The sequence below is a fragment of the Stenotrophomonas maltophilia group sp. vghtpe118 genome, from assembly GCF_052605195.1.
In genome coordinates this window covers 4,072,898-4,186,561 of record NZ_CP199672.1, presented here as the reverse complement: position 1 = coordinate 4,186,561, position 113,664 = coordinate 4,072,898, and the positions used below count along the sequence as shown (strand labels likewise).

General features: G+C 67.4%; 96 protein-coding genes and 3 tRNA genes (2 of these 99 only partly in view). 53 read left to right on the top strand and 46 right to left on the bottom strand.

Annotated elements, in window-relative coordinates:
* Together ACUDTM_RS19120 and ACUDTM_RS19115 are read left to right on the top strand one after the other, a co-directional pair.
* On the top strand, nt 1-274 hold the 3' end of the coding sequence (locus ACUDTM_RS19120; RefSeq protein WP_227838069.1) for a MacB family efflux pump subunit. The gene continues 1,685 nt to the left of window position 1, outside the view; the window shows 274 of its 1,959 coding nt (coding positions 1,686-1,959); its start codon lies beyond the left edge, outside the window; it ends in the stop codon at nt 272-274.
* Nucleotides 271-1,710: an efflux transporter outer membrane subunit gene (locus ACUDTM_RS19115; RefSeq protein WP_111007607.1), complete on the top strand. Its 1,440-nt coding sequence runs from the start codon at nt 271-273 to the stop codon at nt 1,708-1,710. Before ACUDTM_RS19120 ends, ACUDTM_RS19115 begins: the two co-directional genes overlap by 4 nt.
* 81 nt (nt 1,711-1,791) lie before the next feature.
* Here the strand turns inward: ACUDTM_RS19115 and rlmB are convergent, their stop codons facing one another.
* The 3 genes from rlmB to rnr form a co-directional block, all read right to left on the bottom strand.
* On the bottom strand, nt 1,792-2,535 hold the full coding sequence (gene rlmB, locus ACUDTM_RS19110) for a 23S rRNA (guanosine(2251)-2'-O)-methyltransferase RlmB (RefSeq protein ID WP_088497684.1): 744 nt from the start codon (nt 2,533-2,535) through the stop codon (nt 1,792-1,794).
* Nucleotides 2,536-2,629: 94 nt separating this feature from the next.
* Nucleotides 2,630-3,112 (bottom strand): GFA family protein, encoded by a 483-nt coding sequence (locus tag ACUDTM_RS19105; protein ID WP_088497683.1) that lies wholly within the window; start codon nt 3,110-3,112, stop codon nt 2,630-2,632.
* Between the two features lie 94 nt (nt 3,113-3,206).
* Nucleotides 3,207-5,672, bottom strand: coding sequence for a ribonuclease R (gene rnr, locus ACUDTM_RS19100; RefSeq protein ID WP_353080186.1), 2,466 nt, complete (start codon nt 5,670-5,672; stop codon nt 3,207-3,209).
* Between the two features lie 128 nt (nt 5,673-5,800).
* Between rnr and ACUDTM_RS19095 the strand changes: the two genes are divergently transcribed.
* Together ACUDTM_RS19095 and ACUDTM_RS19090 are read left to right on the top strand one after the other, a co-directional pair.
* Nucleotides 5,801-5,885 (top strand) — tRNA-Leu (locus tag ACUDTM_RS19095).
* Between the two features lie 205 nt (nt 5,886-6,090).
* Nucleotides 6,091-6,175: transfer RNA gene (locus tag ACUDTM_RS19090), tRNA-Leu, on the top strand.
* Between the two features lie 84 nt (nt 6,176-6,259).
* Here ACUDTM_RS19090 and ACUDTM_RS19085 read toward each other — a convergent pair.
* Nucleotides 6,260-7,006, bottom strand: coding sequence for a sulfite exporter TauE/SafE family protein (locus ACUDTM_RS19085; RefSeq protein ID WP_088496950.1), 747 nt, complete (start codon nt 7,004-7,006; stop codon nt 6,260-6,262).
* 99 nt (nt 7,007-7,105) lie between these two features.
* Between ACUDTM_RS19085 and ACUDTM_RS19080 the strand changes: the two genes are divergently transcribed.
* Nucleotides 7,106-8,005, top strand: coding sequence for a LysR family transcriptional regulator (locus ACUDTM_RS19080; protein WP_088496949.1), 900 nt, complete (start codon nt 7,106-7,108; stop codon nt 8,003-8,005).
* A 50-nt stretch (nt 8,006-8,055) separates the two neighbouring features.
* Nucleotides 8,056-8,140, top strand: a tRNA-Leu gene (locus tag ACUDTM_RS19075).
* Between the two features lie 157 nt (nt 8,141-8,297).
* On the opposite strand, the gene emrB is transcribed toward ACUDTM_RS19075, so the two are convergent.
* The 4 genes from emrB to emrR are packed head-to-tail and all read right to left on the bottom strand — an operon-like array spanning nt 8,298 to nt 13,021.
* Nucleotides 8,298-9,887: a multidrug efflux MFS transporter permease subunit EmrB gene (gene emrB / locus ACUDTM_RS19070; RefSeq protein ID WP_072166793.1), complete on the bottom strand. Its 1,590-nt coding sequence runs from the start codon at nt 9,885-9,887 to the stop codon at nt 8,298-8,300.
* Between the two features lie 7 nt (nt 9,888-9,894).
* Nucleotides 9,895-11,076 carry a multidrug efflux MFS transporter periplasmic adaptor subunit EmrA gene (gene emrA, locus ACUDTM_RS19065; protein ID WP_061480663.1) on the bottom strand — a complete coding sequence of 394 codons (1,182 nt, stop codon included), beginning with the start codon at nt 11,074-11,076 and terminating at the stop codon, nt 9,895-9,897.
* Between the two features lie 11 nt (nt 11,077-11,087).
* On the bottom strand, nt 11,088-12,581 hold the full coding sequence (gene emrC, locus ACUDTM_RS19060; RefSeq protein WP_072166795.1) for a multidrug efflux transporter outer membrane subunit EmrC: 1,494 nt from the start codon (nt 12,579-12,581) through the stop codon (nt 11,088-11,090).
* Nucleotides 12,578-13,021, bottom strand: coding sequence for a multidrug efflux system transcriptional regulator EmrR (gene emrR, locus ACUDTM_RS19055; RefSeq protein WP_005415875.1), 444 nt, complete (start codon nt 13,019-13,021; stop codon nt 12,578-12,580). The genes emrC and emrR overlap by 4 nt, the downstream gene beginning before the upstream one ends.
* 172 nt (nt 13,022-13,193) lie before the next feature.
* Between emrR and ACUDTM_RS19050 the strand changes: the two genes are divergently transcribed.
* Nucleotides 13,194-14,075, top strand: a complete 882-nt coding sequence (locus ACUDTM_RS19050; protein WP_180884620.1) for a helix-turn-helix domain-containing protein — start codon at nt 13,194-13,196, stop codon at nt 14,073-14,075.
* Between the two features lie 59 nt (nt 14,076-14,134).
* The gene (gene parC / locus ACUDTM_RS19045; RefSeq protein WP_111007612.1) at nt 14,135-16,378 is read left to right on the top strand and encodes a DNA topoisomerase IV subunit A; all 2,244 of its coding nucleotides are present in this window, start codon (nt 14,135-14,137) and stop codon (nt 16,376-16,378) included.
* A gap of 285 nt (nt 16,379-16,663) precedes the next feature.
* Here the strand turns inward: parC and bfr are convergent, their stop codons facing one another.
* A complete protein-coding gene (gene bfr, locus ACUDTM_RS19040) occupies nt 16,664-17,152 on the bottom strand; it encodes a bacterioferritin (protein WP_111202195.1) in 489 nt (162 codons plus the stop codon).
* 123 nt (nt 17,153-17,275) lie between these two features.
* On the opposite strand from bfr, the gene ACUDTM_RS19035 reads away from it, so the two are divergent.
* Nucleotides 17,276-19,603 carry a penicillin acylase family protein gene (locus ACUDTM_RS19035; protein ID WP_445391456.1) on the top strand — a complete coding sequence of 776 codons (2,328 nt, stop codon included), beginning with the start codon at nt 17,276-17,278 and terminating at the stop codon, nt 19,601-19,603.
* A gap of 82 nt (nt 19,604-19,685) precedes the next feature.
* Here ACUDTM_RS19035 and ACUDTM_RS19030 read toward each other — a convergent pair whose 3' ends face one another.
* From ACUDTM_RS19030 to map, 8 genes are all read right to left on the bottom strand, one after another.
* The gene (locus ACUDTM_RS19030) at nt 19,686-21,092 is read right to left on the bottom strand and encodes a cation:proton antiporter domain-containing protein (protein WP_445391455.1); all 1,407 of its coding nucleotides are present in this window, start codon (nt 21,090-21,092) and stop codon (nt 19,686-19,688) included.
* Between the two features lie 101 nt (nt 21,093-21,193).
* Complete coding sequence (gene asnB / locus ACUDTM_RS19025) at nt 21,194-22,885, bottom strand: asparagine synthase B (protein ID WP_445391454.1); 1,692 nt, start codon at nt 22,883-22,885, stop codon at nt 21,194-21,196.
* 377 nt (nt 22,886-23,262) lie between these two features.
* Nucleotides 23,263-24,390, bottom strand: coding sequence for a succinyl-diaminopimelate desuccinylase (gene dapE, locus ACUDTM_RS19020; RefSeq protein WP_445391453.1), 1,128 nt, complete (start codon nt 24,388-24,390; stop codon nt 23,263-23,265).
* Nucleotides 24,387-24,758, bottom strand: coding sequence for an arsenate reductase (locus tag ACUDTM_RS19015; protein ID WP_172412123.1), 372 nt, complete (start codon nt 24,756-24,758; stop codon nt 24,387-24,389). Before ACUDTM_RS19015 ends, dapE begins: the two co-directional genes overlap by 4 nt.
* Nucleotides 24,759-24,789: 31 nt before the next feature.
* Complete coding sequence (locus ACUDTM_RS19010; RefSeq protein WP_088496942.1) at nt 24,790-25,656, bottom strand: hypothetical protein; 867 nt, start codon at nt 25,654-25,656, stop codon at nt 24,790-24,792.
* A 2-nt stretch (nt 25,657-25,658) separates the two neighbouring features.
* Nucleotides 25,659-26,738, bottom strand: coding sequence for a 2,3,4,5-tetrahydropyridine-2,6-dicarboxylate N-succinyltransferase (dapD, locus tag ACUDTM_RS19005; protein ID WP_445391452.1), 1,080 nt, complete (start codon nt 26,736-26,738; stop codon nt 25,659-25,661).
* Complete coding sequence (locus ACUDTM_RS19000; RefSeq protein ID WP_111007616.1) at nt 26,738-29,365, bottom strand: [protein-PII] uridylyltransferase; 2,628 nt, start codon at nt 29,363-29,365, stop codon at nt 26,738-26,740. The genes dapD and ACUDTM_RS19000 overlap by 1 nt, the downstream gene beginning before the upstream one ends.
* Nucleotides 29,366-29,367: 2 nt before the next feature.
* Complete coding sequence (map, locus tag ACUDTM_RS18995) at nt 29,368-30,153, bottom strand: type I methionyl aminopeptidase (protein WP_032955117.1); 786 nt, start codon at nt 30,151-30,153, stop codon at nt 29,368-29,370.
* Nucleotides 30,154-30,383: 230 nt separating this feature from the next.
* Between map and ACUDTM_RS18990 the strand changes: the two genes are divergently transcribed.
* The 24 genes from ACUDTM_RS18990 to ACUDTM_RS18875 all read left to right on the top strand — a co-directional run bounded on the left by ACUDTM_RS18990 (nt 30,384) and on the right by ACUDTM_RS18875 (nt 58,585).
* On the top strand, nt 30,384-30,914 hold the full coding sequence (locus tag ACUDTM_RS18990; RefSeq protein WP_072166807.1) for a Csu type fimbrial protein: 531 nt from the start codon (nt 30,384-30,386) through the stop codon (nt 30,912-30,914).
* Entirely contained in the window at nt 30,914-31,663 is a 750-nt protein-coding gene (locus ACUDTM_RS18985; RefSeq protein ID WP_334271700.1) for a fimbrial biogenesis chaperone, read from the top strand. Before ACUDTM_RS18990 ends, ACUDTM_RS18985 begins: the two co-directional genes overlap by 1 nt.
* A 7-nt stretch (nt 31,664-31,670) precedes the next feature.
* Nucleotides 31,671-34,043 carry a fimbria/pilus outer membrane usher protein gene (locus tag ACUDTM_RS18980; RefSeq protein ID WP_445391451.1) on the top strand — a complete coding sequence of 791 codons (2,373 nt, stop codon included), beginning with the start codon at nt 31,671-31,673 and terminating at the stop codon, nt 34,041-34,043.
* Nucleotides 34,040-35,077, top strand: a complete 1,038-nt coding sequence (locus ACUDTM_RS18975) for a Csu type fimbrial protein (protein WP_072166810.1) — start codon at nt 34,040-34,042, stop codon at nt 35,075-35,077. Before ACUDTM_RS18980 ends, ACUDTM_RS18975 begins: the two co-directional genes overlap by 4 nt.
* A gap of 42 nt (nt 35,078-35,119) precedes the next feature.
* A complete protein-coding gene (locus ACUDTM_RS18970; RefSeq protein WP_245884942.1) occupies nt 35,120-35,446 on the top strand; it encodes a hypothetical protein in 327 nt (108 codons plus the stop codon).
* Complete coding sequence (locus tag ACUDTM_RS18965; protein WP_334271697.1) at nt 35,446-36,144, top strand: fimbrial biogenesis chaperone; 699 nt, start codon at nt 35,446-35,448, stop codon at nt 36,142-36,144. The genes ACUDTM_RS18970 and ACUDTM_RS18965 overlap by 1 nt, the downstream gene beginning before the upstream one ends.
* A gap of 219 nt (nt 36,145-36,363) precedes the next feature.
* Nucleotides 36,364-37,170, top strand: coding sequence for a 30S ribosomal protein S2 (rpsB, locus tag ACUDTM_RS18960; protein ID WP_005408748.1), 807 nt, complete (start codon nt 36,364-36,366; stop codon nt 37,168-37,170).
* A 124-nt stretch (nt 37,171-37,294) separates the two neighbouring features.
* Nucleotides 37,295-38,170 (top strand): translation elongation factor Ts, encoded by an 876-nt coding sequence (tsf, locus tag ACUDTM_RS18955; RefSeq protein ID WP_053463562.1) that lies wholly within the window; start codon nt 37,295-37,297, stop codon nt 38,168-38,170.
* A 259-nt stretch (nt 38,171-38,429) separates the two neighbouring features.
* Nucleotides 38,430-39,965, top strand: a complete 1,536-nt coding sequence (locus ACUDTM_RS18950; RefSeq protein ID WP_005415855.1) for a GGDEF domain-containing protein — start codon at nt 38,430-38,432, stop codon at nt 39,963-39,965.
* Nucleotides 39,966-40,085: 120 nt separating this feature from the next.
* Entirely contained in the window at nt 40,086-40,814 is a 729-nt protein-coding gene (gene pyrH / locus ACUDTM_RS18945) for a UMP kinase (protein WP_005415854.1), read from the top strand.
* 96 nt (nt 40,815-40,910) lie between these two features.
* Nucleotides 40,911-41,465, top strand: coding sequence for a ribosome recycling factor (gene frr, locus ACUDTM_RS18940; protein ID WP_005415853.1), 555 nt, complete (start codon nt 40,911-40,913; stop codon nt 41,463-41,465).
* Between the two features lie 5 nt (nt 41,466-41,470).
* Complete coding sequence (uppS, locus tag ACUDTM_RS18935; protein WP_049412139.1) at nt 41,471-42,238, top strand: polyprenyl diphosphate synthase; 768 nt, start codon at nt 41,471-41,473, stop codon at nt 42,236-42,238.
* On the top strand, nt 42,235-43,071 hold the full coding sequence (locus ACUDTM_RS18930; RefSeq protein WP_061480179.1) for a phosphatidate cytidylyltransferase: 837 nt from the start codon (nt 42,235-42,237) through the stop codon (nt 43,069-43,071). Before uppS ends, ACUDTM_RS18930 begins: the two co-directional genes overlap by 4 nt.
* A gap of 2 nt (nt 43,072-43,073) precedes the next feature.
* Nucleotides 43,074-44,264, top strand: a complete 1,191-nt coding sequence (locus ACUDTM_RS18925) for a 1-deoxy-D-xylulose-5-phosphate reductoisomerase (protein WP_072166812.1) — start codon at nt 43,074-43,076, stop codon at nt 44,262-44,264.
* A gap of 55 nt (nt 44,265-44,319) precedes the next feature.
* The gene (gene rseP, locus ACUDTM_RS18920; RefSeq protein ID WP_061480177.1) at nt 44,320-45,678 is read left to right on the top strand and encodes an RIP metalloprotease RseP; all 1,359 of its coding nucleotides are present in this window, start codon (nt 44,320-44,322) and stop codon (nt 45,676-45,678) included.
* A gap of 74 nt (nt 45,679-45,752) precedes the next feature.
* Nucleotides 45,753-48,116 (top strand): outer membrane protein assembly factor BamA, encoded by a 2,364-nt coding sequence (bamA, locus tag ACUDTM_RS18915; protein WP_445391450.1) that lies wholly within the window; start codon nt 45,753-45,755, stop codon nt 48,114-48,116.
* 447 nt (nt 48,117-48,563) lie between these two features.
* Nucleotides 48,564-49,586, top strand: coding sequence for a UDP-3-O-(3-hydroxymyristoyl)glucosamine N-acyltransferase (gene lpxD / locus ACUDTM_RS18910; protein WP_065177436.1), 1,023 nt, complete (start codon nt 48,564-48,566; stop codon nt 49,584-49,586).
* Nucleotides 49,583-50,041, top strand: coding sequence for a 3-hydroxyacyl-ACP dehydratase FabZ (fabZ, locus tag ACUDTM_RS18905; RefSeq protein ID WP_005415845.1), 459 nt, complete (start codon nt 49,583-49,585; stop codon nt 50,039-50,041). The genes lpxD and fabZ overlap by 4 nt, the downstream gene beginning before the upstream one ends.
* A gap of 16 nt (nt 50,042-50,057) precedes the next feature.
* Nucleotides 50,058-50,849 (top strand): acyl-ACP--UDP-N-acetylglucosamine O-acyltransferase, encoded by a 792-nt coding sequence (lpxA, locus tag ACUDTM_RS18900; protein ID WP_445391449.1) that lies wholly within the window; start codon nt 50,058-50,060, stop codon nt 50,847-50,849.
* Between the two features lie 53 nt (nt 50,850-50,902).
* Complete coding sequence (gene lpxB / locus ACUDTM_RS18895) at nt 50,903-52,105, top strand: lipid-A-disaccharide synthase (protein ID WP_227836671.1); 1,203 nt, start codon at nt 50,903-50,905, stop codon at nt 52,103-52,105.
* Nucleotides 52,102-52,761 (top strand): ribonuclease HII, encoded by a 660-nt coding sequence (locus ACUDTM_RS18890; RefSeq protein WP_049416727.1) that lies wholly within the window; start codon nt 52,102-52,104, stop codon nt 52,759-52,761. The genes lpxB and ACUDTM_RS18890 overlap by 4 nt, the downstream gene beginning before the upstream one ends.
* A 237-nt stretch (nt 52,762-52,998) precedes the next feature.
* A complete protein-coding gene (dnaE, locus tag ACUDTM_RS18885; RefSeq protein WP_072166815.1) occupies nt 52,999-56,586 on the top strand; it encodes a DNA polymerase III subunit alpha in 3,588 nt (1,195 codons plus the stop codon).
* A gap of 56 nt (nt 56,587-56,642) precedes the next feature.
* A complete protein-coding gene (locus tag ACUDTM_RS18880) occupies nt 56,643-57,512 on the top strand; it encodes a hypothetical protein (protein ID WP_088496935.1) in 870 nt (289 codons plus the stop codon).
* A gap of 113 nt (nt 57,513-57,625) precedes the next feature.
* Entirely contained in the window at nt 57,626-58,585 is a 960-nt protein-coding gene (locus tag ACUDTM_RS18875; protein WP_072166817.1) for an acetyl-CoA carboxylase carboxyltransferase subunit alpha, read from the top strand.
* A gap of 275 nt (nt 58,586-58,860) precedes the next feature.
* Here the strand turns inward: ACUDTM_RS18875 and ACUDTM_RS18870 are convergent, their stop codons facing one another.
* Complete coding sequence (locus ACUDTM_RS18870; protein WP_053497082.1) at nt 58,861-59,316, bottom strand: CopD family protein; 456 nt, start codon at nt 59,314-59,316, stop codon at nt 58,861-58,863.
* A 187-nt stretch (nt 59,317-59,503) separates the two neighbouring features.
* Here ACUDTM_RS18870 and ACUDTM_RS18865 point away from each other — a divergent pair, with 187 nt between their 5' ends.
* Complete coding sequence (locus ACUDTM_RS18865; protein ID WP_072166818.1) at nt 59,504-60,094, top strand: class I SAM-dependent DNA methyltransferase; 591 nt, start codon at nt 59,504-59,506, stop codon at nt 60,092-60,094.
* Nucleotides 60,095-60,187: 93 nt separating this feature from the next.
* The gene (locus tag ACUDTM_RS18860) at nt 60,188-61,495 is read left to right on the top strand and encodes a polyhydroxyalkanoate depolymerase (protein WP_061480170.1); all 1,308 of its coding nucleotides are present in this window, start codon (nt 60,188-60,190) and stop codon (nt 61,493-61,495) included.
* A gap of 110 nt (nt 61,496-61,605) precedes the next feature.
* Here the strand turns inward: ACUDTM_RS18860 and ACUDTM_RS18855 are convergent, their stop codons facing one another.
* Both ACUDTM_RS18855 and ACUDTM_RS18850 read right to left on the bottom strand, forming a co-directional pair.
* Nucleotides 61,606-62,595, bottom strand: a complete 990-nt coding sequence (locus ACUDTM_RS18855) for a sensor domain-containing protein (protein WP_061480675.1) — start codon at nt 62,593-62,595, stop codon at nt 61,606-61,608.
* Nucleotides 62,592-62,957, bottom strand: a complete 366-nt coding sequence (locus ACUDTM_RS18850; RefSeq protein ID WP_004150914.1) for a PadR family transcriptional regulator — start codon at nt 62,955-62,957, stop codon at nt 62,592-62,594. Before ACUDTM_RS18850 ends, ACUDTM_RS18855 begins: the two co-directional genes overlap by 4 nt.
* Before the next feature lie 136 nt (nt 62,958-63,093).
* Between ACUDTM_RS18850 and ACUDTM_RS18845 the strand changes: the two genes are divergently transcribed.
* On the top strand, nt 63,094-63,996 hold the full coding sequence (locus ACUDTM_RS18845; protein ID WP_353080181.1) for a peptidylprolyl isomerase: 903 nt from the start codon (nt 63,094-63,096) through the stop codon (nt 63,994-63,996).
* A gap of 584 nt (nt 63,997-64,580) precedes the next feature.
* Here ACUDTM_RS18845 and ACUDTM_RS18840 read toward each other — a convergent pair.
* Nucleotides 64,581-65,453 carry a DMT family transporter gene (locus ACUDTM_RS18840; protein ID WP_353080180.1) on the bottom strand — a complete coding sequence of 291 codons (873 nt, stop codon included), beginning with the start codon at nt 65,451-65,453 and terminating at the stop codon, nt 64,581-64,583.
* 115 nt (nt 65,454-65,568) lie between these two features.
* Here ACUDTM_RS18840 and ACUDTM_RS18835 point away from each other — a divergent pair, with 115 nt between their 5' ends.
* A complete protein-coding gene (locus tag ACUDTM_RS18835) occupies nt 65,569-66,513 on the top strand; it encodes a LysR substrate-binding domain-containing protein (protein WP_353080179.1) in 945 nt (314 codons plus the stop codon).
* A 68-nt stretch (nt 66,514-66,581) separates the two neighbouring features.
* Complete coding sequence (locus tag ACUDTM_RS18830) at nt 66,582-66,875, top strand: hypothetical protein (protein WP_005415831.1); 294 nt, start codon at nt 66,582-66,584, stop codon at nt 66,873-66,875.
* 31 nt (nt 66,876-66,906) lie between these two features.
* On the opposite strand, the gene ACUDTM_RS18825 is transcribed toward ACUDTM_RS18830, so the two are convergent.
* Both ACUDTM_RS18825 and ACUDTM_RS18820 read right to left on the bottom strand, forming a co-directional pair.
* A complete protein-coding gene (locus ACUDTM_RS18825; protein WP_188241147.1) occupies nt 66,907-67,722 on the bottom strand; it encodes a DUF4349 domain-containing protein in 816 nt (271 codons plus the stop codon).
* Nucleotides 67,719-68,075 (bottom strand): GFA family protein, encoded by a 357-nt coding sequence (locus ACUDTM_RS18820; RefSeq protein ID WP_072166825.1) that lies wholly within the window; start codon nt 68,073-68,075, stop codon nt 67,719-67,721. The genes ACUDTM_RS18825 and ACUDTM_RS18820 overlap by 4 nt, the downstream gene beginning before the upstream one ends.
* A gap of 112 nt (nt 68,076-68,187) precedes the next feature.
* Between ACUDTM_RS18820 and ACUDTM_RS18815 the strand changes: the two genes are divergently transcribed.
* Nucleotides 68,188-69,996 carry a DUF885 domain-containing protein gene (locus tag ACUDTM_RS18815; protein ID WP_072166826.1) on the top strand — a complete coding sequence of 603 codons (1,809 nt, stop codon included), beginning with the start codon at nt 68,188-68,190 and terminating at the stop codon, nt 69,994-69,996.
* Between the two features lie 84 nt (nt 69,997-70,080).
* On the opposite strand, the gene ACUDTM_RS18810 is transcribed toward ACUDTM_RS18815, so the two are convergent.
* From ACUDTM_RS18810 to ACUDTM_RS18800, 3 genes are all read right to left on the bottom strand, one after another.
* The gene (locus tag ACUDTM_RS18810; RefSeq protein WP_088496928.1) at nt 70,081-70,317 is read right to left on the bottom strand and encodes a hypothetical protein; all 237 of its coding nucleotides are present in this window, start codon (nt 70,315-70,317) and stop codon (nt 70,081-70,083) included.
* Nucleotides 70,318-70,497: 180 nt separating this feature from the next.
* Nucleotides 70,498-72,330, bottom strand: coding sequence for a multidrug efflux ABC transporter SmrA (gene smrA / locus ACUDTM_RS18805; protein ID WP_088496927.1), 1,833 nt, complete (start codon nt 72,328-72,330; stop codon nt 70,498-70,500).
* A 155-nt stretch (nt 72,331-72,485) separates the two neighbouring features.
* Nucleotides 72,486-74,048 carry a serine hydrolase gene (locus tag ACUDTM_RS18800; protein WP_088496926.1) on the bottom strand — a complete coding sequence of 521 codons (1,563 nt, stop codon included), beginning with the start codon at nt 74,046-74,048 and terminating at the stop codon, nt 72,486-72,488.
* A 110-nt stretch (nt 74,049-74,158) separates the two neighbouring features.
* Here ACUDTM_RS18800 and ACUDTM_RS18795 point away from each other — a divergent pair, with 110 nt between their 5' ends.
* The gene (locus tag ACUDTM_RS18795; RefSeq protein ID WP_353080178.1) at nt 74,159-74,602 is read left to right on the top strand and encodes a VOC family protein; all 444 of its coding nucleotides are present in this window, start codon (nt 74,159-74,161) and stop codon (nt 74,600-74,602) included.
* Nucleotides 74,599-75,471 carry a DUF72 domain-containing protein gene (locus ACUDTM_RS18790; protein WP_111008399.1) on the top strand — a complete coding sequence of 291 codons (873 nt, stop codon included), beginning with the start codon at nt 74,599-74,601 and terminating at the stop codon, nt 75,469-75,471. Before ACUDTM_RS18795 ends, ACUDTM_RS18790 begins: the two co-directional genes overlap by 4 nt.
* Here ACUDTM_RS18790 and ACUDTM_RS18785 read toward each other — a convergent pair.
* Nucleotides 75,392-76,006, bottom strand: coding sequence for a Pr6Pr family membrane protein (locus ACUDTM_RS18785; protein ID WP_072166832.1), 615 nt, complete (start codon nt 76,004-76,006; stop codon nt 75,392-75,394). The genes ACUDTM_RS18790 and ACUDTM_RS18785 overlap by 80 nt on opposite strands.
* Nucleotides 76,007-76,085: 79 nt before the next feature.
* Here ACUDTM_RS18785 and ACUDTM_RS18780 point away from each other — a divergent pair, with 79 nt between their 5' ends.
* Nucleotides 76,086-77,033 carry a DMT family transporter gene (locus ACUDTM_RS18780; protein WP_005415820.1) on the top strand — a complete coding sequence of 316 codons (948 nt, stop codon included), beginning with the start codon at nt 76,086-76,088 and terminating at the stop codon, nt 77,031-77,033.
* Nucleotides 77,034-77,063: 30 nt separating this feature from the next.
* Here the strand turns inward: ACUDTM_RS18780 and ACUDTM_RS18775 are convergent, their stop codons facing one another.
* The 6 genes from ACUDTM_RS18775 to ACUDTM_RS18750 form a co-directional block, all read right to left on the bottom strand.
* A complete protein-coding gene (locus ACUDTM_RS18775) occupies nt 77,064-78,224 on the bottom strand; it encodes an AAA family ATPase (RefSeq protein WP_061479505.1) in 1,161 nt (386 codons plus the stop codon).
* Between the two features lie 117 nt (nt 78,225-78,341).
* Nucleotides 78,342-79,412, bottom strand: coding sequence for a sensor domain-containing diguanylate cyclase (locus ACUDTM_RS18770; protein WP_227836659.1), 1,071 nt, complete (start codon nt 79,410-79,412; stop codon nt 78,342-78,344).
* Nucleotides 79,413-79,546: 134 nt separating this feature from the next.
* Complete coding sequence (locus ACUDTM_RS18765; protein ID WP_019659152.1) at nt 79,547-80,269, bottom strand: pseudouridine synthase; 723 nt, start codon at nt 80,267-80,269, stop codon at nt 79,547-79,549.
* A gap of 34 nt (nt 80,270-80,303) precedes the next feature.
* Nucleotides 80,304-81,968, bottom strand: a complete 1,665-nt coding sequence (locus tag ACUDTM_RS18760; protein WP_353080177.1) for a sensor domain-containing diguanylate cyclase — start codon at nt 81,966-81,968, stop codon at nt 80,304-80,306.
* Nucleotides 81,969-82,076: 108 nt separating this feature from the next.
* Nucleotides 82,077-84,500 carry a putative bifunctional diguanylate cyclase/phosphodiesterase gene (locus tag ACUDTM_RS18755; RefSeq protein ID WP_111201440.1) on the bottom strand — a complete coding sequence of 808 codons (2,424 nt, stop codon included), beginning with the start codon at nt 84,498-84,500 and terminating at the stop codon, nt 82,077-82,079.
* A gap of 218 nt (nt 84,501-84,718) precedes the next feature.
* The gene (locus ACUDTM_RS18750) at nt 84,719-86,665 is read right to left on the bottom strand and encodes a DEAD/DEAH box helicase (RefSeq protein WP_053497041.1); all 1,947 of its coding nucleotides are present in this window, start codon (nt 86,663-86,665) and stop codon (nt 84,719-84,721) included.
* Nucleotides 86,666-86,933: 268 nt separating this feature from the next.
* On the opposite strand from ACUDTM_RS18750, the gene ACUDTM_RS18745 reads away from it, so the two are divergent.
* Entirely contained in the window at nt 86,934-87,155 is a 222-nt protein-coding gene (locus tag ACUDTM_RS18745; protein ID WP_014036469.1) for an RNA-binding S4 domain-containing protein, read from the top strand.
* An 11-nt stretch (nt 87,156-87,166) separates the two neighbouring features.
* Here the strand turns inward: ACUDTM_RS18745 and ubiM are convergent, their stop codons facing one another.
* From ubiM to ACUDTM_RS18725, 4 genes are all read right to left on the bottom strand, one after another.
* Nucleotides 87,167-88,345 carry a 5-demethoxyubiquinol-8 5-hydroxylase UbiM gene (ubiM, locus tag ACUDTM_RS18740; protein WP_088496920.1) on the bottom strand — a complete coding sequence of 393 codons (1,179 nt, stop codon included), beginning with the start codon at nt 88,343-88,345 and terminating at the stop codon, nt 87,167-87,169.
* A 79-nt stretch (nt 88,346-88,424) separates the two neighbouring features.
* Nucleotides 88,425-88,814, bottom strand: a complete 390-nt coding sequence (locus ACUDTM_RS18735; RefSeq protein ID WP_072166838.1) for an MAPEG family protein — start codon at nt 88,812-88,814, stop codon at nt 88,425-88,427.
* Between the two features lie 11 nt (nt 88,815-88,825).
* Nucleotides 88,826-89,371 carry a DUF4019 domain-containing protein gene (locus ACUDTM_RS18730; RefSeq protein ID WP_445391448.1) on the bottom strand — a complete coding sequence of 182 codons (546 nt, stop codon included), beginning with the start codon at nt 89,369-89,371 and terminating at the stop codon, nt 88,826-88,828.
* Nucleotides 89,372-89,430: 59 nt separating this feature from the next.
* Nucleotides 89,431-90,594 carry a COG3904 family protein gene (locus ACUDTM_RS18725; RefSeq protein WP_061479514.1) on the bottom strand — a complete coding sequence of 388 codons (1,164 nt, stop codon included), beginning with the start codon at nt 90,592-90,594 and terminating at the stop codon, nt 89,431-89,433.
* A 534-nt stretch (nt 90,595-91,128) separates the two neighbouring features.
* Between ACUDTM_RS18725 and ACUDTM_RS18720 the strand changes: the two genes are divergently transcribed.
* From ACUDTM_RS18720 to ACUDTM_RS18710, 3 genes are all read left to right on the top strand, one after another.
* The gene (locus tag ACUDTM_RS18720) at nt 91,129-92,607 is read left to right on the top strand and encodes an AlkA N-terminal domain-containing protein (RefSeq protein ID WP_445391447.1); all 1,479 of its coding nucleotides are present in this window, start codon (nt 91,129-91,131) and stop codon (nt 92,605-92,607) included.
* Complete coding sequence (locus ACUDTM_RS18715; RefSeq protein WP_072166841.1) at nt 92,604-93,095, top strand: methylated-DNA--[protein]-cysteine S-methyltransferase; 492 nt, start codon at nt 92,604-92,606, stop codon at nt 93,093-93,095. Before ACUDTM_RS18720 ends, ACUDTM_RS18715 begins: the two co-directional genes overlap by 4 nt.
* A 249-nt stretch (nt 93,096-93,344) precedes the next feature.
* Nucleotides 93,345-94,595 (top strand): alkaline phosphatase family protein, encoded by a 1,251-nt coding sequence (locus ACUDTM_RS18710; protein WP_445391446.1) that lies wholly within the window; start codon nt 93,345-93,347, stop codon nt 94,593-94,595.
* Nucleotides 94,596-94,694: 99 nt separating this feature from the next.
* Here the strand turns inward: ACUDTM_RS18710 and ACUDTM_RS18705 are convergent, their stop codons facing one another.
* A complete protein-coding gene (locus ACUDTM_RS18705) occupies nt 94,695-94,874 on the bottom strand; it encodes a 30S ribosomal protein THX (RefSeq protein ID WP_004150462.1) in 180 nt (59 codons plus the stop codon).
* A gap of 110 nt (nt 94,875-94,984) precedes the next feature.
* Nucleotides 94,985-95,398: a MerC domain-containing protein gene (locus ACUDTM_RS18700; protein ID WP_088496916.1), complete on the bottom strand. Its 414-nt coding sequence runs from the start codon at nt 95,396-95,398 to the stop codon at nt 94,985-94,987.
* 135 nt (nt 95,399-95,533) lie between these two features.
* On the opposite strand from ACUDTM_RS18700, the gene ACUDTM_RS18695 reads away from it, so the two are divergent.
* The 4 genes from ACUDTM_RS18695 (at nt 95,534) to ACUDTM_RS18680 (ending at nt 101,403) form a co-directional block, all read left to right on the top strand.
* A complete protein-coding gene (locus tag ACUDTM_RS18695) occupies nt 95,534-97,741 on the top strand; it encodes a TonB-dependent receptor (protein WP_445391445.1) in 2,208 nt (735 codons plus the stop codon).
* Nucleotides 97,742-97,998: 257 nt separating this feature from the next.
* A complete protein-coding gene (locus ACUDTM_RS18690) occupies nt 97,999-98,565 on the top strand; it encodes a TetR/AcrR family transcriptional regulator (RefSeq protein WP_005415802.1) in 567 nt (188 codons plus the stop codon).
* Nucleotides 98,565-100,238 carry an MFS transporter gene (locus ACUDTM_RS18685; protein WP_227836651.1) on the top strand — a complete coding sequence of 558 codons (1,674 nt, stop codon included), beginning with the start codon at nt 98,565-98,567 and terminating at the stop codon, nt 100,236-100,238. Before ACUDTM_RS18690 ends, ACUDTM_RS18685 begins: the two co-directional genes overlap by 1 nt.
* Before the next feature lie 10 nt (nt 100,239-100,248).
* Complete coding sequence (locus ACUDTM_RS18680) at nt 100,249-101,403, top strand: HlyD family secretion protein (protein WP_061479520.1); 1,155 nt, start codon at nt 100,249-100,251, stop codon at nt 101,401-101,403.
* Nucleotides 101,404-101,497: 94 nt separating this feature from the next.
* On the opposite strand, the gene ACUDTM_RS18675 is transcribed toward ACUDTM_RS18680, so the two are convergent.
* The 7 genes from ACUDTM_RS18675 to creB form a co-directional block, all read right to left on the bottom strand.
* Nucleotides 101,498-101,989 (bottom strand): Fur family transcriptional regulator, encoded by a 492-nt coding sequence (locus tag ACUDTM_RS18675; protein ID WP_005415799.1) that lies wholly within the window; start codon nt 101,987-101,989, stop codon nt 101,498-101,500.
* A 34-nt stretch (nt 101,990-102,023) separates the two neighbouring features.
* The gene (gene gltX, locus ACUDTM_RS18670) at nt 102,024-103,427 is read right to left on the bottom strand and encodes a glutamate--tRNA ligase (RefSeq protein ID WP_072166846.1); all 1,404 of its coding nucleotides are present in this window, start codon (nt 103,425-103,427) and stop codon (nt 102,024-102,026) included.
* Between the two features lie 200 nt (nt 103,428-103,627).
* Nucleotides 103,628-105,220: a M20/M25/M40 family metallo-hydrolase gene (locus tag ACUDTM_RS18665; RefSeq protein ID WP_151355047.1), complete on the bottom strand. Its 1,593-nt coding sequence runs from the start codon at nt 105,218-105,220 to the stop codon at nt 103,628-103,630.
* A 155-nt stretch (nt 105,221-105,375) separates the two neighbouring features.
* The gene (locus ACUDTM_RS18660; protein WP_012479575.1) at nt 105,376-105,786 is read right to left on the bottom strand and encodes a hypothetical protein; all 411 of its coding nucleotides are present in this window, start codon (nt 105,784-105,786) and stop codon (nt 105,376-105,378) included.
* A gap of 10 nt (nt 105,787-105,796) precedes the next feature.
* Nucleotides 105,797-107,116 (bottom strand): cell envelope integrity protein CreD, encoded by a 1,320-nt coding sequence (creD, locus tag ACUDTM_RS18655; RefSeq protein WP_252745364.1) that lies wholly within the window; start codon nt 107,114-107,116, stop codon nt 105,797-105,799.
* 81 nt (nt 107,117-107,197) lie between these two features.
* Nucleotides 107,198-108,658 (bottom strand): two-component system sensor histidine kinase CreC, encoded by a 1,461-nt coding sequence (creC, locus tag ACUDTM_RS18650; protein ID WP_334271681.1) that lies wholly within the window; start codon nt 108,656-108,658, stop codon nt 107,198-107,200.
* A gap of 3 nt (nt 108,659-108,661) precedes the next feature.
* Entirely contained in the window at nt 108,662-109,387 is a 726-nt protein-coding gene (creB, locus tag ACUDTM_RS18645; RefSeq protein ID WP_072166850.1) for a two-component system response regulator CreB, read from the bottom strand.
* A gap of 35 nt (nt 109,388-109,422) precedes the next feature.
* Between creB and ACUDTM_RS18640 the strand changes: the two genes are divergently transcribed.
* From ACUDTM_RS18640 to mfd, 3 genes are all read left to right on the top strand, one after another.
* Nucleotides 109,423-110,280, top strand: coding sequence for a 23S rRNA (adenine(2030)-N(6))-methyltransferase RlmJ (locus ACUDTM_RS18640; protein ID WP_111201451.1), 858 nt, complete (start codon nt 109,423-109,425; stop codon nt 110,278-110,280).
* Between the two features lie 95 nt (nt 110,281-110,375).
* Nucleotides 110,376-110,921, top strand: coding sequence for a GNAT family N-acetyltransferase (locus tag ACUDTM_RS18635; protein ID WP_004150340.1), 546 nt, complete (start codon nt 110,376-110,378; stop codon nt 110,919-110,921).
* Nucleotides 110,922-111,070: 149 nt separating this feature from the next.
* Nucleotides 111,071-113,664, top strand: the 5' portion of a protein-coding gene (mfd, locus tag ACUDTM_RS18630; protein WP_329844202.1) for a transcription-repair coupling factor. Its footprint extends 871 nt past the window's final position; only the first 2,594 of its 3,465 coding nucleotides appear in the window; it begins with the start codon at nt 111,071-111,073; the stop codon falls past the right edge of the window.

Below are 113,664 nucleotides of genomic sequence, written 5' to 3'. Positions count from 1 at the left end.
CATGGCCGTCGGTGCACGACAAGGTGATATCCGCCAGCAGTTCCTGATCGAAGCGGTGCTGGTGTGCCTGCTCGGTGGCGTGCTCGGCATCGGCCTGGCCCTGCTGCTGGGCTCGATGATCGGCCGCTTCGCCAGCGACTTCCAGGTGCTGTTCTCCACCGCCTCGATTGTTGCCGCCTTCGCCTGCTCGACCCTGATCGGCGTGGCATTCGGCTTCCTGCCCGCGCGCAACGCCGCGCAGCTCGACCCGGTAGAGGCCCTGGCACGCGAATGAAGATGATGACCCGACTGCCCTTCCCTGCCCCCTCGCGCCGGCTGCTGGCGGGTGCCGTTCTGCTCGCCCTGTCTGGCTGCGCCTCTGTCGGCCGCTATCCGGTGGCCGATCCCGACGTGGCGGCCCAGTATGGGCGTGGCGATGCCACCCTCAACGCACCGGCCGACGACCCGCGCAGCAGCCTGGACACACCGGGCCACGACATCCGCCAGGACACCTGGTGGACCGGCTTCGGCGACGAGCGCCTGGACCGCCTGGTGGCGCAGGCGCTGGCCGCCAACAGCGACCTGGCCGCCGCCGGCCTGGCCGTGCAGCGTTCGCGCCTGCAGGCCGGCCTGGCCAGCAACGCGCTGTGGCCGCAGCCTTCGTCATCGGGCGTCAGCGGCAATGCCAGCCGCGCCACCGACCAGGCCGACGAATGGCGCCGCAGCTACTCCACCGGCGTATCGCTGGGCTGGGAGGTGGATCTGTGGGGACGCCTGCGCACCCAGCGCGACATCGCCCGCTGGGAAGCCGAAGCCAGCGAGGAAGACCGGCAGAATACCGCCCTGCTGGTGATCAGCGACACCATCACCCAGTACTGGAACCTGGCCTACCTGAACCAGTCGATCGCCACCGGCCAGGCCAACCTGGAGCGGCTGGAGCGCACCCGCGAACTGGTGCAGGCCCGCTTCGACGCCGGTGCGGTATCGCGCCTGGAAGTGCGCCAGGCGCTGCAGAACCTGCAATCGCAGCGCGCCTCGCAGAGCGCGCTGGAACAGCAGCGGGTGGAGGTGCGCAACGCACTGACCGTGCTGCTGGACGGCACGCCCTGGCCCCAGCAGGACGAACCGCAGGACCTGCTGGGCGCACACAGCCCGCGCATTGTCGAGGGGCTGCCGGCCGACCTGCTCGGCCGCCGCCCCGACCTGCGTGCGGCAGAACTCCGCCTGCGCAACAGCCTGAAGACCATCAGGGTCACCGCCACCCAGTACTACCCGGCGCTGAGCCTGACCGGCAGCCTCGGTTCCAGTGCGGCCTCGCTGGGCGATGTACTGCGCAATCCGGTGGCCACGCTGGGTGCCGGCCTTTCGCTGCCATTCCTCAACCTGCAGCGCGCGCAGCTGGATACCGATATCGCCGGCACCAGCTATCAGATCGCCGCGACCAATTTCCGCAAGACGCTGTACACCGCGCTCTCGGAAGTGGACAACGCCCTGTCCGCGCGCGAGCAGCTGGCGCGCCAGGTCGCTGCCTCGCAGGCTTCGTACGAGGAAGCGGTGGAAGTGGAGCGCGCGCAGGAAGTGCGTTATCGCGTGGGTGCTACCGATCTGCGCACCTGGCTGGAAGCGCAGCAGACCCGGCGCGATGCCGAGCTGTCGCTGGCGCGCGTGCGCCAGGGCCAGCTGAACAACGACGTGACCCTGTTCAAGGCACTGGGTGGCAGCGCGGGGTAGCGGCTTCTTAGAGCCGAGCCCATGCTCGGCTGCTTTCCTGATCGGGTATGCGATAGCCGAGCGTGGGCTCGGCTCAACAGATCAACCGCGCTGGCGCACGGCCTCGAACAGGCTGACGCCGGCCGCGACGGAAACATTCAGACTCTCGATCTCGCCCGGCATCGGGATCTTGACCAGGCCATCGCAGTTCTCGCGGGTCAGGCGGCGCAGGCCATCGGCCTCGCCGCCCAGCACCAGCGCGATGTTGCCCTTCAGGTCCAGCTGGTACAGCGACGCGGTGGCCTCACCGGCCAGACCGTAGATCCACACGCCCTGCTTCTGCAGGTCCTTCAGGCAGCGCGACAGGTTGGTTACCGCCACCACCGGGATGAGGTCGGCGGCGCCGGCCGAGGTCTTGCGCACGGTGGCGTTGACCGTGGCCGACTTGTCCTTGGGGATGATCACTGCAGTCGCACCGGCCGCAGCGGCCGAGCGCAGGCAGGCACCCAGATTGTGCGGGTCCTGCACCTCGTCCAGCACCAGCAGCAGCGCCTTGCCCTCGGCCGCAGTGACAAGGCCTTCCAGCTCGTTCTCGCTGTAGGTGGGGGCGGCGGCATAGCGCGCGGCCACGCCCTGGTGGCGCACCGAGCCGCCCACACCGTCCAGCGCCTGGCTGTTCACCTTGCGCACGTCGATGCCCTTGCGGCGGGCGTTTTCCTCGATCTCGGTCAGGCGCGGGTTCTTCGCTCCGGCCTCGACCAGCACTTCGCGGACGTTCTCGGCGTCGTTCTCGATGGAGGAGGCGACGGCGTTGACGCCGACGATCCACTGGCTGTTCTTGCTCATGCGGGCGGGGACCGGAAAGGGGGTGGCTATGGTAGAGCATCGGCGGCGGCCGCGCTTCAAGGCCGCCGAGCATGGGCTCGGCTCTACACAAACCTCACCGGCTGCGCGGTGGCCAGTGCGGCGTGTCGTGGTCGGGGTGCTGGTGGGACACGATCGTGGCCAGGAAGTCCAGGGCCGCGATGTCCTGCTCGGTACGCCGTACCGGCAGGCTGGCCAGGCTGTCGACGAAGGGCAGCTTGCGTTCGACCCCGTACTGGATCGTCGGTGGCAGGCGTTCGGGTTTGTCGAACGCGCCGGCAGCCACCGCCACGCCATCGGGCGCTTCGTAGGTCAATGGCGTGCCGCAGTCTGCGCAGAAGCCACGCCGCACCACGTTGGACGACTGGAAATAGCGCGGCTGGCCGCGGGTCCAGCTGAACTGCACGCCGCGCACCGACACCAAGGGCGCGTAGAAGGCACCAAAGGCCTTCTGGCACATCCGGCAATGGCAGATCGAGCTGTCGGTCAGCGCGCCACGCACGTGGAAGCGGATCGCGCCGCACTGGCAACCGCCGCTGTATTCGGGTTGGCCTTGCATGCGATGTCTCCTGGTGGTGCCGGCCGCTGGCCGGCAACCCGTCGGTGCCGAGGGTGCCATGGATGCCGGCCAGCGGCCGGCACTACCACGGTCATCAATATTTCTCTTTCTTCCGCTTGGCCGGCTTGCCCCGCTCAGGCAGCGGCGGCAGCCCGTCACCCTCGTCCTCGCCCTTGTGTTCGACCAGCCGGAAGTCGATCTTGCGCTCTTCCATGCTGGCCTTCAGCACCAGGATGCGCACGCGGTCGCCCAGCCGGTAGCTGCCGCCGCGGCGCTCGCCGGTCAGCGTCTTGCGGGTCGCGTCGAACTTGTAATAGTCCTGCGGCAGCTGGGTCACGTGGACCAAGCCCTGCACCTTCGACTCGTCCAGTTCCACGAACAGGCCGAAGCTGGTCACGCCGCTGATCACGCCGTCGAACTGGCCGCCCACGTGCTTTTCCATCCACGCCGCGCGGTAACGCTCGTCGACCTCGCGCTCGGCCTCGTCGGCACGGCGCTCACGCTCGGAACACTGCAGCGCCAGCGCGGCCATCTCGCGGGCGTTGTAGGTGAACTTGTCCAGCGGATTGCCGGACAGCGCATGCTTGATCGCGCGGTGCACCAGCAGGTCGGGATAGCGACGGATCGGCGACGTGAAGTGCGCGTAGGCCTCCAGCGCCAGGCCGAAGTGGCCGTGGTTCTCCGGGCTGTAGATCGCCAGGCTCTGGCTGCGCAGCAACACCGACTCCAGCAGCGTCGCATCGGGGCGGTCGCGGATCTTCTTCAGCAGCTTGGTGTAGTCACCCGGGCGCACCTTCGACCACGGTGGCAGGCTCAGCTTGAACTCCTTGAGGAATTCCAGCAGGTCGGCGTACTTGGTTTCCGGCGGCTTCTCGTGGATGCGGTACGGGGCCGGCACATGGCGCGACAGCAGGTACTTCGCCGCCTCCACATTGGCCGCGATCATGCATTCCTCGATCAGCTTGTGCGCGTCGTTGCGCACCAGCATGCCGGCCTGGGTCACTTCACCACGGTTGTCCAGCACGAAGCGTACCTCGCTGCTTTCGAACTCGATGGCACCGCGCTTGGCACGTGCCTTGGACAGCACCTTGTACAGCTGGTGCAGGCGCTGCACCTGCGGCAACAGCTCACCCATCCAGGCCTTGGTATCGGCATCGTCCTCGCCCACCGCCTTCCACACCTGGGTGTAGGTCAGGCGCGCGTGCGAATTCATCACGGCCTCGTAGAAGCGCGAATGCGTGACCAGGCCATCGCGGTCGATCTGCATGTCGCAGACGAAGCACATGCGGTCGACCTTGGGCATCAGTGAGCAGATGCCGTTGGACAGGGTCTCCGGCAGCATCGGCACCACGAAGCCGGGGAAGTAGACCGAAGTCGCACGCTTCTGCGCTTCCTCGTCCAGCGGCGTGCCGGGGCGGACGTAGTTCGAAACATCGGCAATGGCCACCACCAGGCGGAAACCGTCGGCATTCGGCTCGCAGTACACCGCGTCGTCGAAGTCCTTGGCATCCTCGCCGTCAATGGTGACCAGCGGCGTGCTGCGCAGGTCGACACGGTCGCCGATCATTGCCGGCTCGACCACCATCGGCACCGAGGCGGCTTCGTCCAGCACCTCCTGCGGGAACTCGAACGGCAGCTCGTGGCCGTGGATGGCGGTCTCCACCACCAGCGATGCGGTCAGCTTGTCGCCCAGCACGGCGATGATGCGCCCGATCGGCGGGCGGCGGCTGTCCGGGGCCTGGGTCAGTTCGCAGACCACCAGCTGGCCATCACGCGCGCCCCCGGTCTGGTCCGGCGGTACCTGCACGTTGCGCTGCACGCGCTTGTCGTCAGGTACCACGTAATTGATCCCCATCTCGACGCTGAAGCGGCCGATCAGGCGGGTCATGCCGCGTTCGAGCACGCGCGCAATGCTGCCTTCGCGACGGCCACGGTGGTCGATGCCGGTCACGCGGGCCAGCACCTTGTCGCCGTGCATGACCTTGCGCATTTCATACGGCGGCAGGAACAGGTCGTCGCCGCCCTCGACCGGGCGCAGGAAGCCGAACCCCTCCGGGTTGGCGATCACCACGCCGGTGACCAGGTTCAGGGTCTGGATCGGGGCGAAGCCGCCGCGGCGGTTCTGCACCAGTTGGCCATCACGGACCATGGCACCAAGCCGGCGCGACAGCGCCTCGGCCCGATCCGGTGCGGTCAGGCCCAGGCGTGCCCCCAGTTCCTCGGCGGTCTGCGGCCCTTCGCAACGCTCCAGCAGGGCCAGGATGGCCTCGCGGCTGGCGATGGGCTGTTCGTATTTCTCTGCTTCGCGGGCGGCATAGGGATCGTCGATCACCTTGCCGGTCGGCGGCAGCTTGCGGCCCGGGGCCGGGCCGGGTGCTGCCGCATCAGCGGTGCGGACCTTGCGGCCGCGTGGCGGCGCACCGCCTTCATTCAATTCGGGGAACCAGCCCGGCAACGGCTTGCCCGGCTTGGTGGTGCGGGCTGCGCCCGCCTTCGGGCCCTTCTTCGGGCCTTGGCTGCGGGACTTGCTCCCGCCCTTGCTTGGTTTTTTGGTAGTCATCGCCCTACATGGTAGCCGTTGACGGCGTGCAGAACGGGTCAGCGCCCGCCTTGGAGGCGTTGGATGAAATAATTTCAGGAAGTCGTTGACAGCTCCCGGATTCATCTTCACAATTGCGCCTCTGGAACGCCCAGGTGGCGGAATTGGTAGACGCACTAGTTTCAGGTACTAGCGGGTAAAACCGTGGAGGTTCGAGTCCTCTCCTGGGCACCAACGAAAAAACTCCTCGCTTCGGCGGGGATTTTTTTTGCCTGCGATCCGGTAGCGGGGTCGGATCCCTTTCCGAAGGAAAGGGCTCTGACCCCAAGCGAGTGAGATGGGGTCGTAGCCCATCTCGCAGGCGAAACCGGATCCACCCCCAGGCCCACAAAAAGTGTTGACACCCCCGTAACAACACCCCATAATCTCGCTCCTCGACGCCCAGGTGGCGGAATTGGTAGACGCACTAGTTTCAGGTACTAGCGGGTAAAACCGTGGAGGTTCGAGTCCTCTCCTGGGCACCACGTCGAGAATGAGAAAGACCCGCGAAAGCGGGTTTTTTCATGCCTGTCATCCGGCATTGCCACGCCTCCCCGGGGCGGCCGGCGTCACAGCAGCGGCCGCAGCACCAGCTCCAGCCCGAGCAGCAGCAGGAAACCCAGAAAGCAGGCGCGGAACAGCCGCGCACTGATGCGCTGCCGGATCACCTGCCCCAGCCACATGCCCAGCAGTGCCGGCACCACCGCCAGTGCACTCAAGCCCAGCTGCTGGATGCCGAACGCACCGTGCAGCACCAGGCCCGTGGTCAGTGCAATCGTCGATACGGTGAACGCCAGCCCGAGCGCCTGCACCAGTTCTTCGCGCTGCAACCCCAGTGATTGCAGGTACGGCACCGCCGGCATCACGAACACGCCGGTGGCGCCGGTCACTACGCCGGACAGCGCGCCCACCAGCGGCCCCAGCCAGCGCTCGCGCCGCTGCGGCACGCGGAACACCGGCGCAAGCAACGCATAGGCGGCATAGACCATCAGGGCCACGCCCAGCGCAACGCGCGACCCGCTGCGATCGACCCGTACCAGCAACGCTGCCGAACCCAGCGTCACCACCACCACGGCCAGCATCATCGGCCACAGGCGCCGCACGATGTGGCCCAGTGACGGCCCGGACAGCAGCTGCCACGCATTGGTGACGAAGGTCGGGATGAACAGCATCGACGCCGCCGCCACCGGCGACAGCGCGCCACCGAGCAGGCCCATCGCCACCGTCGGCAGCCCCATGCCCGTCACGCCCTTGACCACGCCGGCCAGCACGAACACCACCACCAGCAGCCCATAGAAGTACATCGATTCATTCATGCCTTCATTGGATCGGGCCGTCGCCCGGCGCACAATGCGGTCTTCCCGGCCCTGCCTTCGGCTGATCCGAAGGCTCAGCCGTTGCGACGAGGGCATCACATGCGGATGGACATCGCCGACCTGCGCCTGTTCCTGGCAATCGCCGAGGCGGGGAGCATCACTGCCGGCGCAACGCAGGCGAACCTGGCCCTGGGTTCGGCCAGCGAGCGGCTGCGCACGATCGAAGCCGATGCCGGCATCCTGCTGTTGAACCGGCATCCACGTGGCGTCAGCCTGACTGAAGCCGGCGCCGCCCTCGCCCACCATGCACGCCTGATCCTGCAACAGCAGGCGCAGCTGCGCGGCGAACTGCAGGCATTCGCGCAGGGGGCGCGCGGCACCCTGCATCTGTATGCCAACACCGCAGCACTGACCAGCTACCTGCCCTCGCGGCTCGCACCGTGGTTGGCCGAACGCCCCCGCCTGCACGTCGAACTGCTGGAACGCACCAGCCCCGAAGTCGTGCGTGCAATCAGCGCTGGCCAGGCCGAGGCCGGCATCATCAGTGATGCGGTCGACGCCACCGGCCTGCAGCAGCATGTGGTGGCCGAAGATCCGCTGGTGATGCTGCTGCCTGCCGATCACCGGTTTGCATCACTGCGCAGCGTGACCTTCGCCGATGCCGCCGGCGAGACCTTCGTTGCCCTGGCCGATGGCAATGCACTGCAGACCTACATCGAAGACCAGGCGCGCGACATCGGTCGCCGACTGGACGTGCGCATCCGCATGAAGACCTTCGAGGGCGTCTGCATCATGGTCGGCCACGGCATCGGTGTCGGCATCGTGCCGCGGAGCATCGCGCGCCAGCATCGACGCAGTACGCATACCGTTGCGGTGCCGCTTGCCGATGCGTGGGCACAACGCCGCCTGTGCGCCTGTTTCGCCGGGTGGGCGCAGCTGTCACCGGCGATGCGCAGCCTGCTGCACCACCTGGGCGTGCAAGCGCAGAAAAAAGTGTGAAATGTTGTTGACACACTCTCTGCCGTGCCGCACAATTCTTCTCCTGAGTCGCCCAGGTGGCGGAATTGGTAGACGCACTAGTTTCAGGTACTAGCGGGTAAAACCGTGGAGGTTCGAGTCCTCTCCTGGGCACCACGACTCAAGATGATCAAACCCGCGAAAGCGGGTTTTTTCGTTTCCGGGATTCGGGAACCCACACGACCCCGGGATCCATCCACGCATGGCGTGGATCTACCAAAAGAAAAACCCCGCCTTGCGGCGGGGTTTTCTGCGTTTCAACGCCAATGGTCGATCAATGCCCACCGCCCGCGGACGCCGCACCCGCGCCTGCGCCGAACGGCGGCTTGGCCAGCCACAGGAAGGTGATGATCGCCAGGAAGATCCAACCCAGCAGGAAGAAGATGTCGTTGAAACCCATCTGCGATGCCTGGTGGTTGATCATGTTGTTCAGTACCGCTGCGCCGTGCTGCAGGTCGCCCTGCCCCATCGCCGCCACTTGGTCCTGCATGCCCGGCTGATAGGCCGAGATATGCTCGGTCAGGTCGGCATGGTGCACCTGGGTACGCCGCGCCCACAGCCACGTCGTCAGCGAGGCCGCGAAGCTGCCGCCCAGCGTGCGCAGGAACGTCGCCAGGCCAGAGCCCGCCGCGATCTCGCGCCCATCCAGGTCCGACAGCAGGATCTGCAGCACCGGCATGAAGAACAGCGCCACGCCAATGCCCATGATCAGCTGCACGCCGGCCACGTGCATGTAGTCCACCTGCAGGTTGAAGTTCGAGCGCAGGAAGCTGGTCATCGACAGCACGATGAAGGCCACGGTGGCCAGCATCCGCATGTCGAAGCGCGACGCATACTTGCCCACGAACGGCGTCATGATCACCGGCAGGATGCCGATCGGTGCGGTCGCCAGGCCTGCCCAGATCGCGGTGTAGCCCATGTCACGCTGCAGCCACTGCGGAATCAGCAGCGCCACGCTGAAGAACGCCGCGTAGGCCACCACCATTGCCAGCGTGCCGGCACGGAAGTTGCGGTGCCGGAACAGCTTCAGGTCGACGATCGGATCCTTGTCGGTCAGTTCCCAGATCAGGAACACCGTCAGCGTCACCACCGCCACGCAGGCCAGCACCACGATCTTCATCGACGAGAACCAGTCCTCGTCGTTGCCCAGGTCGAGCACCAGCTGCAGCGCGCCGACACCAATCACCAGCGTGATCAGGCCGACGTAGTCCATCTTCGGCTTCTCGATCTGCTCCGGGCGTCCCTTCAGCTGGCTGCCCACCACCAGCGCGGCGAAGATGCCCAGTGGCACGTTGATCAGGAAGATCCATTCCCAGCTGTAGTTGTCGGTGATCCAGCCACCGAGGATCGGGCCGCAGATCGGCGCCACCACCGTGATCATCGCCAGCAGTGCCAATGCCTGCCCGCGCTTCTCACGTGGATAGATCGAGACCAGCAGCGACTGCGTGATCGGGTACATCGGGCCGGCCACGAAGCCCTGCAGCGCACGCGACACCACCAGCATGCCCATGCTCTGCGCAAGGCCGCACAGCAGCGAGGTGATGACGAAGGCCAGGGTCGCCCAGACGAACAGTTTGCGTTCGCCGAAGCGGCGGCTGAGCCAGCCGGTCAGCGGCAGCGCGATGGCCGTGCTGACCGCGAACGAAGTGATGACCCAGGTCGCCTGCTGCGAACTGGCACCGAGGTTACCGGCGATGGTCGGCAGCGAGACGTTGGCGATGGTGGTGTCGAGCACCTGCATGAACGACGCCATCGCCAGGCCTACGGTGCACAGGGCGACGCTGGGCGGCAGGAACCCGGAGGCCGCAGCCGGCGCCGCCGGTGCGCCCGGAGCGCCGGGCGCGGCTGGAGCTTGTGCGGACATGGCGACCTCAGCCCACCTTCGCCTGCTGCTGCGGCAGGTTGCCCTGGATGATCGTGTGGATCACCTCGTCGGCATCATGCAGCTGCTTGGCATACACGTCGGTGTCGAACACCGTGCCCTTGGCCGGGGTGCTCGGCAGCACTTCGCCCTTCTGGTCGCGCAGGCTCACTTCGGCCTTCATCGACAGGCCGATGCGCAGCGGGTGCTCGGCCAGCTGCTTGGCATCGATGGCGATGCGCACCGGTACGCGCTGCACGATCTTGATCCAGTTGCCGCTGGCGTTCTGTGCCGGCAGCAGCGAGAACGCCGAGCCGGTGCCCAGGCCCAGGCTCTGGATGCGCCCCTTGTACTTCACGTCGCCGGCGTACAGGTCCGACTTCAGCTCCACTTCCTGGCCCAGGCGCATGTGGCGCAGCTGGGTTTCCTTGAAGTTGGCCTCGACCCACATCTGCTCGGTCGGCACCACGGCCATCAGGGCATTGCCCGGCTGCACGCGCTGGCCGACCTGCACCGAACGACGGGCGACGTAGCCGGAGACCGGTGCAACGATGCCGGCGCGGGCGTTGTTGAGGAAGGCCTGGCGCAGCTGCGCAGCGGCGGCCTGCACATCCGGCTGGGTGGCGATCACGGTGTCGTCGACCAGCGCGCGGTTGCGCTCGACGGTCTCGCGCGAACCGGCCACGGCCGCTTCGGCCGCGGCCAGCTCGTCGCGGGCGTGGGCCAGTTCTTCGTTGGAGATGGCGCCGGTGGCAGCCAGGTCCTTGCGGCGGGCGTAGTCTTCGCGCACGCGCTTCAGGGTCACCTGGCGGGCGTTCAGGTCCGCCTGCGCGCCTTCTACGCTGCGGTACAGGCCGCGAGTCTGGCGCACGGTCTTGGCCAGGTTGGCTTCGGCCTGCTGCAGCGCCACTGCGGTGTCGGACGGGTCCAGCTGCACCAGCAGCTGGCCGCGCTCCACGCGCATGCCGTCATCGGCATTGATGGCGACCACGGTGCCGGCCACCAGCGGGGTGATCTGCACCTGGTTGCCCTGCACGTAGGCATCGTCGGTCTCTTCGAACCAACGGCCGAACATGAAGTACCACAGCGCCAAAGCGGCAAGCAGCAGCACGACGATCACGAACAGGCCGCGCAGCAGGTGGCCGCGGCGGTTGGGGGCGGCCGGGGCCGCGGTGTCTTGGGTCTGGCTCATGTCGGAGATCTTCAGGAATGCGAGGAATCGGAATGGGAGGCGATCGGTGCGCGGTCGGCGTCAGTGGGCTGGAAACCACCGCCCAGCGCCTTGCTCAGGCGCACCGACGACTGCACCTGCTGCGACTGCAGGCCGGCCAGCTGCTGCTGCGACTGCAGCAGGGTGGACTGCGCGGTCAGCACGTCCAGGTAGCTGCCGATGCCGGCGCGGTAGCGCTGCTGGGCCAGGTCGAAGGCAGCGCGTGCGGTGTCCACCGCCTGCTGCTGCGACTGCGCCTGCTGTGCCAGCGAGCGCACCGCGTTGACCTGGTCGGCCACATCACGCAGCGCATCGAGCACGGTCTGGTTGTAGTTGGCCACCGCCAGGTCGTACTGCGCATCGGTATTGGCCAGGTTGGCGCGCAGCTTCCCGCCCTCGAAGATCGGCAGGCTCAGCGCCGGGCCGATATAGGCAAAGGTGGAGCTGCTCTTCAGCAGGTCGCCCACGTTCGGGGCGACCACGCCGGCCAGCGCGGTCAGGTTGAAGCTCGGGTAGAACTTGGTCTTGGCAACCTTGATCTGCTTGTCGGCCGCTTCAACGCGCCAGCGTGCGGCGACGATGTCGGGGCGGCGGCCAAGCAGCTCGCTGGGCAGCACGCCCGGCAGCTGCAGTGCCACCGGATTCAGCGGCCGCGGGCGCTGGATCGACAGGCCACGGTCCGGGCCCTTGCCGACCAGCGCGGCCAGCGCGGTGCGGGCGGCGTCGATACGCTGCTGGGCGGCCTGCACCTGCTGCTGCGCGGCCGGCACACGGGCCTCGGCCTGGCGCACCTGCAGATCACTGTCGATGCCGGCGCTGCGGCGCTGGCGGGTCAGTTCAAGTGACTTCTGCGAACGGGTCAGCTCTTCCTCGGCCACGTCGTTGAGCTGCCACGCGTAGGCCAGGTCGGCATAGGCCTGGGTGATGCCAGTGGACAGGTTCAGGCGTGCAGCCTGCGCTTCAACGGTGGCGGCGTGCGCACCGTCCACGGCGGCTTCCCAGGCGGCGCGCTTGCCGCCCCACAGGTCCACGCCGTAGCTGAAGTCGAAGGCGACCTGGCTGCTGCCGCCGTAACGGCCACCCATCTCGCTGCCGACCATCGATTCGGGCAGGCGCAGGCCGGTGTAGCCACCGGACACCGACAGGCTCGGCAGTTCGTCGGCACGTGCGGTGCCGACCTGGGCCTGGGCCTGGCGCAGGCGGGCATCGGCGGCGTCGAGGCTCGGGTGGCCGGCCAGGCCCTCTGCGACCAGCGCGTCCAGCTGCGCATCACCCAGTGCCTTCCACCAGTCCTGCGCCGGGAAGCCAGTGGCGCTCAGGTCGGTGTCGGCCAGGGTGCGTTCGCTGTGCAGGCTGTCCACGTCAAGCACGTGGCCCTGCGGGTTGAGGCCACGACTGCTGGCACAGGCGGCCAGGGCCAGGGCCAGCGCTGACACCAGCAGCGCGCGCCCGGACCGGCGGAAAGTGGAATGCGGGATCGGGTTCATGGGGTCGTCAGTGAATCGCGGATTCGGGTAAGGAGGGACAGCAGCAGCGTGCGCTCGTCGGCGGAAAGATCACGCAGGGCGTAATCCATCACCGCGTCGCCACGCAGCTTCAAGCGCGCCCACAGCGCGCGGCCTTCGTCGGTCAGCACGATCTGCAATGCCCGCCGGTCCTGCGCATGCGGTTCGCGGCGGACGCAGCCCAGCGCTTCGAGCTTGTCCAGCAGCCGGGTCACCGCGCTGGGCACCTGATCGATGGCCTGGGCCAGTTCGTTGGCGGTGCACGGCGCCATGTTCGAAAGCACCTTCAACCCGATGTAGTGGGTGAAGCCGATGCCCAGATCTTCTTCAGCCATGGACGCGTCGAGTTGGCGGACCAGGCCGTCGCGCACCTGGCGCAGCAGCAGGCCGAAGCTGGGGGGAGTGGTTGCAGGACAGATCATGGGGGAGCATTCTCTTCCAAAAAAAATATTTCTCAATGGAAATATTTGATCTGACATCGAATGCTGTGTTGCAGCAGTGGGCTGGATCGGTGAAGGCGCCTACCTTAATGACCTGGTCAGGTGGCCCGGTAGTACAATCCAGCCAATGGATGACACATTTCAGCCAGCAGACATGATGAACAAGGCAGAAATCCCTACTCCCAAACGCCTGCTCAGGGACGAAGCACTGGACTGGTTCGAGCGCAACGACGGTCCCCCGGTGGTCGGTTTCCGTTTCGACAGCCCGCAAGGGCTGGTCCGTGAAGTGGATTGGCATCATCACCAGCGCGCGCAGCTGATCTGCGTCGAGCGCGGCCTTCTGACCACCCGTACCTCGCACGGCACCTGGTCGCTGGCGCCGGGCTCGGCCGGCTGGATGCCACCGCTGGAGCCGCACACGGTCACCCTCGACGGCCCCCTGCGTGGCTGGGGCATGGCGCTGGCGGCTCCGGTCTGTGCCACCCTGCCCTCCGATCCCTGCGTGCTGGGCCTGTCCAAGCTGGCGCAGGCGCTCGCCGAGCGCATCTGTGACTGGCCACCGGGCTACGACACCACCTCCGAACGCCAGCACATCATCGAGGTGCTGGTGGACGAGATCCGCACAGCGCCACGCCAGCGCATGCACTTGCCGATGCCGCATGACCGGCGCCTGCTGAAGATCGCCTCGCAGCTGCTGGCCGACCCGTCCGACGAACGCAGCCTGGCGGAATGGGCGCACTGGGCCGGCCTGTCACCGCGCAGCCTGACCCGCCACTTCCGCGACGAGACCACGCTCAGCTTCGCTCAGTGGCGGCAGCAGGCCCGGCTCTCCGAAGCCCTGCGCCAGTTGACCGATGGCCGCAGCGTCGCCGACATCGCCCATGCACTGGGCTTCAGCAGCGCCAGCGCCTTCGTCACCGTGTTCCGCCGCCACTTCGGGCTGCCACCGGGGCGCTACCTGGCGCGGGCCGGCCACGGCCTGGAAACCGGGCTGGACCCTGCACGCGGCTTGGCATCCCCCGCCGCATCCGGATAATCACAGGATTGCGAGCGGCGACCGCCGTCGCCGCCTCCCGACATAGGTAACAACGCCGCATGACCGAACTTGCCCGCCCCGTGTTCCACGGATTCGAACAACTGCCGCTGCGCGAGTACGCCGAACGCGCCTACCTCGACTACTCGATGTACGTGGTCCTGGACCGTGCCCTGCCGTTCATCGGCGACGGCCTGAAGCCGGTGCAGCGCCGCATCATCTATTCGATGAGCGAGCTGGGCCTGAATGCCGCGTCCAAGCCGAAGAAGTCCGCGCGCACCGTCGGTGACGTCATCGGTAAGTACCACCCGCACGGCGACAGTGCATGCTACGAAGCACTCGTGCTGATGGCGCAGCCGTTCTCGTACCGCTACCCGCTGATCGAGGGCCAGGGCAACTTCGGCTCCAGTGACGACCCGAAGTCGTTCGCGGCGATGCGTTACACCGAATCCAAGCTGACCCCGATCGCCGAAGTGCTGCTGGGCGAACTGGGCCAGGGCACCACCGACTGGGCACCGAACTTCGACGGCACCCTGCAGGAGCCGACCTGGATGCCGGCGCGGCTGCCGCACCTGCTGCTCAACGGCACCACCGGCATCGCCGTGGGCATGGCCACCGACGTGCCGCCGCACAATCTCAACGAGATCGTCAGCGCGCTGCTGCACCTGCTGGACAATCCCGACGCCAGCGTGCGCGACCTGTGCGAACACGTGCAGGGCCCGGACTACCCGTCCAGCGCCGAGATCATCACTGCGGCCAATGACCTGCGCAACATCTACGAGACTGGCAACGGCAGCGTGCGTGCACGCGCGACCTTCACCAAGGAAGCCAGCAACATCGTGATCACGGCGCTGCCGTTCCAGGTGTCGCCTTCGAAGGTGATCGAGCAGATCGCCGCACAGATGCGCGCCAAGAAGCTGCCGTGGCTGGAAGACATCCGCGATGAATCCGACCACGCCAACCCGGTGCGCGTGGTGCTGGTGCCGCGTTCGAACCGCGTCGACGCCGACCAGCTGATGGGCCACCTGTTCGCCACCACGGACCTGGAGCGCAGCTACCGCGTCAACCTCAACGTGATCGGGCTGGACGGCCGTCCTCAGGTGAAGAACCTGAAGATGCTGCTCAGCGAATGGCTGACCTTCCGCAGCAACACCGTCACCCGCCGCCTGCAGCACCGCCTGCAGAAGGTCGAGCGCCGCCTGCACCTGCTGGAAGGCCTGCTGGTCGCCTTCCTCAACCTGGACGAGGTGATCCACATCATCCGTACCGAGGACGAACCGAAGGCGGCGCTGATCGCGCGCTTCGGCCTGTCCGAGGAACAGGCCGAGTACATCCTGGAAACCAAGCTGAAGCAGCTGGCCCGCCTGGAAGAGATGAAGATCCGCGGCGAGCAGGACGAGCTGGCCAAGGAACGCGAGAAGATCCTCGGCATCCTCGACAGCAAGGCCAAGCTGAAGAAGCTGATCCGCGACGAACTGACTGCCGACGCCAGGAAGTTCGGCGACGCACGCCGTTCGCCGCTGGTGCAGCGTCAGGCGGCGCAGGCCATCGACGAGACCGAGCTGGTGCCGAGCGAGCCGATGACCGTGGTGCTGTCGGAGAAGGGCTGGATCCGTGCCGCCAAGGGCCACGACGTCGATGCATCTGCCCTGTCCTACCGTGAAGGCGACGGACTGCAGGGCGCGGTGCGCGCACGCAGCACCCAGCAGGTCGCGTTCCTCGACAGCGAGGGCCGCGCCTACTCGACGCCGGTGCACACCCTGCCCTCCGCGCGTGGCAACGGCGAGCCGCTGACCGGCCGCTTCTCGCCGGCACCGGGCACCAGCTTCGTGACCCTGGCCAGCGCCGAGCCGGACACCCGCTTCGTGCTGGCCTCCAGCCACGGTTATGGCTTCGTCACCCGCTTCGAGAACCTGATCGGCCGCAACAAGGCCGGCAAGGCGATGCTGAACCTGTCGTCCGGCTCGTCGGTGCTCACCCCGTCGATGGTCGCCAACGTGGCCACCGACCGCATCGTGGCGGTGACCAGTTCCGGCAACCTGCTGGCGATCGCCGCCAACGACCTGCCGGAACTGGACAAGGGCAAGGGCAACAAGATCATCGAGATCCCGAAGGCCAAGCTCGCCACCGAACGCGTGGTCGCCATCGTGGCGATCAGCCCGGGGCAGACCCTGCAGGTGCGCAGTGGCCAGCGCACGATGGGGCTGAAGTTCAACGAGCTCGACGCCTACCTCGGCGCCCGCGCCACCCGCGGCCACCTGCTGCCGCGCGGCTGGCAGAAGGTGGAAGGGTTGTCGGTGGAGTGAGGAGCACGGGGGTCGGATCCCTTTCCACCGGAAAGGGCTCTGACCCCGGACACGAAAAAGCCGGGGCATTCCCCGGCTTTTTCGTTGTCGGCTGGCAGGCGGTGGAGCGGCTGGCGGGCGAAGGCTGGCTGGCGGTGCTCCGGTGCTGGCGGGCGACAGAACGCTGTACTTCTTCTGGTAGAGCCGACCGCTGGTCGGCTGCATTTCGCAGAGCAGCCGACCAGCGGTCGGCTCTACCGGAACGCAGCCGAGCATTGGCTCGGCTCTACAAAAAGCGGTGCCGGCTCAGTGCGCCGCGGCGCCGGTGCCGTCGATCTTGCTCAGCTGGTACAGCTCCAGGCCGATGCGCTTGATCAGGCCCAGCTGCTGTTCCAGCCACCAGGCATGGTCTTCTTCGGTGTCCTTCAGCTGCGCCAGCAGGATGTCGCGGCTCACGTAGTCGCCCTTCTCCTCGCACAGCTTCATGCCGGCGGCCAGATTGTTCCGAACCGCGTATTCAGTGTCGAGATCCTTCTGCAGCATCTCCTCCACGGTCTTGCCCGGCTCGGTGGCATGCGGGCGCATGTCCGGGTCGCCCCCCAGGAACAGGATCCGGCGCAGCAGCGCATCGGCATGCTGGGTTTCCTCTTCCATCTCGTGGTTCAGGCGTTCGTACAGCGCGAACAGGCCCTGGTCCTCGTAGCGGCGGGAGTGGATGAAGTACTGGTCGCGGGCAGCGAGCTCGCCGCGCAGCAGTTCCTTCAGGCAGGCGATGACGTCCGGGTTGCCTTTCATGGGGGGCTCCTGTGAATCGATGCGGCATAGGGTGCCGCATTTCAAAATACGGTGATCTAATCGGAATCAGTCGCAGTTGCGCCTGCGGCTACAATCGGCCCACGAGTTCGGAAAGGACGTGCGATGCGACGTACATGGCGTTGGGTGCTGGGCGTGTTGGTCGCCATCGTGCTGGTCACCGCACTGGTCCTGTGGCTGCTGCTGCGCGGCAGCCTGGCCGACCTGGACGGCGAGCATGCGCTGCCCGGTCTGGCCAGGCCGGTCACCATCGAGCGCGATGCGCTGGGCGTGGTCACCATCACCGCCACCAGCCAGGCCGACGCGATGCGCGCATTGGGCCGCGTGCATGCGCAGGAACGCTATTTCGAGATGGACCTGATGCGCCGTAGCGCCGCCGGCGAACTGTCCGCACTGTTTGGCCCGAAGGCGATCGATGCCGACAAGCGCATGCGCGTGCATCGGCTGCGCGCGCGCACCGAGGCGAACATGCAGGCTGCGCTGGGCGACAACGTCGACGCCGTGAGCGCCTATGTCGGTGGGGTCAATGAGGGCCTGGCCGGCCTCTCCGTGCGGCCATGGGCCTACCTGCTGCTGCGGCAGTCGCCGCAACCGTGGCAGGCCAGCGACAGCGTGCTGACCGGGCTGGCCATGTACGCCGACCTGCAGGACCCCGGCAACCAGACCGAGCTTGCACTGAGCCGCATCCGCGCAGTGGTGCCGCCGGCGCTGTACGCATTGATCGCCCACGACGGCACGGAATGGGATGCGCCGCTGTCCGGCGAACCCACCGGCAACGCCACGCTGCCCGATGCCAGCCAGCTGGACCTGCGCACGCTGAAGGGAAAGCCGGGCACCGGGCAGGAAGAGGCCGATGTCATCGGCAGCAACAACTTCGCCGTGGCCGGCGCGCTCACCGCCGACGGTCGCGCGATCGTCGCCGACGACATGCATCTCGGCCTGCGCGCGCCGGGTCTGTGGTTCCGCGTGCGCCTGCGCTACCCCGACCCGCAGGCCGCGGGCGGACAGGTCGACGTCACCGGCTTCTCGCTGCCTGGCCTGCCGGCGGTGATCGTCGGCAGCAACGGCCACGTCGCCTGGGGCTTCACCAACAGTTACATAGACACTGCCGATTACCGCACTGAACCAGCCAACGCCGCAGTGACCGTGCATGAAGAGCGGATTGCGGTGGCCGGCCGGGCGGATGTGCTGTTCCCGGTACGCGAAACCGCCTGGGGGCCGATCCTGCACACGCATGCCGATGGCAGCGGCGACGCGCTGCGCTGGGTCGCCCAGCTGCCCGGTGCGGTGCGCCTGGACTTCGGTGACCTGGCCCGCGCCGGTGACCTGGACGCGGCCCTGCAGTTCGCCGACCACGCCGGCATTCCCGCACAGAACCTGGTGGTCGGCGACCGCAGCGGACGCATCGCCTGGCGCCTGATCGGCGCCCGCCCCGACCGCGGTCCGGGCTGCGCGCCGGCCGGCTTCAACGCCGCCCACAACCAGGACTGCGCCCCCTGGCCGATCCGCAGCGACGCCTCGCCGGCATTGATCGACCCACCGAACCATCGCCTGTGGACCGCCAACGGCCGCGTCCTCGACGGCGAGGCACTGGCCAATGTCGGCAACGGTGGTTATGACCTTGGCGCCCGTGCGCGGCAGATCCGCGACCTGCTGGCGATCCAGGAGCGCTTCGACGAACACGACCTGCTGGCGATCCAGCTCGACGATCGCGCGGTGTTCCTGCAGCGCTGGTGGGCGCTGCTGCACGACGTCATCGAACGCAGTGACGACCCTGCACTGAAGCGCATGAAGGAGGCCAGCCATCAATGGGACGGCCGTGCCTCGGCCAGCTCGGTCAGCTACCGGGTGGTGCGTGAGTTCCGTACGCAGGTGATGAAGACACTGTCCGATGCACTGCTGGCACCGGCCAATGCGCAGCTGGGCGATGACTATCTGGAGCCGCGCCTGGCGCAGCTGGAAGGGGTGGCCTGGCCGATGCTGCAGCAGCGGCCGGCCAATCTTCTGCCACCGGCCTTCGACAGCTGGGATGCACTGCTGATCGACGCCGCACGCCGTACCGAGAGCGAGCTGACCAGGCAGGGACCGCTGGCCAAACGGAGCTGGGGCGAACGCAACACCGCGGCGATCTGTCATCCCATCGCACGGGCGCTGCCGGACATCGCCAAACGCTGGCTGTGCATGCCGGCCGACCACCTGCCCGGCGACCGCGACATGCCGCGCGTGCAGACGCCGAACTTCGGCGCTTCCGAGCGCATGGTGGTTTCGCCGGGCCACGAGGCCGACGGCATCGTGCACATGCCCGGCGGCCAGAGTGGGCATCCACTGTCGCCCTACTGGGGTGCCGGCCACGAAGACTGGGTGCATGGCCGGCCGACGCCGTTCCTGCCGGGCAAGGCGCAGCACACCATGACGCTGGTGCCAGCGCGGTAGTGCCGGCCGCTGGCCGGCATCCATGCAGGTGCATCCAGCATCATGAGGTTGCCGGCCAGCGGCCGGCACTACCGTTCAACGCTCAGCCCCTGCGCCGCTCGATCAGGTTCAACAGTGGCCCGGTCATCGCCGTTGTCACCAGCGCCATGATCACCAGCACCGCGAACAGCCGGTCACCGAGCAGGCCAAGTTCGTAACCCAGGTTGAGCACGATCAGCTCCATCAGGCCACGGGTGTTCATCAGTGCACCCAGCCGCCACGCCTCACGGGTGGGCATGCCGGCACTGCGTGCGGCACTGAAGGTGCCCAGCAGCTTGCCGGTCGTCGCTACCGCGATCACCACCACGCACAACAGGACATCGCTGGCCTGCAGCGTATCGGCGCGCATGCGCAGCCCGGTCATGGCGAAGAACAGCGGCAGCAGCAGCGTCACCGCGAACGGTTCGACGCGCGCCATCAGCAGCTCGCGCAACTGCACATTTGACGACACCGCCACGCCAGCCGCGAACGCACCGAACAGCGCATGGATGCCGAGCATCTCGGTGACCAGGGCACTGGCCAGCGACAGCAGCAGGATGCCGAGCAGCCAGCGTCCCTCACGACCCGGCGCGATCTGCTGGCGGGCGAACCACGGCTTCACCAGCCCCAGCATCAGCGCCACGAAGGCGACTACGCACAGCAGGTTGAGGCTGGCCGGCAGCCATCCGCTGGCCTGTGCAGCCGCCACGATCAGCGCCAGCAGGCACCACGCGGTGGCATCACCCAATGCAGCGCAGGCAATCGCGGTCTGCCCCAGTGGCGCCTGCGTGATACCGCGGTCGGCAAGGATGCGCAGCAACACAGGGAAGGCCGTGATGCTCATCGATATGCCAACGAAAAGTGCGAATGCGGTGAAGCCCACGCCCTGCGGACCGTGCTGCGGGTACAGCCAGATCGCCAGGGCGACGCCAAGCACGAACGGCACCGCAATGCCGGCATGGCTGACCGTAAAGGCAAAACGCCGGCGTCCACGCAGCGCCGCCAGGTCCAGCTCGGCACCGGCCACCAGCAGGAACATCAGCACACCCAACTGGCTGAGCATGCCCAGCGGGCCCAGCGAGCTGGGCGGGAACAGGGCTCCATGCAGCGGCGGCAACAGGCTGCCGAGCATCAATGGGCCCATCATCAGGCCGGCGGCCATCTCGCCGATCACCGCCGGTTGTCCAAAGTGCTTGAGCAGCGCGCCTGCGCCCTTGGCCACCAGCAACAGCACCAGCAGCTGCAGCAGGAACAGGCCCAGCGGCGACGCCAGATGCTGCACCCAGGTGGCTTCGGCCGTGGCCGTGGCCGTGGCCGTGGCCGTGGCGCGGGCAACAGCCTCGGGCGCCGCCGGCCCGGCATAACGGGCCAGCAGCACGCCAGCCAGCAGCGGGACCCCGGCCCAGGCCAGGTAGCGCCATCCCCACTTCGTCGGTGGCGCCGGGCCCCCGCTGTGTACGTCCATGAACATTCCCCAATGTGCAGGGGGGCGATCATACAAAAAGGGGACGGAGGGGATTAAGTCGTTAGTGGCACAAGCGCCCCGGTCCCGCTCCGTCCCTTTTTCGGGGCTTACGCCAGTGCCTGCTCGTGCACGCCAGCGATCACGCGCCCCGACGGATCTGCAGCTGCGGCGAAGCTGGCATCCCACGCGATCGCCGCCGGCGACGAGCAGGCAATGGACTTGCCACCCGGCACGGTCTCGGCGGCCGCACGGCTCGGGAAGAACTGCTCGAACAGATGACGATAGTAGTAGGCCTCCTTGGTCTGCGGCGGGTTGTGCGGGAAGCGCTTGTCGGCCGCTGCCAGCACACGGTCGCTCACCTGAGCTTCGGCATGCGCCTTCAGCCCGTCGATCCAGCCATAGCCAACGCCATCGCTGAACTGCTCCTTCTGCCGCCACAGGATGCTGTCCGGCAGGTAGCCTTCGAACGCCTCGCGCAACACCGCCTTCTCGATGCGGCGGCCACCAAAGCCCGCACCGACCATCTTGTGCGCGGCGTCGAAGCGCATCGCCACATCGAGAAATTCGCGATCCAGGAACGGCACACGCGGCTCCACGCCCCAGGCCATCATCGACTTGTTGGCGCGCAGGCAGTCGTAGTTGTGCAGCGCGTCGAGCTTGCGTACCAGTTCGTCGTGGAATTCACGCGCATCCGGCGCCTTGTGGAAATACAGGTAGCCACCAAAGATCTCGTCGCTGCCCTCGCCGGAAAGCACCATCTTCACCCCCATGGCCTTGATCCGCCGTGCCAGCAGGAACATCGGCGTCGATGCGCGGATGGTGGTGACGTCGTAGGTTTCGATATGGCGGATCACTTCCGGCAGTGCATCAAGGCCCTCCTCGAACGTGTACTCGAAGCCGTGATGCACGGTGCCCAGCGCTTCGGCGGCGATTGCAGCGGCGGCCAGATCGGGAGAGCCCTTCAAGCCGATTGCGAACGAGTGCAGGCGCGGCCACCAGGCTTCGGTCTGCCCCCCATCCTCGATGCGACGGCGTGCATAGCGCGCGGCCACCGCCGCCACCAGCGACGAGTCCAGGCCACCAGACAGCAGCACGCCGTACGGCACATCGCTCATCAGCTGGCGTTCCACCGCATGCTCGAAGGCCTGGCGCAGCTCGGCCAGATCGGCCTGGCGACCCTGCACGTCAGCGTAGTCGCGCCACGGCTGCTGGTAGTAGCGCACCAGCTCACCGCTGGCACTGTCGAAATAGTGGCCCGGCGGGAACTGCGCGACGTCGGCACAGGTATCGACCAGTGCCTTCATTTCCGAGGCCACTCGCAGACGTCCCTGGGCATCGTGGCCCCAGTACAGCGGCACCACGCCGACCGGGTCGCGCGCCACCAGCACACGACCGGCACCACGGTCCCACAGCGCGAACGCGAAGATGCCATTGAGCTGCTCCAGCCACTGCGCCGGCGAAGCGCCCTGGCGGTACAGCGCATTGATTACTTCACAGTCCGAACCGGTCTGGAAGTCATAGGCGGTGGTCAGTGCGGCCTTCAGTTGCTGGTGGTTGTAGATCTCGCCGTTGACCGCCAGCGCCAGCTGGCCGTCGGCCGACAGCAGCGGTTGCGAGCCGCCGGCCGGGTCGACGATGGCCAGCCGCTCGTGGACCAGCAGCGCACCTTCGTCAAGATACACGCCGCTCCAGTCCGGGCCGCGGTGGCGCTGGCGCTGCGACAGTTCCAGCGCATGGCGGCGCAGGGCCGGAAGATCGTCACCGGCCTGCAGGCCGAAGATTCCGAAGATCGAACACATGGGGGAGCTCCTGTTGGGGGAATTTCACGGGTGGGAGGGTGTTCGACCGGCCATCCAGGCCCGGGTGGGGCTGCGCCCGGGCACAAAAAAAACCCGCATCGACCGATGCGGGTTTTCTGGTGTCCGGGCGTGTGTTGCTGTCTATCTACCCAGGGCGCAGTCCCGCATCGGCCGCGCACGATTATTCGCGCGCAGATTATTGCGGTTGTTGTTATTGACGGCGGTGGCCAGGCGGATCGACATGGCATCGACCCTACCCCGGTTTCCGGCACGGCGCAACCGTTGCGTTGGCAACCAGGTGAAGGTGTGCCGACCAACGGTCGGCACCCAGCAGTCGGCCCACAGGGGTAGCGCCGGGCCGTGCCCGGTGCCATGCCTCACACCAGCAGCCGCTCCACCAGCCGCTGGTACAGCCCCGGCAGTGCCTCCAGATCGTCCACGCGCACGTTCTCGTCCACCTGGTGGATGCTGGCGTTGACCGGCCCCACTTCGATGCACTGCGCGCCCAATGGCGCGATGAAGCGCGCATCGGACGTGCCGCCGCCAGTGCTTTCCTCCGGTGCACGGCCGATGTGCTCGGCCAGCACCGCGCGCGCGGTGGCGCGCAGCGTGCCTTCCGGGGTGTAGAACGGTTCGCCGCTGCGATGCCACTTCAGCGTGTACTGCAGGGCATGCCGATCCAGCAGCGCGGTGATCTCCGCTTCCAGTTTCGGCGCATCCCAGTGCGGGTTGTAGCGGATGTTGAAATCCACTTCGAGCTCGCCGGGAATCACATTGTTGGCGCCCGTACCGGCATGGATGTTGGAGACCTGCAGGCTGGTCGGCGGGAAACTCTCGTAGCCGTCATCCCAGCGCCGTGCGCTCAACTCGGCCAGGGCGGGCGCCGCCTGGTGGATCGGGTTGCGCGCCTTCTCCGGGTACGCCACATGGCCCTGTACGCCCTGCACCCGCAGCTTGGCCGACAGGCTGCCACGACGACCCACGCGCAGCAGGTCACCGAGCGTCGCGGTCGACGACGGCTCGCCGGTGATGCACCAGTCGATGCGTTGGCCGCGCTCGGCGAACAGCCGTGCGACGTGGCGCACGCCATCGATGGCATCGCCCTCCTCGTCGCTGGTCACCAGCACCGCCAGCGTGCCGGGGTGATCGGGATGCGCGGCAACGAACTGCTCGGCCGCCACCACGAACGCCGCCACGCTGCCCTTCATGTCGGCGGTGCCGCGACCATACAGCACGCCATCACGGATCGTCGGCGTGAAAGGATCACTGGTCCAGGCCTCGCGCGGCCCCGTCGGCACCACGTCGGTATGGCCCAGCAGCACCAGTACCGGCGCGCCCTGGCCATGGGTCGCCCACAGGTTGTCGACCTCGCCCAGCCGCAGGTGATCGCACTGGAACCCGGCCTGCTTCAAGCGTGCCGCCAGCAGTGCCTGGCAGCCGGCATCATCGGGCGTCACCGAGGGCCGTGCGATCAGCTCGCAGGTCAGGTCGAGGACCGCGCTCACGCGTCACCCACGCCGAAGCGGGCCTTGAAGCCATTGTCACTGAAACCCTGGCTGACCGTGCCGTCGGCGGTGACCACCAGCGGGCGCTTGATCAGCTGCGGGTACTCGCGCAGCAGCAGCTTCCATTCGGCCTCGGAATCGGCGGCCTTGCGGTTGTCCGGCAGCTGCCGCCAGGTGGTGGAGGACCTGTTGACCATCGCGGCCAGGCCACCCAGCTGCTCAGCCCACGCCAGCAGTGTTTCCGGGCTCGGCTTGTTGTCGCGGTAGTCAACGAAGGTGTACGGCACGCCGAAGCGGTCCAGCCACTTGGTCGCCTTCTTGCAGGTATCGCAGTTCTTCAAACCGTAGACAGTGGTGCTCATGGCCATCTGAGATGCTGGAAAACAGAGGCCCAGAATCTCACAACAGGCGCTCGGACACGACCCGGAACGGTACCCTTGGCAGCCGGAAGGCCAGCCCCTCGTGCAGCGCCACGTCCATCGCCTGCAGGCGCGGGCACTGCAGTTCGCCTTCCAGCTGCAGCGGCTGCAGGCTGTCGACATCCACCGGCAGCGCGATGCGGGTGCTGGCCCAGCGCCGGTCACAGGTGCGCGCAACGGCCTCATCCTGGCAGGTCAGGAAGCGCAGCAGGGCCTGATGGCCACTGAAGGCCCCCCGCCACGCCCCGTCCTCCCAGCCCGCAGCGGCCCGCCACCGCAGGTGCAGCGCAGGCGCACTCCCCTGCCCGCCTTCGATCAGGGTGTACCCATCGCCATCGGCGCGCACCACATGCTCGAAGCGCGTGGGCAGGTGGGGCTGCATGGCATCGCTGAAAGCGCGCGCGCCGGCGACGAAGGCCAGCTGGTCCATCATGTTGCGATCGAACAGCACCACCGGGGTCCCGCCCGGATCATCGTCACGGCGCAGGTACCAGCGCCAGTTGCTCTGCCTTGGCGACGGCATCAAGCAGCGCAACGGTCCCGCCAGCACCGGCCCGAAATGGCCATGGCGATAGCTGAGAACGGTATAAGGCGTGCGTCCAGCATGGACCACGTAGTGGTGGCCAGGTGGCGCTGGCGGGGCATGGCGCACATCGACCCACCAGCTCGCGTAGACCACGTCGCGCACGTCGCTGGCCAGCACCGGCATCGGCCAGCGCCGCGACAGTGCCCGGCGCAACCGGGTCCAGCGCGGAGCGTGCAGCAGGCGCGGCAGCATCCGTCCGAACGCGTTGTCGGACGGATGCAGGTAGATCGCGGACTGCGCCAGGTCCTCCGGCGCACTCACCTTCAGTCGGCCAGGCCGCGCAGCAGGTCGTTGACGCTGGTCTTGCTGCGGGTCCTGGCATCAACCTGCTTGACGATCACCGCGCAGTACAGCGAGTGGGTACCGTCCTTGCTCGGCAGCGAGCCGGACACCACCACGCTGTACGGCGGGATGTAGCCGTAGCTGATCTCGCCGGTGGCGCGGTTGTAGATGCGGGTGCTCTGGCTGAGGAACACGCCCATGCCGATCACGCTGTGGTGGCCGACCACCACGCCTTCCACCACTTCCGAGCGCGCACCGATGAAGCAGTGGTCCTCGATGATGGTCGGGCTGGCCTGCAGCGGTTCCAGTACGCCGCCGATGCCGGCACCGCCGGACAGGTGGCAGTGCTGGCCGATCTGCGCGCAGGAACCGACGGTGGCCCAGGTGTCGACCATGGTGCCTTCGCCTACGTAGGCGCCGATGTTGGTGAAGCTCGGCATCAGCACTACGTCCTTGCCGAAGTACGTGCCGCGGCGGGCGATCGCACCGGGCACCACGCGCACGCCGCTCCGGCGGAACTTCGCTTCGTCGTAGCCGGCGAAGCGCGATTCGACCTTGTCCCAGAACGGTGCCGGTCGTGCATCGACCACCGCCATGTCGTTGACGCGGAAATACAGCAGCACGGCCTTCTTCAGCCACTCGTTGACCTTCCAGCCGCCTTGGCCGTCCGGCTCGGCGACGCGGAATTCACCGCTCTCGAGACCGTCGATCACGCGGTTGACCAGCGGCCTGGTCGAGCCTTCCAGCTCATGCAGGGTCAAGGTGGCGCGGCGCTCGAAGGCGCTCTCGATGCCGAACCTGAGTTCTTCCACGCCGGGTGCCGACGGCTTGCGCAGCGACTTGCGGGCGATGGTTTCGGCGCGGACGGCTTCGGCGCTCTTGGCCGGGGCCGGCTTCTTCACAGCACGCTTGACCGCAGCCGTTTTCTTCGCCGGGGCCTTCACCGCGGCGGCCTTCTTCGGCGCAGTGGCCTTCTTTGCGGCCGGTGCGGCTGCAGCAGGTTTCCGGGCCGCTGCGCTCTTGGGGGTCGCGGCGGTCTTCTTGGCGGGCTTGGTGGCCATCAGGCGGGGTCTCCGGCGTTTCGATCAGGGTCCAGGCAGGCCAGCATTGCGTCATGCAGCTGCTGCCGGGCAGGTTCAGTCAGGGGTAGGTCGTGTTCGTCACTGATCACGAAGGTGTCTTCGGCGCGCTCGCCGAACGTGGCAATGCGCGCATCATGCACGCGCAGGCCCTGGTTGCGCAGCACGAACGCCACATCGGCCAGCAGGCCGGGACGGTCGGGAGCGACCAGGGCAAAACGGGTTGCGCCCGGTTCATCGCGGAACTCGATGCGCGGGGCGAAGCGGAAGTGCCGCAGTTGCCGCGGTACCACACGGCGCGACGGCCGCAGGCGCGACAGGTCACCACTGAGTGCCTCGCGCAGCGCCGCCTCCAGGTTGGCACTGCTGCCATCGGCAAACGTGTCGGCCGGGTTCACTTCGAAGGTATCGAAGATGGTATCGGCCGGACCGTCCAGCACGCGTGCGCGGTGAATGCCATAGCCCTTGCGGTCCAGGGTCATCACGATCGCGGCGAACAGGCCGTCGCGGTCGGGCGAGTGCACGAACACTTCCAGCGCCGGGTCATCCACACTGATCCGGCGCACCTTCACCAGCACCTGGCCCTGCTTCACCGGCACCAGCGCGGCTGCCTGCCAGGCCAGCTGCTCGGGGCGCAGACGAATGAAGCCCTCATCCGGCATCACCGCGAACTGGCGATCGATGGTGGCGTCGTCGTAACCCTGCTCGCGCACCAGTGCGCGCACGCTGTCACGTGCCTCGGCCACGCGTTCGGCGGCCGGTACCGGATGCTCCAGCCCCTCGCGCAGCGCGCGCCGGGTGGCGAAGTACAGGTCGGCCAGCAGGCGGTCCTTCCAGGCATTCCACAGCTTCGGGCTGGTGCCGGCGATGTCGGCACAGGTCAGCAGGTACAGGTAGTCCAGGCGGTCGCGGCTGCCGACCAGGGTGGCGAAGCGATGGATCACTACCGGATCGGCGATGTCCTGCTTCTGCGCGGTCACCGACATGCGCAGATGCTGTTCGACCAGCCATGCCACCAGCTCGGTATCGGTGCCACTGAGCGCATGCGCCTGGCAGAACGCACGCGCGTCCACCGCACCCAGCTCCGAGTGGTCGCCGCCGCGGCCCTTGGCGATGTCATGGAACAGGCCGGCCAGCAGCAGCAGTTCCGGCTTGCGCAGGCGGGGCCACACTTCGTGCGCGATCGAGAAGCGTTCGTCGGCACGGCTGCTGGCGAACTGGCCGATGTTGCGCAGGACCATCAGCGTGTGCTGGTCGACCGTATAGACATGGAACAGGTCGAACTGCATGCGCCCGCTGACCTGGGCAAACGCGGGGATCCACTGGCCAAGCACACCCAGCCGCGCCATGCGCGAAAGCGTGTCGACCGGACGCTGGCCGCGCAGCAGGGACAGGAACTGCTCGCGTGCATCGGCATCGGCCTGGTCGTAGGCCGGCAACAACGGCAGCGCTTCGGCCAGCGCGCGCGCGGTCAGCGAATGCAGGCCTCGCACCTGTGGATTGTTGGCCCAGCTGGAAAACAGGGCGAACACCTGGCCGATGTCACCGCGCGGCCAGTCGGCCTCGTTGGCGGCCAGGTAGCCGCGGCGCAGGGAGAAGCCCACGGTCAGCGGTTCCGGCTGGGCCTCGCCATCGAACTGCTCCTCGAAGCGCTGCAGCAGGCGGTCGCTGATCCGGCGCACCACCAGCGCGGCGCGGTAGAAGCCCTGCATCATTTTCTCGACACCGAGATTCTCGGCATCGTCTTCGAAGCCCAGGCGCGCGGCCAGGGTCTTCTGGTAATCGAAGCGCAACCGTTCTTCCGGGCGGCGCGCGACCAGGTGCAGGCCGAAGCGCAGCCGCGCCAGCACCGCACGCTCGCGCTTCAGCGCAGCCGCTTCGTCGGCGCCCAGGTGGCCCAGGCCGACCAGCGCTTCCAGGTCGCGTACGCCGAAGGCGCGCAGCGCCATCCAGCCCAGCGTGTTGAGATCGCGCAGGCCGCCGGGACCATCCTTGAGATCCGGCTCCAGGTTGTCGGCAGTGTCGCCGAAGCGCTGGTGGCGGTTGCGCAGCTCTTCCAGCTTGGCCAGGAAAAAGGCACGCGCCGGCCACAGCTCACGGTCGTCGATGGCCTCGCGCAGCGCACGGCGCGCTGCATCATCGGCCAGGATCGGACGCGCCTCGATCAGCGCGGTCAGCACGGTCTGGTCAGCCGCCGCCTCGCGGCACTGCAATGCAGAACGCACCGCATGGCTGACCGCCAATCCGCAGTCCCACAGCAGCGCGAACAGGCGTGCCAATGCCGCTTCGTGCGCCCGTTGTGCGGGCGGGTCGCCGAACACCAGCAGGTCGATGTCCGAACGCGGAAACAGTTCACCCCGGCCATAGCCACCGACCGCGAACAGCGACAGGCCGCTGTCGGCCGGCAGGCAACGCTGCCAGGCCAAGCGGATCAGATGGTCGGCCGCGCGCGCCCGCAGCGCCAGCAGGCGCTCGATGTTGTCGCCCTGGTCGAAGCGGCGATACAGGCGCGCGTCGGCCTGCTGCAGCGCCTGGCGCGCGGCAGCAGCCCAATCCGGGTCGTTGAGCGACGCGGCCGGCGTGTCCAGCAGCGAACTCGCCGGCAGCATCGTCAGGAGACCTGCGACTCGCCCGGCGACAGCGTCAGCACGTCGACGCCGGTCTCAGTGACCGCGACCATGTGCTCCCACTGCGCCGACAGCTTGCGGTCCTTGGTCACCACGGTCCAGCCATCCGGCAGCACCTTGTTGTAGCGGGTACCCTCGTTGATCATCGGCTCGATGGTGAAGGTCATGCCCGGCTGCAGCACCAGGCCCTGGCCCGGGCGGCCGTAATGCACCACCTGCGGCTCGTCGTGGTAGACCTTGCCGATGCCGTGGCCGCAGTACTCGCGCACCACGCTGAAACGCTCGCCTTCGGCATAGCTCTGGATGGCATGGCCGATGTCGCCCAGGGTGGCGCCCGGGCGCACCGCGCGGATGCCGCGCCACATGGCTTCGTACGTGGTTTCCACCAGGCGGCGCGCCATCACCGACGGGGTGCCGACGAAGTACATGCGGCTGGTGTCGCCGTGCCAGCCGTCCTTGATGACGGTGACGTCGATATTGATGATGTCGCCATCCTTGAGCACCTTCCCTTCGCTGGGGATGCCGTGGCAGATGACATTGTTGACCGAGGTGCACACGGTCTTCGGGAAGCCGCGGTAGCCGACGTTGGCCGGAATCGCGCCCTGCACGTTCACGATGTGGTCGTGGCAGATGCGGTCCAGTTCCTCGGTGGTGACACCGGGCTTGACGTGGGGGGTGACGATGTCGAGCACTTCGCTGGCCAGGCGGCCGGCGATGCGCATCATCTCGATTTCCTGCGGGGTTTTCAGATTCACGCTCATGGCACCCATTATCGCCGATCCGGCCGCAATCTGAACGAACGCCACCCAACTGCCGATCCGGGTGATGCACGGTTCCGGCAAGGAAAGTGAAAGCGTGATGGTCTCCGCTATTTCGTCTGCCTAATTATCACGGATTACAGACACTTACGCCTCCTAAGCTGGATCCACCGTCGTCAAAGCGGCACCGAACGTGCCGTCTTCGCCTTGTTCAACGGACCTTCGGGTCAGGGAGGTTGTTCATGCGATCCCCAGTTCGATCCCCGCTGGCATGGGCCGTGGCCGGGTTCCTGCTGTCCAGCCCGGCACTGGCCGCCGACACCACCACCTTCAATGTCACCCTGGTGGTCACCAAGGCCTGCACCATCACGGCGGCGGCCGCCACCAACGTGGACTTCGGCACCGCGGCATCAACCACCACCACGCCCACCCTGGGCCAGGGCACGGTGACCGCCCAGTGCTCGGCACTGACGCCCTACACGATTGCACTGAATGCGGGCGCCAATGCCAGCACCGCCAACGACGTCACCACCCGGCGGATGAAGAACACCAATGCGGCGGTGACCGCCAACAACTATGTCGGCTACCAGCTTTACCAGGATGCCGCACATACCCTGGTCTGGGGCGCCACAACCGGCACCAACACCCAGGCCGGCATCGGCACCGGCCTGGCCGTGCCCTACATCGTCTACGGCCAGATCCTGAACCTGAGCACCAACAACCCGGCCGCCGGTAGCTACCTGGATACGGTTACCGCCACGATCACCTATTGATGGAGCACGCCCGCATGGCCGGATCCCGCCCGTGGCGCGCCACCGGCGTGGCGCTGCTCGCCCTGTACCTGCTTGCCATCGCGGCCGCCGGCGCCACCAGCCTGCAGGTGGCCCCGACCAGCCTGCAGCTGGAAGCCCGCCAGCGTGCCGGCGAATTGTGGCTGACCAACAGCGGCACCTCGCCGGTGAAGCTGCAGGTACGCGTGTTCCGCTGGGTGCAGCAGGACGGCCAGGAACAGCTGCTGCCCACCGATGCGTTGATGGCCACCCCGCCGATGCAGGAACTGGCCGCCGGACAGCAGCAGCTGGTGCGGGTCATGCGTGCGGACAAGGAACCGCCAGCGGCACAGCAACATTACCGCCTGATCGTTGACGAGGTGCCCGACCTGGCCATCCGCGCGGGTGGCATGCAGTTCGTCCTGCGCTATTCGATCCCGGTGTTCGTGCAGCCCTCGGCCGGCACGCTGGCGCCGCAGCTGCAGGCCCGGCTGGTAAAGCTGACGGACGGCCGCAACGGCGTCGAAGTAGCCAATTCGGGCAACAGTTACGCTCAGATCGCCGATCTCGCGCTGGGCGGCGCCACGCGCCCACGCATCGTCCATCCCGGGCTGCTGGGCTACGTACTGCCCGGCCAGGTGATGCGCTGGCCGATCGAACGCACGGCGATCGACCGCGACAACGACCAGATCACGGCCAAGCTCAATGGCGAGTCGGAACAGACGCCACTGTCGCCCCCACCGGCTCGCTGAGGCCATGATGGGCGCGTTGCTGGCTGCCCTGGTTCCCGCGGCGACCGAGGCCGCCGATGTGTCCGGCGTGGCCACGGCGGCTGATGTATCCGGCGTGTCGGCCGATGCGATCCTGCCACCCCCCCCCCCGCTGACCGCCAGCCAGACGCTGTACCTGGATGTGTCGCTCAACAGCACGCCGCGCGGCCTGCTGCCGTTCATCGAGAACCGTGGCCGGCTGCAGGCCAGCCCCGAAGTGCTGCGCCAGCTCGGCTTCAACGCCAGCGGCGATGCACCGGTCTACCTGGACCAGATCAGCGGTGCGGTGGTGCGCTACGACGCCCACATGCAGACCTTGGCGCTGGACGTGCCGCTGGACCAGCTGACACTGCCCACCACCGTGCTCAGCCGCCCGCAGACGCGCGCCCCCACCGGCAGCGCCTCGCCCGGCGTGCTGCTCAACTACAACGTCTACGGCAGCCGGGTGGACACGCTCGGCAACCTCAGCCTGAGCTCGGAGCTGCGCGTATTCGGTATCGGCAATGGCACTTTCGAGAACACCGCCATCAGCCGCCGCTACCAGCAACCCGGCGACCGCCATTGGCGCGGCGAGAGCGTGCGCTTGGACACGCGCTGGAGCCTGGATTTCCCCGATAGCGCAACGACCCTGGAGATCGGCGATTTCTACAGCGGGTTCGTCGACTGGACCCGCCCCGTGCGCCTGGGTGGCCTGCAGATCGGCCGCAACTATGGCCTGCAGCCCTACCGCGTGCTGACGCCCACGCCGAGTTTCCTCGGCCAGGCCGTGGTGCCCTCCACGGTCGAGCTGTATGTCGATGGCCTGCGCCAGTACAGCGGGCAGGTGCCGGTCGGTCCCTTCCAGCTCGCAGCACAGCCCGGCATCAGCGGCACCGGCAGCGCGCAGGTGGTGGTGACCGACGCATTCGGCCGCATGCAGACGCTGGACTTCAGTTTCTACGGCACCCAGCAGCTGCTGGCCAAGGGCCTGTCGGACTGGTCGGTCGGCGTCGGCCACCTGCGCCGGGATTTCGGCGAGCGCTCCTTCGCCTATGACGATCGCACGGTGGCCAGCGCCAGCTGGCGCGGCGGTGTCACCGACACGTTCACCGGCGAGGCGCATGCCGAAGGCGGCGGCGGCCTGGCCCAGGGCGGCATTGGCGGCTGGTGGTTGCTCGGCGCCGCCGGCGTGTTCAATGCCGCCTATGCGCACAGTGACTACCACGGCCTGCAGGGTGGGCAATGGGCGCTGGGCTACAGCTGGAACAACCGTCGCTTCAACGTCAATCTGCGCAGCGTGCGCAGCCACGGCGACTACCGCGACCTGGGCGCGCTGCAGGGCAACCTGCCACCAAGCATCAGCGAGCAGGCCACGGTCGGCCTGGACCTGCTGCGGCTGGGCACGCTCAGCGCCAGCTATCTGCGCCTGCGCTACCCCAACGGCGACGACAACCGCTATGCCAGCCTGTTCTGGTCGCGCACCTGGAGCCAACGCTGGTCGGCCTACCTGTCGGTGAACCAGAACCTGGACCGCAGCGATGACCGCAGCATCTACCTGTCGATGACTGCCAGCCTGGGCAACAATCGCCAGGCCAGCCTCTCCAGCCAGCGCAACGGCGACAGCCAGAGCTGGGTCGCGGACGTGACCCAGCCTGTGCCCGGCGATGGCAGCGCCGGCGGCGTCGGCTGGCGCGCGCAGCTGCGCCACGGCGAGGACGGCAACGGCGGCCTGGCCGAGGTCGGCATCCTCAACGATGTCGGCCGCTATTCTTTCGGTGCCTCGCGCCAGGGCGGGCTCAACTATGCCTACGCCAGTGCCAGCGGCAGCCTGGTGTGGATGGGCGGGCACGCCTTCGCCACGCGCGAGGTATCCGATGCCTTCGCGGTGATCAGCACCAATGGCGTCGGCGGCGTCCCGGTGCGGCTGGAGAACCGCTTGATCGGTGTCACCGACGATCGCGGCCTGTTGCTGGTCAGTCCGTTGCTGTCCTGGCAGCGCAACCGGGTCTCGATCGACACCCTGGACCTGCCCGAAGACATGCGTGCCGACCGCATCGAGGACTGGGTCACGCCGCGCCAGCGCGCCGGCACCCGCGTGACCTTCCAGCTGCGTTCGCGGTCGTCACTGAGCCTGACCCTGCTGGCGATGGACGGCCAGCCTCTGGAGGCGGGCAGCGAGGTGCAGCTGCCTGACGGTCGCCAGGCCACGGTCGGCTACGACGGCCTGCTCTATCTGGAAGACGTCGCCGCCGGCAGCGTGCTGTACGTCACCACCAGCCATGGCCCGTGCCGGGTGAAGGTACCGGACCTGCCCAAGGTGGTGGCGTCCGGTGCCCGCCCGAAGCCGGCACCGCAGCAGTGCATTCCGGAGGTGGCGCCATGAAGGTGCTGCTGCTCGTCCTGCTGCTGTGGGCCGGCCTGCTGGCAGCGGCGCCGGCCGGTGCCACCGCGGTCTGCACGGCGGTCGCCGATCCGACCCTGCCGTTCGGCAACATCAACAGCAATGCACCCGGCCCGAGCACGGCCAACCTCAACATCACGGTGACCTGCACCACCGCCGCGCTGAGCCTGTTGGCCACCACCGGCGTGCGCGTCTGCGTGGGCATCGGCGCAGGCAGTGGCGGCGGCAGCAGTTCCACGTCCCGCACGATGGCCACCTCCACCAGCGACACGATGAATTTCCAGCTATATAACAACGCCAGCTTCGGCCAGGTCACTGGCCTGGTCCCGCGCGGCACGCCGCCAGCGCAGGAGCTGACCATGAGCTACAACGTACCGCTGCTGACCGGCGGCAGTGGTGCGCAGACTGTGCAGCTGTTCGGTCAGATTCCGGCCAACCAGGTCCTGGCCTCCGGCGCGTACAGCAGCACCTTCAGCGGCGCCAGCGTGGTGCTGACCTGGGCCTGGAACGAAGTCCTGCTCGGCACCGCCACCGTTCCCGCCACCTGCAACGGCGGCGCCACCGGTACCAACAGCGCGAGCGCGGCCTTCAGTTTCACCGCCACCGCCAACGTGCTGCCGCAATGCGGCAGCTACGTCACCACCAACATGAATTTCGGCAACGTCACCGGCGGCATCCCGGCCAACATCGACCAGACCGCCACCCTGACCCTGACCTGCCTGAAGAACACCGCCTTCCAGGTCGGCCTGAACAACGGCCAGAACAATCCCGCCGCCACCACCACCCGGCGCATGGCCACCACCATCGGCAACAGCACCTATTACCTCCCCTACGAGCTGTACCGGGATCCGGCACGAAGCCAGCGCTGGGGCAACACCCTGACGGTTGACACGGCCAGCAGCACCGGCACCGGAAGCGCACAGCAGCTGACCATCTACGGCCGGGTACCGCCGGTCACCGGCCAGCCCCCGGCCGGCACCTACAACGACCTGGTGACGGTGACGATCACCTACTGACCTGCGTGCCGACCAACAGTCTGCACCCACCGGACGAAGGCCGTGCCGAGCGCGGGCTCGGCGCTACAGTTGCGGCGCATCCAGCCGATACCGCGCAGCAAGATCTTTCAGCACGGTGGGCAGGTGATTCGCGCATTTCTGATCGGGGCGATGCTGGTCGCCAGCACGCCGGCCCGCGCCGAACCGCGCAGCAGCACGCTGCAGATCCGGCTGACCGTGGTCGAATCCTGCAGCGACGATGCCGGCGCTCCCCGTTGCGCGGCGCCACACCAGCGCAGTGACGACCCCAAGGTGCCGCCCCAGGTCCGCGACCTCGCACCACCGACGACAGACGACAGCGCAATGCCCTCCGTGACCCTCATCTACTGATGCGCGCGCTGCTGATCCTGCTTGGACTGCTGCTGGCGCAGCCCTCGGCGGCGCTGGAGCTGTTGCCGACCACCCTGCAGCTACCCGCCGAAGGCGGCCGCGCCGAACTGTGGCTGCGTAATCCGGGGCCCGGCCGCTGGCAGGGCCAGGTGCAGGTGCTGGCCTGGGAGCAGCAACTGGACGCCGAACGACTGCAGCCCAGCGACCGGATCCGGGTCAGCCCTGCGCGGCTGGACCTGCCCCCTGGCAGCACCCAGCGCGTCTGGCTGCTGCCAGGCGGTCCGCCAGCATCCGTGGGTGAACAGGCCTATCGGATCGTACTGGCGCCGGCCTTGCCGGGATTGCCCCGCTACTCGCTGCCGTTGTTCCGCGGCCCAGCGGCGCCAGCGCTGCATGCCCGGTTGCAGGCCCGCGTCGAGGCACATGGGCCTCAGGCCATGCTGCGACTCAGCAATTCCAGTACGCTGCATGGCCGCCTGCACGATCTGCAGTTCATAGCGGCCGACGGCCAATCGTCGCTGCTGGTGGCCGGGCTGGCCGGCTATATCCTCGCAGGCCATGAACGCCGCTGGCCCCTGCCCGCCCGCCCCGATGGCTATGTGGGCGGCCACTTCCGGGCCCGTCTGCAGGACGGCCGCGAGGTCGATCTGGCCGCATCTGACCCTGCAATTGCAGCGGACGCCCCCAGCGGGCTATAATCGACCGGATTCCTGCCGCCTGCGTGCGCGGGAGCCCGTCCACACCGGACGTCACCGGTGAATCCACACCTGCTGCCCCCATCCGTGCCGGGGTGCTCCGCGAGGAGTTCGGCCACGGAGGCAACAGGGAAGCCCAACCCCGGAACCGATCGCGCTTCCACGCGTCCCGCATACCTATCCCGCGGGCGGAATCGCTGGTTCCATATCAGGAGTATTGCAATGCCCCAGGTCACCATGCGTCAGATGCTGGAAGCCGGCGTCCACTTCGGCCACCAGACCCGCTACTGGAACCCGAAGATGGCTCCGTACATCTTCGGCGCCCGCGGCAAGATCCACATCATCAACCTGGAAAAGACCGTCCCGCTGTTCAACGATGCGATGAACTTCATCTCGTCGGTTGCCCAGAAGCGCGGCACCGTCCTGTTCCTGGGCACCAAGCGCAGCGCCCGTGAAACCATCAAGGAAGAAGCCGAGCGTTGCGGCATGCCGTTCATGAACCAGCGTTGGCTGGGCGGCACCCTGACCAACTTCCGTACCGTCAAGCAGTCGGTTGCCCGCCTGAAGGAACTGGAAGCCGGTGAAACCGACGGCACCTTCGAGAAGCTGGTCAAGCACGAAGTGCTGGGCCTGCGTCGCGAGCGCGACAAGCTGGAAGCCTCGCTGGGCGGCATCAAGGACATGAACCGCCTGCCGGACGCCATCTTCGTGATCGACATCGGCCACGAAGACATCGCGATCAAGGAAGCCAAGAAGCTGGGCATTCCGGTCATCGCCGTGGTCGACACCAACTACAACCCGGAACTGGTGGACTACGCCATCCCGGGCAACGACGACGCCATCCGCGCTGTGCAGCTGTACGCCCGCGCCGCTGCCGACGCCGTGCTGGAAGGCAAGGCCGCTGCGCCGCACGCCGCTTCGGTGCGCGAGGAAGAGTTCGCGGAAGCCGCTGCTGAAGGCGAAGAGAAGCCGGCCCGCCGCGCTCCGGCCAAGAAGGCTGCCAAGAAGGGCGACGACGCCCAGGCCTGATCCAGGCCCGGGTGGACGCCCAGCGTCCACCCTCCCTGCACGCAGCCCCTGGCGCGTGACAGGACCGTGTCACACGGGCCGGCCACCATGCCGGCCCAACCCCTTTCTTTCGTGAGGTAATCCCGTGGAAATCACTGCTTCCCTGGTCAAGGAACTGCGCGAGCGCACCGGCGCCGGCATGATGGAATGCAAGAAGGCGCTTACCGAAGCCAACGGCGACATCAACGCCGCTGCTGAAGCCATGCGCAAGTCCGGCGCTGCCAAGGCCGACAAGAAGGCTGACCGCGTGGCCGCCGAAGGCCGTCTGGGCCTGGCCCAGGACGGCGGCAAGGCCGTGCTGGTCGAAGTCAACTCGGAAACCGACTTCGTCGCCAACGATGACAACTTCAAGTCCTTCGTCAACGCCGTCGCCGCCGCTGCCCTGGCATCGGGCGCCAATGACGTCGAAGCCGTGAAGGCCGCCACGCTGGCCGACGGCCGCACCGTTGAAGAAGCCCGCGCCACCGCCGTGCAGACCCTGGGCGAGAACATCCAGATCCGCCGCATGGTCAAGGTCGACACCACCGGCAACATCGGTGCCTACGTCCACACCAACGGCAAGGTTGGCGTGCTGGTCGACCTGATCGGCGGCGACGTCGAGCTGGCCCGTGGCCTGGCGATGCACGTGGCCGCGCTGAAGCCGCCGCACAACAAGGCTGCGGACGTTCCGGCCGAGTTCGTCGAAAAGGAAAAGGAAATCGAGCTGGCCAAGATGACCGAGAAGGACAAGGCCAAGCCGGCCGACATCCTGGAAAAGATCATCAGCGGCAAGATCAACAAGATCGTCAGCGACGTGACCCTGTACGGCCAGACCTACGTGCTGGGCGACACCACCGTCGAGCAGGTGGTCAAGGCCGCTGGTGCGGACGTGGCAGGTTTCAAGCTGCTGATCGTCGGCGAAGGCATCGAAAAGGTGGTGGAAGACTACGCCGCCGAAGTTGCCAAGGCGATGCAGGTCTGATTCCAGCCCTCCGGCTGTGAAGCGACCAGAAGGAGCCGCGGGAAACCGCGGCTCTTTTTTTATGCATGGGCCCAGGGATTAACCCATGGCCCATCGGTGGGTGCGCACCGTTGGTGCGCACAACCGGCACCTTTGCGTTGCGCTCGAATCAAGCCGATACTCAGTCGCAGGGAATCCTCAGTCACTTAGCAGGAACGAAAATCGCGGACTGTGATGCATTCCTAGGTATTCTTGTCCCAATGGAATTGAACGACCCGACATGCCTCCCGAGCTGACAGCTGCCCTGGCGCTCTGCCGCAACCTGCCTTCGCCACCCGGTATTGCCCTGCGCATCATCGAACTGGCTCAGGACCCGGAAGCGGACATCGCCACCGCCGCCGACATCATCGCCATCGACATGGCGCTGAGCGCTCGCATGCTGCGCATCGCCAATTCGCCGCTGTATGCCAGCCGCCGCCGCATCGAGAACCTCGGCCAGGCGCTGACCATGCTGGGCCTGAACGCCACGATCAGCCTCGCCCTCGGCTTCACCGTCACCCAGGGCCTGACCGGCGGTGGCGCCGATCATGACCTGCGCCAGCGCGCGTGGAAGCGCAGCATCCTCAGTGCCCTGGCCGCCAGCCAGCTGGGCCAGGCGCGCGGCCTGCGCCGGCTGGAGGAGCTGATGCTGGCCGGACTGCTGCAGGACCTGGGCGTGCTGTGCCTGGCCCAGGCCGAGTCGGAGCGCTACCTGCCACTGCTGCGCGAGGCACGCGACAACATCGACCTGGTTTCCCGCGAGCGCGAGGCGCTGGGCTGCAGCCACGCCGACGTCGGCGCCTGGGTGGCCGAGCAATGGGGCCTGCCACGTTACCTGGTGGAGAGCATCAGCCACAGCGAGGACGAGGACGCCGCCGAATCGCCATTCCAGGCCTGCGTGCAACTGTCCGGCGCAGTGGCCGACATCTGGCTGGATAACGATGCCGATGCCGCGCGCGAGCGCGCCCTGCAGCAGGTGCACGACCGCTTGGAGCTGGACAGCGCGCGCTTCGACCAGGTGCTGGCCCGCATCAGCGAGGCCCTGCCCGACATCGCCAGCCTGTTCGATGCCGGCCTCAATTCGCCGGCGCGGGTGCGCGAGCTGATCGATCACGCGCAGGAACTGGCCACGCTGCGCAACCTGCGCGAACTGCAGGATGCCGACCAGGCACGCCGCCGTGCCGACGAATTCGAGGCGCGCGCCAAGCGCCTGGCCGACCAGGCCCATCGTGATGCATTGACAGGCGTGCTCAACCGCCGCCAGCTGGAAGCGGTGCTGGAGCAGGAATTCCTGCGTGCCGGCCGCCAGGGCTGGCCACTGTCGGTGGCCTTCATCGACCTGGACGACTTCAAGAAGATCAACGACGCCCACGGCCACCTGACCGGCGACGAGGTGCTGCGCGCCTTCGCCGGCAAGCTGCAGGGCCAGTTGCGCAACAGCGACACCGTGGCCCGCTTCGGCGGCGAGGAGTTCGTCGCGCTGCTGCCCAACACCAGCGAAAGCGTGGCCCTGGACGTGATCCGCCGGGTGCTGGCCAACATCGTCGCCACGCCGATGGCCGAGCTGGAGGGTGGTCCGCTGTTCGTCACCTTCTCCGCCGGCGTGGCCACCCAGGGCGGCTACGAGCGCTTCGCCGACGTCCAGGACCTGCTGCGCGCCGCCGACGACGTGCTGTACCGCTCCAAGAACCTGGGCCGCAACCGGGTGATCGCCCGCTCGCCGGGGGCGCTGGGCCATGACGAGCTGTCGGCCACGGCCAGCGCCGAACTGGGCTGAACGGGACGCCCCGGCTGATCGGGCGAACCACCGGATTCTGCGCCGCAGTGCACAAAACACTTTGGCACAACGCCGCATGCGCGTAGAATCGCCCGCGATTTCCACGCACCCGAGGTCCCCATGTCCAAGCTCGCCTATCGCCGCATCCTTCTGAAACTGTCCGGGGAGGCGCTGATGGGAGACGAGGACTACGGCATCGACCCCAAGATCATCAATCGCCTCGCCCGTGAGGTCATCGAAGCCCAGCAGGCCGGTGCCGAGGTCGCGCTGGTGATCGGAGGTGGCAACATCTTCCGCGGCGCCGGTCTGGCCGCCGGCGGCATGGACCGCGTAACCGGCGACCAGATGGGCATGCTGGCCACCGTCATCAACGCCCTGGCCATGCAGGACGCCCTCGAGAAGCTGGGTGCCAAGGCCCGGGTGATGAGCGCGATCAAGATCAACGACGTGTGCGAGGACTACATCCGCCGCCGCGCCATCCGCCACCTGGAAAAGGGCCGCCTGGTGATCTTCGCTGCCGGCGTCGGCAGCCCGTTCTTCACCACCGACTCCGGCGCCGCCCTGCGCGCGATCGAGATCGGCGCCGACCTGCTGCTGAAGGCCACCAAGGTCGATGGCGTGTACGACAAGGACCCGAACAAGCACAGCGATGCGGTCCGCTTCGACAGCCTGAGCTACGACGAAGTGATCCGCCGCGGCCTGGAAGTGATGGACACGGCGGCCTTCGCTCTGGCCCGCGACAGCGACCTGCCGATGCGCGTGTTCGACATGGGCCAGCCGGGCGAACTGCTGAAGATCCTCAACGGCGCGAACATCGGCACCCTGGTCCAGGGCCGCGACCCGGCCTGACCCTGAGCGCAAAGCGACAACCGGGCCGATTCAGGCCCGGCAGCGTCCCGTATTCGCCTATAATCGCCCGATTCCAGATACATCCAGGACCGGGCGATGCTCAACGACATCAAGAACAACGCGCAGACGCGCATGGCCAAGAGCATTGACGCTCTGAAGCACACCCTCACCTCCATCCGGACCGGCCGCGCCACCCCGGCCCTGCTGGACCGCGTGACGGTCAGCGCCTATGGCAACGCCAGCACCCCGCTGAACCAGGTCGCGTCGATCTCCAACGCCGACGCGCACTCGCTGCTGGTCACCCCGTTCGACAAAGGCATGATCAAGGAGATCGAAAAGGGTCTCTACAACGCCGAGTTCACTCCGAACACGCTGGGCACTGCGATCCGCATCAACATGCCGCCGCCGACCGAAGAGCGCCGCAAGGAGCTGGTCAAGCAGGTGCAGAAGGAAGGGGAAGGCGCCAAGATCGCGATCCGCAACATCCGTCAGGACGCGAACAAGGAAATCGCCAAGCTGGTCAAGGACAAGGCGATCAGCGAAGACGAGAAGAAGCGCGGCGAAGACGACATCCAGAAGCTGACCGACGCCAACATCAAGGACGTCGACAAGGTCGTTGCCGACAAGGAAAAAGAACTGCTGTCGGTCTGAAGTCGATGCCTTCAGTCCCGCCTCCGTTGCCTGCCTCCCTGCCCCGCCACATTGCCATCATCATGGATGGCAATGGGCGTTGGGCACAGCAGCGCCGTCGCCCCCGCGTGATCGGCCACCGTGCCGGCGCGCGCGCGGTCAACCGCACCATCGAGCGCTGCCTTGAACTGGGCATCCCGGCACTGACCCTGTTCGCCTTCTCCAGCGAGAACTGGGGCCGGCCGCAGGAGGAAGTGGACGCGCTGATGAAGCTGTTCCTCGGTGCACTCGACCGCGAAGTGGACGAGCTGCACCGGCGTGGCGTGCGCGTGCGCTTCATCGGCGAACGCGAGCGCTTCGGCGCCGGGCTGGTCAGCCGCATGCAGCTGGCCGAGCAGCGCACCGCCGACAACACCACCCTGACCCTGTCGATCGCCGCCAGCTACGGTGGCCGCCAGGACATCGCCCGCGCCGCGCGCGCCCTGGCAGTCGAAGTGGCGGCCGGTCGCCTTCTGCCCGAGCAGATCGATGAATCGCTGCTGGGCAGCCAGGTGGCCCTGGCCGACCTGCCGCCGCCGGACCTGTTCATCCGCACCGGCGGCGACACCCGCATCAGCAACTTCCTGCTGTGGCAGCTCGCCTATACCGAACTGTGGTTCACCGAGGCCCTGTGGCCGGACTTCGACGCCGGGCAGCTGCAGCAGGCGCTCGACGCCTATGCCGGTCGCGAGCGTCGTTTCGGCCTGACCAGCGCCCAGATTGCCGCACTGGCCACCGAGACTTCCAGCCCATGACCAAGACCCGAGTCCTTGCCGCGCTGATCATGGCGCCGCTAGCCATTGCGGCGATCCTGCTGCTGCCCACGCAATGGCTGGCCGCCGCCGCCGCCGCCGTGCTGCTGATCGGCCTGTGGGAATGGCTGAAGCTGGCCGGTATCGAAGACACCCTGGCGCGCACCGTGCTGCTGGTGCTGAACCTGCTGCTGATGGTGCTGCTGGTCTGGGCCGATGGCAGCACCCTGGTCCTGTTCCAGATAACCACGCTGGCCGGCGTTGCCTGGTGGCTGGCCGCGCTGGTCTGGTTGCGCTTCTTCAACTTCGGCGCGCAGCCGTCGGCACCCTCGCGGATCCTGAAGATGCTGGCCGGTACCCTGGCCATCGTGCCGGCGTGGGCCGCGCTGGTGCTGATCCATGCCGGCGGCGATCCGCCGGGCCAGCAGGGCCACCTGTGGCTGCTGGCTGCGCTGGCGCTGGTGTGGGCGGCCGACTCGGGCGCCTATTTCGCTGGCCGCCATTTCGGCAAGCACAAGCTGGCGCCGCGGATCAGCCCCAACAAGACCTGGGAAGGCCTGTTCGGCGGCCTGCTGGCCGGTGTCGCCGTGGCCCTCGGCCTGGGCTGGCTGGCTGGCATCGATGCCGCACACCTGCCCGGCCTGTTGATCACCGCGGTGGTGGCGGTGTTCGCCTCGGTCCTGGGCGACCTGTTCGAGAGCCTGATCAAGCGCCATGCCGGCGCCAAGGACTCGGGCCACCTGATCCCGGGCCACGGTGGCGTGCTCGACCGGGTCGACGGCGTCCTCGCCGCCGTGCCGGTGTTCGCGCTGGGCAAGGAAATCTTCGGGTTCTGACCATGAATGCTGCTGCAGACCTGCGCCGGGTCGCCGTGTTCGGCGCTACCGGCTCGATCGGCGCCTCCACGCTGGACGTGATCGCCCGCCACCCGCACCGCTACCAGGCCACGGTGCTCGCTGCCGGCCGCCAGGTGCAGGCGCTGCTGGCGCTGTGCCGCCAGCACAGACCCGCGCACGCGGTGATCGCCGACGCATCGCTGTTCGCCGAGCTGCGTGACGGCCTGCGCGAGGCCGGACTCACCACCGAGGCCCATGCCGGCCAGGCCGCGCTGGACCAGCTGGCCGCCAGCGATGCCTGCGATACCGTGGTCGCGGCCATCGTCGGCGCGGCCGGCCTGTCCTCGACCCTGGCTGCCGCCGCCGCCGGCAAGCGCATCCTGCTGGCCAACAAGGAATCGCTGGTGCTGGCCGGCGAACTGCTGACCCGGACGGCCGAACGTGCCGGTGCCGAAATCATCCCGATCGACAGCGAGCACAGCGCGATCTTCCAGTGCCTGCGCTCGCGCGATGCCAGTGTCGACGGCGCCGGCGTGCGCCGGATCCTGCTGACCGCCTCCGGCGGCCCGTTCCGTGGCCGCAGTCGCGCCGAACTGGCCCAGGTCACCCCCGCCCAAGCAGTTGCCCACCCCAAGTGGTCGATGGGGCCGAAGATCTCGGTCGATTCGGCGACGTTGATGAACAAGGGCCTGGAAGTCATCGAGGCCCACCACCTGTTCGGCGTGCCCGGCGAGCGCATCGAGGTGCTGGTGCACCCGCAGAGCCTGGTCCATTCGCTGGTCGAGTTCGTCGATGGCTCGACCCTGGCCCAGATGGGCCTGCCGGACATGCGCACCACCCTCGCCGTTGGCTTGGGCTGGCCGCAGCGCATCGAATCGGGCGTGGCCGGGCTGGACCTGCTGGCCCAGGGCCGCCTGGATTTCGAGGCCCCGGATACCGACGCCTTCCCCTGCCTGGCGCTGGCCTGGCAGGCGATGCAGGCCGGCGGCACCGCGCCGGCGGTGCTGAACGCTGCCAATGAAGAGGCTGTTTCAGCGTTTCTTCAGGGCCGGATCGGTTTCCTGACGATCCCGGAGCTGGTTGCTAACGCTCTTTCAACACTGCCGACCCAGCCAGCCGATACACTGGAGGTCCTGTTGTCCGCCGACCAGCGGGCACGCCAGCTCACCCTGAACGCCATCGACGCCGCCTGAACGACCGCCTCGCCCAGCATGACGCCGCCGCCCTTGCCCACCACTGTGAGCCTGCATGACTGACTTCATCGGATCGGTCTGGTGGATGATCGTCAGCCTCGGGCTGCTGGTCACCTTTCACGAGTTCGGGCATTACTGGGTCGGGCGCCTGTGCGGGGTCAAGATCCTGCGTTTCTCGGTCGGCTTCGGCCGGCCGCTGTGGTCGCGCCGCGACCGGCACGGCACCGAGTTCGCCATCGCCGCCATCCCGCTGGGCGGTTACGTGAAGTTCCTCGACGAACGCGAGGTCGAAGTGCACCCGCACGAGCGCGGCCAGGCCTTCAACCACAAGACCGTCTGGCAGCGCATCGCGATCGTTGCCGCCGGCCCGATCGCCAATCTGCTGCTGTGCATCCTGCTGCTGTGGGCGATGTTCGTGATCGGCAAGCAGGATTACTCGCCCACCATCGGCCGTGTCAGCGGCATCGCCGCCAGTGCCGGCCTGGCCAGCGGCGACCGCGTGCTGCGCGTGGACGACCGCCAGGTGGTCACCCTCGGCGAGGCCAGCATGGCGCTGACCGCAGCCGCGATGGACCGCCGCGACGTGAAGCTGGAAGTGCTGGATACGGCCGACCAGGTACGCACGCGCACCCTGCCGCTGTCGCAGCTGCCGGCGGGTTTCGATGAGCGGCGGGTGCCGATCCTGGCTGGCCTGCACTGGCAGTCGTGGCTGCAGCCGGCGCAAGTGGAGTCGCTGACTGCGGACTCCGTGGTGGCAGGGCAACTGCAGCCAGGCGACCTGATCGTGGCCATCGACGGCCAGCGCATCGACAGCGTCGACCAGGTGATCGGCGAGATCCAGGCCCTGGGCCGTGCCGGCGGGCCGGGAATGATCGAGGTCCTGCGTGGCGGCGAGCGCCTGGCGCTGGAAGTCACCCCGCGCCAGGGCAAGGACGGCAAGGGCAATCCGGTCTGGCAGATCGGCGTCGGCTTCCCCACCAGCTACAGCCCCGCCTATGACACCCTGCTGCGCTATGGCCCGCTGGATGCGGTGACCGTGGCGGTGCGCGAGACCGGCCGCCTGGCCGCCGACTCGCTGGGCATGATGGGTCGCATCGTGACCGGCAAGGCCTCGCTGCAGAACGTTTCCGGGCCGGTCACCATCGCCCGCGTGGCCAATGTCTCGGCCAAGCGCGGCCTCGACTGGTTCCTGCAGTTCCTTGCCCTGCTGTCGCTCAGCCTGTGCATCATCAACCTGCTGCCGATCCCGATCTTGGACGGCGGCCACCTGCTGTATTACCTTATCGAGTTGGTCAAGGGCAGCCCGCTGAGCGAGCGTGCCATCGCCGCCGGCCAATACATCGGCCTGGCGTTGCTGGCCGGGCTGATGGGGTTGGCGTTCTACAACGACATCCTCGGCCTGGTCCCGCGATGAACTTTTCCACGTTGTTGCCGTCTACAGCGTCGGCATCCCGCACCAATGAAATCGACCTTCCTACCGGACGTGACATGACGCGACTCCCCAATCGCCGCCTGCTGGCCCTCGCCCTCGCCGCCGTCACCGGCGCTCCCGCCCTGGCCCAGGCAGCCGAGCCCTTCACTGTCAGCGACATCCGCGTCGATGGCCTGCAGCGCATCAGCTCGGGCACGGTGTTCACCTACCTGCCGGTGGAACGCGGCGAGACGATCACCGACAACAAGGTCGGCGAGACGATCCGCGCCCTGTACAAGACCGGCTTCTTCGAAGACGTGCAGCTGGACCGCCAGGGCACGATCCTGGTGGTGACCGTCAAGGAACGCCCGGCGATCAACAAACTGACCGTGACCGGCAACAAGGACATCAAGTCCGACCAGCTGCTCAAGGGCCTGTCCGACATCGGCCTGACCGAGGGCGGCACCTTCGATCGCCTGAGCCTGGACCGCGTGACCCAGGAACTGCGCCGCCAGTACAACGACCGTGGCAAGTACAACGTCGACATCACCCCGACGGTGAGCCCGCTGGACCGCAACCGCGTGGACATCGCCATCGCCATCAAGGAAGGCAAGGCCGCCAAGATCCGCCACGTCAACCTGGTGGGCACCGAAAAGTTCGAGAGCAAGGACATCCTGGAGACCTGGGAGTCCAAGGAGCACAACTGGGCGTCGTGGTACCGCCGTGACGACCAGTACTCCAAGGAAAAGCTGTCCGGCGACCTGGAAAAGCTCAATTCCTGGTACCTGGATCGCGGCTACGTCGATTTCAGCATCGATTCCACCCAGGTCTCGATCAGCCCCGACAAGCGCGACATGTTCCTGACCGCGGGCGTGACCGAGGGCGCGCAGTACAAGATCTCCGAGATCAAGGTCAGCGGCGACACCATCCTCCCGCAGGAGGACGTCGAGCGCATGGTGATCCAGAAGTCCGGCGACACGTTCTCGCGTGCCCTGCTGGAATTCAGCTCGGACACCATCACCAATTCGCTGTCCAACATCGGCTACGCGTTCGCCAAGGTGAATCCGATCCCGACCACCAACCGCGCCGAGCAGACCGTGGCCATCAACATGCAGGTCGTGCCCGGCCCGCGCGTGTCGGTGCGCCGCATCCTGTTCCGCGGCAACACCCGCACGTCCGATGAAGTGATGCGTCGCGAAATGCGCCAGTTCGAGAACAGCTGGTACTCGCAGGCCGCGATCGACCGCTCCAAGATCCGCCTGCAGCGCCTGGGCTACTTCGAATCGGTGGAAGTGGAGACCCCGGCCGTCAGCGGCAGCAACGACCAGGTCGACGTCGTCTACAACGTCAAGGAAACCACCTCGGGCAGCTTCGTGTTCGGCCTGGGCTACTCGCAGTCCTACGGCATGACCACGTCGGTGCAGCTGTCGCAGAACAACTTCCTCGGCGGCGGCAACCGCGTGTCGGTCGAAGCCTCGCGCAGCAGCTACCTGCAGCGCTACGGCTTCAGCTACACCAATCCGTACTTCACCGATGACGGCGTGTCGCTGGGCTACAACCTGTCCTGGCGCGAACTGGATTACTCCGACTTCAACACCGCGCAGTACAACAGCACCAACGGTGCCGCGCAGGTGGTGTTCGGCGTGCCGCTGACCGAGACCGACACCGTCTCGCTGATGTTCGGCATCGACAGCAACCAGATCACCACCTACCAGGGCTCCACCCCGCAGTCGATCATCGACTACATCAACGTGCTCGGCAGCAAGACCTTCCATGCCTGGCGCACCGAGCTGGGCTGGGCACGCGACTCGCGCAACGACTACTTCATGCCGACCCGCGGCACCTACCAGCGCGTCGGCCTGGAAACCACGCTGCCGGGCTCGACCATCGAGTACTACAAGCTGAACTACCAGATCAGCAAGTACTGGCCGATCATGCCGTCGCTGGTGCTCAACACTCGTGCCGAAATCGGCTACGGTGACAGCTACGGCAAGGACAAGACCGCGATGGTGCCGGACAAGGATGGCAACCTGCGCTCGGTCACTGCCAGCGGGCTGCCGTTCTACGAGAACTTCTATGCCGGTGGTACCAACTCGGTGCGCGGCTTCGAGGACAACACCCTGGGCCCGCGCGAGGCCACGGACGGCTATCCGGATGGCCAGCCGCTGGGTGGCTCGCTGAAAACCGTCGGTTCGGTCGAAGCCTACTTCCCGCGCCTGTTCGACAGCCCGTCGGCGCGTGTCTCGGCCTTCGTCGACTTCGGCAACGTGTATACCGGCGTGGACAACTTCAAGGCCAACGAGCTGCGCGTGTCGACCGGTGTCGCCCTGCTGTGGCGCGCCCCGGTCGGCCCGATCTCGATCAGCTATGCCTTCCCGCTGAAGAAGGAAGACGGCGACAAGATCGAGCGGCTGCAATTCACGTTCGGTGGCCAGTTCTGAGGAACTCTGTTCCTCAGAACTGACCCACCTCCGGTGAATTGCCCCCCGCATTCACCTATTCCCGCGCCGCTACGCGTGCCATCCATGGCATGCGCCCTTCGGGCCGTTGCATAGCAACGTTGGGAATCGCTCCTGCGATTCCCAGGGGCGCGCCCCCCTTAACAAAGGGGGGCTCTCCACCAGACGGGGCGCGAAGCGCCGGGCATTGCCCGGCGTTTTCGTTTTACTTGCTCGCCGCCGTTACTTCCCGCGCTCGCGTGAAATCATCTGGTGATGGCGCAGGGGGCTGACCAGGACCGTTGGCGCCATGAATGGCGCCATCGAGCCCCCAGGGATGGGTTTACGGCGTGTCCTGGGCAGCCCCCTGCGCCATCACCCCGGGACATCAGGCAGGCGCCGCTTTTGACCCTGCATGACCGAAATGGCGTCACACGTTAAACTCCCGCCGTGAACACTCCCACCTACACCGCCCAGCAACTCGCCGAGCAGTTCGGCCTGCAGGTCCATGGCGATCCCGCTACCGCCATCCATGGCGTGGCCACCCTCGCCCATGCCGGTCCTGGCCAGCTGACCTTCCTTGCCAACCCGCGCTACCGCGCCCAGCTGGCCGACAGCCAGGCCTCGCTGGTGGTGCTGCGTGCCGACGACGCCGAGTCCGCTCCCGGCGCCGCGCTCGTCGCCAAGGACCCGTACACCACCTTCGCCAAGATTGCCGCACTGTTCGACATCGCGCCGACCCGCCCGCCGGGCATCCATCCCAGCGCAGTGATCGATCCCAGCGCCCAGGTCGCGGCCAGCGCCCATATCGGCCCGTTCGTCTCGGTGGGTGCGCGCAGCGTCGTCGGCGAGAACTGCATCATCGGCACCGGCAGCGTGATCGGCGAGGACTGCAGCCTGGATTCCGGCTGTGAGCTGATCGCACGGGTCACCCTGGTCACCCGGGTCAGGCTGGGCAAGCGCGTGCGCGTGCATCCCGGTGCCGTGCTCGGCGCCGATGGCTTCGGCCTGGCGATGGACGCCGGCAAGTGGATCAAGGTGCCGCAGCTCGGCGGCGTCCGCATCGGCGATGACTGCGAGATCGGCGCCAACACCTGCGTCGACCGTGGTGCGCTGGAAGACACCGTGCTGGACGAAGACGTGCGCCTGGACAACCTGGTGCAGATTGCCCACAACGTGCAGATCGGCGCGCACTCGGCCATTGCCGGCTGCACCGGCATCGCCGGCAGCGCCAAGATCGGCCGTTACTGCCTGCTCGGCGGCCACGTTGGCGTGGTCGGCCACCTCGAGATCTGCGACAAGGTCGTGATCACCGGCAAGTCGGTGGTCCGCAACTCCATCCATGAGCCGGGCGAGTACTCGTCCGGCACCCCATTGACCGACAACCGCACGTGGCGCAAGAACGCCGCGCGTTTCAAGCAGCTGGACGCATTGGCTCGCCGCGTTCTGGCTGCTGGCAAGGAGAAAGAATGAACGATTCGCTGCAGCTTCCGATCGACGTCTGCCAGATCCAGGAACTGCTTCCACATCGCTACCCGTTCCTGCTGGTGGACCGGGTGCTCGAACTCGACGTCGAGGCCAAGCGGATCCTGGCGCAGAAGAACGTGAGCATCAACGAGCCGTTCTTCCAGGGCCACTTCCCGGGCCGCCCGATCATGCCCGGGGTGCTGATCATCGAAGCGCTGGCGCAGGCTGGCGGTGTCATGACCCAGCTCACGCTCGGCCGCGATGCGCAGTCCAAGCTGTTCTACATGGTCAAGGTGGAAAACGCCCGCTTCAACAAGCAGGTCGTGCCCGGTGACGTGCTGATGCTGGACGTGCAGATGAAGCGCCTGATCCGCAACATGGGCTGGTACTACGGCGAAGCCAAGGTCAACGGCGAAGTCGTCGCGTCGGCCGAGGTCATGTGTGCTGGCGCCAAGGGCTGATCCACTGGAGGCAGCAATGACTGACAACGCACCGCGGATCCACCCCACCGCCGTCATCGACCCGGCCGCACGCCTGGCCGATGATGTCCAGGTGGGCGCCTTCACTCTGATCGGCCCCGATGTTGAAATCGGTGCCGGCACGGTGGTGGGCCCCCATTGCAGCATCCACGGCCCGACCCGGATCGGCCGCGACAACCGCTTCGTCGGCCATGCCGCGATCGGTGGCGAGCCGCAGGACAAGAAGTTCGGCGGCGAGCGTACCGAACTGGTGATCGGCGATCGCAACGTGTTCCGCGAGTTCGTCACGCTCAACCGTGGCACCGGCGGCGGCGGCGGCATCACCACCATCGGCAACGACAACTGGATGCTGGCCTACACGCACGTGGCACACGACTGCCATGTCGGCAACTTCTGCGTGTTCTCCAACAACACCACTCTGGCTGGCCACGTGACCGTGGGCGACTACGTGATCATCAGCGGCTTCGCCGGTGCCCACCAGTTCTGCCGCATCGGCGCGCATGCCTTCCTCGGCATGGGCGCGCTGACCAATGGTGATGTACCGCCGTTCACCATGGTCGGCACCGATTCGCTGGGACGCCCGCGTGGCATCAACAGCGAAGGCCTGAAGCGGCGCGGCTTCGACGCTGACCGCATTTCGGCCATCAAGCGTGCGTACCGCACGCTGTACGTCGCGGGCCTGCCGCTGGCAGAGGCCAAGGTGCAGCTGACCGAACAGGCGCGTGACAGCAACGACGTGAAGGCGATGCTGGACTTCATCGAGCACGCCGAGAGGCCCCTGCTGCGATGAGCAGCTCGACCGGCCAGGCGCCGGCCGGCGCCGCGGTGATCCCGCTGGCCTCGATGGCCGGCAGCGTTCCCGCACAGCGGGTGCTCAGCGAGCGCCCGTTGCGGATCGCGCTGGTTGCCGGTGAAGCCTCCGGCGACCTGCTCGGTGCGGGCCTGGTGCGTGAACTGAAGGCGCGCTTCCCGAATGCCGAGTTCGCCGGTATCGGCGGCGATGCCATGCGCAGCGCCGGCTGCCAGACCTGGCACGATGCCAGCGAGCTGGCGGTGATGGGCCTGACCGAAGTGCTGCGCCACCTGCCACGCCTGCTCAAGCTGCGCTCGGCGTTCCGCCAGCGTGCGCTGGACTGGCAGCCGGACGTGTTCATCGGCATCGACGCCCCCGACTTCAACCTGGGCATCGAGCGCTGGTTGAAACAGCGCGGCGTGCGCACCGTGCATTACGTCAGCCCGTCAGTCTGGGCCTGGCGCGAAAAGCGCGCCGAGAAGATCGGCAGCAGCGCCGACCTGGTGCTGTGCCTGTTCCCGATGGAGCCGCCGATCTATGCCCGGCACGGCATCGACGCGCGCTTCGTCGGCCACCCGATGGCCGATGACATTCCGCTGCAGGGCAACCGCGAGGAAGCACGCGCCGCGCTCGGCCTGCCAGCCTCGGCCAAGGTGCTGGCGGTGTTGCCGGGCAGCCGCCTCGGCGAGATCTCGCGCCTGGGCGAGCCGTTCTTCGAAGCGGCCTGGCAGGTCTCCGAACGCATTCCGGGCCTGCACGTGGTGGTGCCTGCCGCCAACCCGGCCTGCAGGCAGCTGATCGAAGAACAGCTGTCGCGCTCGGCGCTGCCGGTGGCCTACTCGCACGTGCTGGACGGCCAGGCGCGCAACGCGATGATCGCCGCCGACGTGGTGGTGCTGGCCTCCGGTACCGCGACCCTGGAGGCCATGCTGGTGAAGCGACCGATGGTGGTCGGTTACCGTGTCAACGAACTGACCTATCGACTGGTGAAGGCGCTTGGCCTGATCAAGGTCGACCGCTTCGCCCTGCCCAACATCCTGGCCGGGCAGGACCTGGCACCGGAACTGATGCAGCACGACTGCACGCCGGACAGGCTGGCCGCGGCCATCCAGCAGTGGTTCGACCACCCGCAGCGGGTGAGCGACCTGCAGGACACTTACGTGCGCCTGCACGAACGCCTGCGACGCAACGCCTCGGCGCGTGCCGCCGATGCCGTCGGCGAGCTGCTGATGCGCGACCAGGCCCAGGCATGAGCCGCCGTCACGCCGCCGCAGCCAGCCTGACCCTGTTCGACGGCGTGGCCGTGGTCGAGCCGGAGCGTCTTGTGGCCGGCGTCGACGAGGCCGGGCGTGGCCCGCTGGCCGGGCCGGTGGCGGTGGCGGCGGTGGTGTTCGACCCGGCGCGGCCACGGATCAACGGCCTGGACGACTCCAAGCAGCTCACCGCGGCCCGCCGCGAGCAGCTGCATGACCGCATCATCGAGCGCGCCCTGGCCTGGCACGTGGTGCTGGTGGACGTGGACACCATCGACCGCCTGAACATCTACCAGGCCACCCTGCAGGGCATGCGTGACGTCGTTGCAGCGGTCGCCCATGTGGCCGGCTTCGCCCGCATCGACGGCAATGTGGTGCCCAAGGGCCTGGTGCTGCCGGCGCAGGCGCTGGTCGGCGGCGATGGCATCGACCGCGCAATCATGGCCGCATCGATCCTGGCCAAGGTCTCGCGCGACCGCTACATGCAGGATGTGCATGCCCGCCACCCGCAATACGGCTTCGAGCAGCACAAGGGCTACGGCACTCCGGCCCACCTCGCCGCCCTGCGCGAGCACGGCCCCTGCGTGGAGCATCGGCGCAGCTTCGCACCGGTGCGTGAGTGCCTGGACCTGGCGCAGGCGGCGGCCATCGCCTGAGCCAGCTGGAGTTGTAGGGCCGAGCCCATGCTCGGCTGCTGTGGACAGCCGAGCATGGGCTCGGCGCTACAGAAGGCGGCCTCCCGCACGCCTGAATCCGGCGCCACGCCGTGCCCCTGTCAAGCCTTGTGGCAACCCCCTGCCCTCGCTACCCTGACCGGGCATTCCAGCGCTTCCCGACCCCGGCGACGAACCTCCGTCAGCACCCGGGGCCCGCGCGCTCCAACCTGGTCCGGCATGTCCAACTCCCGCTTCGTACATCTCCACGTCCACACCGAGTTCTCGCTGGCGGACTCCACCATCCGTGTGCCGGCCAAGCCGGACCAGGCGGACCCGAAGAAGGCCAAGCAGGCCAACCTGCTGTCGCGCTCGGTGGAGCTCGGCCTGCCCGCGCTGGCGGTGACCGATCTCAACAACCTGTTCGCCCTGGTCAAGTTCTACAAGGCCGCCGAAGGCGTCGGCATCAAGCCGATCGCCGGTGCCGACGTGCTGATCGCAGAGGAAGGCCAGGACCCGTGGCGGATGACCCTGCTGTGCCGCGACCGCGAGGGCTACCTGAGCCTGTCGCGGCTGCTGACCCGCGCCTGGATGGAAGGCCATCGCCCGGAAGGCGGCGTGGCCATCCACCCGGACTGGCTGAAGGCCGGCAATGCCAACCTGTTCGCGCTGGCCGGCCGGCAGAGCCTGGCCGGGCGCCTGGCACTGGACGGCAAGCATGAACTGGCCGAGCAGCAGCTGGCCGACTGGCAGCGCGTATTCGGCGATGGCCTGCACCTGGAGCTGACCCGTACCGGCCGCGAGGGCGAGGAAACCTTCAACCAGTTCGCGCTGATGGCCGCTGGCCAGCGCGGCCTGCCGGTGGTCGCCAGCAATGACGTGCGCTTCCTGTCGCCGTCGGATTTCAGCGCGCACGAAGCGCGCGTGTGCATTTCCACCGGCCGCGTGCTGGACGATCCCAAGCGTCCGCGCGAGTACAGCGACCAGCAGTACCTGAAGTCGGCCGAGGAGATGTGCGCGCTGTTCGCCGACATCCCCGATGCGATCGACAACACGCTGGCGCTGGCCGAGCGCTGCAACATCGAGATGCGGCTGGGCACCTACTTCCTGCCCAACTACCCGGTGCCCGACGACGAGACCCTGGACACCTGGATCCAGAAGATGTCGCGCGACGGCCTGGAAGAGCGCCTGGAGAAGAATCCGCTGGCGCCGGGCAAGACCCGTGAGGAGTACTTCGAGCGCCTGGAGTTCGAGCTCAACACCATCATCAAGATGGGCTTCCCCGGCTACTTCCTGATCGTGGCCGACTTCATCCAGTGGGGCAAGAACCAGGGCATCCCGATCGGTCCCGGCCGCGGCTCGGGTGCCGGCTCGCTGGTGGCCTGGGCGCTGAAGATTACCGACCTGGACCCGCTGCCGTACAACCTGCTGTTCGAGCGATTCCTGAACCCGGAACGCGTGTCGATGCCCGACTTCGACATCGACTTCTGCATGGACCGCCGCGACGAGGTGATCGACTACGTCGCCCGCAAGTACGGGCGCGAGCGCGTCAGCCAGATCATCACCTACGGCACCATGGCCGCCAAGGCGGTGGTGCGCGACTCCGGCCGCGTGCTCGGCTTCCCGTATGGCCTGGTCGACGGTGTTTCCAAGCTGATCCCGAACATCCTGGGCATCCACCTGAAGGATGCGCTGGGCAAGGGCAAGGAAGGCCCGAGCTCGGAAATGGCCTCGGCCGAACTGATCCAGCGCTATGAGACCGAGGACGATGTCCGCGACCTGATCGATCTGGCGCTGCAGCTGGAAGACCTGACCCGCAACGCCGGCAAGCACGCCGGTGGCGTGGTGATCGGGCCCGAGCCGCTGAGCGAGTTCTGCCCGCTGTACGCCGAACACGACGAAAATGGGCTCGGCAAGAACCCGGTCACCCAGTTCGACAAGAACGACGTTGAAGAAGTGGGCCTGGTGAAGTTCGACTTCCTCGGCCTGCGCACGCTGACCATCATCGACTGGGCAGTGAAGGCGATCAACAAGCGTCACGAACGCGCGGGCATTCCGCCGGTCGACATTGCCGCGATCCCGCTCGACGATGCGCCCACCTACAAGGACATCTTCGCCAACGGCAACACCGGCGCGGTGTTCCAGTTCGAGTCCTCGGGCATGCGCCGCCTGCTGAAGGACGCGCGCCCCGACCGCTTCGAAGACCTGATCGCGCTGGTGTCGCTGTATCGCCCCGGCCCGATGGATCTGATTCCCTCCTTCAACGCGCGCAAGCACGGCCAGGAAGAGATCATCTATCCCGATCCGCGCACCGAAGCGATCCTGAAGGACACCTACGGCATCATGGTGTACCAGGAGCAGGTGATGCAGATGGCGCAGATCGTCGGCGGCTACTCGCTGGGCGGCGCTGACCTGCTGCGACGCGCGATGGGCAAGAAGGTGCCGGCGGAAATGGCCAAGCATCGCGAGATCTTCCGCGAAGGTGCAGCCAAGGGCGGCGTCGACGGCCCCAAGGCCGACGAAATCTTCGACCTGATGGAGAAGTTCGCCGGCTATGGCTTCAACAAGTCGCACGCCGCTGCATACGCACTGGTCAGCTACCAGACCGCCTGGCTGAAGCGCCATTACCCGGCAGAGTTCATGGCGGCCACGCTGTCTTCGGACCTGGACAACACCGACAAGGTGGTTGGCTTCCTCGACGAGGTGCGCAACCTCGGCCTGACCGTGCTGCCGCCGAAGGTGAACCAGTCGGCCTTCATGTTCGAAGCGGTCACGCCGGACACGATCCAGTACGGTCTGGGCGCGATCAAGGGCGTCGGCCAGGGCGCCTGCGAAGCGGTGGTCGAGGAACGACTGAAGGGCGGACCGTTCAAGGATCTGCTGGACTTCTGCACCCGCGTCGGCTCGGCCAAGCTCAACCGGCGCACGCTGGAAGCGATGATCAACTGTGGCGCGCTCGATGAACTCGGCCGCAACCGTGCCTCGCTGATGCTGCAGCTGCCGGAAGTGATCAAGGCCACCGACCAGATGGCACGCGAGCGTGCGTCCGGGCAGAATTCGCTGTTTGGCGGGCCCGATCCGAGCACCGTTTCGATCCAGCTGGACCTGCCGGAAGCCGAAGAATGGCCGCTGCTGCAGCGCCTCAACGGCGAGCGCGATACGCTGGGCTTCTACCTCAGCGGCCACCCGTTCGATCCCTGGCGCGACGATGTGCGCGATCTGGTAGGCAACGACCTGGGTTCGGTGGAGAAAATCTGGAGCGCCAACAGCGGCGGCGGTGGCGGCGAGAAGCGCTGGCGCCCGGAAGTGCAGACCGTGCTGGCCGGCCAGGTGGTCGGCGTGCGCCGCAAGGGCGAAAGCCAGATTTTCATCCAGCTGGAGGACGGTCGCGGCCGGGTGGAGTGCAGCGCGTTCTCCGATGCGATGGCCGAGTTCGGCCACCTGATGACCAAGGACCGCATCCTGGTGGTGAAGGGTGGCCTGCGTGAGGACGAATTCAACGGCGGCTTCGCGTTGCGCATCCGCCAGTGCTGGGACTTCGACGAAGTGTGCGCCAACTACGCCACGCGGCTGTCGCTGCGCCTGGACCTGCGCCAGCAGCGCCCGGTCTGGGAGCGCATCAATGCCCTGCTCGACCGCCATCGCCCGGGGCGCACGCCGCTGCGCCTGGACCTGCTGCTGAAGGGCCCGCACGGCGGTGTCGCCGGCATGCTGGATGTCTCCGGGCAGAGCGCAGTGCGCATCGATTCCAAGCTGATGGAGGCGCTGCGCGCCGACCCGGCCGTACGTACGCTGAAGGTGCGCTACAGCCCGCCGTGGGCCAGCTGAGGCTGGCTGCTTCGTGTTCCTGTTTTTCCCGTTCCAGTCATCAAGGACGATTGCCGATGAAGACCCTGCTGTTCCCGTTCGTTGCCGCACTGGCGCTGGCCGCCTGCTCGCCGTCGAAGATCGAGTTCCAGATCGACAATCCGACCGACACGCCGCTGGCGCTGAGCATCGACGGCCAGGACCTGCCAGTGGCTGCGCACGGCTCGCGCCCGGTCTCGCTGGCCATTGGCGAGCATCGCCTGCACACCGACACGCTCGGCGATGTGCGCTTCATCGTCTACGTCGATGGCCGCGGCGGCCTGATCAACCCGACCCTGAGCGAGTACGTGATCGCTCGCGAGGTCTATGTCACCGACGAGAGCAAGCTGAAGAACTTCGGCACCGGCAAGGCCGGCATCGAGCTGGGCGGCGTCGACTTCGAGGGCCCGTTCGAGAAGAGCCACGAACTGTTCATCGACAAGACCTGGACCTACGGCGTGCGCGAACCCTTCCCGACGGAAAAGGTGGTGGCCCACGTCGACGCCAGCGGCGGCCAGATCGTGGCCAAGGTGTTCACGGCACCGGATTTCATCGCCTACGTCGAAGAAGGCATGGGCGAACCCGGTGCATTCAAGCGCGAACAGCCGGCCGGCTACGTGGCCCCGGCGTTCAGCCTGGAACCGGCCCCGGCCAGCCTGCCGGCACTCGACCCCGCCTTCGAGGCGCACGCCGCGCCGCTGCGCGAGGTCTATGCCCGCTGGCTGAAGGCCACCACCGCCGATGAACAGAAGGCCCTGCGCAAGCAGGACTTCGACGCGCAGATGGCCTTCACCTCGGCTACCGCCGCCCTGGGCAGCGGCCTGGGCCGGGAGGCCAACGAGGCCTACAACGACTTCGTTTCCCGGCGCAGCCAGTTGATGGGCCGCAGCGCCCTGGTGGTGCCCTGAGCTGACTGGCGCCGCCTGCCCGGCTGCGCTACCGTCGCCTTCCAGACGAAGGCGTACGGGTGGTTTGCACGCATTCGGCTAGAATTGCCCCCTTCTTTACACGACGGCTTCCGATGAATCCGAACTACCTCGACTTCGAGCAACCCATCGCCGACCTGGAAGCCAAGATCCAGGAACTGCGCAACGCCAGTGCCGGGCCGGCGGTCAATGTCGAGGCGGAAGTGCACGCGCTGCAGGACAAGCTGCGCATGCGCACCGCGCAGATCTTCCGCAACCTGACCTCGTGGCAGGTGCTGCAGCTGGCCCGGCACCCGTCGCGTCCGTATACCGCCGACTACATCCGCGTCATGTTCGATGAGTTCCAGGAGCTGGCCGGTGACCGCGCCTTCGCCGACGACAAGGCGATCATGGGCGGCCTGGCCCGCATCAATGGCCGCGCGGTAATGGTGATCGGCCACCAGAAGGGCCGCGATACCAAGGAAAAGATCAAGCGCAACTTCGGCATGCCCAAGCCGGAGGGTTACCGCAAGGCGCTGCGCCTGATGAAGATGGCCGAGCGCTTCGGCCTGCCGGTGCTGACCCTGATCGACACCGCCGGCGCCTGGCCGGGTATCGACGCCGAATCGCGCGGGCAGTCCGAGGCCATCGCGCGCAACCTGATCGAGATGGCCGAGCTGAAGGTGCCGATCATCTGCACCGTAATCGGTGAAGGCGGCTCCGGCGGCGCGCTGGCGCTGGGCGTGGGCGACCGCACCGTGATGCTGGAATACGCGGTGTACTCGACCATCACCCCGGAAGGCTGCGCCTCGATCCTGTGGAAGGACGCGGGCAAGGCCAAGGAAGCGGCCGAACAACTGGGCCTGACCGCCCCGCGCCTGAAGAGCCTGGGCCTGGTCGATAAGGTCGTGCGCGAGCCGACCGGTGGCGCCCACCGCAACCCGACGCAGATGGCCAAGCGCCTGAAGGCCGTGCTGCTGAACGAGCTGGACGCGCTGGAGAAGCTGTCCACCGAACAGCTGCTGGAGCAGCGCTACGCGCGCCTGCGCAGTTACGGTACGTACGAAGCGGCCTGATTCATCGGCTTGTTACTTTCTTGCTCGTGCAAGAAAGTAACCAAAGAACACGCCGCCGAACGCGAGCCGGTGCCACGCACCGGTTCCCTGCGCTTCTCGGTGAATCAGGGGACGGCGCCGAACTCGCTGCGCTCAGACATCGGCGCCTCTTCGCCCCTGTTTCACCTGCGATGCTCGGCTCGCTCATGGCGGACCTGAACATCAAAAGCCACAGCTGCACCCAGTAGATCCACGCCATGCGTGGATGCATCTGTGCGATGCGCTGCGCGCCCCGTTCAGAACGGCTTGGCCAGCACCAGCCACACGATCGGAATGAACGCCAGCAGCGGGATCTCGTTGATCCAGCGCAGCGCGCGCGACGACGGCAGCGCCCTGCCCTTGGCCACGCCCTTCAACAGACGGCCGATCCAGCTGAAATACACCAGCAGCACCACCACCAGGCCCAGCTTGGCGTGCAGCCAGCCAGCGCCGCCCGGCGCGACCATGGTCGGGAAATCCGGGATGACCTTGTAGCCCAGCCACAGCACCAGGCCCAGCACAAAGGCCAGGCCGAACATCGAGTGGCCGAAACGGTACAGGCGCAGGCCCATCAGCTGCAGGCGCTCGGTCACCGCCGGCTGGCCTGCGGTCTCGGCCAGGTTGACCAGGATGCGCGGCAGGTAGAACACCGTGGCCATCCACGCCACCACGAATACGATGTGGAAGGTCTTGACCCAGTAGTAGCTCTGCATGCGCTCGCTCCGGCGGCTGGCGTAGATGGGCGCCCATTGTCGCAGTAGAGCCACCTCCTGGGTGGCTGCCGCGTCCAATCGCCGCATCAGGACAGCCACGCATGGCGTGGCTCTACTGCGGGTCCGCCACACCCGGGGGCGCAACACCGTACGATAGGCGCCGTTTTCCCCGATCGCGCACCGCCCCATGGACAAGACCTACGACGCCGCCTACTTCCAACGCTGGTACCGCCGCGCCGACATCGGCGGCAGCGCCCGCCTGGCGCGCAAGGTTGCCCTGGCGGTGGCCAGTGCCGAGTACTACCTGGAACGACCGATCCGCAGTGTGCTGGACATCGGCTGCGGCGAAGGCGCCTGGCGTGCGCCGCTGCTGAAGCTGCGTCCGAAGGTCGAATACCTGGGCTTCGACAGCAGCGAGTACGCTGTGCGCCGCTACGGCCGCACCCGCAACCTGCACCTGGCCCGCTTCGGCGACTTCGCCTGGCTGCGGCCCTGCGCGCCGGTCGACCTGCTGGTGTGTTCGGACGTGATGCACTACGTGCCCGACCGCGAGCTGCGCGCCGGCCTGTCCGGCGTGGCCGAGCTGACCGGCGGTGTGGCCTTCCTGGAGACCTTCGCCGCCGAGGACGCGTTCGAAGGCGACCACGACGGCTTCCAGGCCCGCCCAGCACGCTGGTATCGGCGGACGCTGGCCCGGCACGGCCTGCAGCCGGTCGGGTCGCACTGCTGGCTCGGCCCCGCCCTGGCAGGCGATGCCGCCGCGCTGGAACGGATGTGAATCCAGATTCATTATTTTCAGCCAACTTAACCTGCGGGACACCCGGATGGGATATGCTGCGCGGCAACATATGACCATACATATTCGGTCGTCATGCTCTATCAACTGCACGAACTGACCCGCAACCTGCTCGCCCCCTGGGTGCACCAGGCCCAGGCCAACGCCAGATTCTTCGCCAACCCGGGCCACTGGTGGTCGCAGATGCCCGGCGCCGATCGCCTGGCGGCGGTCAATGAGCTGTTCCACCGCATCGGCAAGGATTACGAGAAGCCCGAGTGGGGCATCAACGAAATCGAGGTCGACGGCGAGCGCGTGCCGATCGTCGTGCACGAGGAAGTGAGCAAGCCGTTCTGCAAGCTGCTGCGCTTCAAGCGCCACAGCAATGAAGCCGAACAGCTGCACACCATGCTCAACCAGCCGTTCGTGCTGGTCGTGGCACCGCTGTCCGGGCACCACGCCACGTTGCTGCGCGATACCGTGCGCACGCTGCTGCGCGACCACCGTGTGTACGTCACCGACTGGGTGGACGCGCGCATGGTGCCGGCCAACGAAGGCGAGTTTGGCCTGGACGATTACATCGCCTACATCCAGGAGTTCATCCGCCATCTGGGCGTCGAACGCCTGCACGTGGTCAGCGTGTGCCAGCCGACGGTACCGGTGCTGGCCGCGGTTTCGCTGATGGCCAGCCGTGGCGAGCCGACACCGCGCACCCTGGTGATGATGGGCGGCCCGATCGATGCACGCTGCAGCCCGACCGCAGTGAACAACCTGGCCACGCAGAACCCGCTGTCGTGGTTCGAGAACAACGTCATCCACACCGTGCCGGCCAGCTATCCCGGCGCCGGCCGCCGCGTGTATCCGGGCTTCCTGCAGCACGCCGGCTTCCTGTCGATGAACCCCAGCCGCCACTTCAGTTCGCACTGGGATTTCTACACCGACCTGGTCAAGGGCGACCTGGAAGACGCCGACGCGCACCGTCGCTTCTACGACGAGTACAACGCGGTGCTGGACATGCCGGCCAAGTACTACCTGGATACCATCCGCGTGGTGTTCCAGGACTTCCTGCTGCCGCGTGGCGAGTGGGTGGTCAATGGCGAGAAGGTCGATCCGTCGGCGATCCGCGATACCGCGCTGCTGAGCATCGAGGGCGAACTGGACGACATCGCCGGCCTCGGCCAGACCGAAGCAGCGCAGGCGCTGTGCACCGGCATTGCTGCTGACCGCCGCGAGCATTTCATCGTCGAAGGCGCCGGCCACTACGGCATCTTCAGCGGCCGTCGCTGGCGCGAAGTGGTGTACCCGAAGGTGCGCGACTTCTTCGCTGCGCATGCCGAGGCACCGGCGGCAAAGGCCACGAAGAAGAAGAGCAACGTCACTCCGTTGCGGCGAAAGGCGGGGTAACTCCCCGCGGTGGGGTCGGATCCCTTTCCAACGGAAAGAGCTCTGACCCAGCATGATGGGATCCGGGGTCAGAGCCCTGTTCTGCGAACAGGGATCCGACCCCTGGCCTGTTACAACCGCACCAGCAGGTTCTTGGCAATCAGCCCGTGCAGCTTGCCGATGCCCCGTGCCAGGTGCATCGTCAACAGCAGCAGCAGCACGCCCACGGCTGCGATCACGATGCCCACCAGCGGCGAGGCGGCCATCGGCAGCACGTTCACGCCATCGACGTAGACACCCGGAATGTCACCGCTGAACAGCGCGGCCACCGGCGCCCAGATGAACCCCAGTGACAGCGACAGCAGCGTCACCGCGATGGTGAAGTAGACCACGCCCAACGGCAGCATCAGCACGAAGTACAGCAGGGTCAGCCAGGTACGGCCATCGGTGAACATGTCGCCGATGCGCTGCAGCCACGTGCGGCTACGGTCGGTGTAGCGCGGACGGCGCGGCATGCGCTCGCCCAGCAATGCTTCCACCAGCCGCCCTTCCAGCAGCGCCAGCCCGCGCACCGAGCCGAAGAACAGCACGGTCAGCGGAATCCCGACGATCAGGATCAACAGGCCGAGCGAGAGCGACAGGCCGGTCACCACCCAGGTGAAGAAGAAGATGCCGGTGGCCAGCGACAGCAGCATGTAGAACAGCGCGCCATAGGTATGCGGATCGGCCACCACGCCGAAGAAGCGCGCCAGCAGTGAGCGTTGCACTGGCGCCGGCGGCGGCGCAGCCGGTTCGACGCCGCTGGCTTCGGCGGCGGCACGCAGTACCGGCGCGGTATCCGCACGCGGCGTACGCAGCGCGCGGTTCACCGTCACTTCGGTCTCGCGGTAGATGTCGGCCACTTCGTCCGGCGCGCCATAGCTGCCGGCAACATCGGCGATCACCTCGGCCTCGCTGCGGCCGGGCTGTGCTGCCAGCTCCGAACGCAGGTATTCCTCGGCGTCGTACAGCGCGTCCTGCACCATCGCCGGATCGGCGCCCTCCAGCGCCGCGCGCAGCTGCGCCAGGTACTGCGGAATGGTGGTGGGCAGGGCACGGCCTGCCAGGCTCGGGTCGTTCATTGCGGTACCCCCTCCAACACGGAATCGACGGAATCACGGGTGGCCTGCCACGCTTGGCGCCACTGCGCCAGCACCTCGCGGCCACGTTCATTGATGCGGTAGTAGCGTCGCGGCGGCCCGCTGCTGGACGGCTCCACATGGCTTTCCAGCAGGCCGGCGCCCTCCAGGTTGCGCAGTACCGGGTACAGCGCGCTCTGCTTGCCGCTCAGCACGCCCTCGCCCACCCGCTCCAGCTCCTTGGCAATGAGGTAGCCGTACAGCGGCTCCCCGGCCCGGGCCAGCACCGCCAGCAGGGCCAGCGACACCGTTCCGGCGCTGAGCTCCTTCTGGAACTTCTTCAGGTGGACATCGTCCTCGGACATGGCCGGCCCTCCACTACGTTGAAGTCCACAGTAGTGCGAAGTTCGGTATAGCGAATGTGTCGTTAGTCACTCCGCCGGTTGGCGTGACCGAATTGCTCGCGCAGAATCGAAGCCTTGTTCATGTTCCGGGGTTCCCATGCCGCACCGTCGTCGCCTTGCCCTGACCGCCCTTGCCCTCGCCTGCCTGCTGCCCGCCATGGCCGGCGCGGCCACGCCCTACCGCAGCCCGCAGCAGATCCTGGACGCTTCGGCCGCCAGCGACTGGCGCACCCCCGACCCGGCCAACCTGCTGTACATGGACCTGCCGGCCGGGCGGGTGATCATCGAGCTGGCGCCGCAGTTCGCCCCCCGCCATGTCGCCAACATCCAGACCTTCGCCCACGAGCACTTCTGGGACGGCACCAGCATCTACCGCTCGCAGGACAACTTCGTGGTGCAGTTCGGCGATGCCGACGCCGATGACGCAGCCAAGGCCAGGCCGTTCGGCAGCGCCGCGCGCAAGCTGCCGGCCGAGTTCGAGCGCGCCAGCGCCGGCCTGAAGGTCAACGTGCTGCCGGATCGCGATGGCTGGGCCGCGCAGACCGGATTCGTCGACGGCTTCCCGGTCGGCCAGGACCCGCAGGCCGGCAAGACCTGGCTGGCGCACTGCTACGGCATGCTCGGTGCCGGCCGCAGCAACGAGGAAGACAGCAGCATCGGCGCCGAACTGTACGTGGTGACCGGGCAGTCACCGCGCCAGCTCGACCGCAACATCACGCTGGTTGGTCGCGTGCTGAAGGGCATGGAGCTGCTCAGCGCAACGCCGCGCGGACCGGCGCCGATGGGCTTCTACACCGACCCGAAGCTGCGTACGCCGATCATGTCGATCCGCCGCGCCAGCGATGTGCCGGCGGCCGAGCGCACGCCGATCCAGGTACTGCGTACCGACTCGAAGACCTTTGCCGATACGGTGGAGGCGCGGCGCAACCGCGTGGATGATTTCTACAAGCGCCCGGCGGGGCATATCGACCTCTGCAATATTCCGGTGCCGGTGCGGTAGGAGCCTGGCTTCCTGCGCGTTGCGCGTTGCACGTTGCGCGTTGCGCGTGCTGAAGGTACTTCGCTGTTCATGGGCGTTACTTTTCTTTGTGCGCAAAGAAAAGTAACCAAAAGAAACGCTCCGCCGGTCGCGAGCCGGTGCTGCGCACCGGTACCCTCCGCTCCTCGGCCCGTCGAGGGACGGCGCGGGAACTCGCTGCGCTCAGACACCCGCGCCTCTTCGCCCTCGCCGGACCTGCGGTGCTCGGCTCGCTCAAGGCGGACTGGAAGGTCAAGATCAACGGCAACAGCATCCACGCATGGCGTGGATCTACTGGGTGCAGCTGTCGCTCTTGATGTTGGGTCCGCCTTGAGCGAGCCGAGCATCGCAGGGGAATCAGGGGCGAAGAGGCGCCGGTGTTTGAGCGTAGCGAGTTCGGCGCCGTCCCCTGATTCACCGAGAAGCGCAGGGGACCGACGTGCGAAGCGCGGCGGCTCGCGACCTGGCGGCGCGTCTCTTTTGGTTACTTTTCTTTTCGCGCGAAAAGAAAAGTAACGCCCATGAACAGTGAAGCACCTTCAGCACGTGCCACGTGCAAAAACGTCTCAGCCCTTCTGACTCACCGCCACGCTACCCAGAATCAACACACCCGCAATCAACATCTGCACCGTCACCGCCTCCCCCAGGAACAACCACGCAAACGCCGCGCCGAACAGCGGAATCAGGTAGGTCACCGTCGACGCACGCGACGGGCCGATACGGCCGATCAGGCGATAGAACATCAGGAACGCCAGCCCGGTGCAGGCCACGCCGAGGGCGATCGCCGCGCCCCAGGCCTTGGCCGGAATCGCCGCCTGCGGCCAGTGGCTGACCGCCATCGGCAGCATCCACAGCGAGGCACACGACAGCGTTGCCGCCGCGGCGGCGGCCGACGGCAACCCGGTCATGTGCCGCTTCACCAGGTTCACGCCCAGGCCGTACAGCAGCGATGCCGCCGCACCGGCCAGCACTGCGGTGCCGATGCTCAGGCCGGAGACCTTGGCCGTGGCCAGCACCACCACGCCGGCGAAGCCGACCAGCAGCGCCCCGGCACGACGCATGCCGATCTTCTCGCCGAAGAACAGGAACGCGATCAGCGCGGCGAACAGCACCGTCATCGCATTGCAGATCGCACCGATCGCGGCCGGCGCCTGCTCGGCGGCGTAGGCAAACAGCACGAACGGCAGCGCTGAGTTGATCAGGCCGATCGGTGCCAACCACAGCCAGCGGCGCGGCGGGAACTGCGCGCGAGCGCGCCACAGGAACGGCAGCAGCACCAGCGCGCCCAGCACCAGCCGTACCTCGACCAGCGCGAATGGGCCGAACGACGGCACCGCCACCCGCATGAACAGGAACGAGCAGCCCCAGATGGCGCCCAGCAGGGTCAATTCCAGCGGCGTGCGCCAGTCGCGCTCGGCCGCCTGTGGGATCGCATTCATGTCCTGCCTCCGTCCATCGTCTGTTCCTCGCCAAGGCAGACAGGATCAGGCGCAGACGCCCGCCGCACAAGCGCGTAGTATCGCTGTCAGCCACAAATATGGTTTGAGGCTCGACATGCTGCTCCGTCCTTCCCTGCTCCCCGCACTGGCCGTGTTCGCGGTCGCCGCACGCCACCAGAATTTCGCCCAGGCCGCGCAGGAGCTGCACCTGACCGCCAGCGCGGTCAGTCACCACGTGCGCCGCCTGGAAGAAGTACTTGAAGTTCGCCTGTTCCTGCGCCACGCCCGCGGCGTGCGCCTGACCGCCGAGGGTCGGCAGCTGGCCGACGCCGCCAGCGCCGCCTTCACCGATGTCGCGGCGGTGGCCCATCACCTGCAACCGGATGCCGACAGCGTGCCGCTGCGGATCACCACGCTGCGCTCGCTCTCGTACTGCTGGCTGCTGCCGCGACTGCCACGCTTCACCCAGGCCTATCCACACATCCGCATCGAGCTGCACACCGGCAGCGGGCTGGATCGCTACGACGACAACGGACCGGAAGTCGGCATCCGCTACGGGCTGGGCCAATGGCCGGGCCTGCGTGCACAGCACCTGATGGATGACTTCCTGTTCCCGGTGGCCTCACCGGCGCTGGCCGGGGTCGAAGCACTGGTTGATCCGGCGCGCATCGCCGGCCTGCCGCTGCTGACCGACCTGTCGCCGCAGGGCTGGCGTGACTGGTTCCGCCACGCCGGTGTGCGCCCACCGTCGCCCCTGCCGCCGATGCACACGTTCGCCGACAGCACCGACGCGATGCGTGCGGCGGTGTATGGCATGGGCGCGGTGCTGGCGCGCACCCACATCGTCCAGCCCTACCTGCAGCGCTACGAGGTGGTGCGCCTGCCCGGTCCGGCATTGAAGGCACGCTATGCCTACCACGTGGTGCACGCAGAAGGGCAACCGCCGAGCCCGGCCGCGCGCCTGTTCATCGACTGGTTGCTGGAACAGGCGCAGGACGAGCGCACGCCGGTCCCGGCATTGCCGGACAGCCTGCTCGGGCGGCCGGCGACGCACGCCTGACTGCGCCCTCACCCGTTCTTTGCCTCACGCTGGCTAGGCTGCTGGCGAACCCACAACGTACCTATGCCATGGCCATGCTGCGACTGCGCATCACCGGAACCGAAGACGACGCCCGCGCCATCAGCGACCTGCTGCTCGGCCTGGACGGCATCGAACATGTCGAGGAAACCGACGACCTGATGCCGCATATGGACGACGACGATTCCAGTTCGGCCGGGCTGTCCGATGACATCGGCCCGGGCATCCACGAGTTGGAAGTGGAAGTCGGCAATGAAAGCACCGCGCAGAAGGTGCGCGATGCGGTGCAGGAACTGGCGCTGGAGCTGGATGTGTTCGTCGAGTACGAGACCGACGAGGGCTGATGCCGGCTGACGGCCGGCATCGGCCTTCACCTCAGGGGTTGGGCGGTAGCTTGCGACGGCGGCGACGCCACCCTGCCCGCACACCCCAGGCCGCGATCAAGGCCAGCACCGCCACCGGCAGCAGCGCGGCAGCAGCGCGGATCAGGAACGCGATGCTGGTGCTGAGGATGCCGCCCGACTCGCTCAGCGCCTCACCGATCTCGCTGCGGCTGCGCTGGCCAGAGGTGGTGTCGAAGTGGATCGCCACCAGCTGGGTATCGATGCGCCGGCGCTGCTGCGCAGCATCCTTGTTGGCCTGCTCGACACCCGCCTCGATCTCTGACAGGCGCGTGGTGATCGCCATCAGGTCTTCGATCTTCAGGTCCTTGCGGTCCTGGTAGGACAGCAGGCGGGCGTGCTCCTTCTCAAGCCGCGCCTTGGTCAATGCCGTGTCGGCCACCGCCTGCGCGAGATCCTCGGCGCGCGTATTGCGCGACTGCAGCTTGCCGCCTTCACCAGCCATCGCGATCAGCGGCTCGGTACCCTTCGGCGCGACGCGCACCTTGACCTCGCCGCTGGGCTGCTCGCCGCCGTGCTGCTCGACCTGCAACACTGCACAGTCGCCGAACTTCGCGCTCTGGCAGGCCTGAGCGATCTGCTGGATGCGCGGTGCTATCTGCGCCGCTTCCAGCTGCACCTGCACGTCATGTTCGTAGGCCAGGAATGCGCCTTCCGGCGACGCGATGGCAGCCTCGGCGGCCGTGGCGCCCGCATCCCCCACCATGTCGCCCTGCTTGGCGCAGGCGCCCAGCGCCAGCAGCAGTACCGGCAGCGCCGCCCTGCGCGTCCACGCTCGCACCGGCCTCACAGTGCCGCTCCGTCGTAGGAGGTCACCGAAAGGCCCGCCAGATCGACCTGCGGCACGCAGCGCACGTTCACCGCCACCATCGGTGTGCCGGTACGCGGATCGACCGCTTCGCTGTAGGGCGCGATACCGCATTCGCGGCAGTGGTGGTGGTCGATGTGGGCCTTGTTGAAGTGGTAGGTGGCCACGTCAGCCGGATCGGTGGCCAGCTGGAACGCCGCACGCGGGGCGAACCACAGCAGGCTGCCGCGACGCCGGCACATCGAACAGTTGCAGTCGATGACGTCGCTGATCGGCGCCTCGGCCTGCACGGTGAATGCGATCCTGCCGCAATGGCAGCTTCCCTGGTATTCCATGTCCTGCGCTCCTTTGGAGGGTCCTTGAATCGGCCCATGGTAATCCTATGGCACGGGGACAAAGCAGCAACGGGGCCCTATGCTCAGGGTTTGACCCCGTACAGGAATGCCGATGCGCCCGCATCTTCTTGCCCTCGCCCTGGTCGCCGCGCTGGCCGGTTGCCAGCCGGCCGACGCCCCGACCAACGCTTCCACCCCGGCCGCCAGCCAGCAGGCAGGTGACGCGGCGGTCGATGCCGCCTTCGCCGATCTGTCCAAGCGCGCCATGGACACCTGGATGCAGCTGTCGCCGGTCAGCGCCACCCAGATCGGTGACCACCGCTACGACAGCGAGCTGGACGACCTGAGCGCCGCCGGCCAGCAGAAGACCGTGGCCGCCTACAAGGCGCTGCTGGGCGAGCTGGACAAGATCGAAGTGGCCAAGCTGGGCCGCGAGAACCAGGTGGACGCGGCGATCCTGCGCAACCAGCTGCAGTCGGAAATCTGGAACGCTGAAGTGCTGCAGTCCGGCAAGTGGGACCCGCAGCTGTACAACGGTATCGCCGGCAGCGCGATCTACGGCCTGATGGCGCGCGAGTTCGCACCGCTGCCGGAGCGCCTGAAGGCGGCCACCGCGCGCATGGAAAAGCTGCCGGCGATCTTCGCCCAGGCGCGCGAGAACCTGGATCCGGCCCGCGTGCCGAAGATCCATGCCGAGACCGTTGCCAAGCAGAACAAGGGCATCCTCAGCATCGTCGATACCTTCATCACCCCGCACATCGGCGAACTGCCGCAGGCCGACCAGCAGCGCCTGCAGGCGGCCATCGACGGCCTGAAGAAGGCCGTGGACGAGCAGCAGACCTGGCTGGACAAGACCCTGGTGCCGAACGCCAAGGGCGACTTCCGCATCGGTGCGGAGAAGTACGACCAGAAGCTGAAATTCGCGCTGAGCTCCTCGCTGTCTCGCCAGGAGATCGGTGAGCGTGCGCGCGCCGAACTCAAGCGCGTGCGCGAGGACATGTACGGTATCGCGCAGACCGTGCTGAAGGACAAGCCGGGTGCACCGGAGATGCCGGCCCAGCCGACCGACGAGCAGCAGCAGAAGGCGATCGAGGCCGCGCTGGAACTGGCCTACGCCGACAAGCCGGCACGCGACAAGGTTGTTGACGATGCCAAGGCCGCGCTGGAGCAGTCCACCGCGTTCGTGCGCGAGCACGATCTGATGACGCTGCCCGATGCGCCGGTGGACATCATCCTGATGCCGGAATTCCAGCGTGGCGTGGCCGTGGCCTACTGCGATTCGCCGGGCCCGCTGGACAAGAACCTGAAGACCTTCTACGCCGTGTCGCCGATTCCGGACGACTGGAGCGAGAAGCAGGTCGACTCGTTCCTGCGTGAGTACAACTCGCGCATGATCCACCTGCTCAGCATCCATGAAGGTACTCCGGGCCATTACCTGGAAGGCTGGCACTCGGCCAAGTTCCCCTCGACCCTGCGTGCGGTGCTGCGTTCGGGCCTGTTCGCCGAAGGCTGGGCGGTCTACACCGAGCGCATGATGCAGGAGCAGGGTTACCTCAACAACGATCCGCTGTTCCACCTGGTGCAGCTGAAGTTCTACCTGCGCACCATCTCCAACGCGATCCTCGACCAGGGCGTGCACGTGGACAACTGGGATCGCGAAAAGGCGATGCACCTGATGACCCACGACGCGTTCCAGCAGGAAAGCGAAGCGGCCGGCAAGTGGGTGCGCGCGCAGCTGACGTCGGCACAGCTGCCGACCTACTTCGTCGGTGCGCAGGAACACTTCGACACCCGCAAGGCGGTGCAGGAGAAGCTGGGCGACAAGTTCAACCTGAAGGCGTACCACGACCAGGTGCTGTCCTACGGCGCGCCGCCGGTGCGTTTCGCCCGCCAGCTGATGCTGGACCAGCCAATCGAGTGATCGGGACGGTGTGAGACGAAGCGGAGCGGCCCGGGGAAACCCGGGCCGCTTTCTTTGTTCGCCCCGGCTTGGGCTGCTGCCGGGTCAGAGCAGATGGATGTACATTTTCTTTGAGCCCAGCCGCAGATCCACGAAGTACTCGGCACCACAACCACGACACGCTGCAGGACAATCCTCATCACTGCCACGCTCGTTTTCCAATGAGCCAGCCACGACCGGATATCCGCACTCGAAACAGTTGAAAGCCACATGGTGGCCATGCGGATCAGCAGGGATCTGGTCACCCTCACCGTCCATCACCAGGAAATCCGTGATTCTCATTTCCACTCCCTCCCGCTGAATTGAGGACGAAAGACGAGCCGAACATCTAGCGTCAGTTGTGCGAAAGCAACGCGCGGATTGCACCACAGCGTGGCGCTTTACGTCCGCATCAGATCTCGATGCGTCGAAGCAGTTGCCTGGGCTCCGCCTCCGTGCCCCGTTCAAAAAGCCTTGAAGCAATCACTGCTCCGCAGCCACGAAACCACCGGTCTGTCGCGCCCACAAGCGCGCGTACAGGCCACCGGCCGCAATCAGTTCGGCATGGCTGCCGGTCTCGACGATGCGGCCCTGGTCCATCACCACCAGCCGGTCCATGCGCGCGATGGTCGACAACCGGTGCGCGATTGCGATCACCGTCTTGCCGCCCATCAGCTCATCCAGGCTGTCCTGGATCGCCGCTTCGACTTCCGAGTCCAGTGCCGAGGTCGCTTCGTCCAGCACCAGGATCGGCGCATCCTTCAGCAGCACGCGGGCAATGGCGATGCGCTGGCGCTGGCCACCGGACAGCTTCACGCCGCGCTCGCCGACATGCGCGTCGTAGCCACGGCGCCCCTGCCCGTCCACCAGCGTATCGATGAAGGCCTCGGCACGCGCCTTGGCTACGGCAGCACGCAGCTGCTCCTCGGTCGCATCGGGGCGGCCGTACAGCAGGTTGTCGCGGATCGAGCGATGCAGCAGCGAAGTGTCCTGGGTGACCACGCCGATCTGCTGGCGCAGGCTTTCCTGGGTGACGTAGGCGATGTCCTGGCCGTCGATCAGGATGCGGCCGCTTTCCAGGTCGTACAGGCGCAGCAGCACGTTCACCAGGGTCGACTTGCCGGCACCGGAAGGACCGACCAGGCCGATCTTCTCGCCCGGCTTCACCACCAGGTCGAGGCCGGCGATCACGCCGCCCTTCTTGCCGTAATGGAAGTGGATGTCCTGGAACTGCACGCCACCGCGGGTCACCTGCAGCGGCACCGCGTCCCCGCGGTCCTGCACGGTCAGCGGCTGGGCGATGGTGGTGATGCCATCCTGCACCGTGCCGATGTCCTCGAAAATGCCGTTGATGGTCCACATGATCCAGCCGGACATGTTGTGGATGCGGATCACCAGGCCGGTCGCCAGGGTGATCGCGCCCACGGTGATATGGCCACCATTCCACAGCCACAGCGCGAGCCCACAGGTACCGGCAATCAGGAAACCGTTGACGATGGCGATGGTCAGGTCCATGCCGGTGGTCACCCGGGTCTGCGCGCGGTGCTTGACCGCCAGTTCCTGGATCGACTCGGCCACGTAGGCCTGCTCGCGCCCGCCATGGGCGAACAGCTTCAGCGTGGGAATGTTGGTGTAGCCATCGACGATGCGGCCCATCGCCTTGGAGCGCGCTTCGGACGCAATCCAGGCCCGTTCCTTCGCGCGCGGCACGAAGTAGACCATGATCACCGCATAGGCGAGCAGCCACAGGACCAGCGGCACCATCAACCGCCAGTCCGCCTGCGCGAACAGGTACAGCGCCGTGCCGGTATAGACCACGATATACCAGAGCGAATCGACCATCTGCACCGCCGACTCGCGCAGCGAGGTACCGGTCTGCATAACCCGGTTGGCGACACTGCCGGCGAAGTCGTTCTGGAAGAAGCTCAGGCTCTGCCGAACCACGTAGTTGTGCATCAGCCAGCGCGAGCGGTTGCTCAGGCCGGGCACGATCGCCTGGTTGACCAGCAGGTTGTGCAGGCCCACCAGGATCGGCCGCGCGATGACCGTGATGAACAGCATCCAGCCCAGTTCATTGGCATGGCGCTTGAAGAAATCGGCACCGGGCTGCTCGGCGACCATGTCGACGATGCGGCCCAGGTAGTCGAACATGGCCACTTCCACCAGCGCCAGCAGCAGACCGGCAATCAGGGTCGCCAGCAGCACCGGCCAGACCGGGCGCAGGTAGTGCAGGTAGAACGGCAGCACCTTGCGCGGTGGCATGCGCCCATCCACGGGCGGGAAAACCGGGATCAGGGATTCAAACCAACGGAACATCGCATTCCCTCGCCATCAATAGCCGGCGGAGTATCCCACGCCGGATGTGTACGCCGGCCGACGATGCCGTGGCGCCGGTAGTGCCGGCCGCCGGCCGGCAACCTCGCGACGTTTCCAGGGATCATGAGGTTGCCGGCCAGCGGCCGGCGCTACCCTCATTCTTTGACCGGGGTGAACAGCAGGTCCTGGAAATCGAAACTGAAATCGGTCAGGTCGGAAATCGGCTGCATGCGCACCTCACGCACTTTGCCATCCGGGTCCAGGCTGAAGTTCACGAACGCATCGGCGTTGAGCGAACGGTCGTCCCAGCGCACGATGAAGGTGTCGTGCTGCCAGTGCTCCAGGCGCCCGCTCAGCTGCGCGGTCTTCGCAAAGCGCAGGCGCAGGCCCTTGCCTTCGGCGCTGATCTGCATGTCGCCATACCAGCGGTCACGGAAGCTGCCGGTGTAGCCGGCCAGCGCCAGCGATGGCCTGCTGCCCTTGTCGCGTGCGCTCTGGTGCTTGGCCCAGGCCTCGTCGGCCTTGTCCTGACCCTTGGCCACGGCCTTGGCATAGGCGTCCACCCAATCGTGCTTTTCTCCGCCCAGGTAAGCGTCAAGCACGCTCAGGGTGATCGCATTGAACGCCGCACCCACTTCCTGGTTGGTCAGCACCACCACGCCCAGCTTCTCGCCTGGCACCAGGGTCAACCGCGAGACCATGCCCGGCCAGCCACCGGTGTGCCAGACCAGCTTCTGCCCGCGGTAGTCGCTCAGGCTCCAGCCTTCGCCATAGCCGGCGAAGTTGGCCCGCGCCGGTGCCAGCTCCGGAACGCTCGGCGCCGGGATCGACTGCGGGGTGATCATCCGCCACATCTGCTGCTGGCTCTTCTCGCTGAACAACGGCGTGCCGTCAGCCAGCTTGCCTTCTGCCAGCTGCACCTGCATCCAGCGCGCCATGTCGTGCGCGCTGGAATAGATGCCACCGGCGCCGGCATTGTTCGACCAGGTCAGCGGTGCAACGGTGCGCAGGTCCTTGAAATCGTACTTGGCGTGGCCGACCGCCGCCTTGTCACCTGGCTTCAGGTGGTCGGCGTTGTAGCGCGTGCCGGCCATCCCCACCTTGTCGAAGATGCGCGTCTGCAGGAACTGCTGGTAGCTCATGCCGGACACGCGCTCGATCACCTGTTGGGCGACCGCGTACAGGATATTGTCGTAGGCATAGCTTTCGCGGAAGCCGCCCTTCAGCGGCACCCTGCCCAGTCGCTCCACCACTTCGGCGTTGCTGTAGGAGGTAGCCGGCCAGAACAGCAGGTCACCGGCGCCCAGGCTCAGCCCGCTGCGATGCGACAGCAGGTCGCGGATCGTCATCTGCCCGGTCACGAACGGATCGGACATGCGGAACGACGGCAGGTGGTCGATCACCTTGTCATCCATCTTCAGCTTGCCGTCCTCGGCCAGCAGGTTCAGCGAGGTGGCGGTGAACGCCTTGGTATTGGAAGCGATGGCAAACAGGGTGTCGGCCTGCACCGGTTCCGGCTTGCCCTGCTCGCGCACGCCCCAGCCACGTTCCAGCACCACCTGGCCGTCCTTGACCACGGCCACGGCGATGCCGGGCACGTCGAACTGCGTGCGCACGCGCTCGACGGTCGCATCCAGGTCCTGCAGCTGCTGCGGGGTCGCCGCATTGGCCATGGTCGTGCACGCCAGCAGCACGGCTCCTCCGATCCAGGTTTTCATCGAGCACCATCTCCGAACAGGGGTAGCGGCCATGTGCAGGCCGTCACCGGGGTTTCGCAGGATGGTAACGGTCGCCGATGCACCCTGCCCCGTGCCATAGGAGGGGTGTCATGGGCGGCAACGGCCAACCAAGCAACGGCTCCACCATCATTCCGTGCCTGCGCTACCGCGACGCGCTGGCCGCCATCGACTGGCTGCAACGGGCCTTCGGCTTCCATGCCCAGGCCGTGCATGCCGATGGCGATACGGTTTTCCATGCCCAGCTCACCTTCGGCAACGGCATGATCATGCTCGGCTCGGCCAACAACCAGAGCGCGTGGAGCGAACACGCGGTCCTGCCCGGAGAAGTCGGCGGCCGCCAGACCCAGAGTGCCTGCGTGATCGTCACCGATGTCGATGCGCACTATGCGCGGGCCAAGGCGGCTGGAGCGCGCATCGTCATCGACATTGCCGACCAGGACTACGGCGGCCGCGGCTATGCCTGTGCCGATCCTGAAGGCTACCTGTGGTGGTTCTGCAGCTACGACCCCTGGCGCGAGGACCACAGCCAGTGACCGCTGCCGGCCAGATGGCGATCCGCTGCGGTATTGGCGGCTGGGTGTTTCCCGAGTGGCGCGGCGGCATGTTCTATCCGGTGGGACTGCCGCAGCGCGAGGAACTGGCCCATGCCAGCCGCGCCCTGCGCTGCATCGAGATCAACGGCACCTTCTACCGCACGCCGACTGCGGCCCAGTGCGCGCAGTGGGCCGCGCAGACGCCGGAAGGCTTCCGTTTCTCGATGAAGGCGCCACGCTACCTGGTGCAGCGCCGCGACCTGGCCAGCACCGTGGAAGCGGCCACGCCGTTCCTGCAGGCGGCACTTGCGCTCGGTGACCGGCTCGGCCCGCTGCTGTGGCAGTTCGATCCGTACCATCCGGCCGACGCCGATGCATTGGAAGCGCTCATGGCGCAGCTGCCGAAGCAGCTCGAGGGCGTGCCGTTGCAGCACGCTCTGGAAGTGCGCAACGCCGAGGCACATGGACCGGCTCTGGTCGCCGCCGCGCGCCGCCACGGCGTGGCGCTGGTGATCGAGGACAGCGACGAGGCGCCATTGCATGGCGATGTCAGTGCGGGCTTCGTCTACGCGCGGATCAAGCGCAGCCAGGCCCGCTTGAACGAGGGCCTGCCTGCGTCCGTGCAGCAGCGTTGGGCTGAACGCGCACGACGCTGGTCACGCGGCGAGCCGGTGGACGACCTGCCCTGCCTGGCCGCGCCCGCCCCGGAAACCCCGCGCGAGGTCTACCTGCTGTGCATCGGTGCCGGCAAGGCCCGCAACCCGGCCGCAGCGATGGCCCTGCAGCGCCTCATCGACGGCGCCAGCGGTCCAGCCCCCACAGCAGGGTCCACCCCACCACGAACACGCCCGCAACGCGCAGCACGTTGAGCAGGAAGGCCGCCAGCCCCAGGCGTTGCAGTTCGAGGAACGGATACGGCGCCTGTCCGGTCATTGCAGCGACCAGCATCGCCCAGCCGAGGTAGACCAGTGGTACCAGCAGCACACCGCCCAGCGCGCGCCAGCGCAGCGCCCCATGCGGCAGCAGCCACCACCACCCCAGCAGATACAGCGCCGGCACAGCGTAGTGCAGGCCGGCATCGACCCACCATTGCAGCCCGGTGGGCTGCCACAGCCCCTGCAACGCCAGCACGTAGATGCACGCGGTCACCCCGATGCACAACGCGATCACCGCGGCGACAGTCGTGTCCAGCACACCCGCACGGATCAGCCTGACGCATCCCAGGCACACCGCCAGGTTGCTGAGAATCGTGAAGTAACCAACGAAGCGCAGTGTCGCCATGCCGACCCCGGCAGCCGCCCCGGGGCCGCGTAGCAGCAACAGGTATTGCAGCAGCAAGGCGGTGGCGGCCACCAGTGCAGTCAGTGCTGCCCATGCACGCAGGGCGGAGCGGTTGGCAGCCATTGCAGGGTTCCCCTGAGGAGTTTCAGCGAGCATGCCACAGGCGTCGCCGGCGACCATACGATTGCCTCACAATAGGCCGATGAGCACACCCGACACCCGCAAAGCGCTGTGGCAGATCCATTTCTGTGTCCTGCTGTGGGGCATCACGGCCATCCTCGGCAAGCTGATCACCCTGCCCGCACTGCCGCTGGTGTGGTGGCGCATGCTGCTGGTGACGGCGATGCTGGCCCTGCTGCCGCGGGTCTGGCGCGGGTTGCGCACCCTGCCCCCGCGGCTGGTCGCCGGCTACGCCGGTATCGGCGCGCTGGTCGCCCTGCACTGGCTGACGTTCTACGGCGCGGTGAAGCTGGCCAATGCCTCGGTGGCTGCCACCTGCATCGCACTGGCACCGGTGTTCACCTCGATCATCGAGCCGTGGGTGGCCAAGCGGCCGTTCCAGCTGCGTGAGCTGGCGTTTGGCCTGGCGGTGCTGCCGGGTGTTGCGCTGGTGGTCGGTGGCGTGCCCGATGGCATGCGCCTGGGTGTGTTGATCGGCGCGATCTCGGCGCTGCTGGTGGCGGTGTTCGGTTCGCTCAACAAGCGCATGGTCAGCCATGCCGATCCGCTCACGGTCACCGCGCTGGAGCTGGGTGCCGGCACCCTCACACTGACCCTGCTGGCGCCGCTGATGCCCTATCTGCTGCCGGCGCTGGCCAGCCCGCTGTGGGTGGTCCCGAATCTGCACGACGGGATCCTGCTGCTGGTGCTGGCCGGATTCTGCACGCTGCTGCCGTTCGCCCTGGCCCTGGTCGCACTGCGCCACCTGAGCGCCTACACGGTGCAGCTGGTGACCAACCTGGAGCCGGTCTATGCGGTGGTACTGGCGGTGGTGCTGCTGCGCGAGCAGCACGAAGTCACCCCGTGGTTCTACCTGGGCGTGGCGATCATCGTCGGCGCGGTGTTCCTGCATCCGCTGCTGAACCGCCGCAAGCCGGTGCAGCATCCGGAAATCCTCGGCACGGCCGAAGCGCGCAACATCGCCGATTGAGTGCATCCACGCATGGCGTGGATGGCCGCATCAGCGCTGCGGCCAATGCCAGGCCGGCGCATCCAGCAGGCCCTGCCCGCTCAACAGCGTGCGGCCCTGTTCCTTGTACAGATGCAGCGAATGGCACCCTGGCGCCTGTTCCAACGCCGCGATCAGCCGGCTGGCGTGCGACACCACCCATACCTGGCTGCGCGCACTGGCTGCGATGATGAGCCGCGCCAGCGCCGGCAGCAGGTCCGGGTGCAGGCTGGTCTCCGGTTCGTTGAGCACCATCAGCGGCGGTGGGCGTGGTGTGTGCAGCGCCGCCGCCAGCAGCAGGAAGCGCAGCGTGCCGTCGGAGAGCTCGGCCATCGACAATGGCCGCAGCAACCCAGGTTGGTGGAAGCGCAGCGCCAGGCGTCCATCCAGCGCCTCGAAATCGACCGTGGCGCCCGGGAACGCGTCATCGACGCTGCGTGCCAACGCAACCGGGTCGCCGATCTCGAGGATGGTCACCCAGGCCGCCGCCAGGTCCCGGCCATCGTGATGCAGCACCGGCGTGCGCGTGGCCATCGCCGGTTGCCGCGCCGGGGCATCGCCATCGCTGCGGAAATGGTCATAGAAGCGCCAGCAACGGATGTACTCACGCAGGGTGATCGTTTCGGGCATGCGCTGCGGATCGCCGACCTGGGTGAACAGGCTGTCGAACAGCGACAACCGGTCATCCACCAGATCCCAACCGCGCGCATGGCGCTGCCGCACCATCGCCCCGCGACGATCGACCAGCTGGTTGGCGCTGCGCAGGAACGGCCCCGCCCAGATCGCCTCGGCCTTGATCTGCGGGTCCAGCGCAAACGCCGAACGGCTGGGCGGCGGGTAGCCGAGATCGATGGCGTAGCCGAATTCGTCGGTGGTGAAGCCGAGCTTCAATCCCACCGATTCCTGGCGTGGGCCGCCCTGCAAGGGGATTTCGCCGGCAGCAACCCGACGGTCTATTTTTTCCGGGCCCGCCCACAGCGCCGAGCCCAGCCCACCTTCGCGGGCCAGCACCGCCGCGACGCCGCCCTGCGCGGTCTCGGCCAGCAGGCGCAGCGCGCGGTAGAGGCTGGACTTGCCACTGCCATTGTCGCCGGTCACCACATTCAACTGCTGCAGCGGCAATACCAACCCGTGCAGCGAGCGATAGTGGGCGATGGCCAGGGTCTGCAACATGGTCGGCGTCCGGGAAAACAGGGCGTCATGCTGCCCGCTCTTGATCGCAGGCGCTGCGACGCGATGTGAATCGGGAAGAGCATCCACGCATGGCGTGGATCTACCGGGCGGGGCGCTTCAGCCCGCTACTTCCACCCGGTTGCGGCCATTGCCCTTGGCCCGGTACAGCGCCTTGTCGGCACGTGCCAGCGTGTCGTCCACGCTTTCACCGGGCTGGTGCTGGGCGATGCCGATACTGATCGTGACCGGGAAGCCCAGTGGCAGGTCGGCCACGGCCAGGCGCAGGAACTCGCACTGAAGTTCGGCGGTGCGCAGGTCGGTTGCGGGCATCACTGCCACGAACTCCTCGCCGCCATAGCGCGCCGCCATGCCACGGCCGGCAAAGTGCGACCGCAGCAGCGCGCCCAGTTCGGCCAGCACGCGGTCGCCGGTGGCGTGGCCCTGGAAGTCGTTGATGTGCTTGAAATGATCGATGTCCAGCAGCGCGACGCAGGCCTCAGCGGGCTGCTCCCCGGTCATCGCCACGGCCTCGTCCAGCGCCGCTGCCATCGCGCGGCGGTTCGGCAGGCCGGTCAGCGCATCAGTGCGGCTCTGCTCGGCCAGGTCGGCGTGCTGCGCCAGCAGCACGTCGTGGTACTCCGACAGCAGGCGCTCATAATCATCGCGTTCCAGCATGTGGTTCTGGATGTCGAGCGCGAAACGGCGCAACTCCATCACCAGCATCACCTGCCGCGACAGTGCGGCCAGCGCCTCGGCCTTGTCGCTGGCCAGGTGTTGCGGCTGTGCGTCGAACACGCACAGCGTACCCAGCGGCAAGCCGTCGGAGCTGATCAGCGGCGCGCCGGCATAGAAGCGGATGTGCGGATCGCCGACCACCACCGGATTGTCGTGGAAGCGCACATCCTGCAGCGCATCCTCGACCACCATGATCTGCTGCGGCTGCAGGATGGCATGGCCACACATCGATTCGCTGCGCAGGTTTTCCGCCGCATCGATGCCCTGGATCGACTTGAACCATTGCCGTTCGACATCGATCAGGGTCACCGCCGCCATCGAGGTGCCGCAGACCGCCTTGGCGATCACCACCAGGTCGTCGAAGGATTTTTCACGCTCCGAATCGAGGATGCGGTAGCGGTACAGCGCCTCGAGCCGAAGGGCTTCGTTGGCGGGCTTGTCGGGCTTGATCATGCAACGTCACGTTCCGGCAGGTCACCGCGAAGTCTAGCGGAAGCCGGTGCGCAATCCGCATGGCAGGTCGTGCCGGCCGTTGGCCGGCATCCCGGATACCTCGCGCGCCCATTGCAGCCGGCCAGCGGCGGGCACTACCAGTCCAGCTGCTTCGGCAGCAGGCCCTGCAGCTCCTGCTCGGTCAGGTTGCGCCACTGGCCCGGCTTCAGCGCGCCAATCTTGATGTTGTCGATGCGCACGCGGCGCAGCTGGGTCACGCGATAGCCGAACTCGGCGGCCATCAGGCGGATCTGCCGGTTCAGGCCCTGCTGCAGGGTGATGCGGAAACCGAACTTGGCGATGCGCGAAGTCTTGCATGGCAGCGTCATCTGGTCGTGGATGCGCACACCACGCGCCATGCCGCGCAGGAACTCATCGGTGACCGGCTTGTTGACCGCCACCAGGTACTCCTTCTGGTGGCCATTCTCGGCACGCAGGATCTGGTTGACGATGTCGCCGTTGCTGGTCATCAGGATCAGGCCTTCGGAGTCCTTGTCGAGGCGGCCGATCGGGAAGATGCGCTGTTCATGGCCGACGAAGTCGACGATGTTGCCCTTGACCGACGTCTCGGTGGTGCAGGTGACGCCGACCGGCTTGTTCAGCGCGATGTAGACGTGGCGGCGGGCGCCGGGCTTGCGGGCCACGCGCGCGCGCAGTGGCTGGCCATCCACCAGCACCTGGTCTTCCTCGCCCACCACCGCGCCGGTGCCGGCCGGATGGCCGTTGACGGTGACCCGGCGGGCGGCGATCAGGCGATCGGCCTCGCGGCGGGAGCAGAAGCCGGTGTCGGCGATGTGTTTGTTGAGTCGGGTGGTCATCGCCCTATTATCCGGCATCGCCGCCCGCCGCGCTTCATGCCAGGCCGGGTGGATCGAGTTCTTCGCCGTCGAACACCCGGTTGCGGCCGGCACGCTTGGCCACGTACATGGCATGGTCGGCCCGGCGCAGCAGCGCGGCGAGATCGTCCTCGCCCGGCCGCCACTGCGCCAGGCCGATGCTGGCGGTGACCTCCAGGCCGGGCACCTGCAGCGCCCGGGCCACCTCCGTGATGTGCCGGCGCAGGCGATCCAGGCGCGCCGACGCCGCCTCGCGGGGCATGCCCGGCATCAGCAGCAGGAACTCTTCGCCGCCCATCCGCACTACCTGGTCCTTGCTGCGTACCGCGGCACGCAATGCACGCGCCACCGCCACCAGCACCTGGTCCCCCACGGCGTGGCCATGGCGGTCATTGATGTCCTTGAACAGATCGATATCGAGGAAGCCGATCACCAGCGGGCCACGTTCGCGGTCAACCTGCTCCAGGTGGCGGGCCAGCTGCTGCAGGCCGGCACGGCGGTTGGGCAGGCCGGTCAGGCCATCGGTCTCGGCCAGCTGGCGCAGTTCATCGCGCTGCTGGCGCAGGCGACCCAGCCGCTGGTTCAGTGCGTAGGCGGCCATCATCAGCAGCCAGGTCACCGCCAGCTGCAGGGCCTCCACGCGGTATTCCAGCAACCACGCCGCGCGGCAGGCGTCGGCCAGGATCAACACCAGCATCGGCGCCAGCGCCGCCAGCCCCGCCTGCGCCCAGCGGTCACCGCGCAGCCGTGCCCACACCCCTGCCATCAACGCCAGGCCACAGCCCAGCAGATAGGACACCTGCAGGCCCTGCGCCACCCAGGCCAGGCTGTCCCATGGCAGCCAGGGCACCAGTGCAGCCAACACCAGCAATCCCCAAAGCGCCACCAGCTGGAACGGACGCGAACGCGGCAACAGGCGATCACCGCCATTCAGCCGCCACAGCGCCGGCAGCACCAGGGCCTGCGTGGCCGCAGTCAACACCAGCAGCCACCAGGCACCGCGCTCGCCCACCGGCAGCCAGGGTTCCGGATAGCCGCTGAGGCCACCGAGGATGGCCTGCCAAAGCACCAGCACGGTGGTACCGGCGATGTAGACCAGGAAACTGCGGTCGCGGGTGGTGAGGAAGGCCATCAGTGCCGATAACGCCAGTGCGATCGCCACGGCGATGCAGGCCGCGCGCACCAGCAGGCGGGCGGTATCGTTCTGCTGCACGGGACTGGGCGCGCCCAGCCGAAGGGTGGGTACCCAACGCGCCTTCAACGGCGTCTGCCACGACACCAGGAATGGATCGTGACTGCCCGCTGGCGGCACCGCCACCAGCCCGATGCCTGCGCGGAAGCGTGAGTCTCGGGTACGGGCATCGTGCATGTTGCCGCAGATCTCGCGATCGCCATACTGCACGCGGACTTCGCCAGCGAACACATTGAACACGTCCAGGGCCTGCGGTTGCCCCGACCAGCCGCCCGGCGGCGCAGGCACCTGCACCTGCTGCCGGTGACCGGCCAGCATGTCCGGCGTGCATGCGCGATGTGGAGTGGGTTCATCGGTGGCTGCGCCGACCAGCAGGTAATCGCGGCCGGCTTCGACGGCAGCGGCCCACAGTGGCCACGGCGTCGCCAACCACACCAGCAGCACGACCAGCACCGCCCCTGTTCCGTACTGCCACTGCCTGCCGCCCACGCCACGTCCTGTTCCTGCTTACGCCCGCGCCCACTGCGCGTCGCCCCTGGCGGGCATTATCGCAGCCGCGGCTGCAACGCATGTGTAGACCAAAGTCGCCGACGGCGTTCAACCTGCGGCGGGAGGACCTTTCACGGCCACCAGACGCACCGGCCGCAGGTCGGCCAGGGTCATCCGTTCCAGTGGCTGCGGCCGCTCGACCGCATAGCCCTGCAGGCCCTGCACCCCAAGCCGGGTCAGCGCGGCGGCGACTTCGGCGGTCTCTACCCATTCGGCCACCACCTCCATCTGCAGCTCGCGCCCCAGTTCACTGATCGCGCGCACGGTGGCGTGGCTGACTGGATCGGTATCCATGTCGCGCACGAAGGCCCCGTCGATCTTCAGGATGTCGGCCGGCAGCTGGCGCAGGTAGCCGAACGAGGACAGCCCGGAGCCGAAATCGTCCAGCGCCATCCGGCAGCCGCGCGCCTTCACCGCATCGATGAACGCGCGCGCCTGGCTGAGGTTGCTGATTGCGGCGGTCTCGGTGATCTCGAAGCACAGCTTGGAGGCCAGCGCGCGATTGCGCTCCAGCAGGTCGCAGACGAAGGCGAGGAAGCCGGGTTCGGCGATCGACTGCGCCGACACGTTGACGTTGCACAGTCCCAGCTGCCGCACATGCGCCGGGCACACCTGCAGGTGCCGGAACAACAAGCCGAGCACGTGCCGGTCCAGCGCCACGGCCATGCCATAGCGCTCCACCGCCGGCATGAACTGGCCCGGCAGGTGCAGGCTGCCATCGCTGCCGCGCATGCGTACCAGCACCTCGTAGTGCAGGTAGGTGGGATCGCCGACGCGGGCGATGCGCTGCGCATACAGCACCATGCGGTTCTCGGCCATGGCCAGACTGACGCCCTGCAGCCGCTCGGCTTCCCGGCGCCGTTCCTCCAACGCCATGCGGTTCTCGTTGAAGCAGTGCACGCGGTTGCGCCCGGCCTGCTTGGCCGCATAGCAGGCACTGTCGGCGGCGCTCATCAACCAGTTCACATCCGGTGCGTCGGCGCTGACCTCGACCACGCCGATGCTGCAGCTCAACTGCGGGCTGCCCTCGCTCACCGGGAACGTCGCCTGCCCCAGATTGCGGATCACCCGCTGCAGCACGCGCTTGGCCTCGTCCTGCCCGGCATGGGCGAGGAACACCGCGAACTCGTCCGCACCCAGCCGGCCCACCCAGTCACCATCGCGCACCGCCGCCACCAGGTAATCGGCGAAGCTGCGCAGCATCTGGTCGCCGGCGGCATGGCCGAAGCTGTCATTGACCAGCTTGAAATGGTCCAGGTTGATGTAGCACAGCGCGTGCGTACCACCTTCGCTGCGCACCTGCAACAGCGCGCGTTCCAGCAGGCGCTCGATCTCGCGCCGGTTGATCAGGCCGGTCAGCGGGTCATGGCTGGCGTGGTGCTCGATCTCGCGCGCCAGTGCATGGTTCTGGCTGACGTCTTCGATGATCGCGAACACCGACAGGCCACCGCCGGCGCTGCGCACACCGGTGCCGCTCCAGCGGCCCCAGACCAGGCTGCCATCACGACGGCGGAAGCGCAGTTCGCTCGGCCGCAGCTGGCGGTCCCAATCGATGCGCCCCACCCCGTCAATGACCAGCTCGCCGTCCATCAGCAGGTCAGCCAGCGACAGCTGCAGCAGCACGTCGCGGCGATGATCGAGGATGTCGGCCATCGCCTGGTTGGCCTCGATCACCTTGCCTTCGGTATCGAGCTTGAGCATGCCGACGTTGGCCTGGTAGAACGCTGCGCGGAAGCGGCTCTCGTGTTCGGTCAGGTCCTTGCCGACGCGGCGCGCCAGGGCCACCGCCATCAGGCTGATCGCCAGCACCGACAGGCCCGCGACCATCAACGTGGCCAGCCTCACCAGCGTCGCCATCCGCAGCAGCGCCTGCGAGAACGCCTGGCTCTGCACCTGCATCCGGCGGTCGAGATCACGCAGTTGCTGCAGGTACTGGTCACGCGTGGCTGTCAGTAAGGGGCCACCCTCGTGCCGCCGCTGCAACTCATCGACCAGGCGCTGCAGCGCCATCAGGTCCCCGTCGGTCTGCCGCCATAACGCGGTCGCTTCGCGGAAGGCACCGATATCGCGCGCGTAGCGGAACGAAAACACCAGGCGCGGAATGTCGGCGTGCGCGTTGCCCCCCTGCAGGAAGCCCTGCCGGGCCTTCTCTTCGTCAGGCTCCGCCTGTTCCAGCGCCAAGCGCGCCTGCAGATCGCCCAACGGCACCTGCAGGGCCTGGCGTGCATCGTCCAGGTCCTGGGCATCACCGCGCGCCAGGTAGCGACTGAGCGCGGCGGTCGCATCCTGCTGACCGCGCGACCAGTACCCCTGGCCGGCGATCCAGGCGGTGGAGGCCGCCTGCAGTTCCTGGATCAACGCCGACAGTGCGACCAGTCCGATCGCCATGCCGGTCAACAACGCAAATCGCAGTCCCAGCCCCCGGGTCATCGGCACCCGCCGGCTCTGTTGGTCCGTGCCACTCCTACCCATCCCGGATCCCCCCGAATGTGCTGCGGTGACAACCTCCTTTGGAACCGGACCAGCCTATGACCGGCAATGTGTTGACCGTGCGAAAAAGGGGACGGAGGGGATTAAGTCGTTTTCGGCATAGGCGCATGGCCTGCCATAGACGACTTAATCCCCTCCGTCCCCTTTTCCTGTACGCCGGCCCGGGGGCCGGCGTCGCTCTGGACGGCTGTGGGTGCGGCTTAGAAGCTGCGCGGGCCGCGCGGCTTGAAGCCATCACGACGTGGCGGGCGGCTGTCGCGGTCACCGCCGCGGTCGCCCCCATGGCCACCCGGACCACCCGGACCACCACGACGCGGGCCACCGGGGCCGCCCGGACCACGCTTGTCGAAGCGCGGCTTGAACGGACGCGGGGCCGGGTTGATCTCTTCACCGGCCGCCAGCGGTCGCATCTGCAGCTGCTGGCCGGACACCCACACCTTCTGCAGGTGCGAAAGCACGTCCGGCGGCATCTGTGCCGGCAGGTCCAGCAGCGAGAAGTCGTCGTGGATGTCGATGCGGCCGATGAAACGGCTTTCCAGGCCGGCTTCGTTGGCGATGGCGCCGACGATGTTGGCCGGCTTCACGCCGTGCTGGTGGCCCACCGAAATGCGGTAGGTCTCCATGCCCTGCTCCGGCGCACCACGCGGCGGAACCTCGCGGCGCGGACGCGGCTCGAAACCACCTTCGGCGTCGTCGCGACGCGGGCCACGCTCGAAGCGCGGCCCCCGCTCGTTGCGGTCGAAGCGATCGCCACGCTCCGGGCGGTCGCCACGGTCGAAGCGCTCGCGCGGCGCGCGCTCTTCACGCGGGGCACGCACCGGCGGCTGCAGCAGGAACGGGGTATCGCCCTGCAGCATCCTGGCCAGCGCGGCGGCGATCTCGATGGCCGGCACGTTCTGCTCGTTCTCGAAGCGCTCCAGCAGCTGGCGGTAGAAGTCCAGGCCGCCGGCGCCGAGCGTTTCGCTGATACGCGAGGTGAACTTGTTGATGCGGGTGTCGTTGACCGCTTCCACGCTCGGCAGCTGCATCTCTTCGATCGGCTGGCGGGTGGCACGCTCGATCTGGCGCAGCATGCCCTTCTCGCGCGGGGTGGCGAACAGGATCGCCTCGCCGCTGCGGCCGGCACGGCCGGTACGGCCGATGCGGTGCACGTAGCTCTCGGTGTCGTACGGGATGTCGTAGTTCAGCACGTGGCTGATGCGCTCCACGTCCAGGCCGCGGGCGGCCACGTCGGTGGCGACCAGGATGTCCAGCTTGCCTTCCTTCAGCATGGCAATGGTGCGCTCGCGCTGGGCCTGCTGCATGTCACCGTTGATGGCGGCAGCGGCCAGGCCACGCGCCTGCAGCTTGCTGGCCAGTTCTTCGGTGCCGGCCTTGGTGCGCGCGAAGATGATCATCGCGTCGAACGGCTCGACTTCCAGGATGCGGGTCAGCGCGTCCAGCTTGTGCATGCCGCTCACCCACCAGTAGCGCTGGCGGATGTTGGCCGAGGTGGTGGTCTTGGCCGCGATGGTCACTTCCACCGGGTCCTGCAGGTAGGTCTGCGCGATGCGGCGGATCTGCGGCGGCATGGTGGCCGAGAACAGGGCCACCTGGCGCTGCTCCGGCAGCTTCTTCAGCACGGCTTCGACATCGTCGATGAAGCCCATGCGCAGCATTTCATCGGCTTCGTCCAGCACCAGGGTCTTCAGCTCGGACAGGTCCAGGGTGCTGCGGTCCAGGTGATCGATCACGCGGCCGGGAGTACCGACCACGATGTGCACGCCACGGCGCAGGGCCGACAGCTGCTGGCCGTACGGCTGGCCGCCGTACACTGGCAGCACGCGGAAGCCCGGGATCTTCGACGAATAGGACTGGAATGCCTCGGCAACCTGGATGGCCAGTTCGCGGGTCGGCGCCAGGATCAGGGCCTGGGGCTTGATCTGCTGCAGGTCGATGTTGGACAGTACCGGCAGTGCGAACGCAGCGGTCTTGCCGGTACCGGTCTGGGCCTGGCCCAGCACATCGCGGCCTTCCAGCATCGCCGGGATGGTGGCGGCCTGGATCGGCGACGGGGTTTCGTAGCCGATGGCGGTGACCGCCTGCATCACGGGCTCGGACAGGCCGAGCTGCGCGAACTGCAGCGGCGCTTGGGAATCTTGGGACATGGGGAACTCCGAAGGCACTGCCGTCTTCCTGGCAGTGCGATAAAAAGGGTGATGGTCCGCGCTTTGGGCGCCCTTCTTATCGCGTGCCCTGGCGCTGCTCGGTCGGAGGAGATTTCACTCGCTCAGAGCGGAATGATACCGCATTGATCCTGAACGAGGCGTACAGCTTTCCATGTGCGTGCCGTCGTGCCCCGTGCTGGCGCACAATACGCGCCCTCTCCCCGGCCCGGCCGCTGGCCTGCGCCCTCTTTCCAGGACCCCTCGCTCCATGCAGATTCTCGAATTCGACCTCGACGGCGACTACGTCGAACTCAAGCAGCTGCTGAAGCTGGCCGACCTGGTCACCAGCGGCGGCGAGGCCAAGATGGTCATCAGCGAGGGCCAGGTGCGGGTCGACGGTGAGGTCGAACTGCGCAAGGCCTGCAAGATCCGCGCAGGCCAGGTGGTCGAGTTCGCCGACAGCCAGATCCGCGTGCTGGCCGCTGGCTGATCCGAGGGTGTTCAGGCCACGCGCTGGGTCAGGTGCGAGGCGATCAGCTGCCTGAACGGCGCCACGCCCTGCGCCAGCCGCAGGCCCGCGGCCCGCAGCAGGCGTGCCGGGCGACGATCGTCGGTGTACAGGCTGGCGATCGCGTTGGTGGCCTCGTACAGCGGCCGCGACGCCAACCGATGACCGCGTTGGTAGCTGGCCAGCATGCCGGCGGCGGCAATGTCGGCACCGCGCCGCTGCTGCGCGACGATGCCCTGTGCCAGCCGCTGTGCGCTGGCCAGTCCCAGATTGAAGCCGTGCGCGGTGACCGGGTGCATGCCCACCGCGGCATCGCCGATCAGCGCGGAACGCTCGCGGACGAAACGGTGCGCGTACACCCCCACCAGCGGATACGCCTGCGGTGTGGCCACCGGCTGCATGCGGCCCAGCCGATGCTCGAAGCAGGCACTGATGGCCTCACCGAAAGCCACCTCGTCCATCGCCAGCAGTTCTTCGATCTGCCGCGGCGGCAGCGTGATCACCGCCGATGCCTGGCCCTCGTTGAGCGGCAGCAGCGCCATGGTGCGGCCGTAGGCGAACCACTCCCAGGCCGTATGGTGATGGTCGCGCTCGACCTGCATGCGGCATACCAGCATCGACTTGCCGAAGTCGCGCATCTGCGCACCGATGCCAAGCATGCGGCGGGTGGCGGAGAAGCGGCTGTCAGCCGCGACCAGCAGGCGCGCGTGCAGTTGACTGCCGTCATCGAGTCTGACCACCTGGCCCTGCGCATCGGCCTGCACGCCCAGCACCTTGCGCCCGTCGAACAGCTCCAGCCCATCCTGGCCCTGCACGGCGTCCCAGGCGGCGCGGCGGATCAGGTGGTTGGGCACCAGCCAGCCCAGCGGCTGGCCATCAACCTGGCTGCTGGCGAAGGTCAACGCGAACGGCGAGCCGCCGTTCATCACCCTGGCATCGCGCAGCTCGGCGACTTCGGCCTGCGGCAGCCGCTGCCACAGCCCCAGTTGCTCCATGCTCTGCCGCGAGGCATGGGTCAGCGCGATCTCGCGGCCATCGAAGGCGGCGTCGGCCAGGGCCTGGCGCGGCTGCACTTCGACCAGCCCGACCTGCAGGCCACTGCCGGCCAGCGCGCGCGCGAAGCACAGGCCCGCCGGTCCGGCGCCGACCACCACCACGTCCATCCTGCGCATGCGCGCCTCCTGCCGTTGATTCAGTCCGGGCCAGCATAGCGCCGCGCGCCTGAGCGGCCTTGATCTGGATCAGGCCGACTTACAGAAGTGCGAACACGAGCGCCAGGATCGACAGCAGCGATACGAGCCAGACCAGGCTGCGCACGTAGGGCACGCCCGCGGCATACAGCGGCAGGTAGACCACACGCGCCCAGACGTAGGCCTGCGCAGCCAGCGCCGTGGTGTCGTTGCTGCGCCCGGCCACGACCACTGCGATGGCGGCAGCGGCGAAGAACGGGAAGGTTTCCAGGAAGTTGGACTGCGCACGCTGCAGGCGGCCGGCCAGCGGGCTGAGCGGCTTTGAATTGCCATCCCGTGCCGAGGCATTCCACTTCATCCCGCGCTCGCGGGTGACCACGGTGGAGGTGGCGAAGATGTAGACGAAGCCCAGCAGCACCGACCAGGCCAGCATCGTCAGCTCAGTTGCCATCGTTCATCTCCTCAGGGCGCCGACGCGCGCAGGCTGTAACCGGCCAGGCGCCAGACCTGGTCTTCGTCGAAGCGGAACGAGACCAGCTCGCGCACCGGCTGCGCGCTGTTGGCGAAACGGGTCGGGAAGCTGACGTTGATGTACAGCCCTTCCGGCACTGCGGCGCCGGGGCTGTACTTGACCCGGGTGATGGTCGGCTGGCCACGCCCGGCCAGCGCACCCAGGCGCGTGCGCTCGGCGGCCAACTGGCTGACGAAGGTGGCCTTCGGCACCGCACGGCGCGCGACGGCCGAAGCGCCATCCCACAATTCGCCGGAGCGGTTGGCATCGACCAGCTGCGCCGCCTTCAACGCAGCCGCGCCCATTTCCGCGTCCTGCTTCTGCACCTGGGCCTGCTGCGCAGCGGTCAACGCCGGGGCACCTGCCGTGGCGGGCTTCGCGGCCGCCGGCGATGCCGGGGCCGGGCGCGCGGGTGCCGGTGCCGGCGTGGCCGGCGCAGGTACCTGCGCCAACGCAGTCAGGGGCAGCAGGGACAGCAGCAGGAGCACGCGCTTCATGGACACCGCCGGTTCTGGAGGAAAGGACCGCAGTCTACGCCAGCGCAGTGAGCGGTTCGTCAGCGCGCGTGGGCGTTGCCTTCCACCGCCGCCGCATCGGCCTGCGCGGCCGGCGTGCCGGTCTCTGCTGGCGCCTGTTCGGCCACCGGCGGCGGCTCCGGCGGCGCTGGTGGCAGCGTCGCCACATCGATCTCCGACAGCGGGCTTTCGTCGGGGCAGACCGCGTCCGGGAAGCCGAAGCGCTGCTTCAACGCCTGGCCGCAGCTGTTGATCGACTCCATGTCGGCGCCTTCGCGCTTGCACTGCTGGTCGAAGGCGACCAGGAACGCGTCCTTGCGCTGCACGAAATCGTCGCCGCAGGCACGCATCTGCTTGATCCGTTCCAGATCGTCCTGCACCGCATTGGTGCCATCCAGGCCGTACTGGCGCAGTTCGTCCGGAGTCAGCAGCCGCAGGCTGCGGTTGGGCACGGTCATCATCAGATCGGCCACACCGACCGCCACGCCGTTGCGTTGCAGGTAGTCCTTCACGTTGTCGTAGACCTCGTGCAGCTCGCGGTTGAGCTCGGCGCGCGAGGTGGCCTTGGAACTGATGCGCATCATGCGGTGGATGCCGACCTTGCCCGACAGCAGGCGGTTGTCGCCGGCGGCCAGCACGAACACGCAGGCGCTATGGCAGATCGAGCCTTCGCGCACCCAGATGGTCCAGCCCGATTCACCGATGCTGTCACCGGCGACAATCGCCGACTCCACCTGCCCCCCGCTGGAATCCAGATCGAGGATGCGCTTGTGGATCTTCTGCTCGTCAGCAACCACGGCCAGTCGCCACATCATCTCGGCGAAGCCCGGATTGATCTTGCCGGCGTAACGCACGCGCATCAGGCCGCGCTCGGCGCACGGGGCCAGCGCCTGGGTGATCTGCTCGCGCTGCAGGCCTTCCAGCTCGACACCGTCGCCGGCATCGCCAGCATATTCCGTGCTGCAGCTGACCCAGGCACGGCCATTCTCAAGCTGCGCCTGCGGCCACGGCCGATCCGCCTGGCTGCGCGGCGGCGCTGGCGGTGGCGGTGCATCGGCCGCATTGATCGACACCATGTTCTCGCCATCGCTGGCCGGCGCCCGCGCAGCCTTGTCAGCAGCGGTCACATTGCCTGGATTTTCCAGCTGGCTGCAGCCCGCCAGGGCCAGGCACAACAGGGGCAACCAGCGGCGTTTGGCGGACATCGGGCAACCAGTCTTCACGTGAGCAGGAGCCACAGTCTACCCGTCCGGGGGACGCATTCAGCGCGTGGCACTGAACCCCTTGTGACCCCCTGGTTCCATCCATTTCATTACAGCGTCTTCCACCACCCCATCCACGCATGGCGTGGATCTACCGTGTCGACCAAGGTCGACACCTACCAGAGCGGGATGCCCTTCCGGCAGGCCGCGGGAAACTGTCGAAGGCGGGGTGGATCCGGTGGCAGGGGCGTGAGCGCCATGGATGGCGCGACCGAGCTTCCATGGGTGAGGGCGCTTTGTTTGCGAAGCACTGCTTCGCAAGCGCCCGAACGCCCAGCCGCCAGCGGCTGGGCCGGGCCCCGGAGGGGGACTTGCAGCGTTCCCTGCCACCGGACCCACCCCGCCCTCCCCCAGGAAGCCCGCTGTTGTTGTTGCTCTGGCCTCCGCGGGTGCAGGGCGCAGCCCAGCCTGACCCCCTTCAGCATCCATGTCCGAATGTGGCGAGTATCGCCGCCCGCGCGGGCCTAGACTCGCGCCATGGACACCGCCCTCGCCCTCGACACCGCCGCCTGCGACCGCGCCCGCCTGGCCCGCGACGCACGCTTCGACGGCGTGTTCTTCACCGCCGTGCGCAGCACCGGCATCTACTGCCGCCCGGTGTGCCCGGCACCGCCACCGAAGCCGCGCAACATCACCTACTTTCCGACCGCCGCGGCCGCCGCGGCCGCTGGGTACCGTCCCTGCCTGCGCTGCCGCCCGGAATTGGCACCGCAGGCCCAGCAGGCCCTGGCCGGACAGACCGTGCAGCGGGCACTGGCGCTGATCCAGGGAGGCTTCCTGCAGGAGCAGCCGGTGGCCGATCTTGCAACGAAGCTCGGCCTCAGCGCGCGCCAACTGCAGCGCCTGTTCGTCGAACATCTCGGCGCGACGCCCGGGCAGATCCACGCAACCCATCGCCTGTTGCTGGCCAAACAGTTGCTGACCGAAACCACGCTGGCGGTGACCGACGTCGCGCTGGCTGCCGGCTACAACAGCCTGCGCCGCTTCAATACCGCGTTCCTGCAGGGCTGTGGGATGGCGCCGACCGCCCTGCGTCGCCAGCATCAACCGTTGGCTGCAGATGATGGCGGCCTGGTGCTGCGCCTGGGCTACCGTCCACCACTGGACTTCCCACGCATGCTGGCCTTCCTGCGCAAACGCAGCCTGCCCGGCATCGAACTGATCGGCGAAGACAGCTACCAGCGCGTACTGGGCACGCCGGAGCGCCCCACCCTGCTGCGCGTCACCGCCGATTCGAAACGGCCGGAACTGCGCCTGCAATTGGGCGCGGTGGATCCGCGCCTGATCCCCGACATCGTGCGCCGCGTGCGTCGGGTGTTTGATCTGGATGCCGACCTGCAGCAGGTCCATGCCGCGCTGGGCGAAGAACCGCTGCTCGCGCGTGGCATCGCCGAACGCCCCGGACTGCGCGTGCCCGGCGGCTGGGATGGCTTCGAGGTGGGCGTACGCGCGGTACTCGGGCAGCAGGTCAGCGTGGCCGCGGCCACCACCTTCGCGCGGCGCCTGGTCGATGCCTACGGCGCACACCTGCCGGGCATGCCATCGGAATTCGATCGCCAGTTTCCCGCGCCCGAGGTACTGGCCGAGGCACCATTGGAATCCATTGGCCTGCCGCGCAGCCGCGCGGCCACCGTGCGCGCCCTGGCCGCCGCCTGCGCCAGCGGCCGGCTCGACTTCGGGCCCGGCCAGGCCTTGGAGGAATTCGTGGCCCGCTGCGTTGCACTGCCCGGCATCGGCCCCTGGACCGCTCAGTACATTGCCCTGCGCGGACTCGGCCAGCCCGATGCCTTCCCGGCCGGCGATCTTGTACTGCAGCAGGTGCTCGGCCACGCCCAGGGCCAGCGCCTGAGCGAACGTGCGACCGAAGCGCGCTCGCAACCGTGGCGCCCGTGGCGCGCCTACGCGGTGCTGCACCTGTGGCACCTGTCCGGCACGTTCGTTGGAGAACCGACATGACCCTGTTGTTCGATCGTTTCGACAGCCCGATCGGCGTATTGACCATCGCCGGTGACGAGCGTGGTCTTGCGCACGTGCTGTTCCCCGAGAACCGCCACCCCGCGCGCGGGCGCGACGGCTGGCAGCATGCACCAGGTGCATTGCCGGAAGCGCGCGAACAGCTGCTGCAGTTCCTGCACGGTGAACGCAGCCGGTTCGACCTGCAGCTGGCACCACGAGGCACGCCTTTCCAGCTGCGCGTGTGGCAGGCGCTGGCGTTGATTCCGTTCGGCCAGACCTGGAGCTATCTGCAGTTGGCGCAGCACCTGGGCCAACCCAGCGCGACCCGTGCGGTCGGTGCAGCCAACGGGCGCAACCCATTGCCGATCATCCTGCCCTGCCACCGCGTGATCGGCAGCAACGGTGCACTGACCGGCTTCGGCGGCGGCCTGGAAACCAAGGCCGCGCTGCTGCGGCTGGAACAACGCCAGGCCCCGCTGTTCGCCTGAGAGGGCTGGCCGGGCTGCGCCCGGCACCCGCAGAGGCTAGAGCAACAGCAACAGCGGGCTTCCTGCGGGGAGCCAGGGTGGGTCCGCGCCATGCGTGGATGGAAGCATCAGGAATACGTCTGGAGAAAAGCCCCCTGCTTGTTGAAGGGGGGCGCCGACAGGCGCGGGGATAAGGAAAAATGCGCGGAGACGGCGCGCAATAGTGAGCCGTGTCTTGGGCGCGTCATTACCTCGCACTATCATGCGCGGATGACTTCCGTACGCCTGACCTGCGCGCTGGCGCTGCTGCTGCCCTTGGCCGCCTGCACCACCGCGCCTGCCCCTTCCGCCTCCGTTCCCACACCCGTCGCTGCGGCGGCACCGCCCAAGCTGCTGCTGATCTCCATCGATGGCCTGCGTGCCGACGCGCTGGATCGCGGCCTGACCCCGAACCTGCAGCGACTGATCGACGGCGGCGTGCGTGCACGCTGGATGACCCCGTCCTATCCGTCACTGACCTTCCCCAACCACTACACCCTCGTCACCGGCCTGCGCCCGGACCACCACGGCATCGTCAACAACAGCATGGACGATGCAACCCTGGGCCGGTTCGAGCTGAGCAATCGCGAAGCGGTGACCACCAGTGGCTGGTGGGGCGGTGAACCGATCTGGGTCGGCGCCGAGAATGCCGGCGTTCGGTCGGCCACCACCTCATGGCCGGGCAGTGAATCGGAGATCCGTGGCGTACGCCCCAGCCAGTGGCGCATCTACGACGGCAAGGAACCGCTGGAACAGCGCGCCGACATCGTGCTCGATTGGCTTGCACAGACCGACGCCGATGCCCCCCGCCTGACCACGCTGTACATGGAACACGTGGACAAGGCCGGCCACAACTACGGCCCCGAATCGAAACAGTATGCCGACGCCATCGTGCGCGCCGACCAGATCGTCGGCCAAGTGCTCGATGGACTGCAGCAGCGCGGCCTGGCCGCGACCACCAACGTGATCGTGGTCTCTGACCATGGCATGGCCAGCGTGCCGGTCGGCCAGGTGATCGCCACCGAATCGATGGTCGACCCGGCGATTGCGCGCAATGTCAGCCAGGGCCAGTCGGTCGGCTTCGCACCAGTGGTCGGCCATGAAGCCGCCGCCGAACGCGCTCTGCTCGGCCGCCACGCGCACTACGAATGCTGGAAGAAAGAAAAACTGCCGGCGCGCCTGCACTACGGCACCCATCCGCGCATTCCCGCCATTGTCTGCATGATGGATGAAGGCTGGGATGCCCTGCATCAGGAAAAGATCGCCAAGCGCGAACAGCAGGACCGCGGCTCGCACGGCTACGACAACGCGCTGCCGTCCATGCGTGCAGTGTTCGTGGCCAGTGGTCCGTCGTTCCGCCAGGGCCTGGTGATCGATGGCTTCGACAATGTCGATGTCTATCCACTGCTGGCGCACCTGCTGCAGGTGCCGGCCGCGCCGAACGACGGCAACCCGGAAACGCTGAAGAAGACCCTGCGCTGATCCGGTTGTAGCGCCGAGCCCACGCTCGGCTCACCGGACAGGCATAAAAAAACGCGGCGCCAGGCGCCGCGTTTTCTTTAGACCGGTCGTTCGGCCGGATCAGGCCTTGGCGACGGCCTTCTTCGCCACGGCCTTCTTCGCCGGAGCCTTGGCCACGGTCTTCTTGGCAACCGGGGCGGCGGCGCCTACGGCGACCTTGCTCGCGGTATGCGAACGGGCGTTGCCGTAGCTGGCGTTGTAGCGCTTGCCCTTGGCGGTCTTGCGGTCACCCTTACCCATGTCTTCAACTCCTCAAGTGTGAAATCTGGTTACCCCGTACTGACACGGGTTCGGCGGGGCCGCCTTGCTGGGCGCCCCCGCGCACGATCGAAAATCCTATCACGGAGCGCCTAGTGCGCGCAGCTGGCGTCGTGTACGTGGCCGTGGTTCAGGCGCAGGTTGACCAGATGGGCAACGCCCACCAGCAGGCCACCGATGGTCATCACCACCGCATGCGGCACGGCGTTGTGATGCAGCGGCTCGTACAGCACGCCGGCCCACAGCGCGACCAGGCCGGGGATCAGGAAGCCCAGCGCACGCAGCGCGCCGTGGCGGCGGTAACCCCAGACCAGGCTGAACAGCCCAAGCAGGGTCACGAACAGCACCAGCGCCTGTTCGACGCCGTCGCTCAGCCAGAACGACAGGCCCAGCGAGGGCGCTGCCGCCAGCAGCACCGGGATGACTGCGCAATGCACCGCGCACAGCATCGAACCGGTGGCACCGAAACGGTCGAGCAGGTGGCGCAGGCGTGGGGACAAGGACATGACTTCCAGCAGGGTCGGCGAATCGTTATGGAATAATATAACATCCCTCTCCGACCCGCACGCTTTCCCTCCCCCTGTCCCATCGACGGGATTCGTGCGCCCCGCGATTGATACAGTGTAACAAAGGACCCATCCATGCCCGCCCACACCGCACGGCTCAAGCCGCATTCCCTGGCCCTGGCCCTCGCCGCCCTGCTGCCGTCCGTCGCCTTTGCAGCCGGTCAGGACACCGCCCATCGTGACCGCCACCTGACCGAGCTGTCCTCGGTGCAGGTCACCGCGTCGCCGCTGCAGGGCGATGCCGAATCCCTTGCGCGCCCGGTGGAGGTGCTGGCCGGTGAGCGCCTGGACGAACAGAAGGCCGGCACCCTCGGCGATACCGTGGCCAAGCTGCCCGGCGTGCAGAGCACCTTCTTCGGCCCCGGCGTCGGCCGCCCGATCATCCGTGGCCAGGAAGGCCCGCGCGTGGCCGTGCTGTCCAACGGCATGGGCAACATGGATGCGTCCACGGTCAGCGCCGACCACGCCACCAGCATCGAACCGTTCCTGGCCGACCAGATCGAAGTGCTGAAGGGCCCGGCCACGCTGCTGTTCGGCAGCGGTGCCATCGGTGGGGCGGTCAACGTGGTCGATGGCCGCATCGCGCGCGAGCTGCCCGAGCGCCCGCTCAGCGGCCGCGCCGAGCTGCGTGGCAATTCGGTGAACAACGAGCGCAGCGGCATGTTCCGCCTCGATGGCGTCAGCGGCAATGTCGTGCTTCATGTGGACGGCCTGGTGCGCAATGGCGACGACTACCGCATTCCCGGCTATGCGGTGATCGACAGCCTGGAAGACCACCACGACGACCACGACCATGATCACGCGGGCGAGGAAGGCGAAGAGCCGCGTCGCGGCCGCCTCGAGAACAGCTCCATCCGCACCCGCGCCGGCGGCGTCGGCGCAACCTGGCTGGGCGACGGCGGCTACTTCGGCGTGTCGGCCAGCACCTACCGCACCAACTATGGCATTCCCAACGGCGCGCACGTGCACGCCGACGGTGATGATCATGGGCATGACCATGGTCACGACCATGGTGATGAAGAGGAAGGCGGTGACGAACACGACGTGCGCATCGACATGGTGCAGAACCGCTTCGAGACCAAGGCCGGCATCTACGACCCGGTCTCGTTCCTGAAGAACATCAACGCGCGCGTGGCCTACACCGACTACGAGCACGTGGAGCTGGAGGCCGGCACACCGTCCACCCGCTTCACCAACCGCGGCATCGAGGCACGCCTGGAAGCGGTACAGCAGCAGATCGGCGGCTGGGACGGCGCCTTCGGCCTGCAGTTCGGCAACAGTGATTTCGGTGCCAAGGGCGAAGAGGCGTTCGTTCCGGATACCGGCACGAAGAACATCGGCCTGTTCGTACTGCAGGAAAAGCAGTTTGGCCCGTTCAAGCTGGAACTGGGTGGCCGCCACGACCAGGTCAAGCTGGACCCGACCGGTGACTACCGTCGCCGCACCTTCGGCGCCACCAACCTGTCTGCCGCTGGCATCTGGAAGCTCAACGATGCGGTTGACCTGCGCATCGGCGTGGACAGCTCCGAACGTGCACCGACCAACGAGGAGCTGTATGCCGCCGGCGCGCACATCGCCACCCGCTCGCTGGAAATCGGCGATGCCAACCTGAAGACCGAGCGCGGCCAGCGCGTGGAACTGGGTATCCACACCCACAGCGAACGCCTGGACTTCTCCGCCTCGGTCTACCAGACGAAGCTCAAGGACTTCATCTACCTGGCCGACACCGGCGTTACCGAGGGGCTGCCGGTGCGCGCCTGGACCCAGCAGGACGCGGTGTTCCGCGGCGCCGAGGCCGAAGCGCTGGTGCACCTGTTCGAGGGCGGCGCCGGTGACTGGGACCTGCGCGTGTTCGGTGACTACGTGAAAGCCAAGCTGGATGGCAGCGGCAGCCGCAACCTGGACATCGCCGTGCCGCACGGCGACCACAACCACAATTACAACGTGGAACTGGCCAACACCGGCTACCTGCCGCGCATCGCCCCGGCCCGCGTCGGCGCCGACCTGCGCTGGTCGAAGGACGGCTGGCGCGCCTCGGTCGGTGCGGTGCGCTACAGCCGCCAGAAGGACGTGGCGCAGAACGAGGAGCCGAGCGATGGCTACACCCTGGTCGATGCGCACCTGGCCTATCGTTGGGACCGCAACGCCAGCAACAGCTACGAAGTCTTCCTGGATGGCAGCAACCTGACCAACCGCGAAGTGCGCCCGCATACCTCGCTGCTGCGCGACTACTCGCCGCTGCCGGGCCGTGGGGTCGCATTCGGCATCCGCGCGTTCTTCTGATCGGATGCAGGGGGGCGGATCCCTTTCCGCGGGAAAGGGCTCTGCCCCCACTCGCCCTTTCAACGCATGGCGGGGCCGCACCACCAATACCATTCTCTCTCCCGGGGGGCCGTCTGGCCCCCCGTTCCTTTATGCGTGAGCGAGGTCGCGGCGCCCCCGCTCACACACCCGTCACAAAGATGTGCGTACCACAACAAGCGGACAATCCCGTCACCCAATGTCTCGCCAATCGGACACTTTTGTCCGAAAATAATTCCATGACTGCCCAACGTGCCGATGCCGCTGCCCGCCGTGCCCTCATCCTCGACGCCGCCGATCATGTGTTCGGCCAACACGGTGTCACTGCCCCACTGGACCTGGTGGTCGAACGCGCCCAGGTGGGCCGCGCCACCCTGTACCGCAACTTCCCCGACCGCACCGCGCTGATCCAGGCGCTGCTGCAGCGCACGGTTGATCGCATCCGGCGCCAGGTCGAACAGCTCGGCGACCGCGACGACGCCCTGTTCGAGGTGTTCGAGGGCATGGCCCAGCGCATCATCGATTCGCCGGCACTGGCCGATTACTGGCGCGCGGTCGATTCGGACGTGCCGGCCATGCGCGCGGCGCGCGAGACCGTGCGCGACCTGCTGGAGGAACCGATCGCCCGCGCCAAGGCCGCCGGACTGTGCCGTGCCGACCTGGAAAAGACGGATATTTCACTGATCTCGGGCATGCTGGGCGCAGCCCTGCGCGGCAAGACCCGCGACGAGCGCGCCCACCTCGCCGGGCGCGCCCTGCAGCTGCTGCGCGGGGGTCTCCAGGGAGCAACCAGCGAGGCGCGCTGATGGTCCAGCCGTATCTGAAGCCGGTTCCGGATTGGGAGGAGCACGAGAAGCCGACCATGCCCGGCTCGGCGTCGATGCCCTGGCACCCGCCGTACCGGCGTGCGGCCTATGCGCTGGTATCGTTGCTGGTGGCGATCACCGGCGGCCTCGGCAATGCGCTGGTCACCGCCAACCTGCCGTTCCTGCAGGGCCAGCTGGCGCTGACCCCGACCCAGGGCAGCTGGCTGGTGGCGGCCTATGCCATGGTCAACGTCACCGCCAACCTGCTGGCCTTCAAGTTCCGCCAGCAGTACGGCATCCGCCTGTTCGCCGAGATCGGGCTGGGCCTGTATGCGGCGCTGGCGGTGCTGCACCTGTTCGTCGGCAGCTTCGAGACCACGATGCTGACCCGTGCCGCCAGCGGCTTCGCCGGCGCGGCCTGTTCGACACTGGGCACGCTGTACATGCTGCAGGCGCTGCCGCGGCGCTTCACCGGCAATCTGCTGGTGGTCGGCGTCGGCCTTTCGCAGCTGGCGGTGCCGATCGCCTGGATCGTTTCACCAGGCTTGGTGGATACCGGCCAATGGCACCAGCTCTATTCGTTTGAAGCCGGGCTGGCGCTGTGTGCGTTCGCCGCCGTGGTGGTGTTGAAGCTGCCGCCGGGCATCCAGGTGAAGGCGTTCGAGCCACTGGACTTCCTCACGTTCGCGCTGCTCGCCCCGGCCGTCGCCCTGCTGGTGATCGTGCTGGCGCAGGGCTACACGCGCTGGTGGCTCAACACGCCGTGGCTGGGCTGGGCCCTGGTCGCGTCGATCGTGCTGTCCACCACCGCCTTGATCATCGAGCACTACCGGCGCAATCCACTGCTGCAGATCCGCTGGCTGTCGACGCTGCCGGTGCTGCATTTCATCGTCGGCGCCTTCCTGATCCGCTTCCTGACCACCGAGCAGTCCTATGGCGTGGTCAACCTGATGCGCACGCTCGGCATGGGGCCTGACCAGATGCGGCCGCTGTTCGTGGTGATCCTGGCCGGGGTGATCGTGGGCATCGCCGGTGCCTCGCTGACCTTCGGCCCGAAGCGGCTGATCGCCCAGCTGCTGATGGCGATCCTGCTGCTGGGCGCTGCCGCCTTCTTCGACCAGCACCGCACCAGCATGGATCGGCCGCACGATTTCTACGCCAGCCAGTTCCTGGCCTCGGTCGGCGCCGGCATGTTCATGGGCCCGTTGATCATGCTCGGCATTTCGGCGGCGTTGAAGCAGGGGGTGGACCACATCGTCACCTTCCTGGTGACGCTGTCGATCACGCAGACGCTGGGCGGCCTGGCCGGCTCGGCGGTGCTGGGCACCTTCCAGCTGCATCGCGAGCAACTGTACTCCAGCGCGCTGACCAGCCAGCTCGACCCCGCCGATCCGGTGGTGGCACAACGCCTGCGCATCCAGCAACAGCTGTACAGCGCACAGATCACCGACCCGGTGCTGCGCAGCGCGCAGGGCAGCGCGCAGCTGGCGCAGACCACGCGCCGCGAAGCCAATGTGCGCGGCTTCAATGATGTGTTCACCCTGAGCGGTTGGCTGGCGATCGGTTTCCTGTGCTGGTTGCTGCTGCTGTCGCTGCGCACCGCCGTGCTCAAGCAATGGCGCAAGCGCCACCCCACTTCACCCGTTGCGGCCACCCCGGCCGCACACCGCTGAGTCCTCCGCCATGCCCCCCGTTCCGCCCCGATCCGACGACGCCGACAATGTGACTCCACCGCCGCCGACCGACGCGGCACCTGCGCCCACGCCCGTGGAACCGGCAGTCGCGCCGAAGTATCTCAAGCCCAGCGCGCGCAGCGTGGTGGTGATGGTGGTGGTGGCCCTGCTGGGCATTGCGCTGATCCTGCGCGCCTGGCATCTGTGGCCGTTCACCAGCAGCGTGATGGTGACCGACAACGCCTATGTGCGCGGCCAGATCACCGTGATGGCGCCACAGGTCAACGGCTATGTGACCGAAGTGCTGGTGAAGGATTTCCAGCATGTGAGGCAGGGCGAGCCGCTGCTGCGCATCGATGACCGCATCTATGCCCAACGCGTCGCCCAGGCGCAGGCGACGCTCGACAGTGCGCGCGCGGCGCTGGCCAACTCCGACCAGTCGCAGGCGCAGAACCGTGCGCAGATCGCCTCCGCGCGCGCCACGCTCTCGGCCGGGCAGGCCGAACTGCAGCGCTCGCGCAACGAGCTGAAGCGCTACGAGGAACTGGCCGCGCAGCAGCTGGTGTCGATCAATGACCGCGACAAGTTCCGCACCAGCCAAGCCTCGGCGCAGGCCAGCGTGCAGCAGTCGCAGGCGCAGATCCGCATCGCCGAGGAAACACTGGTGTCGACCCAGGTCGCGCGCAAGAGCCTGGAGGCCCAGGTGGAAAGCGCACAGGCGCAGCTGGAACTGGCCCGCATCGACCTGGCCAACACGGTGATCCACGCACCGCGCGACGGCCAGATCAGTGAAGCCAGCGTGCGCGTGGGCCAGTATGTCGCCGCCGGTTCGCAGCTGCTGTTCCTGGTACCTGACACACTGTGGGTGGTGGCCAACTACAAGGAAGGCCAGACCTGGGGAATGGCGATCGGCCAGCCGGCCACGTTCTCGGTCGACGCGTTCCAGGGCCAGGTGCTGAGGGGCCGCGTGCAGGAGATCGCGCCCGCCACCGGATCGGAGTTCAGCGTGTTGCGCCCGGACAATGCCAGCGGCAACTTCACCAAGGTGGTGCAGCGGCTGCCGGTGCGGATATCGATCGATGAAGGCCAGAAGCTGGCCGCGCAGCTGCGGCCCGGCATGTCGGTGATCGTGCGGGTGGATACCGCAGGCAAACCGAAGGACTAGCCCTTGTCATGAAACGGGGTCAGATCCCTTTGCCAATGGCAAAGGGATCTGACCCCACTCAGGATGCCGGCCAGCGGCCGGCACTACCATTGCGTTACCCCGCGCAGCGCGCGCAGAGACCGTGGACTTCCAGCGTCTGCGCCTGCGGCTGGAAACCCAGCTCCTTGGCGCGCTTCTCCAGCTGGCTGACGATCTCGCGGTCTTCCAGTTCCACTGCGCTGTGGCAGCTGTTGCAGATCAGGAATGGCACCGAATGCGCAGCGCTGCTTGGATGATGGCAGGCCACGAAGGCATTCACCGACTCCAGCTTGTGCACAAAGCCATTGGCCATCAGGAAGTCCAGCGCGCGGTACACGGTGGGCGGGGCATCAGCGCCCACGCCCTTGCCGTTACGCACCCATTCCAGCAGCTCGTAGGCCTTGACCGGCTTGCCGGCCTCGGCGATCAGCTTCAGCACATTGGCGCGGATCGGGGTCAGGCGCAGCCCGCGTTCGCGCGAGACACGCTCGACCACCGCCACGAAATCCGATGCGTCGTGGACGTGGTGGTGCGGGGCGGTACAGGCAGTGGCGGTCTTGGCGGGCATGCGTGTTCTCCGGTTCGGGCCTGGCAAGGATGCCTCAGGCCGTTGCTACCTTGGTGATGGCCACATCAATGCGTTTCAAGGCCTGCTCGCGGCCGGCCAGGTAAACGGTATGGGAAATGTCAGGGCTGACCTGGGTGCCGGTGATGGCCACGCGCAGCGGCTGGGCGACCTTGCCCATGCCGATTCCCAGCGCTGCGGCCGCGTCGTGCAGGGCGACGCCCACCGACTCGGCGGTCCATTCCGGCAGCGCGGCCAGCAGCTCGCGGGCCTTGCCCAGCGCCACCTCGGCACCGGCCTTGAAGTGCTTGGCCACCGCCGCTTCATCGTATTCGGTCAGCGGCTGGTACCAGACCACGGCCTTCTCGGCCATTTCCTTCAGGGTCTGCACGCGTTCACGCAGGGCGATCACCACATCCTCCGGAGCCGGGCCGGCGGCCACGTCCAGCCCCAGCTTCTGCAGCTGGTAGACCAGGTGCGGCACGATCGCGGCCACCTCCTCGGTCTTCAGGAAGTGCTGGTTGACCCAGCCCAGCTTGGCCATGTCCAGGCGCGAGGCCTTGGAATTGCAGTCCTTCACGTCAAACAGGTCGATCAGTTCCTGGCGGCTGAACAGCTCCTGGTCACCATGCGACCAGCCCAGGCGGGCCAGGTAGCTCAGCAGCGCATCGGGCAGGTAGCCGGCGTCCTTGTACTGCATCACGTCAGCCGCACCGGTGCGCTTGGACAGCTTGGCGCCCTGCTCGTCCAGGATCATCGGCATGTGGCCGAACTTGGGCACCGGCGCGCCGATGCCTTCATACAGGTTGATCTGGCGCGGGGTGTTGTTGATGTGGTCGTCGCCGCGGATGACCTCGGTGATGCCCATGTCCCAGTCGTCCACCACCACCGCGAAGTTGTAGGTGGGGTAGCCGTCCGGGCGGAAGATGACCATGTCATCCAGCTCGCTGTTGGCGATCTCGATGCGGCCCTTGATCAGGTCATCGAACACCACCGTGCCTTCCAGCGGGTTCTTGAAGCGGATGACGCGGTTCGGGTCGTCCCGGTAGGGCAGGCCCAGATCGCGCGCAGCGCCGTTGTAGCGCGGCTTTTCCTGCCTGGCCATGGCGGCCTCGCGCATGGCATCCAGCTCCTCGCGGGTCTCGTAGGCGTAGTACGCCTTGCCCTCGGCGATCAGTTGCTCGGCCACTTCCCGGTAACGGGCGACGCGGTCGGTCTGGTAGATCGGGCCTTCGTCGTAGTCCAGGCCCAGCCACTCCATCGCCTCCAGGATGGCGTCGATTGCGCCCTGGGTGCTGCGTTCGCGGTCGGTGTCCTCGATGCGCAGCACGAACTCGCCGCCGCGGTGACGGGCCTCCAGCCAGCAGTACAGCGCGGTGCGGGCACCACCGATGTGCAGGTAGCCAGTGGGACTGGGGGCGAAGCGGGTGCGGCAGGTCATGGACGGCTCGAGGAACGGGAATCCCCCGATTTTACCAGCCCACCGCCCCCGACGGAAAAAGGGGACGGAGGGGATTAAGTCGCGATTGCCCAGCCCTGGGAAAAAGGGGACGGAGGGGATTAAGTCGCGATTGCCCAGCCCTGGGGTGCTGTAACCGGGAAGCGGAGGGGCAGATACGACTTAATCCCCTCCGTCCCCTTTTACGGTTCTGCCTTTCGCGGGAACGACGGCTCGCGCATTGCGGCGTTGTAGGCGAACGAAGCGACGATGGCCGCGGCCTGCTTCAGGTCTTCCGGTTCGGCGTGGTCCCAGGTGTCCAGGTGGCTGTGGTGGACGTTGGTGAAGTAGTCCAGCCGGTCCTGGATGAACTGGAAGCCCGGCAGGCCGATGCGATCGAAGCTGATGTGGTCGGTACTGCCGGTGTTGCGGGTGGCCACGGTGGTGGCGCCCACGTCATGGAACGGCGCCAGCCAGGCTTCGAAGATCGGCATCGCCGCCAGGTTTTCCTGCGCGTAGATGCCACGGAAGCGGCCCGAGCCGTTGTCCATGTTGAAGTAGACCTGGAACTTGCTGTAATCGCGGGTCTTCTGCAGTGCACCGGTCGGCTCGCGCAGCGACGCCGGCAGCGCTTTCTGGGCCGCGTCAGTGGGTTCGGGGAAGCGACCGAAATGCTTGGCCACATAGGCCTGCGAGCCGATCAGGCCCTGCTCCTCGCCGCTCCACAGCGCCACGCGGATGGTGCGCCTGGGCTTGGCGCCGGTGGCCTTGAGGATGCGCATCGCCTCCATCATCACCGCCACGCCGGCGGCGTTGTCGGCCGCACCGGTGCCGCTGTGCCACGAATCCAGGTGCGCACCGATCATCACCACTTCATCGGGCTTGCTGCTGCCGCGGATCTCGGCCAGCGTGTTGTAGCCGGGCTGGTCGGCCTCGTCGGTGAAGCGCGCCGCTACATCCACGCGCAGGCGCACCGTCTGCTTGGCCTGAAGCGCGCGCACCAGCGGATTGAAGTGTTCGCTGATCATCGCCAGTTCGGGGATGCCCACCGGCTCACCGGCCTTGCGCGAACCGCCGCCGGCAACGCGGATGATGCCGTTGTCCCAGCTGCTGATGCTGATCGAGGCCAGCGCGCCCTCTTCCACGAAGAAGGCATTGACCTTGGCCGCCAGCTGCTGGCGTTCCTGGTATTCCTTGACCCGCTTGGCGCGCTCGGCGGTGGCGTCCTTGTCCTTGGGCAGGGTGAACTCCTGCAGGCCCTCCAGCGAGGTGGCGTCGTGGCGGTGCGAATCGGGCTCGGTGCCCCGCTTGTATTCGCGTGCCTCGCCCAGCAGGAGGATCTTGCCGCGCAGCTTGCCGCGGTACTTCTCGATGTCTTCGGGCTTCTTGATGTCGACCTGCATCAGCTCGCCTTCGACCGGGCCCTTCGTACCGGGGGTCCAGGCCTTGGGCAGCGCATGCAGCGGCTGCACGCGGTCACCCAGCATTTCCACGCTCGCCGAGGTGAATTCCCAGCCACGGCCGAAATCATCGAAGGCTTCGTCGTGGACGTTGTCCAGCTTCCATTCGTTGAACTTGCCGCGGGTCCACGCATTGGCGCGGCCCATCGCCGGCGAATTGCTCAGGCGCGGGCCGATGCGCTCGGTGAGATAGCTGAAGGTGTCCATCACCTGCGAACGGTGGAACGCCTCCTGGCGGATGCGGCTGACCATGTCCAGGTCCACCGTCTCGCGCTGCTGCGCCCCTGCATTTCCACCCATCACCAGCGCTGCGGCCAGCACGCCCCACTTCAACACATCGCACCCCTGCCCTTCGGCTCGATCATCAACCCATCGAGTCTAGCCAGCCGGGGCGCGGCGATACCGTCCCATCGGTCATGGACGGCGCGGAAGCGTGCGAACCAAGGTTCGCACCCACAGGAGAGTGATTGGGTCGTACCCGCAAAGCCGAATCACCCGCTCCATCCCAACCACAACTGCGCCCGCTCCGGCAGCAACAGCAACCAGTGCCGCCGGTCGATGCTGCTGCAGCCGTACACCGCCGCGTGTGCCGGCCAGTCATCCGGAAGGCCGCCGATGCCGATCTCGGCCAATGCCTCCGCGCCGGCCTTCCATGGCCGGTAGCGCGGCACCCGGCCGGCCACCGCGCCGCGTCCCTGCCGCGCACCCTGCAGCCAACGCAATCCCTGCCCCTGCAATCCTTCGCAGGTCACCGCCGCCAGCTGGAAGCGGACCAGGCCGGGGGCGATCCGCGCCCCCGGCAGGGCCGCCAGCACGCCATGTGCCTGCAGCAGTGCATCCACTTCCAGCAGGGCCGGAATGCCCTGCCGTGCCCGTTGCCGCAATCCCTGGCGCCAGCCCATGGCGTGCTCCTTACTTCAGGTCCGCGCCGAGCGCGTACCAGTCGACCCGGCGGGTCACCCACATCGCCAGCGCCAGGATCACGAACAGCAGCAGCGACCCCATCAGCAGTGCGTTGTTCTCCGACACCAGCAGGCCATACAACGCGCCGTACAGCACGGTCAGCAGGGCCGCGAAGCCGAGGCCGCGCTTCCAATGGCCCAGCACGTTGGCCAGGTACACCGCCTGCAGGCCGATACAGGCCACCGCCGAAACCAGGTAGGCCTTCCAGAACGCGATGTGTTCGGACAGGCTGATCAGCAGCAGGAAGAAGATTGCCAGCGCCAGGCCGACCATCAGGTACTGCAGCGGGTGGATGCGCAGCGACTTGATCAGCTCGAACAGGATGAAGCCGACGAAGGTCAGCAGCACGAACAGCACGCCGTACTTGGACGCACGGTCGGCCTGGGTGTAGGTATCGACCGGATCGACCAGCGACACCGTAACCGCCTGCGAGTCGACCGAACCTTCATTGCGCAGCTGCCGCTGTGCGTCGGAGGCCAGCGAGGACACCGCCCAGCGCGCGTCGAATCCCTGTGCATCAACGCGCCGCTCGTTGGGCAGGAACGCACCGCTGAACGACGGATGCGGCCAGCTCGAACGCAGCGCGATGTGGGTGTCATCGCCTACCGGCACCACCGACAGCATGCGGCTGCCATCCAGGCGCAGCTCCAGTTCAACGGTGCTGGCCGCCAGCGTGCCGCCCTGATCCGCAGCGAAACCGGCCACCGGCGCATGCAGGCCACGGCCGACTTCACTGGCCACGCCGACGCCCGGCAGCAGGCGCAGCTGCTTGCCATCCACGCGCAGGTTCGGTGTACCGACCAGGCCGCGCACATCGGAAATTCCCACCGCCACATACGGCTTGCCATACGTGCGCCCTGCCTTCACCGGATAGTCGTCAGCGGCGAAGCTCGCCTTCATCTGGCCGTTCCAGCTGTACACGGGCACCTTGAACAGGCCGACTTCGCGCTGGCTCGGCAGCATCTCGCCACTTACCGCCAGCGACGCCGGCATCTGCAGCCAGTGCCCCTCGGTGACCTGCACCTCGGTCTTCTTGACGCCCAGCGGGTCAACCAGTTCAACCTGCTTGCGTTCCACCCACGGCACCACCCGCACCGGGCCCACCAGCTGCTGCGTGCCCGCACGGCTGTCGGCCACCCGCGCAAAGGCCTCGTCGCGGTACTGGCTGCGTTCGGTGATCACCCCGCGGATCATCATCAGCGGCACCAGCAACAACAGGATCAGCCCGCCGACAATGGCGAACCGCAGCAGCATCTTCAGGGATTTCATGGTCCATCCTCGTTGGAGAGAGCTGCAGGATGGACCGCTGCGGTGAGCAGGGTTTGTGGCGAATTTGAAGCGAGTGTGAAGTCAGCGGCGCGGGCGCTGGCCCGCAGCACCCAACGGCAGCCACAGGCCTGCCACCGTGCCACCGCCATCGCGGGCGTCGAGGCTGGCGCGTCCGTCATGCAGGCGAGCCACTTCCTGCACGAACGGCAGGCCCAGGCCGGAACTGCGCCGGCCGCTGCCGGGGCGGGCCAGCGAATAGAAGCGTTCGAACACCCGTTCGCGCGCGTAGTCGGGAATGCCGGCACCGCGATCCGCTACCTGCAGGCGCACGCCCGGCCCGTCCACCTCGGCCTGCAGCGCGATGTCCGCGCCGGGCGGTGAGAAAGCAATGGCGTTGTCGATCAGGTTGTGCAACGCCTGCCGCAGCAGATAGGCATCACCCTGCACGCGCATGTCGGGCACGCTGCCGATGCGCACCTGCACGCCGGCCGCCTGCGCGCGCACCTGCGCGGCCGCCGCTGCGTCGGCCAGCAGCGTGGGCAGCGCGATCGGATCGCGGGTCTGCAGCCAGCCGTGCTGTTCCACTTCGGCCAGCGCCAGCAGCTTGTCGATCGTCTCGGTCAGCCGCTCCTGTTGATCAACGATGCTGCGTGCGAAATGCACGCGGTCGGCCTCCGGCAGCGGCTCCTGCAGCAGCTCGGCGGCACCGCGGATCGCCGCCAACGGACTCTTCATTTCATGCGTCAGCGACTGCACGTACTGCTCGACGTAGGCCTTGCCCTCCAGCTTGCGGCGCATCGTTTCCAGTGCCTGCCCCAGGTCGCCGATCTCGTCGCGGCGACGCCGCGGCGGTGGCACCGGTTCGCCGGCGCTGACCGCCCGTGCATAGCGGCTGAGCTGGCCAAGGCCCGTGGTGAGCCACATCGTCACCAGCACGCCGACCAGCGCCGACAATCCGATCAGCCAGGCGCCGCGCTCGATGATGGCGCGCTGGCTGGCCGCAATGAACGGATCGATGCTGCGGTTGGGCTGGGCCAGGCTGAGCACGCCGATCAGGGTGCGGCCATCGGCCGGGTCGTATACCGGCGCCGCCACATGCATCACCGTATCGCCTTCTTCGCCTGGCACTTCCGGGCTGGAGCGGGCGCCGTACTCGCCACGCAGGGTGCGGTAGACATCGTTCCAGCGCGAATTGTCACGCCCCAGGTCGCGGCCCAGCGAGTCGTAGATGACGATGCCCTTGGCATCGGTGATGGTCACCCGGTAGTCCAGTGAGCGCTTGGGAAAGCGCCAGACCATCGCCTTCAGGTCACGCTGCCGCGCCTTGGCCAGGTTGCGGGTGAAGCTGCCGCTGCGGATGGTGCCGTCCTTGACATCGGCCGCCGCCATCTCGGCCAGCACGTTGGCGGCATCGACCAGGGTCGATTCCATCGCCTGGCGCACACCCGGCTTCACTTCGTTGACGAACACGCGCATCACGAAGAACGCGGCGATGCCGGTGATCAGGAAGAAACCGAGGAACAGCTTCAGGACCAGGCGCATCGGCTAGACCTCCAGCGCGTAGCCAAGGCCACGGTGGGTGCGGATCGGATCGTCGCTTGCACCGGCGGCGCGCAGCTTGGCGCGCAACGTCTTTACATGGGTGTCGACGGTGCGGTCGGCACTGTCGGCGCTGCTGTCCCAGCCCCGATCCATCAACTGGGCACGACTGAGAATGGCGCCCGGCCGCTGCAGCAGCGCCTCCAGCAACGCGTACTCGTAGCGGGTCAGGTCCAGCGCGTGGCCGCGGAAGCGGATGCGCCGGCCTTCGCGGTCGATGGCGAAGGCACCATGTTCCTGCCAGCCCGCATCGGCGCCGGGGGCTGCCGCGACCGGTGCGGCGCGACGCAGGCGCGCACGCACCCGCGCCACCAGCTCACGCGGCGAGAACGGCTTGGTCATGTAATCGTCGGCGCCCAGTTCCAGGCCCAGCACGCGGTCCACTTCATCGTTGCGGGCGGTCAGGAAGATCACCGGCAGCTGGGCCGCCGGCCCGGGCTGCGCGCGCAGCCGCCGGCACACCTCGAAACCGCCCAGGTCGGGCAGGCCCACGTCCAGCACCACCACGTCGATATCCCCGGCCTGCAGGCGCTTCAGGGCCTCGCCACCGAGCAGGCAGTGGCTGGCGGCATAGCCCTCGCTGCGAAGCGCATAAAGCACGGTTTCGGCGATGGCGGCTTCGTCCTCGACGACCAGGACATGGGCAACAGGAGCTGTCATGGCGCGCAGCATAGCCGCTGCGGCCGCCGCCCCGTACACTGCCGCCCATGAACTATCGCCACGCCTTCCATGCCGGCAACCACGCCGATGTGCTCAAGCACATCGTGCAGCTGGCCCTGATCGACAGCTTCAAGCGCAAGGACAGCCCGTTCTTCGTGCTCGATACCCACGGCGGTGCCGGCCGTTACCTGCTGGCCAGCGAAGAGAGCCGCAAGACCCTGGAGGCCGAGTCCGGGATCATGCGGCTGATGGCCCAGCCCAGGCTGCCGGAGGTGGTCGAGCGCTACCTGAAGGCGGTGCAGGCCGACAATCCGGTGGGCGCGTTGACCAACTACCCGGGCTCGCCGCTGCTGAGCGCACAGGCCATGCGTGCGCAGGACCGCATGGCGGTCTGCGAGCTGCAGGAAGCCGAAGCGGCCACGCTGAAGGCCCTGTTCGCCCATGACAGCCGCGTCGATGTGCGCCCCGGCGATGGTTACGCCCTGCTGCGCTCGCTGCTGCCGCCCAGGTTCAACGGCAGCAAGATCGGCCGTGGCCTGGTCCTGATCGACCCCCCGTACGAGGCCCAGGACGCCGAATACCAGAACATCCTGGCCGCCCTGGCCGAGACCCTGGCACGCTGGCCGCAGGCCACCTGCGCGGTCTGGTTCCCGATCAAGCAGCGCCGCACCATCCTGCACTTCCTGCGCAAGGCCACCGCCCTGCCGGTGAAATCGGCGATGACGATCGAGTTCCTGGTGCGCCCGGACGACTCACCGCTGCGCCTCAACGGCAGCGGCATGCTGCTGCTCAACCCGCCGTGGCAGTTCGACCGCGTGGTCGGCCCGGCCCTGCCGGCGCTGCGCCAGCACCTGGGCGAACCCGGGGCCAGCACCCGCCTGGACTGGCTCAAAGCCCCCGAATAACGGCCTTCACGAGGCTGTACCGCCGTGAGCCTTTCGTTCACGGAACGCAGCCCCGGTGATGCCACAATCGATGGACCACCAAGGAATCACCCGGTATGGCCACTCGCAACCGCATGCCGCCCTGGCATGAGATCTTCAAGGCTCCCAGCGGCCACGAGCTGCTGATCCGCCCCATCCGCCCGGAAGATGGCGCACCGCTGCAAGCGGCATTCAGCCTGTTCGGGCCGGAAGAAATCCGTGATCGTTTCCTGCAGGCGGTGACCGAGCTGTCGCCGGAAACCACCCAGCGCCTGACCCACCCCAACCCCAAGACCGAGATCACCCTGGTCGCAGCCGAGTCCCTGCCCGCTGGCGAAGCGGTGGTCGGCGCGGTCGCCCGGGCCTCGATCATCCCCGGCACCCGTGAAGCCGAGTACGCGATCCTGATCAGCCGCTTCCTGATCGGGCAAGGCCTGGGACGGCAGCTGATGCGCAAGCTGGTGAAGTGGGGCCGTGGCAAGTACCTGGACCGCCTGTACGGCGACGTAGCCGCCGAGAACGAACCGATGAAGCAGCTGGCCGCGTCGCTGGGCTTCAAGCCGGTGCCGCACCCGACCGGCGCCGAAGGCCTGGTCCGGATGGTGCTGGAGCTGGACAACTGACGGATGCGCCGGGCCCTGCCCGGCCACGTCTCCCGGTAGTGCCAGCCGCTGGCCGGCATTCCGCTCCGCCAACGGCACATGAGGCTGCCGGCATCCGGCCGGCACGACGCACAGGAGCCGGATCGGGCTTCTGCTAAAATCCGGGGTCCATGTCGCGTACCTCATACCCCGCCCCGCCGCTGCCGCGCGCCGGCCATCTCCGCGCCTGGTGGCGCGCCCCCGCCTCGCCCACCGCACTGGCCTGGTACCTGGCCCAGGCAGCGCGCGTGCACGACGCTCCGCTGCTGGTGATCGCCCGTGACAACCACGGCGCCAACCAGCTCGAAGCCGACCTGCAGACCCTGCTCGGTGGCGACCCGGCCCTGCCGGTGGTCGCCTTCCCGGACTGGGAAACCCTGCCCTACGACCGCTTCAGCCCGCATCCGGACATCATCTCGCAGCGCCTGGCTGCCCTGCACCGCCTGCCCACGCTGAAGCGTGGCCTGGTGATCGTGCCGGTGCAGACCCTGCTGCAGCAGCTGGCCCCGCGCAGCTACGTCATTGGTGGCAGCTTCGACCTGAAGGTCGGCCAGCGCCTGGATCTGGAAGCCGAGAAGCGCCGCCTGGAAAGCGCCGGCTACCGCAACGTGCCGCAGGTGATGGATCCGGGTGACTTCGCCGTGCGCGGTGGCCTGCTCGACGTGTTCCCGATGGGCGCCGACGAGCCGCTGCGGGTGGAACTGCTGGACGAGGACATCGATTCGATCCGTGCCTTCGATCCGGAAAGCCAGCGTTCGCTGGACAAGGTCGAGGCCGTGCACATGCTGCCGGGCCGCGAAGTGCCCATGGACGAGGCCAGCATCGCCCGCGTGCTGGCCACGCTGCGCGAGCGCTTCGATGTCGATACCCGGCGCAGCGCGCTGTACCAGGATCTGAAATCCGGGCTGGCGCCGGCCGGCGTCGAGTACTACCTGCCGCTGTTCTTCGAGCGCACCGCAACCCTGTTCGACTACCTGCCCAGCGGCAGCCTGCCAGTGGTCTGTGCCGGTGCCGGCGAAGCCGCCGAGGCGTTCTGGGCGCAGACCGGCGAGCGTTATGAGCAGCGCCGCCACGATGTGGAACGGCCGCTGCTGCCGCCGTCGGCGCTGTACCTGTCGCCGGAGCTGCTGCGCGAGCGCCTGAATGATGCCCCGCGCATCGAGGTATGGGCCGCCGACCACGCACGCATCGCCGACGCGCACGCGCTGGGCGACCAGCCGCTGCCCCCGCTGCCGGTGGCCGCACGCGAAGCCCCCGCCGGCGATGCGCTGAAATCCTTCCTCGGCCATTATCCGGGCCGGGTACTGATCGCCGCCGATTCGCCCGGCCGCCGCGAGGCACTGCTGGAAGTGCTGCAGGCCGCCGAGCTGAAGCCGCCGGTGGTGGCCGACCTGCCCGGTTTCCTCGCTAGCGATGCGCGCTTCGCGATCGCGGTAGCGCCGCTGGAAGATGGCTTCGCGCTGGACGATCCGCGCATCGCGGTGCTGACCGAGCGCCAGCTGTTCCCCGAGCGCGCCGGCAGCACCCGCCGCACGCGCCGTGCAGGCCGCGAGCCGGAGGCGATCATCCGCGACCTCGGCGAGCTGACCGAGGGTGCGCCGATCGTGCACGAGGACCATGGCGTCGGCCGCTACCGTGGCCTGATCGCGATGGACGTCGGCGGCATGCCGGGCGAGTTCCTCGAGATCGAATATGCCAAGGGCGACCGCCTGTATGTACCGGTCGCCCAGCTGCACCTGATCAGCCGCTACTCCGGTGCTTCGGCGGAAACCGCACCGCTGCATTCGCTCGGTGGCGAGCAGTGGAGCAAGGCCAAGCGCAAGGCCGCCGAGAAGGTGCGCGATGTGGCCGCCGAACTGCTGGAGATCCAGGCCCGCCGCCAGGCGCGTGCCGGCCTGGCACTGCAGGTGGACCGCGCGATGTACGAGCCGTTCGCCGCCGGTTTCCCGTTCGAGGAAACCCCCGACCAGCTGGCCGCGATCGATGCCACCCTGCGCGACCTGGCCAGCAGCCAGCCGATGGACCGCGTGGTCTGCGGCGACGTCGGCTTCGGCAAGACCGAGGTGGCGGTGCGCGCTGCATTTGCTGCGGCCAGTGCCGGCAAGCAGGTGGCGGTGCTGGTGCCGACCACGCTGCTGGCCGAGCAGCATTACCGCAACTTCCGCGACCGTTTCGCCGATTACCCGCTGAAGGTCGAAGTGCTGTCGCGCTTCAAGACCAGCAAGGAAATCAAGGCCGAACTGGAGAAGGTGGCCGCTGGCACCATCGACGTCATCGTCGGCACCCATCGCCTGCTGCAGCCGGACGTGAAGTTCAAGGACCTGGGCATGGTCATCGTCGACGAGGAGCAGCGATTCGGCGTGCGCCAGAAGGAGGCGCTGAAGGCGCTGCGCGCCAATGTGCACCTGCTGACCCTGACCGCCACGCCGATCCCGCGCACCTTGAACATGGCCATGGCCGGCCTGCGTGACCTGTCGATCATCGCCACGCCACCGCCGAACCGGCTGGCGGTGCAGACCTTCATCACCCAGTGGGACAACGCGCTGCTGCGCGAAGCCTTCCAGCGCGAGCTGGCGCGCGGTGGCCAGCTTTACTTCCTGCACAACGACGTGGAGAGCATCGGCCGCATGCAGCGCGAGCTGTCCGAGCTGGTGCCGGAGGCACGCATCGGCATCGCCCACGGGCAGATGCCCGAGCGCGAACTGGAAAAGGTGATGCTGGATTT

What these genes read in the sequence shown, in the direction of transcription:
- emrA (WP_061480663.1), bottom strand. Translation starts at nt 11,076, where the DNA reads ATGAGCCAGACCCAAGACACCGCGGCCCCGGCCGCCCCCAACCGCCGC.
- ACUDTM_RS19015 (WP_172412123.1), bottom strand. Translation starts at nt 24,758, where the DNA reads ATGGCCATGAGCACCACTGTCTACGGTTTGAAGAACTGCGATACCTGC.
- emrB (WP_072166793.1), bottom strand. Translation starts at nt 9,887, where the DNA reads ATGTCCGCACAAGCTCCAGCCGCGCCCGGCGCTCCGGGCGCACCGGCG.
- fabZ (WP_005415845.1), top strand. Translation starts at nt 49,583, where the DNA reads ATGAACGATTCGCTGCAGCTTCCGATCGACGTCTGCCAGATCCAGGAA.
- ACUDTM_RS18660 (WP_012479575.1), bottom strand. Translation starts at nt 105,786, where the DNA reads ATGGGCTGGCGCCAGGGATTGCGGCAACGGGCACGGCAGGGCATTCCG.
- ACUDTM_RS18700 (WP_088496916.1), bottom strand. Translation starts at nt 95,398, where the DNA reads ATGTCCTTGTCCCCACGCCTGCGCCACCTGCTCGACCGTTTCGGTGCC.
- ACUDTM_RS18870 (WP_053497082.1), bottom strand. Translation starts at nt 59,316, where the DNA reads ATGCAGAGCTACTACTGGGTCAAGACCTTCCACATCGTATTCGTGGTG.
- ACUDTM_RS18860 (WP_061480170.1), top strand. Translation starts at nt 60,188, where the DNA reads ATGCTCTATCAACTGCACGAACTGACCCGCAACCTGCTCGCCCCCTGG.
- ACUDTM_RS18845 (WP_353080181.1), top strand. Translation starts at nt 63,094, where the DNA reads ATGCCGCACCGTCGTCGCCTTGCCCTGACCGCCCTTGCCCTCGCCTGC.
- rseP (WP_061480177.1), top strand. Translation starts at nt 44,320, where the DNA reads ATGACTGACTTCATCGGATCGGTCTGGTGGATGATCGTCAGCCTCGGG.
- ACUDTM_RS18690 (WP_005415802.1), top strand. Translation starts at nt 97,999, where the DNA reads ATGACTGCCCAACGTGCCGATGCCGCTGCCCGCCGTGCCCTCATCCTC.
- ACUDTM_RS18800 (WP_088496926.1), bottom strand. Translation starts at nt 74,048, where the DNA reads ATGAAAACCTGGATCGGAGGAGCCGTGCTGCTGGCGTGCACGACCATG.
- ACUDTM_RS18640 (WP_111201451.1), top strand. Translation starts at nt 109,423, where the DNA reads ATGAACTATCGCCACGCCTTCCATGCCGGCAACCACGCCGATGTGCTC.
- map (WP_032955117.1), bottom strand. Translation starts at nt 30,153, where the DNA reads ATGGGTGCCATGAGCGTGAATCTGAAAACCCCGCAGGAAATCGAGATG.
- ACUDTM_RS18830 (WP_005415831.1), top strand. Translation starts at nt 66,582, where the DNA reads ATGGCCATGCTGCGACTGCGCATCACCGGAACCGAAGACGACGCCCGC.
- rlmB (WP_088497684.1), bottom strand. Translation starts at nt 2,535, where the DNA reads ATGAGCAAGAACAGCCAGTGGATCGTCGGCGTCAACGCCGTCGCCTCC.
- dapD (WP_445391452.1), bottom strand. Translation starts at nt 26,738, where the DNA reads ATGGCCACCAAGCCCGCCAAGAAGACCGCCGCGACCCCCAAGAGCGCA.
- rnr (WP_353080186.1), bottom strand. Translation starts at nt 5,672, where the DNA reads ATGACTACCAAAAAACCAAGCAAGGGCGGGAGCAAGTCCCGCAGCCAA.
- dnaE (WP_072166815.1), top strand. Translation starts at nt 52,999, where the DNA reads ATGTCCAACTCCCGCTTCGTACATCTCCACGTCCACACCGAGTTCTCG.
- frr (WP_005415853.1), top strand. Translation starts at nt 40,911, where the DNA reads ATGCTCAACGACATCAAGAACAACGCGCAGACGCGCATGGCCAAGAGC.
- ACUDTM_RS18680 (WP_061479520.1), top strand. Translation starts at nt 100,249, where the DNA reads ATGCCCCCCGTTCCGCCCCGATCCGACGACGCCGACAATGTGACTCCA.
- ACUDTM_RS18755 (WP_111201440.1), bottom strand. Translation starts at nt 84,500, where the DNA reads ATGGGTAGGAGTGGCACGGACCAACAGAGCCGGCGGGTGCCGATGACC.
- lpxA (WP_445391449.1), top strand. Translation starts at nt 50,058, where the DNA reads ATGACTGACAACGCACCGCGGATCCACCCCACCGCCGTCATCGACCCG.
- asnB (WP_445391454.1), bottom strand. Translation starts at nt 22,885, where the DNA reads ATGTGTTCGATCTTCGGAATCTTCGGCCTGCAGGCCGGTGACGATCTT.
- ACUDTM_RS19105 (WP_088497683.1), bottom strand. Translation starts at nt 3,112, where the DNA reads ATGCAAGGCCAACCCGAATACAGCGGCGGTTGCCAGTGCGGCGCGATC.
- ACUDTM_RS18705 (WP_004150462.1), bottom strand. Translation starts at nt 94,874, where the DNA reads ATGGGTAAGGGTGACCGCAAGACCGCCAAGGGCAAGCGCTACAACGCC.
- ACUDTM_RS18685 (WP_227836651.1), top strand. Translation starts at nt 98,565, where the DNA reads ATGGTCCAGCCGTATCTGAAGCCGGTTCCGGATTGGGAGGAGCACGAG.
- ACUDTM_RS18710 (WP_445391446.1), top strand. Translation starts at nt 93,345, where the DNA reads ATGACTTCCGTACGCCTGACCTGCGCGCTGGCGCTGCTGCTGCCCTTG.
- ACUDTM_RS19035 (WP_445391456.1), top strand. Translation starts at nt 17,276, where the DNA reads ATGCGACGTACATGGCGTTGGGTGCTGGGCGTGTTGGTCGCCATCGTG.
- ACUDTM_RS19080 (WP_088496949.1), top strand. Translation starts at nt 7,106, where the DNA reads ATGCGGATGGACATCGCCGACCTGCGCCTGTTCCTGGCAATCGCCGAG.
- ACUDTM_RS18925 (WP_072166812.1), top strand. Translation starts at nt 43,074, where the DNA reads ATGAATGCTGCTGCAGACCTGCGCCGGGTCGCCGTGTTCGGCGCTACC.
- ACUDTM_RS18675 (WP_005415799.1), bottom strand. Translation starts at nt 101,989, where the DNA reads ATGCCCGCCAAGACCGCCACTGCCTGTACCGCCCCGCACCACCACGTC.
- ACUDTM_RS18820 (WP_072166825.1), bottom strand. Translation starts at nt 68,075, where the DNA reads ATGGAATACCAGGGAAGCTGCCATTGCGGCAGGATCGCATTCACCGTG.
- ACUDTM_RS19115 (WP_111007607.1), top strand. Translation starts at nt 271, where the DNA reads ATGAAGATGATGACCCGACTGCCCTTCCCTGCCCCCTCGCGCCGGCTG.
- ACUDTM_RS18990 (WP_072166807.1), top strand. Translation starts at nt 30,384, where the DNA reads ATGCGATCCCCAGTTCGATCCCCGCTGGCATGGGCCGTGGCCGGGTTC.
- ACUDTM_RS18985 (WP_334271700.1), top strand. Translation starts at nt 30,914, where the DNA reads ATGGAGCACGCCCGCATGGCCGGATCCCGCCCGTGGCGCGCCACCGGC.
- ACUDTM_RS18855 (WP_061480675.1), bottom strand. Translation starts at nt 62,595, where the DNA reads ATGAACGACCCGAGCCTGGCAGGCCGTGCCCTGCCCACCACCATTCCG.
- ubiM (WP_088496920.1), bottom strand. Translation starts at nt 88,345, where the DNA reads ATGCGCAGGATGGACGTGGTGGTGGTCGGCGCCGGACCGGCGGGCCTG.
- ACUDTM_RS18780 (WP_005415820.1), top strand. Translation starts at nt 76,086, where the DNA reads ATGAGCACACCCGACACCCGCAAAGCGCTGTGGCAGATCCATTTCTGT.
- ACUDTM_RS18715 (WP_072166841.1), top strand. Translation starts at nt 92,604, where the DNA reads ATGACCCTGTTGTTCGATCGTTTCGACAGCCCGATCGGCGTATTGACC.
- ACUDTM_RS19000 (WP_111007616.1), bottom strand. Translation starts at nt 29,365, where the DNA reads ATGCTGCCGGCGAGTTCGCTGCTGGACACGCCGGCCGCGTCGCTCAAC.
- ACUDTM_RS18850 (WP_004150914.1), bottom strand. Translation starts at nt 62,957, where the DNA reads ATGTCCGAGGACGATGTCCACCTGAAGAAGTTCCAGAAGGAGCTCAGC.
- ACUDTM_RS18815 (WP_072166826.1), top strand. Translation starts at nt 68,188, where the DNA reads ATGCGCCCGCATCTTCTTGCCCTCGCCCTGGTCGCCGCGCTGGCCGGT.
- ACUDTM_RS19085 (WP_088496950.1), bottom strand. Translation starts at nt 7,006, where the DNA reads ATGAATGAATCGATGTACTTCTATGGGCTGCTGGTGGTGGTGTTCGTG.
- ACUDTM_RS18890 (WP_049416727.1), top strand. Translation starts at nt 52,102, where the DNA reads ATGAGCCGCCGTCACGCCGCCGCAGCCAGCCTGACCCTGTTCGACGGC.
- ACUDTM_RS18725 (WP_061479514.1), bottom strand. Translation starts at nt 90,594, where the DNA reads ATGTCCGCCAAACGCCGCTGGTTGCCCCTGTTGTGCCTGGCCCTGGCG.
- ACUDTM_RS18880 (WP_088496935.1), top strand. Translation starts at nt 56,643, where the DNA reads ATGAAGACCCTGCTGTTCCCGTTCGTTGCCGCACTGGCGCTGGCCGCC.
- ACUDTM_RS18950 (WP_005415855.1), top strand. Translation starts at nt 38,430, where the DNA reads ATGCCTCCCGAGCTGACAGCTGCCCTGGCGCTCTGCCGCAACCTGCCT.
- rpsB (WP_005408748.1), top strand. Translation starts at nt 36,364, where the DNA reads ATGCCCCAGGTCACCATGCGTCAGATGCTGGAAGCCGGCGTCCACTTC.
- gltX (WP_072166846.1), bottom strand. Translation starts at nt 103,427, where the DNA reads ATGACCTGCCGCACCCGCTTCGCCCCCAGTCCCACTGGCTACCTGCAC.
- ACUDTM_RS18775 (WP_061479505.1), bottom strand. Translation starts at nt 78,224, where the DNA reads ATGTTGCAGACCCTGGCCATCGCCCACTATCGCTCGCTGCACGGGTTG.
- ACUDTM_RS18865 (WP_072166818.1), top strand. Translation starts at nt 59,504, where the DNA reads ATGGACAAGACCTACGACGCCGCCTACTTCCAACGCTGGTACCGCCGC.
- ACUDTM_RS19050 (WP_180884620.1), top strand. Translation starts at nt 13,194, where the DNA reads ATGATGAACAAGGCAGAAATCCCTACTCCCAAACGCCTGCTCAGGGAC.
- ACUDTM_RS18975 (WP_072166810.1), top strand. Translation starts at nt 34,040, where the DNA reads ATGAAGGTGCTGCTGCTCGTCCTGCTGCTGTGGGCCGGCCTGCTGGCA.
- ACUDTM_RS18930 (WP_061480179.1), top strand. Translation starts at nt 42,235, where the DNA reads ATGACCAAGACCCGAGTCCTTGCCGCGCTGATCATGGCGCCGCTAGCC.
- ACUDTM_RS18795 (WP_353080178.1), top strand. Translation starts at nt 74,159, where the DNA reads ATGGGCGGCAACGGCCAACCAAGCAACGGCTCCACCATCATTCCGTGC.
- ACUDTM_RS18765 (WP_019659152.1), bottom strand. Translation starts at nt 80,269, where the DNA reads ATGACCACCCGACTCAACAAACACATCGCCGACACCGGCTTCTGCTCC.
- uppS (WP_049412139.1), top strand. Translation starts at nt 41,471, where the DNA reads ATGCCTTCAGTCCCGCCTCCGTTGCCTGCCTCCCTGCCCCGCCACATT.
- ACUDTM_RS18720 (WP_445391447.1), top strand. Translation starts at nt 91,129, where the DNA reads ATGGACACCGCCCTCGCCCTCGACACCGCCGCCTGCGACCGCGCCCGC.
- ACUDTM_RS18735 (WP_072166838.1), bottom strand. Translation starts at nt 88,814, where the DNA reads ATGGCAACTGAGCTGACGATGCTGGCCTGGTCGGTGCTGCTGGGCTTC.
- ACUDTM_RS18695 (WP_445391445.1), top strand. Translation starts at nt 95,534, where the DNA reads ATGCCCGCCCACACCGCACGGCTCAAGCCGCATTCCCTGGCCCTGGCC.
- pyrH (WP_005415854.1), top strand. Translation starts at nt 40,086, where the DNA reads ATGTCCAAGCTCGCCTATCGCCGCATCCTTCTGAAACTGTCCGGGGAG.
- creB (WP_072166850.1), bottom strand. Translation starts at nt 109,387, where the DNA reads ATGCTGCGCGCCATGACAGCTCCTGTTGCCCATGTCCTGGTCGTCGAG.
- ACUDTM_RS18835 (WP_353080179.1), top strand. Translation starts at nt 65,569, where the DNA reads ATGCTGCTCCGTCCTTCCCTGCTCCCCGCACTGGCCGTGTTCGCGGTC.
- ACUDTM_RS18770 (WP_227836659.1), bottom strand. Translation starts at nt 79,412, where the DNA reads ATGATCAAGCCCGACAAGCCCGCCAACGAAGCCCTTCGGCTCGAGGCG.
- emrC (WP_072166795.1), bottom strand. Translation starts at nt 12,581, where the DNA reads ATGAACCCGATCCCGCATTCCACTTTCCGCCGGTCCGGGCGCGCGCTG.
- creC (WP_334271681.1), bottom strand. Translation starts at nt 108,658, where the DNA reads ATGCGCCTGGTCCTGAAGCTGTTCCTCGGTTTCTTCCTGATCACCGGC.
- ACUDTM_RS18980 (WP_445391451.1), top strand. Translation starts at nt 31,671, where the DNA reads ATGGGCGCGTTGCTGGCTGCCCTGGTTCCCGCGGCGACCGAGGCCGCC.
- ACUDTM_RS18875 (WP_072166817.1), top strand. Translation starts at nt 57,626, where the DNA reads ATGAATCCGAACTACCTCGACTTCGAGCAACCCATCGCCGACCTGGAA.
- ACUDTM_RS18730 (WP_445391448.1), bottom strand. Translation starts at nt 89,371, where the DNA reads ATGAAGCGCGTGCTCCTGCTGCTGTCCCTGCTGCCCCTGACTGCGTTG.
- emrR (WP_005415875.1), bottom strand. Translation starts at nt 13,021, where the DNA reads ATGATCTGTCCTGCAACCACTCCCCCCAGCTTCGGCCTGCTGCTGCGC.
- ACUDTM_RS18785 (WP_072166832.1), bottom strand. Translation starts at nt 76,006, where the DNA reads ATGGCTGCCAACCGCTCCGCCCTGCGTGCATGGGCAGCACTGACTGCA.
- ACUDTM_RS18745 (WP_014036469.1), top strand. Translation starts at nt 86,934, where the DNA reads ATGCAGATTCTCGAATTCGACCTCGACGGCGACTACGTCGAACTCAAG.
- ACUDTM_RS18635 (WP_004150340.1), top strand. Translation starts at nt 110,376, where the DNA reads ATGGCCACTCGCAACCGCATGCCGCCCTGGCATGAGATCTTCAAGGCT.
- creD (WP_252745364.1), bottom strand. Translation starts at nt 107,116, where the DNA reads ATGAAATCCCTGAAGATGCTGCTGCGGTTCGCCATTGTCGGCGGGCTG.
- bamA (WP_445391450.1), top strand. Translation starts at nt 45,753, where the DNA reads ATGACGCGACTCCCCAATCGCCGCCTGCTGGCCCTCGCCCTCGCCGCC.
- ACUDTM_RS18965 (WP_334271697.1), top strand. Translation starts at nt 35,446, where the DNA reads ATGCGCGCGCTGCTGATCCTGCTTGGACTGCTGCTGGCGCAGCCCTCG.
- ACUDTM_RS18840 (WP_353080180.1), bottom strand. Translation starts at nt 65,453, where the DNA reads ATGAATGCGATCCCACAGGCGGCCGAGCGCGACTGGCGCACGCCGCTG.
- ACUDTM_RS19030 (WP_445391455.1), bottom strand. Translation starts at nt 21,092, where the DNA reads ATGTTCATGGACGTACACAGCGGGGGCCCGGCGCCACCGACGAAGTGG.
- ACUDTM_RS18810 (WP_088496928.1), bottom strand. Translation starts at nt 70,317, where the DNA reads ATGAGAATCACGGATTTCCTGGTGATGGACGGTGAGGGTGACCAGATC.
- ACUDTM_RS18750 (WP_053497041.1), bottom strand. Translation starts at nt 86,665, where the DNA reads ATGTCCCAAGATTCCCAAGCGCCGCTGCAGTTCGCGCAGCTCGGCCTG.
- bfr (WP_111202195.1), bottom strand. Translation starts at nt 17,152, where the DNA reads ATGAAAGGCAACCCGGACGTCATCGCCTGCCTGAAGGAACTGCTGCGC.
- smrA (WP_088496927.1), bottom strand. Translation starts at nt 72,330, where the DNA reads ATGTTCCGTTGGTTTGAATCCCTGATCCCGGTTTTCCCGCCCGTGGAT.
- lpxB (WP_227836671.1), top strand. Translation starts at nt 50,903, where the DNA reads ATGGCCGGCAGCGTTCCCGCACAGCGGGTGCTCAGCGAGCGCCCGTTG.
- parC (WP_111007612.1), top strand. Translation starts at nt 14,135, where the DNA reads ATGACCGAACTTGCCCGCCCCGTGTTCCACGGATTCGAACAACTGCCG.